At 57.3% G+C, this 115,343-nt stretch carries 103 protein-coding genes and 5 pseudogenes (2 of these 108 only partly in view); 53 read left to right on the top strand and 55 right to left on the bottom strand.

The window, feature by feature from the left end:
* Together EDC30_RS06955 and EDC30_RS06950 are read left to right on the top strand one after the other, a co-directional pair.
* Window positions 1-611 carry the 3' portion of an ABC transporter permease gene (locus EDC30_RS06955; RefSeq protein ID WP_132258088.1) on the top strand. The gene continues 226 nt to the left of window position 1, outside the view, so the window shows 611 of its 837 coding nt (coding positions 227-837); its start codon lies off the left edge, out of view; its stop codon occupies window positions 609-611.
* Window positions 612-836: 225 nt separating this feature from the next.
* Entirely contained in the window at window positions 837-2,075 is a 1,239-nt protein-coding gene (locus EDC30_RS06950) for an MFS transporter (RefSeq protein WP_132258086.1), read from the top strand.
* A gap of 162 nt (window positions 2,076-2,237) precedes the next feature.
* Here EDC30_RS06950 and EDC30_RS06945 read toward each other — a convergent pair whose 3' ends face one another.
* Window positions 2,238-3,284 (bottom strand): NADP(H)-dependent aldo-keto reductase, encoded by a 1,047-nt coding sequence (locus EDC30_RS06945; RefSeq protein WP_132258084.1) that lies wholly within the window; start codon window positions 3,282-3,284, stop codon window positions 2,238-2,240.
* A gap of 382 nt (window positions 3,285-3,666) precedes the next feature.
* Here EDC30_RS06945 and EDC30_RS06940 point away from each other — a divergent pair, with 382 nt between their 5' ends.
* The 5 genes from EDC30_RS06940 (at window position 3,667) to EDC30_RS06920 (ending at window position 8,361) form a co-directional block, all read left to right on the top strand.
* Window positions 3,667-4,500, top strand: a complete 834-nt coding sequence (locus EDC30_RS06940) for an ABC transporter permease subunit (RefSeq protein ID WP_132258082.1) — start codon at window positions 3,667-3,669, stop codon at window positions 4,498-4,500.
* 61 nt (window positions 4,501-4,561) lie between these two features.
* Window positions 4,562-5,431 (top strand): ABC transporter substrate-binding protein, encoded by an 870-nt coding sequence (locus EDC30_RS06935; RefSeq protein ID WP_132258080.1) that lies wholly within the window; start codon window positions 4,562-4,564, stop codon window positions 5,429-5,431.
* Between the two features lie 65 nt (window positions 5,432-5,496).
* A complete protein-coding gene (locus EDC30_RS06930; RefSeq protein WP_132258078.1) occupies window positions 5,497-6,621 on the top strand; it encodes an LLM class flavin-dependent oxidoreductase in 1,125 nt (374 codons plus the stop codon).
* A gap of 35 nt (window positions 6,622-6,656) precedes the next feature.
* Window positions 6,657-7,631 (top strand): ABC transporter substrate-binding protein, encoded by a 975-nt coding sequence (locus EDC30_RS06925; protein ID WP_132258076.1) that lies wholly within the window; start codon window positions 6,657-6,659, stop codon window positions 7,629-7,631.
* Window positions 7,632-7,641: 10 nt separating this feature from the next.
* A complete protein-coding gene (locus EDC30_RS06920; RefSeq protein WP_132258074.1) occupies window positions 7,642-8,361 on the top strand; it encodes an ABC transporter ATP-binding protein in 720 nt (239 codons plus the stop codon).
* A 323-nt stretch (window positions 8,362-8,684) separates the two neighbouring features.
* Here the strand turns inward: EDC30_RS06920 and EDC30_RS06915 are convergent, their stop codons facing one another.
* From EDC30_RS06915 to EDC30_RS19710, 7 genes and pseudogenes are all read right to left on the bottom strand, one after another.
* Window positions 8,685-8,861, bottom strand: coding sequence for a CsbD family protein (locus tag EDC30_RS06915; RefSeq protein WP_132258072.1), 177 nt, complete (start codon window positions 8,859-8,861; stop codon window positions 8,685-8,687).
* A gap of 413 nt (window positions 8,862-9,274) precedes the next feature.
* Window positions 9,275-9,430, bottom strand: a pseudogene (locus EDC30_RS19720) (IS30 family transposase); the annotation flags it as partial.
* Window positions 9,431-9,601: pseudogene (locus tag EDC30_RS06910) on the bottom strand (IS30 family transposase); the annotation flags it as partial. It lies immediately after the preceding pseudogene.
* Window positions 9,602-9,764: 163 nt separating this feature from the next.
* Window positions 9,765-10,391 carry a trimeric intracellular cation channel family protein gene (locus EDC30_RS06905; protein ID WP_243656679.1) on the bottom strand — a complete coding sequence of 209 codons (627 nt, stop codon included), beginning with the start codon at window positions 10,389-10,391 and terminating at the stop codon, window positions 9,765-9,767.
* A gap of 18 nt (window positions 10,392-10,409) precedes the next feature.
* On the bottom strand, window positions 10,410-11,714 hold the full coding sequence (locus EDC30_RS06900; protein ID WP_132258070.1) for a M20 family metallopeptidase: 1,305 nt from the start codon (window positions 11,712-11,714) through the stop codon (window positions 10,410-10,412).
* Window positions 11,715-12,020: 306 nt separating this feature from the next.
* On the bottom strand, window positions 12,021-12,272 hold the full coding sequence (locus tag EDC30_RS19715) for an SDR family oxidoreductase (RefSeq protein WP_243656687.1): 252 nt from the start codon (window positions 12,270-12,272) through the stop codon (window positions 12,021-12,023).
* Window positions 12,232-12,531, bottom strand: coding sequence for an SDR family NAD(P)-dependent oxidoreductase (locus EDC30_RS19710; protein ID WP_243656678.1), 300 nt, complete (start codon window positions 12,529-12,531; stop codon window positions 12,232-12,234). Before EDC30_RS19710 ends, EDC30_RS19715 begins: the two co-directional genes overlap by 41 nt.
* Window positions 12,532-12,776: 245 nt before the next feature.
* On the opposite strand from EDC30_RS19710, the gene EDC30_RS06890 reads away from it, so the two are divergent.
* On the top strand, window positions 12,777-13,280 hold the full coding sequence (locus tag EDC30_RS06890) for a response regulator (protein WP_132258069.1): 504 nt from the start codon (window positions 12,777-12,779) through the stop codon (window positions 13,278-13,280).
* 186 nt (window positions 13,281-13,466) lie between these two features.
* Here EDC30_RS06890 and EDC30_RS06885 read toward each other — a convergent pair whose 3' ends face one another.
* The gene (locus tag EDC30_RS06885) at window positions 13,467-14,432 is read right to left on the bottom strand and encodes a DMT family transporter (RefSeq protein ID WP_243656677.1); all 966 of its coding nucleotides are present in this window, start codon (window positions 14,430-14,432) and stop codon (window positions 13,467-13,469) included.
* Window positions 14,433-14,670: 238 nt separating this feature from the next.
* On the opposite strand from EDC30_RS06885, the gene EDC30_RS06880 reads away from it, so the two are divergent.
* Window positions 14,671-15,138, top strand: a complete 468-nt coding sequence (locus EDC30_RS06880; protein ID WP_132258067.1) for an Lrp/AsnC family transcriptional regulator — start codon at window positions 14,671-14,673, stop codon at window positions 15,136-15,138.
* Window positions 15,139-15,140: 2 nt separating this feature from the next.
* Here the strand turns inward: EDC30_RS06880 and EDC30_RS19955 are convergent, their stop codons facing one another.
* From EDC30_RS19955 to EDC30_RS06865, 3 genes and pseudogenes are all read right to left on the bottom strand, one after another.
* Complete coding sequence (locus EDC30_RS19955; protein ID WP_132258066.1) at window positions 15,141-15,833, bottom strand: MgtC/SapB family protein; 693 nt, start codon at window positions 15,831-15,833, stop codon at window positions 15,141-15,143.
* Between the two features lie 617 nt (window positions 15,834-16,450).
* Window positions 16,451-16,585, bottom strand: a pseudogene (locus EDC30_RS19700) (SAM-dependent methyltransferase); the annotation flags it as partial.
* A gap of 119 nt (window positions 16,586-16,704) precedes the next feature.
* A complete protein-coding gene (locus EDC30_RS06865; RefSeq protein WP_132258065.1) occupies window positions 16,705-17,607 on the bottom strand; it encodes a LysR family transcriptional regulator in 903 nt (300 codons plus the stop codon).
* A gap of 114 nt (window positions 17,608-17,721) precedes the next feature.
* Here EDC30_RS06865 and EDC30_RS06860 point away from each other — a divergent pair, with 114 nt between their 5' ends.
* On the top strand, window positions 17,722-18,900 hold the full coding sequence (locus tag EDC30_RS06860; RefSeq protein WP_132258064.1) for an MFS transporter: 1,179 nt from the start codon (window positions 17,722-17,724) through the stop codon (window positions 18,898-18,900).
* A 15-nt stretch (window positions 18,901-18,915) separates the two neighbouring features.
* The gene (gene dkgB, locus EDC30_RS06855) at window positions 18,916-19,722 is read left to right on the top strand and encodes a 2,5-didehydrogluconate reductase DkgB (RefSeq protein WP_132258063.1); all 807 of its coding nucleotides are present in this window, start codon (window positions 18,916-18,918) and stop codon (window positions 19,720-19,722) included.
* 10 nt (window positions 19,723-19,732) lie between these two features.
* Here the strand turns inward: dkgB and EDC30_RS06850 are convergent, their stop codons facing one another.
* Window positions 19,733-20,608, bottom strand: a complete 876-nt coding sequence (locus EDC30_RS06850) for an alpha/beta hydrolase (protein WP_243656676.1) — start codon at window positions 20,606-20,608, stop codon at window positions 19,733-19,735.
* 226 nt (window positions 20,609-20,834) lie between these two features.
* Between EDC30_RS06850 and EDC30_RS06845 the strand changes: the two genes are divergently transcribed.
* The 3 genes from EDC30_RS06845 to EDC30_RS06830 all read left to right on the top strand — a co-directional run bounded on the left by EDC30_RS06845 (window position 20,835) and on the right by EDC30_RS06830 (window position 25,309).
* On the top strand, window positions 20,835-23,675 hold the full coding sequence (locus EDC30_RS06845; protein ID WP_165973757.1) for an autotransporter outer membrane beta-barrel domain-containing protein: 2,841 nt from the start codon (window positions 20,835-20,837) through the stop codon (window positions 23,673-23,675).
* 177 nt (window positions 23,676-23,852) lie between these two features.
* A complete protein-coding gene (locus tag EDC30_RS06835) occupies window positions 23,853-24,332 on the top strand; it encodes an FAD synthase family protein (protein WP_132258060.1) in 480 nt (159 codons plus the stop codon).
* Window positions 24,329-25,309: a glyceraldehyde 3-phosphate dehydrogenase NAD-binding domain-containing protein gene (locus EDC30_RS06830; protein WP_132258058.1), complete on the top strand. Its 981-nt coding sequence runs from the start codon at window positions 24,329-24,331 to the stop codon at window positions 25,307-25,309. Before EDC30_RS06835 ends, EDC30_RS06830 begins: the two co-directional genes overlap by 4 nt.
* A gap of 7 nt (window positions 25,310-25,316) precedes the next feature.
* Here EDC30_RS06830 and EDC30_RS06825 read toward each other — a convergent pair whose 3' ends face one another.
* From EDC30_RS06825 to dnaA, 4 genes are all read right to left on the bottom strand, one after another.
* Window positions 25,317-26,351, bottom strand: a complete 1,035-nt coding sequence (locus EDC30_RS06825) for a LicD family protein (protein WP_243656675.1) — start codon at window positions 26,349-26,351, stop codon at window positions 25,317-25,319.
* A gap of 35 nt (window positions 26,352-26,386) precedes the next feature.
* Window positions 26,387-28,897: a DNA topoisomerase (ATP-hydrolyzing) subunit B gene (gene gyrB, locus EDC30_RS06820; protein ID WP_132258055.1), complete on the bottom strand. Its 2,511-nt coding sequence runs from the start codon at window positions 28,895-28,897 to the stop codon at window positions 26,387-26,389.
* A gap of 131 nt (window positions 28,898-29,028) precedes the next feature.
* Window positions 29,029-30,135, bottom strand: a complete 1,107-nt coding sequence (gene dnaN / locus EDC30_RS06815; RefSeq protein WP_132258053.1) for a DNA polymerase III subunit beta — start codon at window positions 30,133-30,135, stop codon at window positions 29,029-29,031.
* Between the two features lie 233 nt (window positions 30,136-30,368).
* Window positions 30,369-31,754, bottom strand: a complete 1,386-nt coding sequence (dnaA, locus tag EDC30_RS06810) for a chromosomal replication initiator protein DnaA (protein WP_132258051.1) — start codon at window positions 31,752-31,754, stop codon at window positions 30,369-30,371.
* A gap of 408 nt (window positions 31,755-32,162) precedes the next feature.
* On the opposite strand from dnaA, the gene rpmH reads away from it, so the two are divergent.
* From rpmH to EDC30_RS06775, 7 genes are all read left to right on the top strand, one after another.
* The gene (rpmH, locus tag EDC30_RS06805) at window positions 32,163-32,297 is read left to right on the top strand and encodes a 50S ribosomal protein L34 (protein ID WP_132258050.1); all 135 of its coding nucleotides are present in this window, start codon (window positions 32,163-32,165) and stop codon (window positions 32,295-32,297) included.
* Between the two features lie 21 nt (window positions 32,298-32,318).
* A complete protein-coding gene (gene rnpA, locus EDC30_RS06800) occupies window positions 32,319-32,705 on the top strand; it encodes a ribonuclease P protein component (RefSeq protein ID WP_132258049.1) in 387 nt (128 codons plus the stop codon).
* Window positions 32,702-32,959, top strand: a complete 258-nt coding sequence (gene yidD / locus EDC30_RS06795; RefSeq protein WP_132258047.1) for a membrane protein insertion efficiency factor YidD — start codon at window positions 32,702-32,704, stop codon at window positions 32,957-32,959. Before rnpA ends, yidD begins: the two co-directional genes overlap by 4 nt.
* Window positions 32,960-32,998: 39 nt before the next feature.
* Window positions 32,999-34,642 carry a membrane protein insertase YidC gene (yidC, locus tag EDC30_RS06790; RefSeq protein ID WP_132258045.1) on the top strand — a complete coding sequence of 548 codons (1,644 nt, stop codon included), beginning with the start codon at window positions 32,999-33,001 and terminating at the stop codon, window positions 34,640-34,642.
* 109 nt (window positions 34,643-34,751) lie between these two features.
* Window positions 34,752-36,140: a tRNA uridine-5-carboxymethylaminomethyl(34) synthesis GTPase MnmE gene (gene mnmE, locus EDC30_RS06785; protein ID WP_132258044.1), complete on the top strand. Its 1,389-nt coding sequence runs from the start codon at window positions 34,752-34,754 to the stop codon at window positions 36,138-36,140.
* A 214-nt stretch (window positions 36,141-36,354) separates the two neighbouring features.
* Window positions 36,355-40,695, top strand: coding sequence for an autotransporter domain-containing protein (locus EDC30_RS06780; protein ID WP_132258043.1), 4,341 nt, complete (start codon window positions 36,355-36,357; stop codon window positions 40,693-40,695).
* Between the two features lie 11 nt (window positions 40,696-40,706).
* Window positions 40,707-42,704 carry a PKD domain-containing protein gene (locus EDC30_RS06775; RefSeq protein WP_132258041.1) on the top strand — a complete coding sequence of 666 codons (1,998 nt, stop codon included), beginning with the start codon at window positions 40,707-40,709 and terminating at the stop codon, window positions 42,702-42,704.
* A gap of 62 nt (window positions 42,705-42,766) precedes the next feature.
* Here EDC30_RS06775 and EDC30_RS06770 read toward each other — a convergent pair whose 3' ends face one another.
* Entirely contained in the window at window positions 42,767-43,504 is a 738-nt protein-coding gene (locus EDC30_RS06770) for a FecR domain-containing protein (RefSeq protein ID WP_132258040.1), read from the bottom strand.
* A 179-nt stretch (window positions 43,505-43,683) separates the two neighbouring features.
* Window positions 43,684-45,504: a tetratricopeptide repeat protein gene (locus EDC30_RS06765; protein WP_132258038.1), complete on the bottom strand. Its 1,821-nt coding sequence runs from the start codon at window positions 45,502-45,504 to the stop codon at window positions 43,684-43,686.
* On the opposite strand from EDC30_RS06765, the gene EDC30_RS19450 reads away from it, so the two are divergent.
* From EDC30_RS19450 to EDC30_RS06750, 5 genes are all read left to right on the top strand, one after another.
* Window positions 45,503-45,652 (top strand): hypothetical protein, encoded by a 150-nt coding sequence (locus EDC30_RS19450; protein ID WP_165973756.1) that lies wholly within the window; start codon window positions 45,503-45,505, stop codon window positions 45,650-45,652. The genes EDC30_RS06765 and EDC30_RS19450 overlap by 2 nt on opposite strands.
* A 4-nt stretch (window positions 45,653-45,656) precedes the next feature.
* Window positions 45,657-46,340 carry a response regulator transcription factor gene (locus EDC30_RS06760; RefSeq protein WP_132258037.1) on the top strand — a complete coding sequence of 228 codons (684 nt, stop codon included), beginning with the start codon at window positions 45,657-45,659 and terminating at the stop codon, window positions 46,338-46,340.
* Window positions 46,330-47,598 carry a sensor histidine kinase gene (locus EDC30_RS06755; RefSeq protein WP_132258036.1) on the top strand — a complete coding sequence of 423 codons (1,269 nt, stop codon included), beginning with the start codon at window positions 46,330-46,332 and terminating at the stop codon, window positions 47,596-47,598. Before EDC30_RS06760 ends, EDC30_RS06755 begins: the two co-directional genes overlap by 11 nt.
* Window positions 47,599-47,703: 105 nt before the next feature.
* Window positions 47,704-47,853, top strand: coding sequence for a hypothetical protein (locus EDC30_RS19445; protein ID WP_165973755.1), 150 nt, complete (start codon window positions 47,704-47,706; stop codon window positions 47,851-47,853).
* Entirely contained in the window at window positions 47,853-48,566 is a 714-nt protein-coding gene (locus tag EDC30_RS06750; RefSeq protein ID WP_132258035.1) for a phosphatase PAP2 family protein, read from the top strand. The genes EDC30_RS19445 and EDC30_RS06750 overlap by 1 nt, the downstream gene beginning before the upstream one ends.
* Here EDC30_RS06750 and EDC30_RS06745 read toward each other — a convergent pair.
* Window positions 48,553-49,521 carry a CAP domain-containing protein gene (locus tag EDC30_RS06745; RefSeq protein WP_132258034.1) on the bottom strand — a complete coding sequence of 323 codons (969 nt, stop codon included), beginning with the start codon at window positions 49,519-49,521 and terminating at the stop codon, window positions 48,553-48,555. The two genes, EDC30_RS06750 and EDC30_RS06745, sit on opposite strands and share 14 nt — an antisense overlap.
* Before the next feature lie 289 nt (window positions 49,522-49,810).
* On the opposite strand from EDC30_RS06745, the gene EDC30_RS06740 reads away from it, so the two are divergent.
* Window positions 49,811-51,016, top strand: a complete 1,206-nt coding sequence (locus tag EDC30_RS06740; protein WP_132258033.1) for a GGDEF domain-containing protein — start codon at window positions 49,811-49,813, stop codon at window positions 51,014-51,016.
* Here EDC30_RS06740 and EDC30_RS06735 read toward each other — a convergent pair.
* Window positions 51,005-51,499: an asparaginase domain-containing protein gene (locus EDC30_RS06735; protein WP_132258032.1), complete on the bottom strand. Its 495-nt coding sequence runs from the start codon at window positions 51,497-51,499 to the stop codon at window positions 51,005-51,007. The genes EDC30_RS06740 and EDC30_RS06735 overlap by 12 nt on opposite strands.
* Before the next feature lie 183 nt (window positions 51,500-51,682).
* Here EDC30_RS06735 and EDC30_RS06730 point away from each other — a divergent pair, with 183 nt between their 5' ends.
* The gene (locus tag EDC30_RS06730; RefSeq protein ID WP_132258030.1) at window positions 51,683-52,444 is read left to right on the top strand and encodes an L-asparaginase; all 762 of its coding nucleotides are present in this window, start codon (window positions 51,683-51,685) and stop codon (window positions 52,442-52,444) included.
* Between the two features lie 15 nt (window positions 52,445-52,459).
* On the opposite strand, the gene EDC30_RS06725 is transcribed toward EDC30_RS06730, so the two are convergent.
* Both EDC30_RS06725 and EDC30_RS06720 read right to left on the bottom strand, forming a co-directional pair.
* The gene (locus EDC30_RS06725; RefSeq protein ID WP_165973753.1) at window positions 52,460-55,144 is read right to left on the bottom strand and encodes an EAL domain-containing protein; all 2,685 of its coding nucleotides are present in this window, start codon (window positions 55,142-55,144) and stop codon (window positions 52,460-52,462) included.
* A 119-nt stretch (window positions 55,145-55,263) separates the two neighbouring features.
* A complete protein-coding gene (locus tag EDC30_RS06720) occupies window positions 55,264-55,854 on the bottom strand; it encodes an MOSC domain-containing protein (protein ID WP_132258028.1) in 591 nt (196 codons plus the stop codon).
* A 547-nt stretch (window positions 55,855-56,401) separates the two neighbouring features.
* On the opposite strand from EDC30_RS06720, the gene EDC30_RS06715 reads away from it, so the two are divergent.
* Window positions 56,402-58,258, top strand: coding sequence for a phosphoenolpyruvate carboxykinase (GTP) (locus tag EDC30_RS06715; RefSeq protein WP_132258027.1), 1,857 nt, complete (start codon window positions 56,402-56,404; stop codon window positions 58,256-58,258).
* Window positions 58,259-58,395: 137 nt separating this feature from the next.
* Here EDC30_RS06715 and EDC30_RS06710 read toward each other — a convergent pair whose 3' ends face one another.
* A complete protein-coding gene (locus tag EDC30_RS06710) occupies window positions 58,396-59,514 on the bottom strand; it encodes a GGDEF domain-containing protein (protein WP_132258026.1) in 1,119 nt (372 codons plus the stop codon).
* Window positions 59,515-59,709: 195 nt separating this feature from the next.
* Here EDC30_RS06710 and EDC30_RS06705 point away from each other — a divergent pair, with 195 nt between their 5' ends.
* Window positions 59,710-60,501 (top strand): oxygen-binding di-iron domain-containing protein, encoded by a 792-nt coding sequence (locus EDC30_RS06705; RefSeq protein ID WP_132258025.1) that lies wholly within the window; start codon window positions 59,710-59,712, stop codon window positions 60,499-60,501.
* Window positions 60,502-60,566: 65 nt separating this feature from the next.
* Here the strand turns inward: EDC30_RS06705 and EDC30_RS06700 are convergent, their stop codons facing one another.
* On the bottom strand, window positions 60,567-61,043 hold the full coding sequence (locus EDC30_RS06700; RefSeq protein WP_132258024.1) for an Lrp/AsnC family transcriptional regulator: 477 nt from the start codon (window positions 61,041-61,043) through the stop codon (window positions 60,567-60,569).
* Window positions 61,044-61,193: 150 nt separating this feature from the next.
* Between EDC30_RS06700 and rocD the strand changes: the two genes are divergently transcribed.
* The 4 genes from rocD to EDC30_RS19885 all read left to right on the top strand — a co-directional run bounded on the left by rocD (window position 61,194) and on the right by EDC30_RS19885 (window position 69,653).
* Window positions 61,194-62,429, top strand: a complete 1,236-nt coding sequence (gene rocD / locus EDC30_RS06695) for an ornithine--oxo-acid transaminase (RefSeq protein WP_132258023.1) — start codon at window positions 61,194-61,196, stop codon at window positions 62,427-62,429.
* Window positions 62,430-62,456: 27 nt separating this feature from the next.
* Entirely contained in the window at window positions 62,457-63,296 is an 840-nt protein-coding gene (locus EDC30_RS06690; RefSeq protein ID WP_132258022.1) for a dimethylarginine dimethylaminohydrolase family protein, read from the top strand.
* Window positions 63,297-63,792: 496 nt separating this feature from the next.
* A complete protein-coding gene (gene metH / locus EDC30_RS06685) occupies window positions 63,793-67,551 on the top strand; it encodes a methionine synthase (protein ID WP_132258021.1) in 3,759 nt (1,252 codons plus the stop codon).
* 503 nt (window positions 67,552-68,054) lie between these two features.
* Window positions 68,055-69,653: a methyl-accepting chemotaxis protein gene (locus tag EDC30_RS19885; RefSeq protein ID WP_132258020.1), complete on the top strand. Its 1,599-nt coding sequence runs from the start codon at window positions 68,055-68,057 to the stop codon at window positions 69,651-69,653.
* 23 nt (window positions 69,654-69,676) lie between these two features.
* Here the strand turns inward: EDC30_RS19885 and EDC30_RS06675 are convergent, their stop codons facing one another.
* The 7 genes from EDC30_RS06675 to EDC30_RS06645 all read right to left on the bottom strand — a co-directional run bounded on the left by EDC30_RS06675 (window position 69,677) and on the right by EDC30_RS06645 (window position 74,967).
* The gene (locus EDC30_RS06675) at window positions 69,677-69,949 is read right to left on the bottom strand and encodes a DUF4404 family protein (protein ID WP_132258019.1); all 273 of its coding nucleotides are present in this window, start codon (window positions 69,947-69,949) and stop codon (window positions 69,677-69,679) included.
* A 37-nt stretch (window positions 69,950-69,986) separates the two neighbouring features.
* On the bottom strand, window positions 69,987-70,757 hold the full coding sequence (locus EDC30_RS06670; RefSeq protein WP_132258018.1) for a class II glutamine amidotransferase: 771 nt from the start codon (window positions 70,755-70,757) through the stop codon (window positions 69,987-69,989).
* A gap of 96 nt (window positions 70,758-70,853) precedes the next feature.
* The gene (locus EDC30_RS06665; RefSeq protein ID WP_132258017.1) at window positions 70,854-71,486 is read right to left on the bottom strand and encodes a hypothetical protein; all 633 of its coding nucleotides are present in this window, start codon (window positions 71,484-71,486) and stop codon (window positions 70,854-70,856) included.
* 15 nt (window positions 71,487-71,501) lie between these two features.
* The gene (locus EDC30_RS06660; protein ID WP_132258016.1) at window positions 71,502-72,179 is read right to left on the bottom strand and encodes a C39 family peptidase; all 678 of its coding nucleotides are present in this window, start codon (window positions 72,177-72,179) and stop codon (window positions 71,502-71,504) included.
* A 3-nt stretch (window positions 72,180-72,182) separates the two neighbouring features.
* Entirely contained in the window at window positions 72,183-72,686 is a 504-nt protein-coding gene (locus EDC30_RS06655) for a hypothetical protein (protein ID WP_132258015.1), read from the bottom strand.
* Between the two features lie 126 nt (window positions 72,687-72,812).
* Window positions 72,813-74,387, bottom strand: a complete 1,575-nt coding sequence (locus EDC30_RS06650; RefSeq protein ID WP_132258014.1) for a hypothetical protein — start codon at window positions 74,385-74,387, stop codon at window positions 72,813-72,815.
* A 283-nt stretch (window positions 74,388-74,670) separates the two neighbouring features.
* Window positions 74,671-74,967, bottom strand: a complete 297-nt coding sequence (locus tag EDC30_RS06645; protein ID WP_165973752.1) for a hypothetical protein — start codon at window positions 74,965-74,967, stop codon at window positions 74,671-74,673.
* Between the two features lie 74 nt (window positions 74,968-75,041).
* Between EDC30_RS06645 and EDC30_RS06640 the strand changes: the two genes are divergently transcribed.
* Together EDC30_RS06640 and EDC30_RS06635 are read left to right on the top strand one after the other, a co-directional pair.
* Window positions 75,042-76,400, top strand: a complete 1,359-nt coding sequence (locus EDC30_RS06640) for an autotransporter outer membrane beta-barrel domain-containing protein (protein WP_132258012.1) — start codon at window positions 75,042-75,044, stop codon at window positions 76,398-76,400.
* Between the two features lie 62 nt (window positions 76,401-76,462).
* A protein-coding gene (locus tag EDC30_RS06635) for an IS5 family transposase (protein ID WP_132258011.1) occupies window positions 76,463-77,250 on the top strand; the annotation gives its coding sequence in 2 pieces (ribosomal slippage) (window positions 76,463-76,814 and window positions 76,814-77,250; 789 coding nt in all).
* Between the two features lie 113 nt (window positions 77,251-77,363).
* On the opposite strand, the gene EDC30_RS06630 is transcribed toward EDC30_RS06635, so the two are convergent.
* The 12 genes and pseudogenes from EDC30_RS06630 to EDC30_RS06570 form a co-directional block, all read right to left on the bottom strand.
* Entirely contained in the window at window positions 77,364-78,788 is a 1,425-nt protein-coding gene (locus tag EDC30_RS06630; RefSeq protein ID WP_243656674.1) for a sigma-54 interaction domain-containing protein, read from the bottom strand.
* Window positions 78,789-79,068: 280 nt separating this feature from the next.
* The gene (locus tag EDC30_RS06620) at window positions 79,069-79,326 is read right to left on the bottom strand and encodes a BTH_I0359 family protein (RefSeq protein ID WP_132258008.1); all 258 of its coding nucleotides are present in this window, start codon (window positions 79,324-79,326) and stop codon (window positions 79,069-79,071) included.
* A gap of 178 nt (window positions 79,327-79,504) precedes the next feature.
* A complete protein-coding gene (locus EDC30_RS06615; RefSeq protein ID WP_132258007.1) occupies window positions 79,505-79,867 on the bottom strand; it encodes a GTPase in 363 nt (120 codons plus the stop codon).
* A 50-nt stretch (window positions 79,868-79,917) separates the two neighbouring features.
* Window positions 79,918-80,637: a response regulator gene (locus EDC30_RS06610; RefSeq protein WP_132258006.1), complete on the bottom strand. Its 720-nt coding sequence runs from the start codon at window positions 80,635-80,637 to the stop codon at window positions 79,918-79,920.
* Window positions 80,638-80,720: 83 nt separating this feature from the next.
* Window positions 80,721-83,039 carry a sensor histidine kinase gene (locus EDC30_RS06605; RefSeq protein ID WP_132258005.1) on the bottom strand — a complete coding sequence of 773 codons (2,319 nt, stop codon included), beginning with the start codon at window positions 83,037-83,039 and terminating at the stop codon, window positions 80,721-80,723.
* Window positions 83,040-83,618, bottom strand: coding sequence for a DUF4390 domain-containing protein (locus tag EDC30_RS06600; protein WP_424446904.1), 579 nt, complete (start codon window positions 83,616-83,618; stop codon window positions 83,040-83,042). It abuts the gene before it with no gap.
* A gap of 62 nt (window positions 83,619-83,680) precedes the next feature.
* Entirely contained in the window at window positions 83,681-84,997 is a 1,317-nt protein-coding gene (gene rsmB, locus EDC30_RS06595) for a 16S rRNA (cytosine(967)-C(5))-methyltransferase RsmB (RefSeq protein WP_132258004.1), read from the bottom strand.
* Between the two features lie 5 nt (window positions 84,998-85,002).
* A complete protein-coding gene (locus EDC30_RS06590) occupies window positions 85,003-85,362 on the bottom strand; it encodes a DUF1840 domain-containing protein (protein WP_132258003.1) in 360 nt (119 codons plus the stop codon).
* Between the two features lie 30 nt (window positions 85,363-85,392).
* Window positions 85,393-85,929 (bottom strand): hypothetical protein, encoded by a 537-nt coding sequence (locus EDC30_RS06585; protein WP_132258002.1) that lies wholly within the window; start codon window positions 85,927-85,929, stop codon window positions 85,393-85,395.
* An 83-nt stretch (window positions 85,930-86,012) separates the two neighbouring features.
* Window positions 86,013-86,609: pseudogene (locus tag EDC30_RS06580) on the bottom strand (ATP-binding protein); the annotation flags it as partial.
* Window positions 86,610-87,901: 1,292 nt separating this feature from the next.
* A complete protein-coding gene (locus EDC30_RS06575) occupies window positions 87,902-88,240 on the bottom strand; it encodes a hypothetical protein (protein WP_132258000.1) in 339 nt (112 codons plus the stop codon).
* Window positions 88,241-88,331: 91 nt separating this feature from the next.
* Window positions 88,332-88,643: a hypothetical protein gene (locus tag EDC30_RS06570; protein WP_132257999.1), complete on the bottom strand. Its 312-nt coding sequence runs from the start codon at window positions 88,641-88,643 to the stop codon at window positions 88,332-88,334.
* Between the two features lie 351 nt (window positions 88,644-88,994).
* Between EDC30_RS06570 and EDC30_RS19880 the strand changes: the two genes are divergently transcribed.
* Entirely contained in the window at window positions 88,995-89,123 is a 129-nt protein-coding gene (locus tag EDC30_RS19880) for a hypothetical protein (protein ID WP_279389748.1), read from the top strand.
* 60 nt (window positions 89,124-89,183) lie between these two features.
* Here EDC30_RS19880 and EDC30_RS06565 read toward each other — a convergent pair whose 3' ends face one another.
* Together EDC30_RS06565 and EDC30_RS06560 are read right to left on the bottom strand one after the other, a co-directional pair.
* On the bottom strand, window positions 89,184-89,498 hold the full coding sequence (locus EDC30_RS06565; RefSeq protein WP_165973751.1) for a hypothetical protein: 315 nt from the start codon (window positions 89,496-89,498) through the stop codon (window positions 89,184-89,186).
* 105 nt (window positions 89,499-89,603) lie between these two features.
* Window positions 89,604-89,960, bottom strand: coding sequence for a hypothetical protein (locus EDC30_RS06560; RefSeq protein WP_132257997.1), 357 nt, complete (start codon window positions 89,958-89,960; stop codon window positions 89,604-89,606).
* A gap of 110 nt (window positions 89,961-90,070) precedes the next feature.
* Between EDC30_RS06560 and EDC30_RS06555 the strand changes: the two genes are divergently transcribed.
* Entirely contained in the window at window positions 90,071-90,346 is a 276-nt protein-coding gene (locus EDC30_RS06555) for a helix-turn-helix domain-containing protein (protein WP_165973750.1), read from the top strand.
* Here EDC30_RS06555 and EDC30_RS19990 read toward each other — a convergent pair.
* Window positions 90,329-90,778 (bottom strand): HAD domain-containing protein, encoded by a 450-nt coding sequence (locus EDC30_RS19990; protein ID WP_165973749.1) that lies wholly within the window; start codon window positions 90,776-90,778, stop codon window positions 90,329-90,331. The genes EDC30_RS06555 and EDC30_RS19990 overlap by 18 nt on opposite strands.
* Window positions 90,779-91,014: 236 nt before the next feature.
* Window positions 91,015-91,416, bottom strand: a complete 402-nt coding sequence (locus EDC30_RS06550; RefSeq protein ID WP_132257996.1) for a hypothetical protein — start codon at window positions 91,414-91,416, stop codon at window positions 91,015-91,017.
* A gap of 446 nt (window positions 91,417-91,862) precedes the next feature.
* Between EDC30_RS06550 and EDC30_RS06545 the strand changes: the two genes are divergently transcribed.
* A complete protein-coding gene (locus EDC30_RS06545) occupies window positions 91,863-93,680 on the top strand; it encodes an ATP-dependent nuclease (protein WP_132257995.1) in 1,818 nt (605 codons plus the stop codon).
* Complete coding sequence (locus tag EDC30_RS06540; protein WP_132257994.1) at window positions 93,677-95,407, top strand: UvrD-helicase domain-containing protein; 1,731 nt, start codon at window positions 93,677-93,679, stop codon at window positions 95,405-95,407. The genes EDC30_RS06545 and EDC30_RS06540 overlap by 4 nt, the downstream gene beginning before the upstream one ends.
* 131 nt (window positions 95,408-95,538) lie before the next feature.
* Here EDC30_RS06540 and EDC30_RS06535 read toward each other — a convergent pair whose 3' ends face one another.
* Together EDC30_RS06535 and cadR are read right to left on the bottom strand one after the other, a co-directional pair.
* A complete protein-coding gene (locus EDC30_RS06535; RefSeq protein WP_132257993.1) occupies window positions 95,539-95,991 on the bottom strand; it encodes an NUDIX hydrolase in 453 nt (150 codons plus the stop codon).
* 21 nt (window positions 95,992-96,012) lie between these two features.
* Window positions 96,013-96,441, bottom strand: a complete 429-nt coding sequence (cadR, locus tag EDC30_RS06530; protein WP_132257992.1) for a Cd(II)/Pb(II)-responsive transcriptional regulator — start codon at window positions 96,439-96,441, stop codon at window positions 96,013-96,015.
* Between the two features lie 82 nt (window positions 96,442-96,523).
* Here cadR and EDC30_RS06525 point away from each other — a divergent pair, with 82 nt between their 5' ends.
* From EDC30_RS06525 to EDC30_RS06480, 10 genes and pseudogenes are all read left to right on the top strand, one after another.
* Entirely contained in the window at window positions 96,524-98,773 is a 2,250-nt protein-coding gene (locus EDC30_RS06525) for a heavy metal translocating P-type ATPase (protein ID WP_132257991.1), read from the top strand.
* A 123-nt stretch (window positions 98,774-98,896) separates the two neighbouring features.
* Complete coding sequence (czcI, locus tag EDC30_RS06520; RefSeq protein WP_132258155.1) at window positions 98,897-99,247, top strand: cation efflux protein, CzcI family; 351 nt, start codon at window positions 98,897-98,899, stop codon at window positions 99,245-99,247.
* Between the two features lie 243 nt (window positions 99,248-99,490).
* Entirely contained in the window at window positions 99,491-100,645 is a 1,155-nt protein-coding gene (locus tag EDC30_RS06515; RefSeq protein ID WP_481347983.1) for a TolC family protein, read from the top strand.
* Window positions 100,642-102,222 (top strand): efflux RND transporter periplasmic adaptor subunit, encoded by a 1,581-nt coding sequence (locus EDC30_RS06510; protein WP_132257989.1) that lies wholly within the window; start codon window positions 100,642-100,644, stop codon window positions 102,220-102,222. The genes EDC30_RS06515 and EDC30_RS06510 overlap by 4 nt, the downstream gene beginning before the upstream one ends.
* A gap of 17 nt (window positions 102,223-102,239) precedes the next feature.
* Window positions 102,240-105,434 (top strand): CusA/CzcA family heavy metal efflux RND transporter, encoded by a 3,195-nt coding sequence (locus tag EDC30_RS06505; protein ID WP_132257988.1) that lies wholly within the window; start codon window positions 102,240-102,242, stop codon window positions 105,432-105,434.
* Between the two features lie 30 nt (window positions 105,435-105,464).
* Window positions 105,465-106,406, top strand: coding sequence for a cation diffusion facilitator family transporter (locus tag EDC30_RS06500; protein WP_132257987.1), 942 nt, complete (start codon window positions 105,465-105,467; stop codon window positions 106,404-106,406).
* A gap of 19 nt (window positions 106,407-106,425) precedes the next feature.
* Window positions 106,426-106,842: a hypothetical protein gene (locus EDC30_RS06495; protein ID WP_132257986.1), complete on the top strand. Its 417-nt coding sequence runs from the start codon at window positions 106,426-106,428 to the stop codon at window positions 106,840-106,842.
* Between the two features lie 482 nt (window positions 106,843-107,324).
* Window positions 107,325-108,995 carry a phosphoethanolamine transferase gene (locus EDC30_RS06490; protein ID WP_132257985.1) on the top strand — a complete coding sequence of 557 codons (1,671 nt, stop codon included), beginning with the start codon at window positions 107,325-107,327 and terminating at the stop codon, window positions 108,993-108,995.
* A 163-nt stretch (window positions 108,996-109,158) separates the two neighbouring features.
* Window positions 109,159-109,512 carry a DUF3147 family protein gene (locus EDC30_RS06485; protein ID WP_132257984.1) on the top strand — a complete coding sequence of 118 codons (354 nt, stop codon included), beginning with the start codon at window positions 109,159-109,161 and terminating at the stop codon, window positions 109,510-109,512.
* Window positions 109,513-109,595: 83 nt separating this feature from the next.
* Window positions 109,596-109,769: pseudogene (locus EDC30_RS06480) on the top strand (transposase); the annotation flags it as partial.
* A gap of 83 nt (window positions 109,770-109,852) precedes the next feature.
* Here EDC30_RS06480 and EDC30_RS06475 read toward each other — a convergent pair.
* Together EDC30_RS06475 and EDC30_RS06470 are read right to left on the bottom strand one after the other, a co-directional pair.
* The gene (locus EDC30_RS06475) at window positions 109,853-110,413 is read right to left on the bottom strand and encodes a hypothetical protein (RefSeq protein WP_165973748.1); all 561 of its coding nucleotides are present in this window, start codon (window positions 110,411-110,413) and stop codon (window positions 109,853-109,855) included.
* Between the two features lie 5 nt (window positions 110,414-110,418).
* Window positions 110,419-111,006: a hypothetical protein gene (locus tag EDC30_RS06470; RefSeq protein WP_132257982.1), complete on the bottom strand. Its 588-nt coding sequence runs from the start codon at window positions 111,004-111,006 to the stop codon at window positions 110,419-110,421.
* Between the two features lie 445 nt (window positions 111,007-111,451).
* Between EDC30_RS06470 and EDC30_RS06465 the strand changes: the two genes are divergently transcribed.
* Window positions 111,452-112,291 (top strand): bis-aminopropyl spermidine synthase family protein, encoded by an 840-nt coding sequence (locus tag EDC30_RS06465; RefSeq protein ID WP_132257981.1) that lies wholly within the window; start codon window positions 111,452-111,454, stop codon window positions 112,289-112,291.
* Window positions 112,292-112,867, top strand: a complete 576-nt coding sequence (locus tag EDC30_RS06460; RefSeq protein ID WP_132257980.1) for a hypothetical protein — start codon at window positions 112,292-112,294, stop codon at window positions 112,865-112,867.
* Here the strand turns inward: EDC30_RS06460 and EDC30_RS06455 are convergent.
* From EDC30_RS06455 to EDC30_RS06445, 3 genes are read right to left on the bottom strand one after another with little or no spacing between them, the layout of a single operon-like run.
* Entirely contained in the window at window positions 112,864-113,514 is a 651-nt protein-coding gene (locus EDC30_RS06455; RefSeq protein WP_132257979.1) for a hypothetical protein, read from the bottom strand. The two genes, EDC30_RS06460 and EDC30_RS06455, sit on opposite strands and share 4 nt — an antisense overlap.
* The gene (locus tag EDC30_RS06450) at window positions 113,515-114,513 is read right to left on the bottom strand and encodes a M48 family metalloprotease (protein WP_132257978.1); all 999 of its coding nucleotides are present in this window, start codon (window positions 114,511-114,513) and stop codon (window positions 113,515-113,517) included.
* 47 nt (window positions 114,514-114,560) lie between these two features.
* The gene (locus EDC30_RS06445) at window positions 114,561-114,914 is read right to left on the bottom strand and encodes a hypothetical protein (RefSeq protein WP_132257977.1); all 354 of its coding nucleotides are present in this window, start codon (window positions 114,912-114,914) and stop codon (window positions 114,561-114,563) included.
* Window positions 114,915-114,955: 41 nt separating this feature from the next.
* Here EDC30_RS06445 and EDC30_RS06440 point away from each other — a divergent pair, with 41 nt between their 5' ends.
* On the top strand, window positions 114,956-115,343 hold the beginning of the coding sequence (locus EDC30_RS06440) for a hypothetical protein (RefSeq protein ID WP_132257976.1). It continues 422 nt past the right edge of the window; only the first 388 of its 810 coding nucleotides appear in the window; the start codon lies at window positions 114,956-114,958; its stop codon lies off the right edge, out of view.

The raw sequence follows: 115,343 nt of genomic DNA, 5'->3' as shown, positions 1-115,343 counted from the left end.
ATAAAGACGTGACGCTGCATGCCCACATCGGCGCCAGCCTCGGGCGCACGCTCGCCGGTTTTGTGCTCGGCGCCTTGCTGGGTATTCCGCTGGGATTGTTGACCGGGTATAGCCGCATCGGCAGTGCGATGATCTCGCCGCTGATGGCGTTCATTCGCCCGATTCCGCCGATTGCCTTCATTCCAATGGCCGTGCTGTACTTCGGCCTCGGCGAACTTGGCAAGATCGTGCTGATCTTTTTCACGGCCTTTAACTATGCGCAGGTCAATGCCCATGCCGGCGCTGCCGGTGTGCCGATCGCTTATCACCGCGCGGCGCAGTCGCTGGGCTTGACCCGGTTCCAGGTCTTTTTCGGCGTCGTGCTGCCTGCCGCCGTGCCGCAGATTTTCACCGGCCTGAAGGTGGCGATGGCGCTGAGCTGGGCCGTGGTGGTTGCCGCCGAACTTGTCGGCGCACAGCGTGGCCTGGGATTCATGATCGCGGATGCGGCGCAGATGTTCCAAATCCCTGTCGTCTTTATCGGCATTGCGCTGATCGGCGTCATCGGCCTGCTGCTGAACTTTATCCTGGGTTGGCTGGAGAAAGTGCTGGTTCACTGGAACGGGCGCTAGGCTATGGATGAAGGGAAGACCCCTTCATCCAGCTGGTCGCCGAAGAATTTGACGCTTACGTCCACACCCTTGATGCCGCTGATGCGGGACAGTGCAAGCATCCTTGGCAATTACCCACGCAATGGCGTCAGCATGCACCGCAAAGGCGGGCTGGTATTTTGAGGCGCATGAGCGACAATTGAGCACCTCTTCAACCAGCAAGCTTTTGCATCCCGTGATCAGTTTATGACAACCAAGACAGCAGTATTCAACAGCGCAGCGATCCCTCCTGTAACTTCAGCCGCAGACGACACCAAGGGGACCTTCTTTGTCCGCATCGTCGGGTTGGCCGCGTTCGCTCACCTGTTGAACGACTTGATTCAGGCGATGCTTCCTTCCATCTTCCCGATGCTTAAGTCGCAGTTTTCGCTCAGCTTCAGTGAGATTGGCATGATCGCGCTGACCTATCAGGTCACTGCTTCGCTGTTGCAACCGTGGGTCGGTCTATATACCGACAAACACCCCAAGCCATATTTGCTTCCCGCAGGGATGATGGTGACATTGCTGGGAATCGTGTGCCTGGCGACAGCGGGCAGTTATTCGATGCTGCTGGCCGCCGCGGCACTTGTCGGCATCGGTTCGGCCACCTTCCATCCTGAAGCATCGCGGGTGGCAAGGATGGCGTCCGGCGGGCGATTCGGCACTGCGCAATCCACGTTCCAGGTAGGCGGCAATACCGGTTCGGCGATTGGTCCATTGCTTACCGCAGTCATCGTCATCCCGCAAGGGCAATCCGCGGTGGCCTGGTTCATGGTTGCAGCTTTGGTTGCGGTTGCCGTGCTGTTCCGCCTCACTGGATGGACACTGACGCATGGGCAGGCGCAGTTGAAGATACTGACACGCCATCAGAAGGAGGGGCTCAGCCGCTCCGGTGTCATTCAAGCCGTCGTGGTCATCGGCATCCTGTTGTTCGCCAAGTTCGTGTACATCGCCGCATTCACTAACTATTTCACCTTCTACCTGATGCAGCGATTCGGGCTTGCCATCCAGGACAGCCAACTCTTCCTGTTCATTTTTCTGGCATCTGTGGCCATCGGTACCTTTGCCGGCGGGCCGGTGGGCGACCGTATCGGTCGCAAGGCGGTCATCTGGATTTCATTCCTGGGCGTCGCCCCGTTTGCCTTGGCCCTGCCGTACGCTAACTTGTTCTGGACGGCGGTTCTTGCCAGCGCAGTCGGGCTGGTGATGTCCTCGGCGTTCGCAGCACTCGTGGTCTATGCACAGGAAGCCGTACCCGGCCGGGTAGGTTTGGTGTCTGGCTTGATGTTCGGACTGATGTTTGGCATCGGCGGCATTGGTGCTGCCGGTCTGGGACAATTGGCCGATGAGTATGGAATTGTCTGGGTTTACGGTGTGACGTCATTCCTGCCACTACTTGGATTGGCGACGGCATTCCTCCCTAATACTCGCAAGCAAACGAAATAAGCTGCAGTAGCTGAAACACGAACGTCTGTAACGGGAATGAGGCGATCAGGAATGCCTTCCTGGTCGCCTTTCTGCTCAAAGGCAATGAAGCTGCCTCAATTCATTCTGCCGGACGCAGTGAAAACCACTGGGGGCTTAAGTTGCCCCAGTTCGCAATCCTCGTTACGGCGCAGGGTTCGGGAATTGCTTGTGGATCGCTTCGATTTCATTCAGCAGCTCGTCACTGAGGTTCAGATGAATACTCTGCAAATTCGCTTGCAATTGCTCCAGCGTCGTGGCGCCGATGATGTTGCTGGCAACGAAAGGGCGGCTATTGACGAAGGCCAGCGCCAAATGCGTCGGGTCAATGCCGTGGCGCTGCGCAAGCGCTACGTATTGCGCAGCAGCTTGTTCCGCTTGCGGGTTCGAGTAGCGTGAAAAACGTTCATATAACGCGAGGCGAGAGTTCGCTGGACGGGCGCCATTCAAATATTTTCCTGTCAATACCCCGAAGGCGAGAGGCGAGTAAGCCAGCAGCCCGATGTTCTCGCGGAAGCCAAATTCAGCAAGCCCGATTTCGAACGTCCGGTTGAGCAGGCTGTAGGGATTTTGAATCGAGACGATGCGCGGCAGGCCGAGTTTTTCGGACAAGCGAAGGAATTGCGCCACGCCCCAAGGCGTTTCATTCGATACGCCGATGGATCGCACCTTGCCTGATTTGACGAATTCGGCCAACACGACAAGCGTTTCCTCGATCGCTACAGTCTCTTCTTCGATATGCGTGTAGTTGAGTTTCCCGAATATGTTCACGCTGCGGTCGGGCCAATGCAATTGATACAGATCGATGCGGTCGGTTTGCAGGCGTTCCAGGCTACCGTTGAGCGCTTCAGTCAGGCTTTTTCTATCGAAGTGGTTGATGCCGTCGCGTATATGTTTGGGCTGATGCGGCATGCGGGCAGGGCCGGATGCCTTGGTGGCGACCAGCACGCGATCGCGGTTGCCGGATTTTTTGAGCCACGAGCCCAGGTAGCGCTCGGTCAGGCCTTGCGTTTCTTTCTTCGGCGGCACGGGATACATTTCCGCAGCATCGATCAGATTCACACCATGATCGATTGCAAGGTCGAGTTGAGAATGGGCGTCAGCTTCAGAGTTTTGCTCGCCCCATGTCATCGTGCCGAGCGCAATGTTACTGACCTTTAGATTTGAACCACCAAGTTCACGATACTTCATTTGCGAATTCTTCCCAATGTTGTCCTATCCCGATCGGGCGATCGGAAATGTAGAGACCATATCACTAATGCCAATTCTATGTGAAAGCCGCGCAGCGCTAAACGAACTAATCCGGATATTCATATTACCGTCCCCGGCCAGGCACCGTTCATCACCGATGTTTGCCGCTGCCTGAATTGCGATCGTGATTCCCGCTGGACAGCAGGCAATCGAGGCCTGCTTTATCACGTGCATAGTTCGCGCAGACCTGAACAGTGCGTTCATGTGAACTTGAGCCGTCGCGCCTTAATTCGTTTTAAGGATATCCAAGCGCAAAAAAATTCGTTCTCTCTTTAGCAGCGCAAGCTTAATCTGCGTTCCTTTAGAACTGCACGCGCACATCATGTCCCGCTCCATCGCAACCAATGCCTCGGCCTTTACTTCGCGTCCGCATTTTCGGCTGCGTCTTGCATCCCTTTACCGCAGTCGGCAGTTGCAGAGTTGGCTGTCGACCTTGGTCTTGCTGCTGGCCTGGCATCTGGCTTCGACGTCAGGCTATCTGAATGCGCGTACCTTGCCCGGCCCCTTGCAAGTGCTGGAAACTGCACTCGACCTGACCCTTAGCGGCGCTCTGTTCGAGGCACTTGCCGTCAGCACGGCGCGTGTGCTGGCAGGCAGTATCATGGGCATCCTCGTCGGTCTGTCATTGGGTTTGATCGCCGGCTTCTCGCGCCTTGGCGAAGCCGTGGTCGACAAGCCACTGCAGATGCTGCGCACCATTCCATTCACAGCGTTGGTGCCGCTGCTCATTCTTTGGTTCGGCATCGATGAAACTCCCAAGGTGCTCCTCGTTGCGCTGGGCGTCTTGATCCCACTGTATGTCAATACCTTCAGAGGCATTCGTAACGTCGACATCAAGCTGATTGAAGTGGCACGTGTCGCGCGCATGAGCAGATTGGGAATCGCTACCCGGGTCCTGTTGCCCGCGGCATTGCCAACCATACTGATCGGCTTGCGTTTCGCGCTCGGACTGGGGTGGATCGCCGTGATCGTGGCTGAAACCGTGGGCGCCAATTCCGGCATCGGCTTCCTGCTGAACAATGCCCGCCAGTACGTTCGCACCGATGTGATGCTGGTATGCGTCAGCCTCTACGCGATTCTCGGGCTGGTCACCGATTACGCCGTGAGCCGGTTAGAGAAAGTCTTACTTTCCTGGCGGGTCGTGTACACCGGATGACAAGCGCGCAGACCAGCATCTCACGAAACAAGTTTCTCTCACTATCTCTAAAGGTTGCTCAATGCCTGCATTAATTGTCGGGGCTCATCCCCAGAACATTTCACTCTCGGTGCTTGCGCGTCGCCGTGACTACGTTGAAGACCTCAAGAAAAAAGGTCTCGAGTTCTTTATTTACAGCGCCGGCGCCCATACCATTCCGCTGGTCGAGCTGGGCGTGATTGACATCGCTGGCACAGGCGCCACGCCGCCCATCCTGGCCAAAGCCAAGGGCCTTGATGTCGCGGTGTTCGGCATTTCCGCGCCGCGCTTTGAAAATGGCGGACTATGCGTTCGCGCCGATTCGCCGTTTCACACGATTCAAGACCTCAAAGGCCGGGGCATCGCATTGATGCCGATTTCCTGGCATACCCAATTCACCGCTGTCGAGCTGGCGAATGCCGGCATCGAATGGAAAGAGGTCAACGCGGTCGAGCTGTTGCCGGCGACCGCGCGTGACGCCTATGAGCAAGGCTTGCTGGATGCCGTGGTCTTGACTGACCCGCTGTACTCGCTGGTGGCCGCGAAAGTCCCGACCCGCGTGCTGGCTTCGCCGGGCCAGGCCTTCACCAACCGCTCTGTGTACTGGGCGCCTCATCGTGTCTTGCGCGACCATCCCGACGCTGTGCACACGCTGCTGGTCGCGCTGGCTGAATCAGACCAGCAAACGCAGGAAAACCCTGCCGAAGCCGCCGCCTTGCTGGAGGGCGTGAATGGCCATACGGCAGCGCAATGGCTGGGCGCGATTACCGCCCGTGACTGGGGCGTCAGCCAGCCAGATCCGGGTTTCCTCGCGGAGCAGCAGTCGCACGCCGACATCTTTGCCAGGTTCGGCCTGATCCCGAAGCAGATCGATGTCAGCGACACCGTCGACAGCAGCTTCCTTCCGCTTTGATTCAGGCTGTCGCCATTCCTTTGCAATCGGACACTTTTTTTTAGCACTTTTCAAAGAACGTAATCATGGAAGTACTTTGGTACCTTACCGGCCCTGACGGCCACTATCCCTGGCGGCCCGATGGCGCCCGCCAGCTGACCTATCCCTATTTTCAGCAACTCGCCCGCGCGGTTGACCATCTCGGATTCACCGGCGCCTTGCTGGCGACCGGATCCCATGACGCCTGGGTGCAAGGTTCCTCGCTGATCCCGTTCACCGATAATTTCCAGCATCTGATCGCGGCGCATCCGCAGTTCCTGTCGCCGACCCTGCTGGCAAAGATGATCACCACCTTCGACCAGTTTTCGCGGGGGCGCTTGCGGGTGAACATCGTCAATGGCGACGCCACCCTGATGGCGCAGTATGGCGTGCACCTCAACCACGATGAACGCTATGCCTTCACCGACGAATATCTCACCGTGCTCAACCGCTTGTTGCGCGGCGAAACGGTGACCTTTAAAGGCAAGTACGTCCATGTGGTGGACGCAGGCGTGCCGCTGCCGCCGCAGCAACTGCCGCGCCCGCCCTTGTGGTTCGGGGGATCGTCGCCGGCGGCCCATCAGGTCGCGGCAAAGCATATCGACACCTATCTGTCCTGGGGCGAGACCCCGGCGCAGTTCGCGGCGAAGGTGAAGGAAGTGCGCGCCTTGGCGCGTGAATATGGCCGTGCCGACCAGATCCGGTTCGGCGTGCGCCTGTATGTCATTGTGCGCGAAACCGAGGAAGCCGCCTGGGCCGCCGCCCAGGATCTGTATGACCACATGGATGAGAAATCCATCGAGGGAGCCCAGGCCTATGTGCGCGGCATCGACTCGGTCGGGCAGCAGCGCATGTCGGCGCTGCATGCCGGCGGCAGGAAACCAGCCGATCTGCGCGAACTGGAAATCGAGCCCAATCTCTGGGCCGGCATCGGCCTGGTGAGGCACGGTCCGGGCACCGCACTGGTCGGCAGCACCAAACAGGTGCTGGCAAAGATTCAGGAATATCGCGACGCCGGCGCAGACGTGCTGATCGTATCGGGAATGCCTTTGCTGGAGGAGGCGTATCGCTTCGGCGAACTGGTGCTGCCGCATCTTCCGGTTGAACGCAAACAGGACCAGAGCATCAAGTCGGCGTGGACCAAGGAACGCGACACCGCGTGGAAAAAATAATCACACATTGAAAGCAACTCTGAAAGACCAACCACATGAAACGCAGAACATTCATCATCAGCGCCAGCCTAAGCTTGTTGCTTGGCTTTGGCAACGTCGTCGCGCATGCCCAAAATTCGGCTGACGGCACGGTACGCATCGCCCCGCTGCAAGCGACCAACCTGTTGACACTGGCAAGGCAAAGCGGGCAAGCCGACAAACACTTGAAAACCATTGGCGGCAAGATCGACTGGAAAGCGTCCATGCCTGCCTATGCGCCGACGGCGGAAGTCCTGCGGGGCGGCAGCGCCGACATCGGGTCCGGCAGCGTCACCTCCTTCCTGACAGCCGCCGCGAATAACAAGGACCTGGTCATCTTCGCGGTCGAAAAAGACGACGGCAAGACGCAAGGTATCGTTGCCAATGGCGCCAGCGGGATCAAAAGCATCCCCGACCTGGTGGGCAAAAAAATCGCGGTCAATAAGGGCGGCACGGGCGAATACCTGCTGCGCTTGGCGCTGGCCCGCCATAATATTTCCTATGACAAGGTGACGCCGGTGTATCTCGGCCCGACCGAAGGCGCCACCGCGTTCGCGCAAGGTCACGTCGATGCCTGGGCAGTCTGGGAGCAATTCTTCGCCGCCGGCCAGGCCGTGCCTGGCGCTAAAGTCATCGCCTGGGCCGGCGACATCGGTTCGCTGAACCGCATTGTCCACGTCACGACGCGTGACTTCGCACAACGCAATCCCAAGCTCCTCAAAGCGGTCTATGACGCGCTGGCGGTGGAAGCCCAGGCGATCAAGAATGACCCTTCGCTGATCGCCGCCCTGAACATCAAGGAAGGCATGCCGAAAGATGTCGCCGCGATCCTGCGCAAGGTGCAACCCCAGGCGCTGGCACCGGCCGACGATGCCTTTCTGAAGGAACTGGATGAAGTCGCCACCTTCTATGTGTCGCAAGGCCTGACGCCACAAAAGATCGATGTCAGGGGCTTGACTGTCAATGTCCTGAATCCGCAAGCAAAGCAGTAGCCATCCAGCCATGACGCGCCCCTTGAAAATACAGAAGCTATCCCGCTCATTCGACACGGGCCTCACAGTCCTGCACGACATTGACCTGACGATCCCTCAGGGACAATTCGTCGCCCTGCTTGGCCACAGCGGCTCCGGCAAGTCGACGCTGCTGCGCATCCTTGCCGGTCTGGATGACGGCTATGTCGCCAACCAGATGGCGGTGCCGGAAAATGTCGGGGTGGCCTTCCAGGAATCGCGTCTTTTCCCGTGGCTCAAAGTGTGGCGCAATGTCATCCTTAACCTGAAGGTCGACGATGGACGCAAAACCGCTACTGCAGCGCTGGCGGAAGTCGGGCTGGAATCCAAGGCCGACGCTTGGCCGCTGACCTTGTCCGGCGGGCAGGCGCAACGGGTATCGCTGGCGCGCGCGCTGGCCAGCGAACCGGAATTGTTGCTGCTCGACGAACCCTTCGGCGCGCTGGATGCCCTGACCCGGCGCAGTATGCATTCGCTGGTGCTGAAGCTGTGGGAACACCACAAGCCCAGTGTCTTGCTGGTCACGCATGATGTCGATGAGGCCGCACTCCTGGCGGACCGGGTGTTGGTGCTGGACAACGGCCGGATCGCGGTCGATATCCCCATCGATTTGCCCCGTCCGCGGCGCTCGTCAGACGTGCGGATTGAGCAGATCAAGAGCGAACTGTTGCGTCACCTGGGCGTGGACCAAGAGGCCGGCAGCCCGGCTTGATGAGGCATCCCTGCATGCATTAGCGTGAAGGGTGTTGGATTCAAATGGTTTACCTGTCTGCCAATCCTTGCGTCAGTTTTATCGATCGCTATCGAAGGCCCACGAAGAATCCGAGCCGCCCTATATTCACCGCTGATTCAGCGTATGGGGAAAGACAACCGGCTTAATGCAAGAAGAAATAAAGAAGCACGAGCACGATTGCCGGGACGCCTAGCAACCAGGCCAGAAAATATTTACCCATTTTTACCTCCTCCGGAATGTAAGTAGGAAAAGCTGGCAATTGTCTGCCCGCTTGCCATTAATGGCATTAATGGCGCACCGTATCAATGCGACTTCTTGATCATATCTTTGGCGTCGCCAAAGGCTTTCTGGGTCTTTCCTTCCGCCTGTTTCTCCAAACCTTTTGCTTGCTGTGTTTTGCTGTCGACAAGCTTGCCGGCTTGTTCCTGGACTTTGCCTGCAACGTCTTTTGCCGTTCCTTTGACTTGATCGCGATTCATGTGAGGGCTCCATGAGAAGTTGAGAATTACATAAATAAGGAGCGCAAAATAAATTAAATCGTTCAGTCCATTGCCGCCTGTATTTGATTTTTCGTAATGGCGGATCTGGGACAATGCGGAAGGTGAGTAGTGTCGAAAGATCGCGTTCATCCGTGGGAGCCATTGGCTGTAAAAAGTAGCTGAATCCTTTGGCGCCGCATTTCGGTCATGTCACCCATAATCCCGGATTGCCTGGGCAACCCTTAGTCGACAAGCCGAGAATACGTTCTCTCGGCCTTTAGTCTGGGCTTGCAGGTACATGCTCATATTTCGCCAGTGGCGAACAGCTTCTTTATCGCGCCGTTTGCTCGAAGCGTAGGATCGACCGCGACTGCGGAACGGACTATCCATAACGTCCGCCATCGGTCTTGGATTCAACCGGTCGACGCAACAAGTTGACTGAATCGTTCAGCCGGCGTTTGGTAGTGTAAGGTTTTCCTGGGCCGCTCATTGAGTTTTCTTGCCACCGCATTGAGCTGGGCTTGCGAGTATGCCGATATATCGATCCCCTTTGGGAAATACAGCCTTAACGATATCTCTTCGCGCTCCGCCAGGGTCGATGCCAATGGAGAGCGGCGTCGCTCTGCGGGACGTATGTCGCTTGTCTCCGCCAGAATCCGCTGGACGGATGAGTGCTTCCGGTCGAACAGTTGGACAATCTGTTGGAGGGATTCACCTTTCTTCCAGCGCTCCCACATCATTGCCTTCTGCGTTTCAGAGTAATAAATCCTGGATCTTTGCGTCGTTCGCAACACTCCTCCTGCTTGCGCAGAGTTTAATGTGTTACATCGACCAGTTAAATCCAAGGCCAGAAGGCGACATTTGGCTCATGTGGCTAAGTAGCCCTTTAAGATGCGGCGTTGTTTAGTCGGGAGGTGCCGGTAAATTCCAACTACGGCGGATGGCCAGCATGCGTATTGCGAAGCAGAGAACTGCGCCGATAATCGCCATGATGGCGGATGGCAGCAGCAGCAATTGTCCAATCACCACCACAGTCGCTCCAGCCAAGGCGGCAAGCGCATAAATCTCTGCACGCAGGACGGCGGGAATCTCAGTCAATAGCACATCACGCATCATCCCACCACCGATCCCAGTTAGCATGCCAAGCAATGCTGCCATGGCAGGATTCAAGCCGAAAGCCAGCGCCTTCTGCGTGCCGGCGACGGCGAACAGGGCCAGCCCTGCAGCGTCGAACACGAGCACGGCACTGCGTAGCCGCTCAATCGCCGGATGCCAGAAAAAAGTGAGAACGCCGGCAAGGATCGAGACTGCCAGGTAACGCCAGTCGGTGATTGCGGCTGGCGGAACCGCACCGATCAGCAGGTCGCGGGTAATGCCACCGAAATTTCCGGCAGCGAACGATAACACCATGATTCCGAAAAAATCGAGCCGGTGCTTGGCGCCCGCCAACGCACCGCTGAGCGCAAAGACAAAAGTTCCGACCAAATCGAGAATCAGCACGAGCGTTTTTATCGCCGCGCTGACGTCCAACCCGTGGGTGTTTAACACTTATGCCGCCGATTGTCCGCCTGGCATGGCAGATTCATCTTTGGAAAGCCAGGCCAAAGCGCCGACTACCATCGTTTCCACGCCTGTTTCCAGGGTAGGGTGCAGCACCGGCGCAAAGAATGGACTATGGTTGCTCGGGATCTTGTTGACTTCGCCTGCCGCCTTGGCCTTTTCATAGACGTCGGGATCGATGCCGCCGACGAACCAGAACACCGAGGGCACATGCCACTCAGCACCGAACGAGCCGAAATCCTCGCTGGCCGAGGTCGGCCCGGTTTCCCTCACCCGTTCGGCAGAAAAATGCCGGCGGAACGCATCGGCCACGCGCTGGCTCGCATCTGCATTGTTGACGCCCAAAGGGTAGCTGTCGAGTGTAGTAACCTCCGGGGGCTTGGGCGCGCCAGAGGCGGCAGACTCGGCGTTGACGATCCGCTCGATGGCGGCGAGCACGCGCTTGCGCACGCCCGGATCATAGCTGCGCACGTTCAGCTTGATGACGGCCTCGTCAGGTATCACGTTCTCCTTGGTTCCGGCCTGCAGCGAGCCGATGGTGACCACAGCGGCTTCATTGGGTGAGATCTCGCGCGAGACGATGGTTTGCAGCCGCATTACCGTTGCAGCAGCCATCACCACCGGGTCGATGCTGGCCTGGGGCATCGATCCATGCGCGCCCCGTCCGAACAGGCGGATCTGCAGGCTGTCGGCAGCGGAGGTGATGGTGCCGGTACGGCCGGCAACGTCGCCCGCCGAGCCAACCATGACGTGCTGACCGAGCACGACATCGGGCTTGGGAAAGCGCTGAAAAAGCCCGTCGTCGATCATGGCCCGCGCGCCTTCAGCCGTCTCCTCAGCAGGCTGAAATACCGCCATCAGCGTTCCGCTCCATGCCTGGCGCGCCTGTGCCAGCAAGGTACTGGCGCCGGCAAGCCAAGTCACGTGCATGTCATGGCCGCAAGCGTGCATAACGGGAACCGTCTTGCCTTCCCGATCTGTGGCCTTAACTTTGCTGGCGTAGGGAAGGCCGGTCATTTCTTCTACCGGCAGCGCATCCATGTCGGCGCGGAGCATGACCGTTGGTCCATCGCCGTTTCGCAGCAAGCCCACAACACCGGTCTTGCCGACCCCGGTTGTCACGTCGTACCCAGCCGCGCGTAAGTGCTCCGCCGCTTGGCCAGCAGTGCGGGTTTCCTGCATCGATAACTCAGGATGCGAGTGAATATCAGCGTACAGCGCTTCCAGCTGCGGCAGCAGGTTTTTCAAATTTGTTAGCGCTTGATCGACGGCACGCGCCGGTTGCGTATTCATGCTTGAACTCCTTGGATGGCGACCCGCTGTAGTTCGAGAGTGAAATCTTTCCAATCATGACAAGAAACCTGTTTCGGCCCGCCACCACGAGAGGTGCGACATAGTTTGTTTCCCACCTCACTGGATCGGTACCGCAGAACGCAGATGTGGCGTATCGCCGTCGATCGTCACCAAGCGTGCCTGGGACCACCCCAGCCAGTTCGGGAACAGCGACACGATAGGAAACCAGTTTCCAGGTGCTGCTAAGTTTATCGCGTAACGTCTTTGTCATGATGACTCTCCTGGATTCACACTTGTTCAGGATCGTCAGGAAGAAGTTTGTGCATCGTTGTCGATGGGCAAGACTTGCCCGGAAATCGACTTTCCCGCATCCGACGTCATAAACAAAATCAACGCGGCAATATCCTTCGGATTAACGAAACGCTTGAGGGATTGGACGCTCATTGCGGCCACCCGTTCTTCTTCCAGCGTCTTATGTTCTGCTTCAGCGCGTCCCTGCAACACACGTTCGATGCGATCACCGCCTACCGCACCCGGAGCAACAGCATTGCAACGGATGTTGTACTGGCCCAGTTCGCGCTGCGATTCGGATAGCCGAAGCGCCCGCCGACCGACGACATGATGACGATGCTACCTGCCGCTTCGATATGTCGCAGACGATGGTCTTGAGGCCGGATATGTCTTGCGCTGCGGTTTTTAATGCCTCCGCATTGATGTCGCAGACACAGACATCGGCGCCGTTCGCAGCGAAAGCGCGCGCAATCTCCAGGCCAATTCCGGAGGCGCCTGCAGTAATCAGTACACGTTGAGGCGCCATGTCTGCTTCCTTAGAAGAATTCAATCGACTTGGTGGAAAGGCTTATGCTGTTTTCCTCAAATCTCAAACGAAACCCGGACGATGGGTTAGAGCGCAGAAATCCTGCCAACTTCTACATCACCCCAAGTTGTTTCATATAGGCTGGTTATCCCCAAACAGAAATTCCGCGACCATTACCGCTTCCTTCTAGTGCTCGACGGTGCATATCATGACGGTGCATATCATGATTTTGAAGGACTTCCGGCATGAATGGCTACGAAACTGCACGCAGCTTGCGCGCCCAACCTGGATTCGAGGGACTGGTCTTGGTAGCGTTGACCGGCTGGGGCACGGAAAAATCCCGCGACCAAGCCAAGAAAGCCGGCTTCAACCGCCCAACCGTAGCAGGCGAAAGCGACGCAGAAGTATTCATGACCGACATTTCGCGCCGTCGGCGCCGAGCCGCCAGAGATCAGGAAATCGACACGCAAAGGCGCCACGGCGCAAAAGGCATCATTGCGCATGCGGCGGAAATTGCCGTCGCAAAAAATCTTGCGCTCCACCATGCCGAGTGGAATTTGGGCGCCGATCTTTCGGACAGTAGTTCGCACCGTCTCGATCTGATGGCGGCAGAGCAAATCAGCGCTGGCTATTTTTTAGACCAAGACCTGGTCAGCTATGCGCTCGGCCACAATACGGAATACATCCGCTTGAAACTGCTGCGCATGTTTGATTTGTTTAGTGCTCAGCTGGTGATTAAGGCGGATTGATATAGCGTCTGTAGTGAGATTTCATGCTTTCCTCGCAGCGATATGCGATTTGCGGAAGCGAATGGCAATTATGCAGCTCAGTTCGAACAGTTCAACGACAACGCGGAATAGGCATTGCCATAAGGCAGAAAGCAGCTGCTCAATTCATCTTGACCGGGAGTCGCCATCGGCCAGCAGCAAGCCTTCTCAGGCCTGCGCAACGCGAGTGTAAGTTGCGTGCTTACGTTTTCTGCTTGCCAGCATTACGCCGCCCAGAATGAAACTCAGCCCCACGGCGTGATACAGCTGTGGAATCTCGCCTAATAGCGGCCATGCCACAAGTGTCGCGTGCAAAGGGACCATATACATGGCAATACTGGCACTGGCGGCGCCGCGCAGTGCCACGAGGCGGTCAAAGAAAAAATAGGCGCCCAGGCTAGGTACGATAGCCAGAAAACATAGCGCGATATAGAGGCGGCCATCGCTTAGGTCTGGTCCTGCTCCGCTGACGGTTTCCACCACTGCGAATGGCGCGAGGACGATGGCGCCACCTGCAGCCAGGGCTGCCAATCGCACGGTTCCGGGCAAAGGAGGAAGCAAGCGACGTCGACTGAGGATCGTATATAGCGCCCAGCCGCTTGCGGCCAGTATCACCCATAAATCCCCTTGGCCAAATTGAAGCTCGCTGAGCGTCACAACGTCTCCCTTCGAGAGTACCGCCAACACACCAGCGATGGCCAGCGCCATGCCGCCTATTTGCCGCCTGTCCAGCGACGCTTTCCATATGGTCGCTTCCATGATTGCCACCAGCACCGGGCAGGCGGCGAAGATGAGGGCGACGTTCGCCGCACTGGTATGCCGCGCGCCGATATATTGCGGGGCGACCGCTACTCCCATGCCGAGCGCCGACAGCAACAGGAGTTGCGGCCAGTGAGCCAGCAGCACGTGCCGCCACCGCCATAAGCTTGGCGCGACTGACGGCAGTAGAAACAGGAATGCCAGGGACCAGCGGCCGAAGGCGAGAAACACCGGTGGAATATTGGCGCTTTCCGCCCACCTCGCCGCCACCATATTTGCCGCGAACAGCGCCGGCGTAACCAACATCAGCGACAGTTCGACGACGAAGGGATCTCCTCGATGGCCGGCTGCCGCATGTGCAATTGCTTCTGACACGAGCACTCCTGATTGAATTTTCGGGAGCTGGCATTTCTGCTTTCCCTGGTTGAGGGAAGGCAGGAGAATGCCAGCCTGTTTATGCCTTGTGAGCATGGGAAAATCTTACTGCGGTAGCGTGGGAAAGTGCTTCTTTTATTTGGTGTCTTAAGGCGTTTTCTGAGAAATATTTACTATTAAAGACAAAGTTTGGAGATAAACTATCTTCAAATGGCGAATAAGGGAAAGAAAGTCTGCAATGAAAGAGAATCAGCTGGATGAAACCGACCGTAAAATCCTGCGCACGCTGAGCCGCGACGCCCGCATCAGCAATCAAAAGTTGGCCGAGACGGTGAACCTGTCCCCGACACCTTGCTGGAATCGTGTCAAGGCCCTGGAAGAAGCGGGATTCATCACCGAATACGTGGCGATTCTGGACCAGCGGGCATTGGGACTGCCGGATACGGTGATCATCGAGGTCACGCTCGACCGGCATGATGATGAAGTCTTTGCGCGATTCGGTGATGCGTTGGCCGAGCTGCCGGAAGTGATGGAAGCCTATCTTCTTACCGGCGAGTATGACTACCTGATCAAGGTGGCGGTGTCAGGGACGGAGGGATACGAACGGTTTCTTCGTCAAAAGCTATACAAGCTTCCCGGCATTCGCCATAGCCGGTCGACCTTCGCATTACGCTGCCTAAAGCGCGTGCATTCGGTAACCCCATAAGCTTATCTTACGCCCGATGCCGCAACTTTCAGCGTAATGCTTTGTACGCCCTCGATGGCTTGAAGCTTTGCAGCAAGCGCTGTCATCGTGTCTTTGGGCGCAGCGCGCACGAAAATCAAATCAATCGAATCGATAGATTCGCCACTCCTTAAAATCATTTGTTCTATGGCGAGTCCCATCGCCTCTATCTCGGTTTCGATGCGAGCGAGGGGCATCAAATGCCGGTCGACTTCAATCAGGAAATGGCGACGTTGATTGCGGCCGAAGAGCCGCCGCTCTATCGGCTTGACTAGTGCCAGAATTATCAGAATCAGAACGGTTGTAAACACCGCCGCCAAATACAACCCGCCGCCGACAGCGAGGCCAACAGCGGCAACACTCCAGAGGCTCGCGGCGGTCGTCAGGCCGCGAATGACTTCCTGGCGAAGAAAGAGGATCGTCCCGGCACCGAGAAAACCGATCCCGCTCACGACCTGGGCGGCCACGCGGGAAGGGTCAAGCATGACATGTTCGGAATTGAGGATGTCGGTAAAGCCATAAGCCGAAACAAGCATGACGAGAGCCGACCCCAAAGCGACAAGCATGTGGGTGCGCAGGCCGGCTACCCATTCGAGGCGCTCGCGCTCCAAGCCGACCATCCCGCCGAGAATGGCCGCGACCAGCAAACGAATGGTGATCTCCTGAGCGCTTAGCATGGGCTTGCTCCAATCAAAAATGTTATCTCTGAATCCCTAGCATAGCTTTATTTTGATAGTTTCCAGGTTGCGAGCTTGCAGGGGCACGTTTGCAACATGCTGGATTGGCATGCAATGTTGGCAATGATTTTTGCGGGAAGCAATGAGCAAGTTCACCATATTTTTCTTGCTATTGTCATTGAGTTGGATAAAGGAAATTGCAAAAGAATTTGTGTCAAATATTGAAAGACGTATGCCGACATTTTGGGAGGCAGTGATAGCGGAATATGCGCGATCATGAAAAAGCGCAGCGCGGTGCACGCGATGCCTGCATGAACACAAGGTCCGGATATTCAGATAACCAATTGGCTAGTCGCTGCCGGGTTCAACAGCAAGGATCACGTGTGCGTTGTAGCTTGCTTTGACGAGGACACTCCCCGATCAAAGAAATCAGGCCGTAGATTTAAAAAATGACTGAGTTAGGGTCTAGCGAAAGAAATAAACCATTCGTGCCTGGAAAAGCAGCGGATCATTCCTGCATATGGTTTAGCGTGACGTAAGGCGACTCATTGGTGGATGGTCCATGCTGGGCGAGCAGCGGACATCCGCGCATCCTCCTATCCAGCACGATAGCAAGTTCACGCACCCCAGAACAGGCTGGAAAAGAAGCGTAACGGCCGTACAAAACCTGCCTGTGCCAGAAGATTGAAAACGTTCTCTTCCGAATGCGGAGGATCGGCCCCCTGAAGGATCTTGCCCAATTTCGCCCGGATTTCAATCAGAGGCCATCTGAGGTTCAACCAGGTAACGATGCAGCTTCAGGGCAGGCCGGCGTTGAAACTTACGATATTGATTCCGCTGCCTTGATGGATGCCTTTGCCTTACATGGGCATCAGCCATCGAACGGCCGCTGGCCCAAGGCTTCCACGACGTGATCCACGAAGCAGGTGATGCGCGCCGCCAGCGCGGTATTGCGGTAATAGACCGCGTTGATCGACTGGCGCACTTCCACCGTCTGTTCCGGAAACAGCTGCACCAGCTTGCCGCTGCTGCGGTCTTCTTGCGTCATGAAGTCCGACAGGCAGACGATGCCCAGGCCTGCCAGGGCCAACTGCCGCAGCGTCTCGCCGCTGGAGGAAGCGATCGTCGGCCGGATGCGCATGGTGCTTTCATTCGCGCTGCGCAGCGGCCAGTCGTTCAGCGTCTCGGGCTGGGTGAAGCCCAGCAGCACATGTTGTTCGAGCTCGGCCGGCTCGACCGGCATGCCGTGGCGCTGGAGATAGGCCGGGCTGGCAAGCACGCGCACGCGGCTGGTGCCGACCGGGCGGGCATGCAAGGTGGAATCTTTCAACACGCCGATGCGAAACGCCACGTCGGTGCGTTTTTCGATCAGGTCGGTGATGCCTTCGTTCGAGTTCAGTTCCAGTTCCACTTCGGGGTAGCGGGCGCGAAAGCCTTCGATCAGCGGCACTAGCACATGCAGCATGAAAGGCGTGGCCGCGTCGACCCGCAGCCGCCCGGCCGGACGCTTGCGCCGAGCCGCCATTTGCTCTTCGGCTTCATCGACCGAGGCCAGAATGGCGCGGGCATGCTGCAGGAAAGTCGCGCCTTCCTCGGTCAGCTCCAGCCGCCTCGTCGTGCGACGCAGTAAGGCCGTCTGCAGCTTTTCCTCCAGACGGCCCAGCGTGCGGCTGGTCGCCGAGATCGTCAGCCCGAGCAGTTCCGATGCCGCGGTGATCGAGCCTGTGTCCACCACAGCGACAAAGGCTTGTAATTCATCAAGGGTTGTTTTCATTATTGATTTGAACGCAAAAGAGTTTGCTTCATTCAAGGCTTAATCTGCAAATATAAACCTAGCACAATGCGACTTATCCAGAAACCAAACCATTCCCTATAAAGAAAAGTCGCAATGAAATCCTCTGCTGCTCTATTTGCTCTCGCCATTGGCGCGTTTGCCATCGGCACAACCGAATTCACGCCCATGGGCTTGCTGCCCGTGATCGCCGACGGCGTGCAGGTTAGCATTCCGACCGCCGGCATGCTGGTGTCCGCCTATGCGATCGGCGTCATGGTCGGCGCGCCGGTGATGACCTTGCTGTTCAGCCGCTTCGGCAAGCGCGCGGCCCTGATGGCGCTGATGCTCATCTTCACCATTGGTAATCTACTGTCGGCATTCGCCCCGGGTTACACGACCCTGCTGCTGTCGCGTCTCATCACCAGCCTCAACCACGGTGCCTTCTTTGGCATCGGCGCCGTGGTGGCGGCGAGCGTCGTGCCAAAAGAAAAACAGGCCAGCGCGATCGCGGCCATGTTCATGGGGCTGACCGTGGCCAACGTGGGCGGCGTGCCGGCGGCGACCTGGATCGGCCAGCAGGTGGGCTGGCGCCTGGCTTTCGGCGGCACGGCCATGCTGGGGCTGGTCTCCATCGCCGCGCTCTGGCTGGCGCTGCCCAAGGGCGAGCCCGGCACGCGTCCGGATGCGCGCCGCGAGCTGAAGGTGCTCACGCGTCCTGAAGTGCTGCTGGCCATGGGCACCACCGTGCTGGGGTCCGGCGCCATGTTCGCGCTCTATACCTACGTGGCGCCGGTGCTGGCCGACATTACCCATGCCAGTCCGAGCTTCGTGGCATTTGCCCTGGTGTTGATCGGCATCGGCTTCACGCTGGGGAACAGCCTCGGCGGTCGCCTGGCCGACTGGTCGCTGGATGGCGCTACCAAGCTCATTCTCGCTGTGCTGGCGATCGTGATGACCTTGCTGCCCCTGGTGATGACGACCCATATCGGCGCAGCCATCGCGCTCGTGATCTGGGGCGCTGCCGCGTTTGGCATCGTGCCGCCGGTGCAGATGCGCGTCATGCAGGCAGCAGCCCAGGCTCCCGGTTTGGCTTCATCCGTCAACATCGGCGCATTCAACCTGGGCAATGCAATTGGCGCAGCCCTGGGCGGCGCGGTCATCAGCCAGGGCCTGGGCTATGCCAGCGTGCCTTTGGTCGGCGCGGCGCTCGCAGCCGGCGGCCTGGGGCTGGTCTGGATCGGCAACACCGGTCGCCAGCGGAACTCGGTTTCATCTTCCACGTCTTCCATTTAACCAAGGAGTCTTTTAATGAGTCATATCCCATCTTTTGGCGTCGGAACCTTTCGCCTGAAAGGCCAGACTGCGCTCGATTCGGTTCGTAACGCGCTGGAAGTCGGTTACCGCGCAATCGACACGGCACAGATCTATGGCAACGAGGCCGAAGTCGGCGAAGCCATTGCCCAAAGCGGCGTCAAGCGCGCCGAGCTGTTCGTGACCACCAAGATCTGGACCGACAGCTACGCCAAGGCCAAGCTCGTGCCCAGCCTGCGCCAGAGCCTGGAAAAGCTGCGCATCGATTATGTTGACCTGACGCTGATCCACTGGCCGGCGCCAGGCAACGGCGTCGAGCTGCCTGAATACATGGAAGCGCTGGCCGAAGCCAAGGCCCTCGGCCTGACCCGCCAGATCGGTATTTCCAACTTCAACATCGAACTGACCAGGCAGGCCATCGCCGTGGTCGGCAAGGGCGAGATCGCCACCAACCAGATCGAGCTGAGCCCGTATCTGCAGAATCACAAGCTGACGGCTTTTCTTAATGAGCAGGGCATTACCGTGACGTCCTACATGACGCTGGCCTATGGCAAGGTGCTGCATGACCCGGTGCTGGCCAAGATCGCCGGCAAGCATCAGGCTACGGTGGCGCAAGTGGCGCTGGCATGGGCGCTGCAGCTGGGCTATGCAGTGATTCCTTCCTCGACCAAGCGCGAGAATCTGGCCAGTAACCTGTTGGCCCGCAACATCAAGCTCGATGCCGAAGACATGGCGCTGATCGCCACGCTGGAACGCAATGGCCGCGAAATCACCCCCGCGGGCTTGGCTCCGGTGTGGGATTAATGGACGCTCGTCAGCGACTCGGCGCGGCGCTAATCGCTGAGTTGCGGCCGGCCTCAGATTGAGGAAATGCCTGTAAGGCCAGCACAGGCCATTGTTCCACCCAGCAGCAGGTATGGGAAAAGCCGTCCACGCTACGGATAGCGGGCCGGCGAGCCTGGGGGAAGCGGGCGGCATACGACGCCGCTACTTGCGCAGTGATATTGGCATCCCTTGCGCCGACGAAGTGAAGCTGCGGGACATCCTGCAGTGCATCCCATGCGTCGGCGGGATTGAGCGAACCATCCAGGGGCGGCACGCCATGCAGGCGCGTCCAGGCCTGGTGATCGAGGTTGCCGGCCACGGTTACCAGGCGAACCACATCCTTCCGTCTTGCCGCCACCAGCGCCGCCACCGCGCCGCCGCCGGAATACCCGACCAAGGCAAGTCGTGCGACGCCATAATGCGCCTTGAGCGCGTCGATTGCCTGATTGCTTGCCGCGATCACCTGGGGGGCGAAACGGCGGCTGGTCCAGAAATCGGTGTCACAACCGCGTCTATCCTCACCTTCCACAAACTGACATGGACGTGCCAGATAGGCGACGCTGCCGTGCGGATGGCGCAGCGCCAGTTCGAGCGCCAGCGGTCTACGCGGCGTCGGATCCCCCGAAGCTTGCGACCGGGTCAGCCAGGCCAGTCCATCGCCTTCGATATAGATCGTCAAGATTTGGCCAGCGGTTGCCGGAGTGGCATATGCAGCCAGCGTGAATTCGCCCGTTCGCAGGCGCATCGGCTTCCAGCCATGCGCAGCAGCCAGGGCATCGGCGTCTTGCCGCCGTACGGCGGGATCGAGATTGACGCACGCAGTCAGCGTGCAAAACATCAGCAGGGGAATTTTTTTTGCCAGCACGAAAGCATTGTAAGCGGAGAACTTTACAAAAATTTACCTATGATGCATTGAGGCAACAAATTCTCTGTGGCAACATGGAAATCCTGTCTCGTATTTACTGCGTTAGATAAAATTCGCCCTCTGTTCAATACAGCTGATCTGTAATTCTCCCGTTGGAAGCTCCATGCAACATCACGCACCAGTTATTTTTCGTAGTCATTCCGATAATTTTTCCGGCGTATCAACAATGAGCAAGGCGCAGCATCTGTTGCCGTCATCCCGCAAGAGGCTGACTACCGCCGTGCTCATGGCATTGAGCGCGATGGCGGCCGCGCCCGCGATGGCAGTGCCAAGCGATGACTTTAATTGCATGTGGGGCAATAGCGCACTTGAGACCGTCAACGATACCCGCACGTTGAAGTGCCGCCTCGGTGAATATCCTAGTTCGGCAACCAGCCTGCATGTCACGTCAACCGGACTGATCCAGGTGGCCGGGGACACTGGCGTCGTGCTGAACGCGAGCGGTACCGCGCTTGGCAGCATTCTGAACGAAGGTGAAATTTCCGCTACCGGAACCGCAGGTCAAAGCGCTGCCATGCCAGCGACGTCGGCAACTGCTGGTGGGTCTGCCAATGGCATCAGCATGCTATCCGGCACAATTACAGATATTACCAACAGCGGTACTGCCATCCGCGGCACCGGCGGCAATGGTGGCGGTGGTGGTGGCACCATGATGAGCGGCGCTAATGGCGGTGATGGCAACGGCATCCGTGCGGCAAACGGCACGATCGGCAACCTCACCAACAGCAGCACGATCGCTGGCAGCGGCGGCAACGGCGGCAGTACTGTCATGGCGGGTCCCGGCAGCGGCGGCAACGGTAGCGGCATTTACCTGACGTCCAGCGCCACGCTCACCACGCTTGCCAATACCGGTACCATTTCCGGGATCGGCGGCAATAGCGGCTCTGCAGCGGGCATGAGCGCAAGCGCCGGCACCGGCACCGGCATCAGCCTGACAAGTGGCGCCACACTGACTACCCTCACCAACAGCGGCACGATTTCCGGGATCGGCGGCAGCAACACCGGCATAGGTACCAGCGGGACAGGTAAGGGCATCAGCGCTGTCAACAGCACCATCGGCACACTGACCAATGACGGCACGATTTCTGGCACCGGCGGCACCGTTGGAATCGGCGGCGGTGTTGCTGGCGCCGGCTATGGTCTTGCCATCGATAACAGCACCGTCGACGCGATCATTAACAACGGCGTCATTTCCGGATCGACCGCCGCGATCAGCCTCACTGGCACCACCACCGTCACCAATGGCATTACCAACACCGGCCAGATCAACGGTAACGTGTTCCTGAATGGCGCCACGCTCAACCTCAACGGCACCACCGGCAGCGTGAGCGGCACCGTGCAAGGCATAGCCGGCTCGACCGTCAACGTCAACGGCACCTTCACTTCCGGCAATACTTTCAACGTCGGCACCTTCAATATCGCCAATGGCGGCAGGTTCACCATGGGGCATGGGGTGACGACGAGCGCTGGCGTGAACAACGCCGGCACCCTGGCTGTCGCAGCCGGCAACACCGTTACCATCATCGGCGACTACACGCAGGCAGCAAGCGGCCAGTTCGAAACCGGCCTGAGCGACGCCAATACCTATGGCAAGCTGATTGTCACCGGCACCGCTGACCTCTCGGCCAGCAACAAGATCAACGTCAATGTCGTGGGAGCGCCAGCCTTGGTCGCCGGCACCAGCGCCCAGCCCGGCGTGATTTCGGCAGCTACCCTGAACGCCGGTCCTGCACTTACCGTCACCGACAATAGCGCACTGTTCGACTTCATCGCCACCAAGAATGGCAATGCCATCGACTTGTGCGTCGCCCATGCCGGCAGCACCACCTGCTCGGCGACCCCGGATCCGGCACCCACACCGACGCCCGCTCCGGCCCCGTCCATTACCGTCCTCAGCAGTGTCACCAATACCCGGAACACGCCGGGCCTCGGCGCCGCACAGGTGTTCGACAATCTGATCGCGCAAGGCAATACCGTCGCGGCGCCGATGGTCCCGATCATCACCGCGCTGGGCACGCTGCCGACCGAGCAAGCCGTGTCGGATGCGGTCAGGCAGACCCTGCCGCTCATGACCGCCGGCATGGCGGAAGTCAACTCCGCTGCCTTGCAAGCCACCAACCGCGTGATTCAGTCGCGCCAGGAAGCCAACCGTGGCCTGTCTTCCGGCGATGAATTCATCGGTGATCGCCAGATCTGGTTCAAGCCGGTAGGTTCCTGGGCGCGGCAAGACGACCGCAATAATGTGAGCGGTTACAAGGCCGATACCTACGGCATGGTATTCGGCGTGGACCGCGTCGTCTCCGACCAGGTGCGTCTGGGCGGTGCGTTCTCCTACATGCACAGCAGCGTCGACAGCAATACCGGCATGCAGCACGCCACCGTCGACGGTTACCGCCTGATCGGCTACGGCAGCTACAGCCTCGATCCGCGCACCGACCTGAGCTTCCAGGCTGACGTCGGCACCGGCCGCAACAAGGGCAACCGCGCCATCAACTTCGGCGGCTTGAACGCCGTCGCCACCTCCAGCTACAGCAGCTGGAACGCGCACGTCGGCGCCGGCTTGGGCCGCATCTTCGATATCGATGCCAAGAGCACTTTTACGCCATCGGCACGGATCGATTACACCTATATCCGGGATAACGCCTATACCGAAACGGGGGCGAATGCGCTCAACCTGAACGTGGCAAAGAACAGCACCGACGAACTGATTCTCGCAGTCGACGGCAAGCTGAACTACGCGGTGTCCCGTTCCACTATCCTCTCCGCCAACCTCGGCGGCGGATACGACGTCTTGTCCAGTCAGTCGTCGATCAACGCCGCCTATGTCGGCGGCGGCGGGCAATTCGTCACCAGGGGGCTGGATCCCTCGCCGTGGCTTGTGCGCGGCGGCCTTGGCTTGACTGTCACGAACGGCAATGCGATGGAGGTCACCGCACGCTATGATATCGAGCGCCGGGATGGCTTTGCCAACCATACGGCTTCGGTCAAGCTGAGAATGCCCTTCTAAGCGGCCTGGTACTTTGTCAGTTGATCAAGGGCGCCTGCAGGCGCCCTTTTTCCATGGCAGGTCGGAACTGTTTCCAGCATGATTTGTCTGCCGTGGGCCAAGGATGCATCCCTGTCGAAGCCAAATCCGGCCTGGCATTCATTCAACACACCGATCTGAAAGAAGATGGATTCAAGCATGATGAAAGAGCACGAACCAATACCGCCGGCATTGCCTGCACGTGGGCTGGCGGTCGGCGTGTTCGACCTCTTTCATGTCGGTCATCTGCGCTACCTGCAATTCATTCGCGCGCGTTGTCAGACCCTGGTTGTGGCGGTGACGCGGGATGCTACCGTGCTGGAGAAAAAACAGCGTCCCACCGTGGTGCCTGAAACGCATCGCATCGAAATCGTGCGTGGTCTCGGCTGGGTGGATGAAGTCTTGCCGCAGCCTGCCAGCCTGGATGATGTCGAGGCAAGCGAGCGCTGGATAACTGCACTGCAAATCGACCATGTCTTTATCGGCGAAGACTGGCGCGGCAGCCCGCGCTGGCAAAGGCTGGCGCCGCGCCTGCAAGCCCAGGGTATCGGCTTAAGCTGGACGCCGCGCACCGAGGAAGTGTCGACCTCGGCCTTGCGCGAACGTATTCAATACGGCGGCAAGCCGGGCGACGAATGATCAGCGCCGGACTGAACGGACTGGGCCGCTTCGGCCTGCATCTGTTGCGGCGCTGGCTGGACAAGCCGGAATCGCCGGTGCGCATCGTCGCCATCAATGATGCCTATCGCTCGCTGGATGCGGCCGTAACGCTGCTGCGCACCGATGCCAAGGTGTCATTCGCGGATTGCGACGTGAGCGCAGAAGGTGAGACGATGGTCATCGCCCGGCGCGGACAGCCGGCGGTGCGGCTCGCCTATACGCATGGACCCGCCGCGCAAGCAGGATGGCGCGGACAAACCGAGTGGTGGCTGGAGTGCTCCGGCCAACATACGGCGGCGCATGAATGCCGCGAATTTCTGACCGGCCGCACACGGCGCGTGATCGTCTCGGCCACCTGCGTGGATGCGGACCAGACGCTGGTCTATGGCTATAACCACGACTCACTGGATCCGGCAGCCCAGGTCATTTCCTACGGCTCATGCACGGTCAATGCCTTTGTGCCCTTGGCGCACTGGCTGCATCGGCTTCATGGCGTGGCGGAAGCCGAAGTCGGCGTGATTCATAACGTGCCGCAGCATAAGCTGGCTGCGCACCCGCAACCGGAACGCCGCGCGTGCACGCTGCAATACATGGGCCCGCGCCTGCTTCCCTTTCTTGAGCCAGAGCGATTCCATGTGGATTATGTGTTGATTCCCTACACTGGCGTGTCGCTGATCGATTTTCGCTTTCGACTTGCCTCGCCGGCTAAGGAAGCAAGCTTGCTCGATGCGCTGGAGGCAGCTTGTCGCGCCGGTGAGTTGCAGGGCTTGTATCGTCTTGCCGATGAAGACAGCGACCCGGCATCATGGGCCATGAGTCCCGAATCGGCCATTCTCTTGCGGCCGCGCATCCGGCTGAGTGGCGACAGGCTCTTTCTGCCTGCCTATTTTGATAATGAAAATTCCGCCACGCGCTACCTGGACCTGCTGGAATACCTCGCATTGCGCGGCGCCTGACGAGGTATCAGGGCGTGCCGATCGTCGCCAGGTGCGTTTCCAGCGTCTTCGCGGCGCGCAGCATGAGCGGATCATCCGGCGTGTGGCGTTCAAGCACCAGGCGCGTCAGGCGCACCGCCTTTTCCCAATAGCCGTTCAGCCACGCATTGCAGATACGTGAATAGGCATACCACTGGGTGAGAGAAGAAAATCCGACCAGATTCCAGGCGCCGATGATGGTGTCGAAAGCCGGGTCCGGAATGCGCCATGCCTTGCCGTAGATCGTCTCCAGCCACTGTTCCGGATTCTGCAATTGCCATACATCGCCCGCCGGACCCGGGCGCAATGCCAGCTGCAGCGGACCCGGGAAACGGGTAATGCGCTGCCACTCCAGCGGAACCCCATTGTTGATCCAGAAGCCGCCCACCAGATTCGGGCCAGCCCCTTCGGTTTGCAGGCCGCACAGGTCGAGCACCACGTCGGCCTGTGGGTGATGGCAAACGACCATGTTATCGATGGTGAAAGGCAGTGTCGTCAGTAACCAGCCATGATGCAGTAGAACGTCCCGGGCCCTGGGCAGATCTTCGACCATCACCCCGAGATCGATGTCCTTATCGAAAGGCAGCAACCTGCCGTCGCGCACCAACCCAAGCAGCGTGCCGGCATGGGCGAAGGCGCGCACGCCGCCGGCGGCGAGTTGCGCAAGCGCCTGCCACAGCAATTCTTCGATGCGCGGGTGGACGAACTTTTGCGAGACCGGCTGCGGGTTATAGACGCGTGGCGCATCGCATAGCGCGTCGACGGCCTGGCGCAGGGCCGCCACGCCCAGGTCTATCTTGAGTTGATGCAGATAGGCTGTTCCGAGGAAGAACAGCCAGTAGGGACGCAACACGGAATTGACAGCCGGTGCGGCAAGCAGGTCTTCGCAGACCTGTTGTACAGCGGCTGGGTGCCCCAGGTCCAGTCCCAGCTCGCACCATGCGCGTACATCGTCGGGCGAAAGCACGCCGCCTTGCTGAAGGCGGCGGGTAAGGGCTTGAAATTCCGTGGCCTGGGAGTCCACGTTCTCGCGCACTCTTTAGGAGAGTTGAAACAACATCAAACGTCGATATTCCCCGCCTGCAGCGCATTGGTTTCGATGAAAGCACGGCGCGGTTCCACATCGTCACCCATCAGTGTGGTGAAAATCTGGTCGGCGGCAATCGCATCCTCGATCTGCACCTTCAGCAGGCGGCGCACGTTCGGATCCATCGTGGTTTCCCACAGCTGTTCCGGATTCATTTCGCCCAAGCCCTTGTAGCGCTGTTTGGAAACGCCGCGCTCGGCTTCATCGCGCAGCCAGTCCATTGCCTGGCGGAAGCTGGAGATAGCGATTTCCTTGGCTTTCTCACCGGCGCCGCGGCGCACCAACGCGCCTGGTCCGATCAAGCCCTGGAAGGTGGCTGCCGCATTGGAAAGGATCGCGTAATCCGGGCCAGTGACGAAATCGGCATCCATCACGCTGATCTTCAGGTTGCCATGCTGACGGCGCTGGATGCGCAACTGGTGCTTATCCGACAGTTCATCAGACTTCACCGTTACTTCCACGGTCGGATCGTTGATCGCTTTGACCAGGGTCTTGGCCGATTCCTCCGCGCCTTCCAGCGTGTCGAGGTTGAGCTTCACACCGGTGGCAATCGCGATCAATGCCGCTTCATCCATGGTGCGCGACAGGCGCAGGATGATGCTGTTGGCGGTGTTGTACTGGCGCACGATTTCTTCCAGCGCGCTGCCGGTAATCGGTTCGGCGCCTTCACGCGGAATCACGGCGGCATCGTGCAGGGCGATCTGCATCATGTACGACGCTTCCTCGATGTCATCCTTGAGGTAACGCTCGTCGCGACCGTGCTTGACCTTGTACAGCGGCGGCTGCGCGATGTACACATGGCCGCGCTCGACCAGTTGCGGCATCTGGCGATACAGCAGGGTCAGCAAGAGCGTACGGATGTGCGCGCCGTCGACGTCAGCATCGGTCATGATGATGATGCGGTGGTAGCGCAGCTTCTCGACATTGAATTCGTCCGGGCCGATGGAGGTGCCCAGCGTGGCGATCAGTGTGGTGATCTGTTCGGAAGAGAGCATCTTCTCGAAACGCGCCTTCTCGACGTTCAAGACCTTGCCGCGCAGCGGCAGGATCGCCTGGAACTTGCGGTCGCGGCCTTGCTTGGCCGAGCCGCCTGCGGAGTCACCCTCGACGATGTACAGTTCGCACTTGGCCGGGTCGCGTTCCTGGCAATCGGCCAGTTTCGACGACAGGCCCAGGCCATCCATGACGCCCTTGCGGCGCGTCAGGTCGCGTGCCTTGCGGGCGGCTTCGCGCGCGCGGGCCGCTTCGACGATCTTGCCGCAGATGATCTTCGCGTCATTCGGTTTTTCCATCAGGTAGTCGGTCAGCGTCTTGGCGACGATTTCCTCGACCGGGCCGCGCACTTCGGAAGATACCAGCTTGTCCTTGGTTTGCGAGCTGAACTTCGGCTCGGGCACCTTCACCGACAACACGCAGGTCAAGCCTTCGCGCATGTCATCGCCGGAGATTTCGACTTTGGCTTTCTTTGCCAGCTCGTTTTCTTCGATGTACTTGTTGATCACGCGGGTCATCGCCGCGCGCAAGCCGGTCAGGTGCGTGCCGCCGTCGCGCTGCGGGATGTTGTTGGTGAAGCACAGCACTTGTTCGTTGAAGCTGTCGTTCCACTGCATCGACACGTCCACCGAAATATTGGTGTTCTGGTCCGACATCTTTTCGCCGGTAGCCTGGAACACGGTCGGATGCAGGACGTTCTTGGCCTTGTTGATGTATTCCACGAAGCCGCGCGTGCCGCCTTCGAAGGCGAAATCCTCTTCCTTGCCGGTGCGCTGGTCGGTCAGCTTGATATGCACGCCATTATTCAAGAAGGACAGTTCGCGGATACGTTTGGCCAGGATGTCGTAGTGGAATTCAACATGCGTGAAGATTTCTTCGTCGGCCCAGAAATGCACTTCGGTGCCGCGCTTGTCGGTGTCGCCGATGACCTTGATGGGAGAAATCTGTACGCCATCCTGCACTTCCAGCTCGCGGTTCTGCACCACGCCCCTGGCAAATTCCATGGTGTGCGTCTTGCCGTCGCGGCGAATGGTCAGCTTCAGCATCTTCGACAGCGCGTTCACGCAGGACACGCCCACGCCGTGCAAGCCGCCCGATACCTTGTAGGCGTTCTGGTCGAACTTGCCGCCGGCATGCAGCTCGGTCATCACGATTTCGGCGGCCGAGCGCTTGGGCTCGTGCTTGTCATCCCACTTGATGCCGGTGGGGATGCCGCGGCCATTGTCGGTGATCGAAATGGAATTGTCGGCGTGGATGGTGACGTGGATTTCCGAGCAGTGGCCGGCCAGCGCTTCGTCGATGGAGTTGTCCAGCACTTCGAACACCAGGTGGTGCAGGCCGGTGCCATCGGAAGTGTCGCCGATGTACATGCCAGGGCGCTTGCGGACGGCTTCCAGGCCTTCGAGAATCTGAATCGAAGACGCGCCATATTGCTGGGCTTGTTGCGGCTCGCGCGGGGTTTCCGGAGTTTCTTGCGGTAGTGCGGACATGGCTGCCTTTAAAAAAACTGAGCAAAAACTGACGACAAAAAGAACGATTTACTGCTTTTTTGCTACTTTAAAAATGTGGCAAAGGGGCGCTGACCTGCCGCACCCCCTTTGCTCGATTGCGCATTGCTGTATCAAATGCGCATCGGCATGACGACATATTTGAAGTCGGCATTGTCGGGGATCGTGATCAGCGCCGAGGAATTGGCGTCGCCGAGCGCGATGTTGATATTGTCGCACTTCAGGTTATTCAACACGTCCAGCAGGTACGTGACGTTAAAGCCGATATCGATGCTGTCGCCGCCGTAATCGATTTCGATTTCTTCGACGGCTTCTTCCTGGTCGGCGTTGGTCGAGCTGATCTTCATGCTGCCGGGCGAAACGATGCAGCGCACGCCCTTGAACTTATCCGACGTCATGATCGCGGCGCGCTGCAGCGATTGCAGCAGCGTCACGCGGTCGATGGTGAAGTTGTTCTTGTAACCCTTGGGAATGACGCGGGTGTAATCCGGGAACTTGCCTTCGACCAGTTTCGAAATCAGCTCGATATCAGCGAACGCGAGCTTGACCTGGTTGGTGGCGATTTGCAGTTCGACCGGGGTATCCAGGTCTTCCAGCAAGCGCTGCAATTCCAGGATGGTCTTGCGCGGAATGATGACTTCCTGGCGCGGGAATTCTTCTTCGGTCTCCACCTGGCAGAAAGCGAGACGGTGGCCATCAGTGGCCACGGCGATCACGTTCTTGCCATCGACCACCAGCAGCAAGCCATTCAGGTAATAGCGGATATCCTGCTGCGCCATCGAGAAGTGCACCATGTTGAAGAGGTGCTTCAGGGTTTTTTGCGGCAGCGTGACCTTGGCGTTGAACTGCTCGGCTTCGGCCACGGTCGGGAATTCTTCAGCGGCCAAAGTTTGCAGGGCAAAGCGCGACTTGGCGCTCTGGACCGTCATGCGCTTGTTGGCCAGCGACAGCGACACATCGGTCGAATCGGGCAGGGCACGCAGGATGTCGAGCAGCTTTCTCGCCGCGACGGTAGTGGCGACCGACTCGCCGCCGCTGCCGACATCGGCGTGCGTGGTGATCTGCACTTCGATATCGGTCGACAGGAAAGAAACGCGCTCGCCTTCCTTGCGAATGAGGATATTGGCCAGAATCGGCAAGGTGTGCCGACGCTCGACAATACCACTCACTATCTGCAGGGGCCGAAGCAGCGTATCTCGGGTGGTTTTGACCAATTGCATAGTTATATCCCTGATAGTGATTGAGAAGGTAAAACTCGTTTATATGCTTGCAACTGCAGGCAATTGCATGGAAAAACGTAAATCGGACATGCGTCGATAAACCTCCATGATTGTAAAATTGCCGCCGTTAAAAGCACACATTTATAAGTATCAATTTTGACTAAAAATCCTTAGTCTGACCACCAATTTATTTCTTACTTATCCACAAGCCGGAAGGCAAAACCCCAAAGCCGTTATCCCTTGAGGGTTTGCTCCAGCACATGCAATTCATGATTGATTTCAGGATTCTTGGCGCGATCCTGAGCAATTTTCCGTACGGCATGTAACACAGTGGTATGGTCGCGCCCGCCGAACAATTCGCCGATTTCCGGCAAACTCTTCTGGGTTAATTCCTTGGCAAGATACATGGCGATCTGGCGCGGCCGGGCAATATTGGCCGGGCGCTTCTTGGAATACATGTCGGCGACCTTGATGTTGAAGAAGTCGGCCACGGTTTTCTGGATGTTTTCCACCGAAATCTGCCGGTTCTGCACTGTCAACAAGTCTTTCAGCGCTTCCTTGACCACATCGATCGTGATGTCCTTGCCGTGGAAGCGCGAGTACGCCAGGATCTTGCGCAGCGCGCCTTCCAGTTCGCGCACGTTGGAGCGCAAGTGCTTGGCGACGAAGAAGGCAACATCGTCCGACAGGGGCGTGCCTTCCTGTACTGCTTTCTTTAACAAGATCGCCACCCGCATTTCCAGCTCGGGCGGTTCGATGGCAACCGTCAGTCCGGAGTCGAAACGGGAAATCAGGCGGTCATCCATGCCGGTGATTTCCTTCGGATAAGTATCGCTGGTGATGATAATTTGTTTCTTTGCTGCAATTAGTGCTTCGAACGCATAGAAGAATTCTTCCTGCGTGCGGTTCTTGCCAGCAAAGAATTGAATATCATCGATCAGCAACAGATCGAGCGAATGGTAATAGCGCTTGAAATCGTCGAAACCCTTGCGCTGGTAAGCGGTCACTACGTCGCGAACGTACTGTTCTGCGTGGATGTAGCGGATGCGTGCATTGGGATTGTCGACCAGGAGCTGGTTACCGATGGCGTGGATCAAGTGAGTTTTACCCAGGCCTACGCCGCCATACAGGAAGAGCGGGTTGTACGATGTACCGGGGTTGCTGGCGACCTGGATAGCGGCGGCGCGCGCCAACTGGTTGGCCTTACCGGTGACGAAACTCTCAAAGGTCAGGTCCGGGTTGATGCGGCTTTGTTCGCGACGCGGCGTGACGACCTCGACCGGGATATCCTGGAACGCTGGCGGCACGGAGGCGGGAGCCGCGCCGCTTGCCTGGGGCATGGCGGGCGCACTGGCCACCGGCTTTTTGGCGGCATTGAGCCGCGGGTCGAGGACGAATTGCACTTCGACCGGGCCATCCCAGTGCTGGCTGGCCAATTCATGAATGCGACTGGCGAACTGGGTCTTGACCCAGTCCAGTTTAAAACGGTTGGGCGCAGCGATGCGCAGCAAGCCATCCTCGAAATCCAGCGGCGCCAGCGGCTTGATCCAGGCATTGAATTGTTGCGGAGTCAGTTCCTGCTCCAATTGGGCGGAACAAGCCTGCCAAAAGTTTTCCATGTATTACTTGAGTGTCCAGATTAGGGATGCGCATTGCTGCAGTCGGTCGTCTCATCGTGCACACGTGGTGCACAGGCGATGGGGCTAGGCCAGAGGCGGGATAGTGCTGAGGCGACCGGAATTTCACGCTATTTTACTCTTCTTGGGCAAAGTTATCCACAGGCAGCGTATCAATTCCCATGTTAATCAGTTGCCATTTCGCATGCTTTATGCATGCTAAGTGATTGACAGGCAAGCGGAAAGTGCTGTCTAATTCTGGGTTCGCCGCCCGTTGTGTCGATGATGCACTGCGCTGTTGAGATTTTTGTTCGATTTGCGACAGCCGAGAGCGTTGCTGTGGTATGCGCCACGAACCGAGAACAAGACACTGGCGTTCCCACTTACTTTTAGCAGATTAGCGAGATAACAATGAAACGTACTTTCCAGCCTTCCGTCGTCCGTCGCAAGCGCACCCACGGCTTCCGTCAACGCATGGCTACCCGCAATGGCCGCGCTGTCCTGAACGCGCGTCGCGCCAAGGGCCGCAAGCGCCTGGCTGTCTAAGCCGGGACGAGCTTTCCCTGCGTGAAGCGCGATCGTTCGCAGGACTTCGCCCGCGATCGGCGCATCGTAAAAACGGATGAGTTTTCATCCGTTTTTCGTTTGCGGCCGGTGCAACGCAGTGCGCATTTCGTACTCTATACCCGGACCAACCGCTTGCCGCATGCCCGGCTGGGCGTCGTCGCCGCCAAGCGGCTGGCGCCGCGCGCCGTGACCCGCAATGCGATCAAGCGCGTGACCCGCGAGCTGTTTCGTCAGATGTCGCTGCCGCCGCTGGATTGCATCGTGCGGCTGGCCAAGCCGGTCAACGCCAAGAGCGCGCCGGCCAGTTCGGCAGCCTTGAAGGCAGCCTTGCGCCAGGAGTTGCAGAAGTTGTTCCAGTCGCAAATGCCGCCGGAGATGTCCTCATGAAAAGCTTGCTGATTCTGCTCGTGCGTGCCTATCAAGTATGCCTGAGTCCGTTTCTGGGGCAGAATTGCCGCTTTTATCCGAGCTGCTCGCATTACGCCATGGAAGCCATCGGCCGGCATGGCGCGCTGAAAGGCGGTATGCTTGCGGCGCGCCGTCTGTGCAAGTGCCATCCGTGGCATCCAGGCGGAGCCGACCCGGTGCCGGAGCACTGGCCAGACAAGCCGGCATCAGGCCCTGCCTGCCGCCATCACTGAATTCTTACATTAACAGTCCAACAAGCGACCAATAAAGCCATGGATATCCGACGTACCTTCCTGTGGGTTGTGTTTGCGATGTCAGTCATCCTGTTGTGGGATAACTGGATGCGTTACAACGGCAAGCCATCGATGTTCTTCCCCACTTCGACCCAGCAGCAAGCCAAGCCTGCCGCCGGCGCAGGCAGCGATGCCAAGTCGGATGCGCCGCAAGCCGCCCAGGCAGCTGCCGCCGGCACGCCGGCCAACGCTACGACGCCGGGCGCCGAAGCGCCTGTCAAAACCGAACGCATCACGATTGCCACCGATCTCTTGAAAGCCACGGTCGATACCCTGGGCGGCAACCTGGTGCGCCTGGAACTCTTGCAGCATAAGGAAGGCAACGAGTCGGACAAGAATGTGCTGCTGTTTGACGAAAGCCGCCAGTACTTCGCCCAGACGGGCTTGATCGGCGGACCGTTCCCCAACCATAAGACGCCTTTTTCGGCCTTGCCGGGCGCACGTTCGCTGGATGGCGGCAATCAGGTGCAACTGGTGCTGGAAGCGCAGCAGAATGGCGTCAAGCTGGTGAAGACCTTCACCTTCACGCGCGGCAGCTATGTCATCGACGTCAAGCAGCAGGTCGTCAATAACAGCGGCGCGCCAATCACGCCGACCGCGTATCTGCAGCTGACCCGCGACAACAGCAAGCTGCCGGGCGAATCGAAGTTCTACAGCACCTTCACCGGCCCGGCCGTGTATACCGATGCCGAGAAGTTCCACAAGATCAGCTTCGACGATATCGAAAAGGGCAAAGCGCCCAAGGCTACATCCTCCAACGATGGCTGGGTCTCGATGGTGCAGCATTATTTCGTCTCGGCCTTCCTGCCGCAGGATAAGGCGCCGCGCGAAATCTATACCGATAAAGTCGCGCCGAACCTGTATGCGGTGGGCACCAAGGTGCCGATGGGGACCGTTGCGCCGGGTGCCACAGCTTCTGTCGATGCGCAACTGTACGCCGGCCCGCAGGAATCCGCGCGCCTGGAGAAGTTCGCACCGGGCTTCGACCTGGTCAAGGACTATGGCTGGCTGACCGTGATCGCCAAGCCGATCTTCTGGCTGATGACGCAGATTCACAAGGTGATCGGTAACTGGGGCTGGACCATTATCGCCCTGACGGTGTTGATCAAGCTGGTGTTCTTCCCGCTGACTGCCGCCAGCTATCGCAGCATGGCCAAGATGAAAACCGTCACGCCGAAGATGCAAGCGATTCGCGAGCGCCACAAGGGCGACCCGCAAAAGATGAACCAGGCGATGATGGAGCTGTACAAGACCGAGAAGATCAATCCGCTGGGCGGCTGCCTGCCGATCCTGATCCAGATGCCGGTCTTCATCGCGCTGTACTGGGTACTGCTGGCTTCGATCGAGATGCGCAACGCGCCGTGGATCGGCTGGATCCATGACCTGGCGTCGCCCGATCCGTTCTATATCCTGCCGGTCGTGATGGCAGCGTCGATGTTCTTGCAGACCAAGCTGAATCCGACGCCGCCGGACCCGATGCAGGCCAAGATGATGATGTGGATGCCGATTATCTTCTCGGTGATGTTCTTCTTCTTCCCGGCTGGCCTCGTGCTGTACTGGGTGGTGAACAATATCCTGTCGATCGGCCAGCAATGGTTCATCAATAAGAAACTGAAGGCGTAAGCCGACTGAAAGCAACGTCATGCATTGACGTTGTATTTCAACCATAGCAAGCCCGCGGTCTCGCATCGCGGGCTTTTTTCTTATGCATGCCTTGGCATAGAATCAAATCATGAAATTCGATACTTCTCCTATCGCAGCCATCGCCACCGCTCCCGGACGCGGCGGCATCGGCGTAGTTCGCGTCTCCGGCAAGGATCTGTCGCCAGTCATCGAAGCGGTGTGCGGCCTGGCTTCAGGCAAGCAGCTGCAGCCGCGCCATGCTACCTATTTAAGTTTTTTGAATGATGACGGCAGCATCATCGATCAGGGTCTGGCGATTCATTTCAAGGCGCCGCATTCCTACACCGGTGAAGATGTGCTGGAACTGCAGGGGCATGGCGGGCCGGTGGTGCTGCAAATGTTGTTGGCACGCTGCCTGCAGGCGGGCGCCGGCATTGGCTTGCGCCTGGCTGAGCCGGGAGAATTCACGTATCGCGCTTACCTGAACGACAAGCTCGACCTGGCGCAAGCGGAAGCGGTCGCCGACCTGATCGATGCGTCCACCGAAGCGGCGGCGAAGTCGGCCACCCAGTCGCTGTCGGGTGAATTCTCGAAAACCATCAATGCGCTGGTGCAGAAGGTAATCAACCTGCGCATGCTGGTGGAAGCGACGCTGGATTTCCCGGAAGAGGAAATCGACTTCCTGGAAAAATCCAATGCGCGCGGCCAGCTGGCCGCTATTCGCGCGTCGCTCGAACACGTGTTTTCCCAGGCGTCGCAGGGCGCCTTGCTACGCGAAGGCTTGAACGTGGTGCTGGCGGGGCAGCCTAACGTCGGCAAATCTTCGCTGCTGAACGCACTGGCCGGCTCGGATGTGGCGATCGTCACGCCCATTGCCGGCACCACGCGCGACAAGGTCACCGAGACCATCCAGCTCCACGGCATTCCGCTCAATATCATCGATACCGCGGGCATTCGCGAACTGGATAGCCACGGCGATGAGGTGGAGCGCATCGGCATCCAGCGCACCTGGGCCGAGGTGGAGAGAGCCGATGTGATCATGCATATGCTGGATGCCGCCCGCGGGCCGACTCGCGCCGACGAAGAGATCGCCGCGCGCTTTCCTGCGAATGTGCCGGTGGTGCGGGTCTGGAACAAGATCGACCTGTCGGGCCACAAGCCGGCCGCGGAAGAGCAGGCGGACGCCACCCATGTTTATTTATCGGCATCCGAGCGCACCGGCGTGGATTTGCTGCGCAATGAATTGCTGCGCATCGCCGGTTGGCAGCAGACCGGCGAATCGCTGTACCTGGCGCGCGAGCGCCACCTGATCGCGCTGAAGCAGGCGCGCTTCCATCTGGACGCGGCGGCCGAGCATGCCGCGACTTCCGACCAGGCGTTGGATTTGTTTGCCGAAGAATTGCGGCTGGCACAGGAGAGGCTCAACAGCATCACCGGGGAATTCACGCCGGATGATTTGCTGGGCGTGATTTTCAGCCGGTTTTGTATCGGGAAGTAACAAGCCACTTCTTATAGCGACACCCCAATTTGGTGCATTTCTCCCTGCCTGACCGCGAGTATTAGCTTAGGCGACAGCGATACAACACATTCGGCCTGAGCCTAGTGTTTCGTGTTCATATGGCAAATTCGCAATGCTACACTCGCGGGATATTTCGATATCAAAATAAGCGGCGCCCTTGAGCGCCGCGCCTTATCAGGGCAGGGGAGTGGCAATGCACATTGCTGACAATGGGCCGGCAGGCAGGGGGATCGTTTGCGCCGGACGCATGCATACATGGCTGGCAGGCCGGTATGTGCTCATGTTATTGGCCTTTATGCCCGCGCTGGCCCTCGCGTGGCCCCATGCCGCGCACGCACAGACCACAAGCGGTAGTAGCGCAACCGGGGCAACGCTCTGGGGACCTACCGGAAAGAACTGCGCTTCCTGCCATGGCAGTACTCCTGCGGATGCCCGTTTCAATGCCGCGAACGCCGGCGGAGTCATTACCTGGGCGAATACGGCCAATAGCATGGGCATGACCTTCACGACTGCCGAGCGCAATGATATTGCCGCCTATATTGCCAGCTTCGTTCCCAGCACGGCGCCATCAAATCAAGCCATCCCGCACAATACTGCCACCGATTTTACGATCCCGAATTTTTCACTCGGCGCCTCGCACGCATTTGATACCCTGCAGGTCGTCAGCGGCCCGTCAAAGGGAAGCGTCAGCTTCAGCGGCACGACTGCGACATACACGCCGGCAACCGGACAATCCGGGGCGGATAGCTTTACTTACCAGGCAACCGGGCCAGGCGGCACATCCAACGTGCGCACGGCTACCGTCGTCATCGCTTCTCCTCCTGCCCCCGTCATTTCCAGCGCGGGCACTGCCAGCGGCTCCACCTCGGTTGCTTTTGGCGGCTACCAGATCACGGCTAGCAATAGCCCAACCAGCTACGGCGCCACCGGCTTGCCGCCAGGGCTGTCGCTCAACACCTCGACCGGCTTGATTTCCGGAACGCCGACTACGGCGGGCACCTATAACGCCACTATTTCCGCCACTAATGGCAGCGGCACCGGTAACAAGGCCTTGGTCATAACCATTGCGCTGTCGCCCCCCGTCATTAATAGCGGGCTGACCGCAACCGGCTCTACCGGCACGGCATTTTCACCCTACCAGATTACCGCAAGCGATAGTCCGACCAGCTTCAATGCCACCGGCTTGCCGCCCGGATTGAGCGTCAATACCACGACGGGCGTCATTAGCGGCACCCCAACGCTGAATGGCGCGTATAACGTCACGATCTCTGCGACGAATGCCAGCGGAACGGACAGCAAGACGCTCGTCATTACCATTTCACTCTCGGCCCCGGTGGTCAACAGCGTATTGACGACCAGCGGCACCGCCGGCGTTGCTCACCCGGGTTACCAGATCACGGCCACCAATTACCCGACAAGTTACAACGCCACCGACCTGCCGCCGGGGATGTCCGTCAATACTGCCACCGGATTGATTTCCGGTACGCCGACGGCAAGCGGCACCTTCAACGTCACGATCTCGGCATCCAATTCCACGGCTACCGACAGCAAGACGCTGGTCTTCACCGTGGCCCTGGTCATTACCAGCGCCAATACTGCTAGCGGCACTTACAATCAACCATTCAGCTATCAGATTGGCGCCAGCCCCGGCACCACGAGTTACAACGCCAGCGGCTTGCCAGCGGGGTTGTCGGTCAATACGGCGACCGGTCTGATCGCGGGGACTCCAACCAGCGCCGGAGTGACGCTCGCCACCATCAGTGCAACCAGTGCGGCCGGCACCAACTCCATGGGACTGACCATCAGTATCAGCCCCGGCGGCGGCAATGTCACGGTCACGACGCCGTTCAACACGCCTGTCAGCATTCCCTTGCCAGCCAGCGCACCGGGCAGCCAGGTCAATATCACCACGGCACCCGCACACGGCACAGCTCCCACGCCCGCCGCCAGCGTCACCGCCGTCTTGTACACCCCGACCAACGGCTACAGCGGCGCCGACAGTTTTGCCTATACGGTAACGGGAGCGGGCGGCACTTCCGGGCCGTTCACGGTTTCCATTACGGTCGATACGCTGGCGCCAAGCGCCGCCACGACGACAATGACGGTGCCCCTGAATACGGCGGCCACGCTGGACCTGGCGCCATTCATTACAGGGTCATCAATCAGCGGCGTGTCGATTGCCGCCAGCCCGTCGCATGGCACGGTGACGGTCAACGGCACGCGCGTCACTTTCACGCCTGCCAATAACTACTTTGGCACGGACACCTTTTCCTATGTCGCATACGGTAATGCCGGCACGTCAGCGCCTGCCGTGGTCAACGTGACTGTGGCCGGCCGGCCCGACCCAACCAAGGATGCTGCAGTGACTGCGATGGTGCGCGCCCAGGTGGAGACAAGCCGGCGTTTTTCGCGCGCGCAGATATCCAATTTCCAGACCCGGATGGAATCGTTGCACCAGCGTCCGCTCGCCAGCGTCGGCGAGGCAGGTGGCGGCAATGGCACCGCTTCGGATTTCGCAAGCCGTCAGCGCACCGCACGCGGCCTGTCAAGCGCCGGCGCAGCTTTCCCGGCTCAGCAACAGGCTGGCGCGATGTCGGCGGCTAGCAGCAATACGGGCGCCGCCTACCGTCCTGCTGCCTCGCTATCAGCAGACCCGATGGCAGGACTGAATCCGGCTTCGGTATCGTCGGCAACTCCGGCGACAGCCGTCGCCACGCTGGCGTCGGCCATTTCCGCTGCCGGCGGCAATACCAATGAATCGATAGCCTTGGGCCAGGCGCTGACAATGGCAGCGAATGCGTCGCAGAGCGCCACGCTCAATTTCTCTTCGAATGGCGGCATGGCTGCCGAGGATGGCGGCATCGATGTATGGGTCGGCGGCGGCGTGCGCTTCGGCTCGCGCAATCCGGACAGCAGTACCGGGCATAGCTTTTCGACGGATGGCGTGAGTGTCGGCGCCGATTACCGCGTCAACGACAGGCTGGTCGTAGGCGGCGGCGTCGGCTATGGCCGCGATACCACCGAGATCGGCATCGATGGCACGAATAGTCGCGGCAAGAGCACGACGGTAGCCGCCTATGCCAGCTACCAGCCGAGCGACAATACGTATCTCGATGGCGTGATCGGTTATGGCCAGATCGATTACAAGACCGAACGCTATGTCGCGCCGCTCAATGACTTCGCCCGCAGCAGCCGCTCCGGCGACTTTGTCTTCGGTTCGCTGACGGCAGGTTACGAATTCCAGACCGATGGCATTCGGCTGTCGCCTTACGGTCGCCTGGATGTGGCGCAGCACTGGCTGCATGCTACAACGGAGAGCGGCGCCGGCGCTTACGCATTGAGGTATGGCAGCCAGACGATCCCGAGCGTGCAACTGGCTGCCGGTCTGCGTGCCGAAGCGGCGCATGAATCGCGTTTCGGCCTGGTATTGCCGCGCATGCGCATCGAATATCAGCATGAATTCAAGGGCGAGGATGCCGCCGTCTTTTCGTATGCCGACCTGGCGGGCGGGCCGGTGTATACGCTGCCTGGCAATTCGCAGCGGCGCGGCTCGCTCGTGCTCGGCGTCGGCAGCGATATCATGCTGGGACGCGGCCTGACCTTGAGCCTTGACTATCAACTGCAGCGCTCCACCGGACAGGAAAACATCCAGGCTGTTCTGCTCAAGCTGGTCAAAAATCTCGATGGCAAGAACAATGGCTTGCTGACCTCTTCGGCCTTCACTACGGCGTCTCTAGGCATCAAGGTCGATGTCTGGGGCACCTTTGATGACAATATCAATCGCGCCAGTGCAGCAGCCGATATCCGCCAGGACCGCTCGATCGGCGTCAATCTTTCCAAGAGCATGGTGGTCGCCAGAAGCGAGAATACGCGCGTATTCCTGAATGCTGTCGCCGGCGCCGAGCGCTTCAAGACGTATGCCGCGCTGGACAATATCTACCTCGGCGGCGACGTGGAATGGCAATACCGCGCCAACGGAGACTATGACTCGGCGATCTGGAGCCTGTTTGGCAGCGTCAAGGGCACGAACTTCGAATCGGATCAGCGCGACGGCTACCGCTATTCGGCAGGCGCAAGCGTGCGTCAGACGCTGACCGACCGCATCACCTTGTTCGGCGCGCTGCAGCGCAATTGGCGCCATGCCGACAATCCGGTGTTTGGCGGCAGCGAATATTCCGCGCGCTTCAACCTCGATTATGCCGCCTCAACGTTCGGCACCTTCTACTTTGGCGGCGAATACCGCGACGGCGACATCGTGTCCAGCGGCACGCATACGCTGGCCAATGTCAATATCGCCCGGATGTTTGCCCCGGATAGCGCTTTCCTGCGCGATGGTTTTTATGCCTACCGCTTCACCGGCAAGACCGTGATTTTCACGCTGGGCTACAACTATGCGATCGGCACCAAGGACTCGCTCGATATGTCCTGGCGTCGGGCAAGGTCGACACCGGACGCCTCACCCGGGGTGCCTGGGATCGGCACGCCGCGTTACGTCGTCAACCAGTTTTCCCTCATGTATCTGAGCAGCTTCTAAAGGCATTTATTGTGAATACCCGAATTCTCCATGCCGGCCTGGCTACCCTGACTTGCGCCCTGTTGCTGTCGGCTTGCGGCGGTGGCGGAGGCGAGAGTAGCAGCGCGACAGTCGTGGCGGCGCCTGTGCAGTCTGCGGCGACGACCGGCCCTGACATGTTCCTGTTGTTCCCGAACGCTATCCGGCTGGATGACGGTACGCTGGAAATGAATACGCCAGCCTATGCGCAGGCGTATTACGAGGCGATCGATCCGAACAATGACAAGGATACGCTGGCCAAGTGGAAGGCTGCCAATGGCTTCGGTACAACGGCGGGCACGCTGGGCGAAGTCTCGGCGACCTTCGGCGACGTCCGCGATCTGGGATATGGGCGCCGCATGTCGGCGCGACAAAATCCGGATGGCACGATCGCGATGTTCGTCGAAAATTACCAGGTCAATGCCGGCGAGGGTTACACCTATACCCGCCTGAATCTGGATGCGGCCGTGGCGGCGGTGCAGGGCGGCGGCGCCAATGGCACACGCTCGGACAACCGTTGGCACATCGGCACCAACGCCATTGAATTCAGCCCGGGGCCGAATGGCGGCGCTCCCTTCGTCAAGTTTTACACCTTCAGCCCGACGACCGGCCAGCGCGAGCTGGTCGCGGACCTCGATGGCCGCGGCAACAAGGCCATGCCCGGCATTTGCATCAACTGCCATGGCGGCCGCGGCGATCCGTTGACGCCTGCGGGAGCGGATGGCAAACCCTTGTTCCCGCTGGCGCAGAACTCCGTGTCGCAGCATCGCGGCGACGTGCAGGGGCGCATGCAGATGTTTAATCTCGATGTGCTCGATTTCGCCGCAACACCCGGGTTTACCCGTGCCGAACTGGAGCCGGTGCTGAAATCCATGAACCGCATGGTGTTGTGCAGCTATCCCTTGTCGGCGCCTTCCGCATTACCGGAAGATGCCTGCCGGCCTGCCGCTTCGGTCGCGGCCAGCAACGAGTGGCAAGGCACCGCGGCGCAAATGCTCAAGGCGGCGTATGGCGGCGATGGCTTACCCAATGCGAATTTTTCCGACACTTATGTGCCAACCGGGTGGCTCACTGCCGGCCAGTCGACCCTGTATCGCAATGTCGTGCGCCCGGCCTGTATCACGTGCCACAGCGTGCGCGGCACCGGTAATCAGTCCGAAGTGGATTTCATGTCGTATGCCAAATTCCAGGGCTATTCCGACCGCATCAAGGCGCATGTCATCGAGCGCGGCAACATGCCACTGGCGAAGATCGTCTATGAGGATTTCTGGGCATCGAATGCGCCGAACGAGCTGGCAGTGTGGCTGGAGAGCCTGGGGCTCGGCTATGCAGTGCGCGATAGCCAAGGTTTAGCCCTGCGTCCAGGCCGCCCGATAGCGGACCCGGGGCCGGATAGGACGGTTCGCCGTGGCCCGGTTACGCTCTCGGCAGCCAACAGCTTGTATGCCTCGACCTATAACTGGACGATCTCCAGCAATCCGGGCAACGCCGCCAGCCTCACCAACGCTTCATCCGCAACGCCGACCTTTAACGCGACGGCCGACGGCACGTATCTGGTGCAACTGGTGGCAAGCAATGGCGCGACATCGAGCGCGCCGGTAACGCTGAAACTGGTAGTGAACAACGGCTTGACGCCGGCGCCTTCCGCGATTCGCTTTGCCGACGTCAAGACCGTGCTGCAAAGTGCGGGCTGCACGACGTGCCACACGACGACGGCGGTGGCGCCGCGTCCGCCGCTATTCTTTACCGACATTGACCGCAATGGCGACAGTACCGTCGATGCCACCGACGATGCCTGGTTCTACAAGGAAGTGCGAGGCAGGGTCAACTTCGCCGATGTCGTTGCCAGCCCGCTGTTGCGCAAGCCATCGAATCATCATCACAACGGCGGCTTGCAGCCAGGCTTCGATAACAGCCTGGAGCCGGGTAGCCCGGGACGCGCCAACTATGATTTGATTCTCAACTGGATCTTGAACGGAGCGCCGCGGTAACGATAAAAAAGCCACGCAATGCGTGGCTTTTTTCATTCTGCTGCCGGGATGCCGCTGGCCGGTCAGTAGCTGCGGCGCGGCCCTTCGTAACTGTTGCCCGGGAAGTTGAACGGGGTGGTGCGGCCCACCAGCGTTTCAATCAGCATCAATTCCTGGTCGCTGTGGTTCTTGAAGCCGGCAGGGCGGATATTCTGGCCAGTCGGGCCGCCTGCAGTGATGTACACCGGCTTGTCGTGGTGCGACGCGGCGACGGTTTCCTTGCTGGATGGATCCGCGCTGGAAGCAATGTCGGTGACGCCGTAACAGGTGCAGAAATAAGTAAGTTCCGGTTCGGCTTCCATGTACCAGCCTGTGCCGCGAATGCCGATGACGGCAGTAGGCGTCTTCAGCGTAGTCGGCTGGTTGCGCGATACCGACAATAGCTTGCCGGTCAACAGACGCAAACCGGAAATGATCAGCGAACCATTCTCTTTCTTTTCGCCCGCCAGATCGAGCCGGCTATCGCTGCGCAGGATCATGGCATTGCCGCCGACGACGAACACGATTTCACTGTTCGGGCCGGTTTCGATCGTATCGGTCGGATTGATGAAGGTATCGAGCGTGGCATTCTTGCCATTGACCGTGACCCTGCCTGACAGCCGGTAAATCGACCGCCCTGCGGGAAGCGGCCCGGGCTTGCTGCCCAACAGGCTTTGGGCAAAGGCGCCGCCGGCTGAAAGCGTCGAACAAAAGATGCCCGCTGTGAGTCCCTGGATCAGCCAGCGGCGGCGCGGATCTTCAGCTTCTTCCAACCCTGTCATGACAGACTCCCCTTATTTTTATTAGGTAAAGAATGAATGGATGTGTCGCGTATTTAATATTTCATCCTAGCATATTTGATTATTGGAATTTCATTCGTGGCAAAGAAACAGCATCTGCGAAACCTTTGCGAGGTCTTCCGCATGCCAGCGCACTCGATAACTCGACTACCGGGGCGACGCTATAGGCGCGCAAGCGATAATTGCCCCGGCTTGCCGGCCCAGCTCTTGGCCTGCAGAGCTTTTGCAGCCGCCAATTCCTTTTCATCGCCGCGCTTGCGAAAGACTTCGGCGAGTCCATACAGCGCCCAGCCATTGTTTGGTGCTTTCGCCAGGCTGGCGCGGAAAGCCTGCTCGGCCCCGTCGGTGTCGCCATTTATCAGCCTGAGCGCGCCTAGCGACTGTCGCAGCGGGTAATACCAGTATGGCGGCTCCATATAGGCCAGCTTGTCTTCCAGCGTCACGGCTTGCTCGAAACGGCCGATGGCCGCCGGCAAATTGCCTTTGGCTTGATCGATGCGCGCGTCCACCACCAGCTGGGCAATCTGCAACACGTCTTCCGCCGGCACCTGCGCTTCATGCAGTTTGGCGAAGTCCGCCTGGGTGCGCAGGCGACCGATCGCAGCGGACTCCTGTGCCGCCTTTTCGGTATTTCCCTGCATGGCATACGCGACACCGCGCGCGTAGTGCCAGATGCCTTCGACATAGGGCAGGCCCGTGCCGGGCGGCGGCAATTTCAGGATTGCCTCCGGTCGACTGAATTGCGTATGCGCGAAATAGGGCGCGGCTTTGACCGGCTGGGCCAGCGCGAATTCCCGCGCCGCGTCATCGCTGACGATCGCATTGAGCTTGTCGGCCGCCTTGATTGCGGTATCGCCATCGCCTGCCATCTGCGCCGAAACCATCAGAAAATGCACGTTGTGCGGATAGTAACCCTGCGGATAGATGCCTTCCGGCTTTTGCGACGCGATGTAGGCTTCGTCGACGGCGACCGCTTGCCGGTTGGCCGCCAGCGAATCCTGATAGCGGCCGACGCGATAATAGATATGGGCCGGCATGTGCACCAGATGGCCGGCACCCGGCGCCAGTTTGCCAAGCTTCTCGGCATACGGCTCGGCGCGTTTCGGATCGGACGAGGCTTCGACCGTGTGGATATAGTAATGAATGGCGCCAGGGTGGTTCGGATTGGCTTTCAACACGCTCTCCAGCGTGGCGACCAGTTCCGCGGTTCTTCCCTTGGGCTTGGTGCCGCCGGCTTCCCAGTAATCCCAAGGCGCTATGTCCATGAGCGACTCTGCATAGAGCACGGCGAGGTCCTGATCCTTGGGATAACGTTTGGCGAGCAGTCCCATTGCATCGGCATAGGCGACATCGAGGGCGGCACGTTCGGCGTCGGGCGCATCGGAATAGCGCTTGGCCAGCGCTTCGATCAATCCCTGCTCGCGCGCACTGGCGCGATTCTGCAATGCCTGCGCTCGCTGCAGCGCCGCCAATGCCTTCGGATTGGCTTGCGGATCCATCGGCATGTTGATGTTCGGCCCCAGCGCCAGCGCTTCGCCCCAGAAGCACATCGCACATTGCGGATCGAGGCGTTGCGCGGCGCGGTAGGCACGGATGGCTTCTGCATGGTTGAAAGCGTAAGTCAGCCGCATGCCCTGGTTGAAGTATTGCTGCGCCAATGGCACGGAGGTCGTAATCGGAAACTGCAGCTTGCCCAGGTCTGTATATAACGGCGGATCTTTGACGTCACGCTTGCCGCCGCGTGCCTGGGTTTCGGGCAATTGACCGAGCGGCCGCAACTCGTTCTTTGTCGCTTGCGCCAGTTGCAGGAAAACCTTGCGGTTCGACGCTGCGCCTGGCGGTTGCGTGCAGAGTGCAGCATCCAGTCGGAGCAAGGTGGCTGGATCGATTTCCCGTGCCGCCGGCAGCCCGGCCTGTTGCAGGCTTGCGGCGAGCAGGGCGCCCGCCACCATGGCGCGCGGAAGTGATTTTCTGTGGATCATGGCAATTTCTTCCCAAGCAGGAGCCGGTTCAGGCGGCACGTATTCATTTATCATCGAAGCTTTTGCCGCAAATGCCAGCGGCAGCTCAGCGGGTTTTGTGCCCGCTCAAATCCGCCTGGATGTGTTAGCGTACGAATTTTTCCGATAAGCCAATGCAAATCCTGATCGTCGAAGACGACGCCACCATTGCCGACAATCTGTACGAGTTTCTCTCGGCGCGCGGCTATGGCGTCGATGCGGCGCCGAACGGCCTGACGGCGCTGCACCTGATCGCCACGCAGCATTTCGATGTCGTGGTACTGGATATCGGCTTGCCGGGAATGGATGGCCTGACCCTGGCGCAACGCATTCGCCAGGATGCCAAATCCGCTTTGCCGATTTTGATGCTGACGGCGCGCGATACGCTGGACGACAAGCTTGCCGGGTTTGGCGCCGGAGCGGACGATTATCTCGTCAAGCCTTTCGCGCTCAGGGAAGTCGAGGCGCGCATTGTCGCCCTGGTCAAGCGTGCGCAGGGGCGGGTAGTGGAAGCCGCACAACGGCTCGGCGACCTGGAATACGACCCTTTTTCCGGCGTGGCGACCTGGCGCAAGCAGGCGCTCAGGTTGCCGCCCAAATGCCTGAAGCTGCTGCAGACCATGCTGGCCCAGCCAGGGCGGCTGTTCTCGCGCGACGAACTGGAACAGATCGTATGGGGCCAGCCGCAAGCCAGCAGCGATACCTTGCGCAGCCATCTTTCACAATTGCGGCGCGAACTGACGCTGGAGGATGACCGCAGCATGATCGAGACCGTGCATGGGCGCGGCTATCGACTGGTGAATCCCGATGAGAAATAGCCTGCGCTGGCGCCTGGCATGGAGCCTGGCGTTGCTCTCGACCCTGGCCGTGCTGATCCAGGCCATCGCCCTGTTCGTCACGACCGAAGAGCAGGAAGAAGACATGATCGACGAGGTGGTCAATACCGCACTGGACTACTATGTCAGTCATTCTGATCGTGACGGTGGCCCGGCAATGCTGGCGTCGTATTCGGACCGCCTGCGCCTGTTCCGTACATCCAAAGACGTGGCACCTTCGCCCTTGCCGGCAAACTTTTCCGCCAAGCCGGCCGGCAATTACGAATGGTTTGTCGGGGACACCGAATATCACGTCGGCATACGCGAACAGCGGGGAGAGCGCTATTACCTTTTGTATGACGTCAGCGAACATGAGGAGCGCCTGGCGCGCCTGGGATGGCAATTGCTGGGCGGCGTCCTGCTGCTTGGCGTGACATCGCTGTGGCTGGGTTACTGGCTGGCTGGCCGCTTATTGTTTCAGCTGCAGAAAATCACCGATCGGTTGCAAAGGGATGATTCCGCTCCGCTGCACGACGCCGAGCTGGATCGCGAGGTCGGCTTGCTGGCGCGGGCGCTTGACGATTACCGCCAGCGCAATCGCGAGTTGCTGGCGCGCGAACGGGAATTTACCGCCAACGTCAGCCACGAATTGCGCACGCCGCTGACACGCGTGCGTACCAGCGCCGAGCTGCTGCTGGAGGAGCCGGCTCTGGATGAGCGTGCGCGCCAGCGGCTGGACCGGATTGTCACTTCCGCCGATGACATGGAAGGGCGCTTGCGCGGCTTGCTATTCCTGGCGCGCGAACTGGCGCTGGACGAGCGCGTTTCGCTGAATCTGCGGCAGCAGGCCGATGTCAGCGCCGGGCAGCATGTCGCGGCTTGTGCCGCCGCCGGCGTGCAATTGAATGTCCATGTGCCGACGAATACGATGGTGGATGCCGATCCTGCCCTGTTAGGCCTGCTGCTGGATAACCTGATCGGCAACGCCGTCCGCTATACCCGGCAAGGCAGCATCGACATCGATTTCCGTGACGGTGCGCTGATCGTTTCCGATACCGGGCATGGTATCGCGGCAGAACACCTGGCGCACGTGTTCGATCGACACTATCGGGCCAGTGATATTCCGGGCGGCATGGGGCTGGGCTTATCCATCGTCGAGCGGATTTGCCAGGCGCACGGTTGGCATTGCGGCATCGAAAGTGTCGCCATTCCCGGCGACCCGCACCAGGGGACCCGGGTGCACGTGCGCATGCGCGCCTGAGTGCGTACGCGTTACTCGCGCTCTTCACAACTCCATCACATTTTCGGAAGGAGTTGATCACACCCGCATTTCTATACTCCGACGCAACTCTTGGAGGAAATGCAGATGATCAAATTGTTCATGGCATGGCGCAGCCGCCTGCGGCACTATATGAAGCCGATTCCGGTCGACCGGAAGTGGCTGCAAGAAGCGATCGCGTTCTATCAGGGAACGTCCGAGCTGGTCAGCAATGGTCAGTATAGGAGCCTGCATTGATGCGTTTGCGACATGACGGTTGGATGCTGGCAGTCTCGCTGCTGCTGGCGCCGCTCATCTGGTTTGTGTTCAACCATACGGCGCTTGATCAGGCGATGATCGCGCCGTACTACGATGCGCATAGCCGCAGCTTCCCGTGGCGGAGCGATCCCTTCATGCAAACCGTCATGCATGACGGTTTAAAAATGATCGTCGTCGCGGTCGGCGTGGTCGTGTTCGGCGGTTTTGTGCTGACCTATATCATTCCGCAGTGGCGTCATCACCGGCGTCCCCTGATCTGGATGTTAGTGGCGATCGCGGGCAGCACGGAACTGGTTTCGTTACTCAAGCATGTCAGCGGCATGCATTGCCCCTGGGATCTGGCGGAATATGGCGGCTATGCGCCTTTTGAACGCTTGTTCGAGCATATGCCGGTGACGGGCGGCGGACGTTGTTTTCCCGGCGGGCATGCATCAGGTGGATTTTCTTTGATGGCGTTTTATTTCGGCCTGCGGCATGTGCATGCGCGCCGGGCGCAGATTGGCCTGGTCGTTGCGCTGGCGCTCGGCATGGCAATGGGCTGGGCGCAAATGATCCGCGGCGCTCACTTCCTGTCCCATAACGTCTGGTCGGCCTGGGTAGTCTGGACATTCATGGCCATGCTTTATCACTTGTGTCCTCCGCACGTCGCCAGGCCGAGTACGCCTGAGGACGCTGAGTTCAACGGGTCGTAAATGACCACGAGCGGGATACGGCAACGCCATCGACGAGCCCGGTGAATTGCACATCATAAGTCGTGTTCGGCGACAGCACGACCAGCGGCACGATTGCCGCAGCCGAGGGCGTGGTATGGGTGTCCGTTGTACTGCTCAGCAGCTTGACAGGGAGCGCCGCAGCACCGCGCGGTGCAACCGTGAATGTCTGCACCGTCACGTCGGACGTGATGTCGGCGTGCACGCTGATCGGGTAGCCGACTTCATTGCGGTCTTCGACCGGATCTGGCGATTCATAGTCGCTATAAAAAATCGTCGGCACATTCGTTTGCCCGTCGAACGGATACGCGACGATACGGCGGCTGCCAAGCCCTGCAGCCAAGCCATTGGTACTGGCCAGGTTGAGCGTGAAATAGGTGTACCCATCGGGCACGGTTGCCGTTCCCGCGCCGGCTTCGCGAAAACTGGGCTGAAACATCACGAACCGATGGTAAATCGCGGCAATCAAGTCTTCCGCCGCATTGAAGCCCGAGGTATCGCCGCTGGCGGAAATCACTTCGCCGAACGCATAGTCGCCGCGTAAGCCATATCCGGCTGCAACCAGCCGCTCCTGTACCGTTTCGCCGGTGAATCCGGAAAAGCCGCGTGTTTCTTCATGAGTGATGACATCATTGGCGCGCTGATAATCAGAATGGTTTTGTGCCGCCCGGTCAATGGCGCTATTGTGCGTCAATGCCGTCAAGCCCAGCTGGCTGCGGCGAAAGTTGGTCCAGTTGAAGCCGTCCGTCGACGTGTCGCCGGTGGCGGCCGGCGCTCCACTTTCCTGAACGACAGGCTGGTTCCCATTGGCAGGCGTATCAACAGCGTTATTAGCGATGCCAACGTCGCTATCGCTACTACCGCCGCCACATGCTGCGATGACTAATGAAAAACCAATTGCAACGAAAGCAGGTAGCGGACGGGAAATTTGGCGCATGGTTATTCTGTCTCTGAAAATTAAATAAATTTCAACAAATGAAAGTTGGAAAGCAAAAACATGAATTTGTATTAAGAATTCCAATACGACATCGGTGCAGCGCATTTGTTCGCATTGCGCTTAACAGTGTGTGGTTTATCGCACTGCTCGATGCTGCGGCCAGAAATTCCAAGCTACAATGCGCCTTCCCTGTTGAGGGAACTGGCGCAAGTTGGAGCGATGAGCAGGATCACGATACAGCGCGGTTCGACCGGCCAGTCATAGCAAACGCTTTTGAATTGTATTTTTCATGCTGAACCTGCTGCATGCTCCCACCCTTGGCTTGATTGTCACGATGCTGCTGATGACGATCGCCAGCCTCATGGTATTCGTGCTCAAGACAAGGAAGACCTATCCCGGTTTTGGCCTGTGGGCAACCGGGCTGGTCACGCTGGCTGGGTGCTTTATCCTTGCCATCCTGCGTAGCACGCTGCCGCCGGTCTTCGCCATCCTGACCGGCAATGCAATGGCCATCGCCAGCTTGTGCCTCTTGTATGACGGCGTGGCGAATTTTTATCGGCAAAGCAAAATTCCGGCGAACCGGCTGAACTGGGCAGGCGGCGCGGTGATTCTGGCAGTGCTGGCCTATTGTTTGTTCAGGGCGGATGGCGTCAATATCCGCATCATGTGGGCTAGCGCTTTCCAGTTTTTCATCGCGATGCGTGTTTTCCGGCTCGCGCTTCCTCATGCCAGGGGGCGGCAAAAGTCGGCTACCCTGCTGTTGTGCGCCGTCTTTATCGGTACCGGCGTCATCGCCTCCTGGCGTTTTGTCGACGTCATGCTGGCGCCGACCATGACTGACATGCTGGCGCAGGATGTCGGCTTTCGGTTGCTGATCCTGGTTGAAGCCATGCTGGCGATCGTGGTGGCCTTCACGTTCTTGCTGCTTACTCATACGCGCATCGAGGAAGAATTGCATGAGGCACGCGCCAGGGCAGAGCATAGCGCGCGTATCGATCCGTTAACCGGCTTGTGGAATCGCCGCCACCTGGAATCGGAAGCCAAGCGTGAAATTCAGCGCGCCAACCGGTATGTGCAACCGATTTCCCTGGTGCTGCTGGATATCGATCATTTCAAGCAAGTCAACGATCGTCTCGGCCATCTGGTCGGCGATGACGTGTTGCGGCAAATGGCCGGCATCGTGCAAGCCAGCGTGCGCACCTCCGACCTGGTATGCCGATGGGGCGGCGAAGAGTTTGCGATTCTCATGCCGGTGGCGCTCGGCGAAGCGGTGCAGGCGGCGGAAAAGCTGCGTCATGCCATTACGCAGCAGGAGATCGAGCCCGTCGGACGCTTGAGCATCAGTGTCGGCTGCGCGCAATTGGTGCTTGGAGAAGATTTGACAAGCTGGTGCCGCCGCGCCGACGACGCGCTTTACCGGGCCAAGGAAGGCGGGCGCAATCGCGTCGAAAAGGATGACGGCGCCCCGCGCAACGAGCCGGCCTTAACTACCTGATACGGTCTCGAACACGCCGGCCGCGCGGTTCTTGCGCACGCGGTCCCATGCAAAGACCTGGCCATTCATGGCCACATACACGCCCGCAGGCAGGGTTTGCGCCACGCCCGCAGCAAAGCCGAAGTTGAACAAGGCGTCCGAACCGGCGATTTCATAAGGCACCATCGCGCCGGTCAGCACGATGGTTTTGTTCAGCGCGGCCGCTCCCAGCACCTGTGCCGTCTCACGCATGGTATCGGTGCCATGGATGATCACGATGGCAGGCTCGGCTGCTGCGCGGCAGGAAGCGAGAATGCGCTGGCGGTCGGCATCCTGCATATCCAGCGAATCGAGCAGGGGCAGGGTTTCCAAATTTACCGGCATCGTCATGCGCGTACGACGGATCACTTCCGGCAGATGGCAATCTGCAAACGTCAGTTCACCACGGATTTCATCGTAATGCTTGTCGAAGGTGCCGCCAGTGGCGATAAGGCGCAAGGTCATGGTTGATCAAGGAACGCGCAGAATTGAAAAATTAATCATAACGCGGATAGGACATTTGCTGCATGGCAGAACTTATATCGCTGTTGCACAGTCATAACATGCCTGTGCGGATGCAATGCGGAATTCTTCTTCATCAGCGCCGCATTCCGTTACACTGTTTGCAGAGCTTCCATTGAACGTCTTATGAAACCTGTCGCACCCGGCACCGTCATCTTTCACCGTCATCGCGGCTATGGCGTGATCACTGCCGTCAATTTACTGACCGGATGGATTTCGGCGCGTTTCGGCAGCGAGGTGCGTACGCTCGACCTGAACCTGGCGACCGATGAAGTGCAGCATGCCGATGGCGAGCCGATCCTGTTTCGCCGCCGCCCGCCCGACCGCATGCCACATGCGCGCCTGATGGCGATGGTGCGCGAATTGCACCGCGCCGGTTACCAGCGCCTCTACTTGTATAGCTGGCCGCGACCGTCCGGACTGCACTGGCGCTGGCATCTGTTTGCGGGACAGCGCAACTGGATGGAGCGCCCGTGGCGCGAAGGCTGGTATGGGTCCGGTTCGGATTACAACTTCAACCCGGTGATGGGGTGGGGCGACACGCCGGGCGAGCCGACCGAACAGTTGGTGCGCACGCTGGCCAAATTCGATCCGCAAGGCCTGGCGCAGGCGCTGGGCCGAGACGAGGATCACACCGAATGGTTCGAGCGCGTCTGCGCCGCACTGCTGCCGGATTATGCCTATACGCTGGGCTGGGATAGCCGCGACGGGCCCGTGCCGCCGACCCTTCCTATCATTCCGGTGCGGCGCGGCGTGCCGGAATATAACGGTCCGGCCTTGTCCTGGCCTCCTGGCTGGGCGCGACTGTGGACCGGTTCGCGCTCGCTCGTCACCACCCGCTTCAGCGTGCTGCCGGCCGGCGCGTCGACCGATACCGCAGCGGGTTAATGTAACAATGCGGTGTCAATGCGGGAGCTGGCGCTGGCTGCTGAGCAGCTGGTACAGCTCCTCGAACGGCACGGCCTGGCAAAAATAATTTCCCTGGATTTCATCGCAGTCATGCTGGCGCAGAAACGCCAGCTGACCTTCTTCGCTTACGCCCTCGGCAATCACGGCGAGATTGAGATTATGCCCAAGCGCGATCACCGCTTGCGTGATCGCCGCATCGCTGGGGTCATCCGTCACGCGGCGCACGAATGACTGGTCGATCTTGAGCTGATCCATCGGGAAGCGCTTCAGGTAACTCAGGCTCGAATAGCCGATGCCGAAATCATCGATGGCCAGGCATACGCCCATCTCCTTGAGCTCGCGCAGGATATCTTCCGCTTCTTCCGGACGGTTCATCACCATCCCTTCCGTGACTTCGAGTTTCAGGAATTCCGGGCGCAATCCCGATTGCGCCAGCGCGGAACGCACCGACTCGACCAGCGCATGCGGAGAAAACTGGCGCGGCGATAAATTGACCGATACCGTCAGATCGGCAAATCCGGCGTCATGCAACGCCTTGTTCTGCCGGCACGCCTGTTCCAGCACCCATTGGCCAATCGGCACGATCAAGCCGGTTTCCTCGGCGATGGGAATAAACCGCAATGGCGACATCAAGCCCAGTTCCGGATCGCGCCAGCGTATCAGCGCTTCCGTGCCGGTGACGTTGCCGCTGGCCAGGTCAACCTGCGGCTGGTAATGCAGCAGGAATTCGTCGCGCTCCAGCGCACGGCGCAGCCTGGCTTCCATCGTGAAGCGCTCGCGGATGCGCTCGTTCATGCTGGGAATGAAGAACTGAAACTGATTACGCCCTTCAGCCTTGGCCTGGTACATCGCGGCATCGGCATGCTTGAGCAAGGTATGCACATCCCTGCCGTCGCGCGGATATGCGCTTAGCCCGATCGAACAAGTGACGAACAGCTGGTGGTCAGCCACGAGAATGGGGTGCGAGATCCGTTCGATGAGACGGCGGATCCAGGCGCTGATGGCGTGTTCGTCGTGCTGGTCCCGCAGCACCAGCACGAATTCGTCGCCGCCATGACGGGCCACGGTATCCTCTTCACGGACGCAACTCTGCAAGCGCTCGGCGACAAGAATCAGCAATTCGTCGCCGATATCATGGCCAAGCGTGTCATTGATCAGCTTGAAATTGTCGAGGTCGATGAATGCGACGATTGACATCGAGCCGCTGCGGTCGGCATGGGCCATCGCCAGCCGGATGCGATCATGCAGCAGCGAGCGGTTGGCCAGTTGCGTCAGGTCGTCATGGCTGGCCTGGTGTTTCAGCAATTCCTTGTGGCGCTTGGTTTCGGTGATATCCCTGACCACCAGCAGCCGCGCCTTTTCGCCATTGTCGGTAAAGGGCGCCGCGGTGACTTCGACATCTAGCGCATTGCCGTCGAGCCGCACATATTTTTCTTCCATGCGCACGACCGGGATGCCCTGGTCGAGTTGCCGAATGCGGCAAATGACTTCCTCGTGAAAATCGGGATGCACGATTTCCATGATCGGCCGGCCTGCCAACTGCTCCAGCCTTGTTGCGCCAAGCAATGCCAAGCCTGCCTTGTTGGCAAAACTGCAGGCATCGTTTTTGACGACAAAGATAGCATCCGGCGACAGTTCTACCAGGCGGCGGTAGCGCTCTTCGGCTTCCAGCAGCGATTTCTCAAACAGCTTGCGTTCGGTGATATCGATGCCCATGCCCGACACGCAGTGCTTTGCACCTATTTGCAACCGTACCGCATTGAACAAATAGGGGATCTGATCACCATTCTTGGTGCGCAACGACGCTTCCGTATGAGCTTGTCCTTGCGTGAACGCTTCCTGGATTTTTCGCGCGATTAACTGCTTGTCTTCTTCTTTCTCGAAAAAATCGGTTGGGCGGACCTCCGTCATTTCCTGGGCCGAGTAACCGGTCACGCGAGGAACATTTTCATTCCATCGCAAGAAGCGGCCTTGTTCATCGAAGACATAAAAAATGCCGGGCAGCGTATTCAGCAGCGCATCCGACACATTTCTTTCGGCGATGCGTTCAGCGATTTCGCCGCGCAGGGCAGCATTGCTGGCTTCCAGTGCGGCACTGCGTTCCTTGACGCGGACTTCAAGCTGGGTCTGAATCGCCTTTAATTCCCGTTCTGCGCGGTTACGTTCGGCGATGGCATGTTCGAGCGTGTTGACGTTCTTTCGCAATTCCAGCAGGACCACCACGTGGCGGCTCAGGATGCGCAAGCATTTTTCCTGGAGTGCGGTGAGTTGCCTCGGCTTGGCATCAATCACGGCCAGCGTGCCGATGACGTGTCCTTGCGGCGTCGCCAGCGGTGCGCCGGCATAGAAGCGGATGTGTGGCGGGCCGGTTACCAGCGGGTTGTCACGAAAGCGGCGATCCGTTTGCGCATCCCGTACGACAAAAAAATCGCGGCTGGCAACTGTATGGTGGCAGAACGCTATATCGCGCGGCGTTTCTGATAGGTCAAGGCCGACGGACGACTTGAACCATTGGCGGTTCTCGTCGAGTAGCGTAATGACGGCAATCGGCGTATCGCAAATGCTGCTGGCAAGCGTGGTGAAATCATCGAATTCCGCTTCCGGCGGGGTGTCGAGGATATCGTAGTCAAATAAGTCGTTAAGTCGAAGTTGCTCTTGAGCAGATAAATAACGATTCATGTAAGCCATCTGCCTGTGTAACACATCCACCAACAGAAGCCCTTGGACTGGCCATTACAGAGACGCGTTCCCTGTAAAAATGCCAAGGCAATGTGACAGCAAGATGAATCCAGTATGTGCTAAAACAAATCGCGCTGCCGTCCCTTGTAGCGCTGCTGATTAATTTGAGCCAGTGAAATAGTTCGAGGACCAGGCGTCAGCGCAATGACATCGCCGCTTTCCAACGTGCCGGTTTGCAGCACGCGCAAGTAAAATCCGGTAAAGCCGCTTTGCACCATCATCTTGACTGCGTGAGAGAACCCCATCTTGACTGCAAACTTGAAGCAGGGGCGTCGTGGCTCCGTCACCATCAGAACCGTGCTGCCGATGGTCAGGCAATCGCCCACCCAGAGATCCTGTTCAAGCAAGCCTTGCAGCGTCAGGTTTTCACCCATCATACCGAAAGGCAGTTGCTCTTCTTGTTTGTGCACGGCGGCGCGCTCTTGTTCCCAGAATGGATAATGCTCGGCCGGGTAAGCATAGACAGCCTTGTCAAGGCCGCCATGCACCGTCAGATCGGCTTGCTCGTCGCCGTCCAGGCCAAGCCTGTTGACCGCGACGCGGCCTGCGACCGGTTGCTTGTCGATGGCACTGGCAACATGGCGCAGCTTGCCGCCTTGTTCAACGGCGAGCTGCCCGACTTGTCCGCGATTGACGCTGATGACTTTCATGCCTCTTTACCCTGGCGATTTTGAAAACGGCGTCAAGTGTAGCCAAAGAGCAAGATTAACGTGAAGGAGCGATAAAAGGCGAAAGCAGATGAAGCAAGTCCTTGTAGAAACTTATTGCAACAAAAGATAATTTTCTCGGCAATTTAACAAAAGTTATCGCATTTTCGTAACAAAATAACGCGTACAAGAAAAATAAAAATAGTCGACTACAAAATTCAACTATTTTTCTCAATATTTACTACATTTTTGGCGCAAAGCATTGAGAGGGAGAGTCGCGGGGGTGTACAATCCCCAACCTATTTTCCGTAGCCGCCGTGCTGCGGAATGCAAGTCCACCACGCCCCGCTGGGCGCACGGAAAGCAGATGACCTGACCGATCGCACAGGCATCATCGTCCGGTGCACCTATGATGGAAGGGCAGAGCGGCCGCAACATGGCCGCCATTCGACAAGACCGCCGTTCCCGCCGGCTTACCCGCCGGCCTTCCTTAACGACGATCCTGCCGTGCCGGGACAAGACCGAATTCTTTATTGGCATTGGAGGTAGTATGAATCAACCCCTCATGGGTGGCGTTACCGCAGTCAACGCGCCGGCTTTCGTGAAACAGCAAAAGCTGATCAACTGGGTCGCTGAAGTTGCCGCGCTCACCAAGCCCGACCGCATCTACTGGTGCGACGGTTCGCAGGAAGAATATGATCGCCTGTGCGCTGAAATGGTTGCCTCGGGCACCATGAAAAAGCTGAACCAGGAAAAGCGTCCGAACAGCTACCTGGCCTGCTCCGATCCGTCGGACGTGGCCCGCGTGGAAGACCGTACCTTCATCTGCTCGGAAAAGCAGGAAGATGCCGGCCCCACCAACAACTGGATGGCTCCTGCCGAAATGCGCACTACCCTGAATGCGCTGTTCGACGGCTGCATGCGCGGCCGTACCATGTACGTGGTGCCGTTCTCGATGGGTCCGCTGGGTTCGCCGATCGCCCACATCGGTATCGAACTGTCCGACTCGCCTTATGTTGCTGTTAACATGCGCATCATGACCCGCATGGGCAAGGCCGTCTACGACGTGCTGGGCACCGATGGCGAATTCGTGCCGTGCATTCACACCGTCGGCAAGCCGCTGGCCGCTGGCGAGAAGGATGTGCCTTGGCCGTGCAACCCGACCAAGTACATCGTGCATTATCCGGAAACCCGCGAAATCTGGTCCTACGGTTCCGGCTACGGTGGCAACGCCTTGCTGGGCAAGAAGTGCTTCGCGCTGCGTATCGCTTCCACCATGGGCCGCGACCAGGGCTGGCTGGCTGAGCACATGCTGATCCTCGGCGTCGAATCTCCGGAAGGCAAGAAGCACTATGTCGCTGCCGCGTTCCCGTCGGCCTGCGGCAAGACCAACTTCGCCATGCTGATCCCGCCGAAAGCTTTCAACGGCTGGAAAGTCACCACCATCGGCGACGATATCGCCTGGATCAAGCCGGGCAAGGATGGCCGCCTGTACGCGATCAATCCGGAAGCTGGCTACTTCGGCGTCGCTCCGGGCACCAACACCGCGACCAATTCCAACTGCATGGCTTCGCTGACCGGCAACACCATCTTCACCAACGTCGCGCTGACCGACGATGGCGATGTCTGGTGGGAAGGCATGACCAAGGAAGCCCCGGCCCACGTCATTGACTGGCAGGGCAAGGACTGGACGCCGCAAATCGGCAAGGAAACCGGCCGCAAGGCAGCGCACCCGAACGCCCGCTTCACCGTCGCCGCCACCCAGAACCCGGTGATCGACCCGGCCTGGGATGATCCGGCTGGCGTGCCGATCGATGCCTTCATTTTCGGTGGCCGTCGTTCCACCACCGTGCCGCTGGTGACCGAAGCCCGCAACTGGGTCGAAGGCGTCTACATGGCCGCGACCATGGGTTCGGAAACCACTGCCGCTGCCGCTGGCCAGCAAGGCGTGGTGCGCCGCGACCCGTTCGCCATGCTGCCGTTCATGGGCTACAACATGAGCGACTACTTCCAGCACTGGCTCGACATGGGCAAGAAGATCGAAGCGACCGGCGCCAAGCAGCCGAAGATCTACTGCGTCAACTGGTTCCGCACCGATGAGAACGGCAAGTTCGTCTGGCCGGGCTTCGGCGACAACATGCGCGTGCTGAAGTGGATGCTCGACCGTATCGAAGGCAAGGCTGGCGGTGTCGAGAACATCTTCGGCGTCACCCCGCAATACGGCGACCTGAAGTGGGATGGCATCGAGTTCACCCAGGATCAGTTCAACACGATCACGTCGATCGACAAGGCTGCCTGGGAAGCCGAGCTGAAACTGCACGCCGAATTGTTCGACAAGCTCAAGTATCACCTGCCTACCGAACTGGAAGCCACCAAGGCTGAGCTGGAAAAGCGTCTGGCAGCCTGATCGCCCCGCTTTAGCTAGTAGTAATAGCGCCAAATAAAAACGCGAACCGGGAAAACCGGTTCGCGTTTTTTGCTTTGTTATCTACCGTTTATCCGTCGTGCTTGATAAGCGCCTGTTGCTGCCTTGTTCGCAGCCGGTTACTGCCGAATGCTGCCGGCGGCCTGCTTGACGCGATTGCGTCCCTCTGACTTGGCGGCATACAAGGCCTGGTCAGCACGGCCAATCAACTGGTTAAGCGTTTCACCAGGCTGATACTGGGCTGCCCCGATGGAAGAAGTCACATTCCACTCAACATGGGGAAAGGGTTGCGATTCGACCCGGGCGCGAATACGTTCCAGGATATCGGTTGCCGCATTAATTTCCGTATCTGCCAAAAGCAAGGCAAATTCCTCCCCGCCGTAACGGGCGAAATAATCCACCTGCCGCACTTCCTGCTGAACGCAGTCAGCAAAGCTGCGCAACACGTCATCGCCAGCCAGATGCCCATAGCGGTCATTGATGGACTTGAAATGGTCCAGGTCGAACAATGCCAGGCAAAATGGTCGGTTTTCGCGCTCGGCGCGCGCCAGTTCACGACGCAGGGCATCCAGAAAACTGCGCCGGCTGTAGGTGCCCGTCAGCTCATCGTGCGATACCAGTTGTTCAATTTTCGCCAGCGCCTTTTCCAGGTCCTTGTTCTTTTGCCGCAGGGTGTGGCGAATATTGCTGATATAGGCGCCGATCACGGCAAACCAGGGCAAGACCATCGCCAGCAATACCCATTGCAGCATCTCGATCCGCGGATTGATCGAATCCGGATGAAAGTAAATCAGTAGCGCGATCACAATCGCATAAGCGGCCAGGGCAAAGATAGCCACGCCTATGAATTGCTTCAGCCCGAGGCGAAAAATGCCGAACACGAAAATGATCATGAAGAGCACCAGCATCGCGCCGCGCACGTGATCGATGAAATACAGGATGAACATCATCCACAAAATGCTGACGTACATCTGCGGCAGAGTCAGGCTCGGGTCCGCCAGGCGCAGATTCCGGCCCGAGCAAATCATCGCAAAGAACACCGCATGGACCAGAATCGCCAACAGAATGAACCAGGCAAGCTCGCGCAGGCCCAGCCGAAACAAACCGGCGTAGCTGCAATAGAGAGTAAAGACGATGATGGTCAGCGACGACACCAGCGACATGAGGCTGTGGCGCGCCCGCGTGGCTTGGGCAGGATCATCCTTGGGAAAACGGAAAAGACAGGCGAGAAAATCCATGGGCCGAGCCGGCAAAGGAGGTAAAAGTATTGCGACAGGGTAACACGAGTGATGGCCGAGAGAAACTGAGAGTTACTGAGAGTTACTATTCCGTCACATCCAAAGTTTTATGAATTTATGCCTCCCTATAGTAAAGAATATTTATCGAAATAGTTTCTCTTGGGTAAAATAAACTATTTCAACAGTAGGGTTATTATGGCCATTGAGTTATACAACGACGGCAAGCATATTTGCCTGATGTTTCCGGATCTGGTGGAGGATGAAAACGGCAATTCAGTCCAGTCCAACCAGTTTTTGATCGTCAATAACGGCAATGGCATCCTGCTCGATCCGGGCGGCGTGATGACCTACAACGAATTGTTCGTCGCGATGGGACGGTTCTTCCCGCCGAAGAAACTCGAATATGTCTTTGCCTCGCATGCCGACCCCGATATCATCGCCTCGCTGCCGCGTTGGCTCACCGGCTCGGAAACCAAGCTGCTGATTTCGCGTATCTGGTCGCGGTTCGTGCCGCATTTCTGCCCGCAAGGGAAAACCGAAGGGCGCATCATTGCCATTCCCGACGAAGGCACGCTGCTGCCGCTTGGCGATACCACGTTCCAGATCCTGCCCGCGCATTTTCTGCACGCCGAAGGCAATCTGCAATTTTATGATCCGACCAGCCGCATGCTGTTTTCCGGCGACATGGGCGCGTCGATGATGTCCGCGGCCGACGCCGGCATGCCGGTGACCGACTTCGATGCGCATGTGCCGCACATGAAGGGTTTCCACATGCGCTACATGGTATCCAACAAGGTGTGCCGCTACTGGGCAGCCATGGTGCGCGAACTGGACCCGGAATGGATCATTCCGCAGCATGGCGCGCCGTTCAAAGGGCGGGAGATGGTGGGCCGCTTCCTTGACTGGATCGAAGCCTTGCCTTGCGGCGTCGACCTGATGACGCCAGCCCAGTATTCGGCGCCGAAAATCGTCACCGTCGCGCTATAGAGTGCTGGACGCGGGGTGCGGAGCGAGCTGGCCATCGCCATTACTTCCTTCTCGTCCATAACCGACTACCTGCCCGGCATATCCAGCGGCAGGCTGGCGGCCGGCTTGATCTCTTCCAGGCAGACGGTGGAGCGTACACCGGCCACGCCCGGCACCTGCATCAGGCGATCAGTCAGAAAGCCGGAGAGCGATTTCAAATCGGCCGCCACGACTTTTAACAGATAATCGAAGTCGCCGGAGATGGTGTAGCACTCGATAATCTCCGGGAACTGACGAATCGCCTGTTCCACCTTGCGCACCTGCTTGAACTGGTCGCGATGCAGGTTCAGGTACACGAACGCCACCACGCCCAGGCCCAGCGCGGCCGGGTCGACCTGCGCCGCATAGCCGCGGATGTAGCCCTCGGCTTCCAGCCTGCGCACGCGCCGATAACACTGCGGCGGCGACAGGTTCGCCGCTTCGGATAATTCCACATTCGAGGCGCGCCCATCCCTTTGCAGGACATCGAGCAGGATTTTGTCGTAGCGATCGAGCTTTTCCATGACATTCTCATTAGTTTTGCGGGTCAGATGAACGATTCTTTCATAAATTAATACTTTTATAGCGCAATACGAAAAAATATTTCCTTGCATTGCGCTTACCATGTATCCAGTGACTTGAGCATTTCATCAGTAAAGCGCAAGGAGGGAATCATGGACAGATTCATCAAGCTCGAGCGGCAATACTGCGCGCGCAATTACCACCCGCTGCCGGTCGTCTTGCACAAGGGTGAGGGCGTGTGGCTGTGGGATGTCGAAGGCAAGCGCTACCTGGACATGATGTCGGCGTATTCGGCCGTGAGTTTCGGTCACAGCCATCCCAGGCTGGTGGCGGCACTGACCGAGCAAGCCCGACTGCTGGCGATTCCTTCGCGCGCCTTTTACAGCGATCGGCTCGGGCCCTTCCTGGAAAAGCTCTGTACTACCGTTGGCATGCCCAAGGCGCTGCCGATGAATACCGGCGCCGAAGCCGTGGAAACCGCCATCAAGGCGGCACGCAAATGGGGCTACAAGGTCAAGGGCGTGCCGGCAGGCCAAGCCGAGGTGGTCGTCTGCAAGGGCAATTTCGCCGGGCGCACCACCACCATCGTCGGCTTTTCCTCGGAAGCGCAATACCGCGATGGCTTCGGTCCGTTTGCTTCAGGATTCGTCACGGTGCCGTTCGGCGATGCGGCGGCATTGGAAGCTGCCATTACGCCGCATACAGTGGCCTTCCTGGTCGAGCCGATCCAGGGCGAAGGCGGCATCGTCGTGCCGCCGGCCGGCTACCTGGCTGCATGCCGCGATATCTGCTCGCGCCATGATGTGCTTCTGATCTGCGACGAAGTGCAAACCGGCCTGGGGCGCACCGGCCGCTTGCTGGCTTCGGACCATGATGGCATCAAGCCGGATGGGCTGGTGCTGGGCAAGGCGCTGGGTGGCGGCCTGTTGCCGGTGTCGGCCTTCCTCGCGCGCCAGGATGTGATGAATGTGTTTAACCCGGGTGACCACGGCAGCACCTTCGGCGGCAATCCGCTGGCATCAGCCGTCGGCCAGGCGGCACTGGAACTGCTGGAAGAAGAACGCTTGAGCGAGCGTGCCAGCGAGATGGGTGAGCGCTTGCTTCAAGGCTTGCGTGCGCTGCGCCACCCGGCCATTCGCGACGTGCGCGGACGCGGGCTGCTGATCGGCCTGGAACTCGATCCGGCCATGCTGCCGGCCCGGGTGTTTTGCGAACGTTTGATGGCAGCAGGGGTCCTTTCCAAGGAAACGCACGATACCGTGGTGCGCTTTGCCCCGCCGCTGATCATCGGCCCGCAGGAAGTCGACTTTGCCTTGGCGACCATCGCCGTCACGCTGGATGCGGGAACTGTGCGAGTTCCGGCCGCCGCCGACCATATGATCGTTTAACCCACCCTGTTGAAGAGAGGACGACCCATGACTGACCGTTACCTGATGTGCGCCCCCGACAATTTCGACGTGAGCTATGTGATCAATCCGTGGATGCAGGGGAATGTCGCGGCAAGCTGCAATGATCTCGCCTGGCGCCAATGGGATGCGCTGGCCGATGCCATCGCGGGAGTGGCCTCGGTCGAACGCATTGCCGGCCAGCCCGGCGTGCCTGATATGGTCTTTACCGCCAATGCCGGGCTGGTGTTGCAGAATACCGTGGTGCTGTCGCATTTCCGCCATGCCGAGCGCCAGCCCGAGGAAGCGCACTTTGAAAAGTGGTTCCAGGAGCAGGGCTTTGATGTCGTCAAGCTGGCGCCGGAACTGGCCTTCGAAGGCGCGGGCGACGCGCTGCTCGATCGCGGCCAGCCGCTACTCTGGATGGGCTACGGGCATCGCACCAGTATCGAGTGCGCCGCCGCGCTGGCGGCATTGCTGGATATCGAGGTCGAGCCACTGCGCCTGATCGATGAACGCTTCTATCACCTCGATACCTGCCTGTGCCCGCTGGTGGGCGGCTACCTGATGTATTATCCGCAAGCCTTTGACGACGCGTCACGCGCCCGCATCGCTGCCCGTGTGCCGGCCGCACGTCGCATTGAAGTCGCGGAAGCCGATGCGCTCGCGTTCGCCTGCAACGCTGTCAACAGCGGCCGACATGTGTTCCTGAACCGGGCCTCGCCTGCACTGGCGCGCAATCTGGCGGCACGTGGCTTTCAGGTGCGCCAGACGCCATTGGGCGAATTCATGAAGGCAGGCGGCGCCGCCAAGTGCCTGACGTTGAAATTGAATGAGGCGCGCGGCACGAAGGCGCGGGCTGCGGCATGAGGAAGAAAGTCAGGAGCGGAAAGGACTAGTTTGCGCGGGCGGATGAGACAGATTGCTTTGATATTAATAATGTGAATATCACATATTGGTAAACAAAATTGGCCTAAATCATCATGCGCTCGTAGACTGCAACTGTCTCCTCCATGTCTCCTCCTTTGATATGGATTCTGCCCGCAAATCTTGCGGGCTTTTTTTTGTCCGAATTTCTGCACTCGCCGGTGCAGCTGTATTCAATCCACATTCCTGTTATACCCAAGCTTACGCAAGGCATTGATTCGGCGTATAATTTTCATAGCGCCGATTTGATTGAGCCAGTCAAACCCAGCTTGCGGGCGCCGGGGTAGAGTCCCATTACAAATACTGCTAAAGCGGCCCAGGCTATCAACCCGGACCCGCAATGCAGGCCGGGTTTTTTATTTTGCGAATTTTTTACTGACAGCCGGTCGCCTTCTGTTGCCATTTCGCGACGCGGCATCCTGTCCTGATACGAACAGCTATGAACCGTCACGCCATCTCCGATACCGAAGCGCTGCTGCGCGATCTGCTCTCCCGTCGCATTTTGATCCTCGATGGCGCGATGGGTACCATGATCCAGCAATATAAACTGGGCGAGGCGGACTATCGTGGCGAGCGCTTCAAGGATTTCAGTGCGGCGGGCAAGGAGATTTTCCTTAAAGGGAATAACGAACTCCTGTTGCTGACGCAGCCGCACATCATCCAGGAAATCCACGAGCAATACCTAGCGGCCGGCGCCGACCTGGTGGAAACTAATACCTTCGGCGCCACCAGCATTGCGCAAGACGATTACCACATGGCGCATCTCGTCTACGAGATGAACCTGCAAGCCGCCAAGCTTGCGCGCGCCGCCTGCGACAAATATTCCACGCCCGACAAGCCGCGCTTTGTCGCCGGCGCCATCGGCCCGACGCCCAAGACCGCATCGATTTCGCCGGACGTGAACGATCCGGCAGCGCGCAACGTCACCTTCGATCAACTGGTCGCGGCTTATCTTGAGCAAACTCGTGCGCTGGTCGAAGGCGGCGTCGACGTGCTGCTGGTCGAGACGATCTTCGATACGCTCAACTGCAAGGCCGCGCTGTTCGCCATCGATGCCTTCTTCGAAGAGTCGGGCAAGAAGCTGCCGATCATGATTTCCGGGACCGTTACCGATGCGTCGGGACGTATCCTGTCGGGGCAGACCGTGCCCGCATTCTGGCATTCGGTACGGCATGCCAAACCGTTGACCATCGGCCTCAATTGCGCATTGGGCGCGGCATTGATGCGTCCCTATGCAGAAGAACTGTCGAAGATTGCCGATACCTTCGTCTGTATCTATCCGAATGCCGGGCTGCCCAATCCGATGGCCGATACCGGCTTCGACGAGACGCCGGACGTCACCTCTTCGCTGCTGAAGGACTTCGCCGAAAGCGGTTTTGTGAACATCGCCGGCGGCTGCTGCGGCACGACGCCCGCACATATCAAGGCGATTGCCGACACCGTCAAGGATATCGCGCCGCGCCAAGTGCCCGAGTCCGACCACAGGATGAAGCTGTCGGGTCTTGAGCCCTTCATCATCGATGAGAATTCCTTGTATGTGAATGTCGGCGAGCGTACCAACGTGACGGGCTCGAAAGCCTTCGCGCGCCTGATCCTCAACGAGCAATACGACGAAGCGCTGTCGGTGGCGCGCCAGCAGGTAGAAAACGGCGCGCAGATCATCGATATCAACATGGATGAAGCAATGCTGGATTCGGTCGCCGCCATGACGCGTTTCCTGAACCTGATCGCTTCCGAGCCGGATATCGCCCGCGTGCCGATCATGATCGACTCGTCCAAGTGGAGCGTGATTGAAGCCGGCCTGAAATGCGTGCAGGGCAAGGCGGTCGTGAACTCGATTTCGATGAAGGAAGGGGAGGAAGAATTCCTGCGCCAGGCCAAGCTGTGCCGCCGCTATGGCGCCGCCGTGATCGTCATGGCGTTCGATGAAAAAGGTCAGGCCGACACTTTCGCCCGCAAGACCGAGATTTGCGCGCGCGCCTACAAGCTCTTGACGGAAGAAGTGGGCTTCCCGCCGGAAGACATCATCTTCGACCCGAATATTTTCGCGATCGCCACCGGCATCGAGGAACACAACAACTACGCCGTCGATTTCATCGAGGCGACGCGCTGGATTCACCAGAATCTGCCGCACGCGAAGATTTCCGGCGGCGTCTCGAACGTGAGTTTCTCTTTCCGCGGCAATGATCCGGCACGCGAAGCGATTCACACCGTGTTCCTGTATCACGCCATCAAGGCAGGCATGACCATGGGGATCGTCAACGCCGGCATGATCGGCGTGTATGACGACCTCGCTCCGGAATTGCGCGAGCGTGTCGAAGACGTGGTCTTGAATCGCCGCGAGGATGCCACTGAGCGCATGATCGAATTCGCCGCTACGCTCAAAGCCGGCGACAAGAAGGAAGAAGCGACGCTGGAATGGCGCAACGATCCTGTCGAGAAGCGCCTGTCGCATGCGCTCGTGCATGGCATCACGCAATGGATCGTCGAAGATACCGAGGAAGTGCGCCAGCAGATTGCCGCGCGCGGCGGTCGTCCCATCGAAGTCATCGAAGGGCCGCTGATGGATGGCATGAATATCGTCGGCGACCTGTTCGGCCAGGGCAAGATGTTCCTGCCGCAGGTGGTGAAGTCCGCCCGCGTGATGAAGCAGGCGGTGGCGCACCTGATTCCCTTCATCGAGGAAGAAAAGCGCCAGGAGCAGGAACGTACCGGCATCGTCGCCAAGCCGCGCGGCAAGATCGTCATGGCGACCGTCAAGGGCGACGTGCACGATATCGGCAAGAATATCGTCGCCGTGGTCCTGCAGTGCAATAACTTCGAAGTGGTCAACATGGGCGTGATGGTGCCGGCGGCGGAAATCTTCGCCAAGGCCAAGGAAGAGAACGCCGACATCATTGGTCTCTCCGGCCTGATCACGCCGTCGCTGGAAGAGATGGCGTATGTCGCCAAGGAGATGCAGCGCGATCCGTACTTCCGCGAGCGCAAGATGCCGCTGCTGATCGGTGGCGCCACGACGTCGCGTGCGCATACCGCCGTCAAGATCGCGCCGAACTACGAAGGCCCGGTGGTGTATGTGCCGGATGCCTCGCGCTCGGTGCCGGTGGCGCAGTCCCTGCTGAGCCCGGAGCAGCGCGACGAGTATGTGGCAGAGCTGAGCGCGGATTACGAACGCATCCGCGTGCAGCACGCCAACAAGAAGACCGTGCCGCTGCTGACGCTGGAGCAGGCGCGCGCCAACAAGGCCAAACTGGACTTCACCGGCGTCAATGCCCCGGTCAAGCCGAAGTTCATCGGCCGTCGCGTCTTCAGCAATTACGACCTGGCGACATTGGCGCGCTACATCGACTGGGGGCCGTTCTTCCAGACCTGGGACCTGGCAGGTCCGTATCCGGCTATCCTGAAGGATAAAGTGGTCGGTGAAGCGGCCTCCAAGGTATTCGAGGAAGGCCAGGCGCTGCTGAAGAAAGTGATCGAAGGCCGCTGGCTGACTGCCAATGGCGTCATCGCGCTCCTGCCGGCCAACAGCGTCAACGATGACGATATCGAGATCTATACCGATGACACGCGCAGCGAGGTTGCGTTCACCTATTACGGCACGCGCCAGCAAACCGAAAAGCCGGTGATCGACGGCGTGGCGCGGCCGAACCAGTGCCTGGCCGATTTCATCGCGCCGAAATCTTCAGGCGTGGCTGACTACATCGGCCTGTTTGCGGTGACGGCCGGTATCGGCATCGAAAAGCACGAAAAGCGTTTCGAGGATGCGCACGACGACTATTCCTCGATCATGCTGAAATCCCTGGCCGACCGCCTGGCGGAAGCTTTCGCCGAGCACTTGCACGAGCGCGTGCGCCGAGAATTCTGGGGTTACGCCGCCGGCGAAGAGCTGAGCAATGAAGAACTCATCAAGGAGGCTTATCGCGGCATCCGTCCGGCGCCAGGTTACCCGGCCTGTCCGGAGCATACCGTCAAGGCGGATATGTTCAAGCTTCTGCAGTGCGAGGAAATCGGCATGCGCGTGACCGAGTCGTTTGCCATGTTTCCGGGCGCGTCGGTGTCAGGTTTCTATTTCGCTCATCCGGCTTCGAAGTATTTCACGGTCGGTAAAATTGGCGAAGACCAGCTCAATGACATGGCGGCACGACGCGGCGTAGCCAAGGAAGAGCTGGAGCGCTGGCTGGCGCCGAACTTATCCTGAATGGCATAGCAAGGTGTGAAGGTATCCGTTGGCGTGCAACTAATACCTTCATACTTCCTGGCTGCCGTGTTGTCGGCAACTTAAGAACGACTCAAGGTTCTTTTTGGCTTGCATGCGAAAAGAGCCATGCCGAAATGGAAACGGCCTAATGCCGGCGACCGCATGCGCTCATAACTTGTCCTGCGATCTGAAAAGGCTTGGCTGCGATTACGGAATTTTTGTTGTAACATGCGGTTGCAAATTCCGTGTCACTTCATTGTCTTTTATCGCACCAGAACCCCAGTCGTCTTCTCCCTAAGCCTCCGCTTGCATTTTCTTTCATAGCATATCTGTCGCCGCATTCATTCTTCGCCACGACGCGCTTCTGATCACGCCGAGTTCAGTTCATGCAAGCTAGTCCAATGCTGGTGTGAAGAGAGGTGTCGCTAGTAATGACATGCAGACAGCATGCTGCTTGAAGGCAGGCTGTTGCCAGTGGTGACGCGCTTTATCAAGATCGCATCATGAAACTCGCTTTCCGCACCAAACTCTTTCTACCCTTATTGCTGAGCTGGATTTGCCTGCTTGGTGTGATGACGGTGAACGTCATGCAAAACAGGTCCATCCGGCTGGAAGAACGCCGCATCCAGCTCAGCAACGCCGCCGAGATGGCGCTGTCGGTAGCCAAGGAATATGCCGACAAGATAAGCACGGATGGAATGTCGCAAGCCGATGCGCAGAAGGAGGCACTGGCCCGCATCAAGGCGCTGCGCTTCGGGGAATCCGGCTATATCGTTGTGATCAATTCCGGCGGCGCGCTGATGCATCCGATTAATGCCGCGCTGATCGGCAAGCCGGTCGACACCGTCAAGGACCCGCGCGGGACGCTGATCTATGGCGACGCGCTGAAGGTGGTCAAGGAGAAGGGCGCCGGCTTTACCGAGTATGTCTGGACCAAGCCCGGCGACACCAAGCAAATTACCAAGCTATCGTATAACCTCGGTTATGCGCCCTGGGACTGGACTTTCATGACCGGGCTGTACATCGACGACCTGGACAAGGCATTTTACGATGACTTGTTGCAAGCTGCCGCTATCCTGATGGCGCTCGGCATCGTGCTGACCGGCGTGGTGCTGCTGAATATCCGCAGCATTGAAAAGTCGATCGGCGGCGACCCGGAATATGCCAAGCAGCTCGCCGAGCGAATCGCTCAGGGCGATCTGGCCATGACAGTCAAGCTCAAGACGAATGATGCCGGCAGCATGGTCTTGTCGATGAAAACCATGCAGGATCGCCTGGCTTCGGTCATCGGGACGATCCATGCCTCGGCAAATGAAATCGCAACGGCGTCGCAAGAAGTCTCCAAGGGCAACCTGGACTTGTCGGCAAGGACGGAGCATCAAGCCAGTTCGCTGGAAGAAACCGCGTCATCCATGGAAGAGCTGACGTCGACGGTGCGGCAAAGCGCCGACAACGCCAGGCAGGCAAACGGTCTGGCTCTGTCGGCGTCGGACGTGGCGCGAAAGGGTGGCACGGTGATGTCGCAGGTGGTGGATACCATGGGCGATATTCAGCATTCGGCCGGAAAGATCGCAGAGATTATCAGCGTCATCGATGGCATCGCGTTCCAGACCAATATCCTGGCGTTGAATGCGGCCGTGGAAGCGGCGCGCGCCGGCGAGCAGGGCCGCGGCTTTGCCGTGGTGGCCGCAGAAGTGCGCACGCTGGCGCAGCGCTCGGCCAACGCCGCCAAGGAAATCAAGACGTTAATTGAAAGCTCAGTGGAAAAAGCCGCGACTGGCGCCAAGCTCGTCGGTCAGGCTGGCACGACGATGGATGAAATCGAGGAAAGCGTCAAGCGCGTGACAGATATCATGGGAGAAATCTCGTCGGCGGCGCAGGAGCAAAATTCCGGCATCGAGCAGGTAAATCAGGCGATCATGCAGATGGATCAGGTTACGCAGCAGAATGCCGCGCTGGTGGAACAGCTTGCCGCCGCGTCGGCGGCGATGCAGGAGCAGTCCAAAGAACTCGCGCATGCCGTCAGCGTATTCAAGCTGGGCGACATGCAGCGGACTGCAGCCTTGCCGGCAGCGCCGGCTAACAGGCTGCAGCTACGGTAAACGGCATAGCGCGGAAGGCATCTTCAAATGCCCATGCCTTCCAGCGTAATCCCCAACTGCCGCAGTACCCCTTCAAGTTGCGGATGCTGGGCGGCGAAACGGGCGGACAATTCTTGTGCCCGTTCCGCCAAGCCGTTTTGCTCTTCGCGCGATGGCGACTGGCGCTGCAATAGCTGGTCAATGTCGCTATCCAGCGTTTGCAGCAGATTTTTCGTCTCGTCATCGACGGCTGGACCGGCCGATTCAAGATGGCGCTGCAATTCCTTCAACGTCGCTTTCAATTGATCATTGCTCATTTGATCCTCCTTGAAGTAGGGCGTGACGCCAATATGCTCAGAGTGTTACTGGCTGACCATCGACGAACACTTTGAGTTCACCCGTCTGGAATGCCGTCCAGGTTTCGTTGGCAGTCAAGGGCTCGGTCACGATGATGGCTACGCGGTCATTGGGCGTCGTCACTTGTGAAAAGTCCACGCGCATGTCCTCGTCGGACAGGCGGGCTTCGGAAAATGGATACTGCCGCACGATGTAATACAGCTTGGTGGAGCAATGGGTGAACAAGGCGCGGCCATCCGACAGCATCATGTTGAAGGTGCCATAGGCCGAGATCTCGGCGGTCAGCTCGCGCATGGCTCCGAGCAAGGCTGACAGTGTCGGCGCCGCATCGCCGAAGCGCCGCCGCAGCTGTTGCAGGATATAACAGAAAGCCCACTCGCTATCGGTCGTGCCGACCGGGCGGAACGCGCCGTCGAGCGTGGGCGCAAATTCCTTCAAATCACCATTGTGGGCGAAGACCCAGTAGCGCCCCCACAGTTCGCGCACAAAGGGATGGCAATTTTCCAGCGCTACCTGGCCGACGGTCGCCTTGCGGATATGGGCGATGACATTCTTGGACTTGATCGGATAGCGCTTGATCAGTTCGGCGATGGGCGAGTTGATTGCCGCCTCATGGTCGACGAAATGGCGCACGCCGGCACCCTCGAAAAAAGCGATGCCCCAGCCATCCTTGTGGGCATCGGTGCGGCCGCCGCGCGTGGCAAAGCCGGTAAAGCTGAAAACGATATCGGTCGGGACGTTGCAGTTCATCCCTAAAAGCTGACACATGACTTTCGTGCTCGAATGAAAATGATTTCATACACTAGCACGAAAGCCATGCTTTGGCATGCGTTGCCTGCCAGCCGGCCTGAACTGCATCGAACTTTATCTTGTCGCGGCTGATTGCGTCAGTGCATCGACCAGAGTGGATTGCAGATTTGCACCTTTCAATAATTCGAGGCTATTGGTCGTCGCATTAATGACCGTCATGCTTTGGATGGTTTGGTGGCTTGCACTGTTCTGGATAAACGTGGCGGCGGAGTCCGGGGGCAGCGGGCCGGGCACGGCCACATTGCCTACGCCGTTTTGCACCAGTGCCGTCGCGCCGCCACCAAGATTGACCGGAATGGATTGCGCGGCGGCGCTGGCTGCCGTGCTCGCTGCTGCACTCGCATTTGGTGGCAGCGTCGTGCCAGCGGATATCGGTTGCGACTGAATCAGCTTGCCGGCATCCGGCACTTCGATTCTGGTGGCGGTTTGCAGGACACCGTTCAAATTGACCAGGCGCTCGATGCCAAAAGATACTTTCAAGCCAGGCGCGATATCGAAGCCGCCGCGCATTTCGCCGAGCGTCGAGTCATCGACGGCAACCCACTCGTGGCGCAACGAGGATTCCGATGGCAGGCTGGTACTGACGGGAGCGCTCTCGGGCTCAGCGGCGGCGCCCATGCTGGCAACACCATAAAGCCAGCCCAGCATGAGTCCACTTGCAATCCATTTCCCCTTGAAGCGATGCATGACGTTCTCCCGGCGCTAGAAGTCACTAGCGCCAAATTTCGGCAACAACAGTGTGCCCAATCCATCCCGTGGCATGCTCGACGCCAGCGGCGCCTGCGGTGCTGCCACCCAATCTTTATCGAGATTGAACCGCGCCATTTCCTTGCGGTTATGGATCACAAACAGGATCCGGTTGACCCAAATGGCTTCGAAGGTGGCGCGATCCATGGCACGCGTGCCGGTGGCCGGGTCGCCGATCAGCACCCGGTCATTGCGCATGCCTTTGATGACGACAAAGTGGTGATAGCCGCGTTCATTGATTAAGACAATCGCTGGCAAGCCGGCTTCGGCAAGCTTATCCAGTGACAGCGTAAAGCCATCCGCCGCGAAGCCATGCGAGGCCAGATAACGTTTGATATCGAGAAGAGAAAAACCTTCGCGCCGGATTTTTGCCTGGTCGCCGCGCTCGTACATTGCCTGGAAAACCGCCGCCTCATTGACCGGTATGCCGTATTGATGCGTCAGCAGCGTGGCGACGGCGGCCGACCCGCAACTGAAGTCGTATTGCTGGCGCAGGGTCGAGTAAAAGCGTGTTTCCTTCATGCTGACGACAGGAATCGTGTACCCGCTGCCGATGCCGCCGAAGTGGATACGCCCCGCATTTGCGAGGCTGGCGACCAGCATGCCGCACATGACAAGGACTAGCCGCTTCATGGCTTAACGAAACTGCACGTTCACAATGGTTGAATTCTGGATCAGCACATTGGCGCCCGAATTCTGAATCACGATCGGCAAGCCGATGGCATGCGAAAACGCGCCATCGGCAATGGTGTTATTGCCGGTCGCAACATTGGTCGCCGTGGCATCTTGCAGCAAGCCATTCGACACGGCTTCACTCTTGATGGCGTTGACCGAACTGCCGCCGCGATGCTGCTCCAGTGCTTCCAACGGGATGCTGGCACCCATGCCGGCGATCTCCTCGGTTGCTGGCGGTGGCGCAGCTGCTTCGGCTGCTTCCGCTTTTTCCATTGTTTCCGCTTCCGTGTTTGCCGTTGGTGTCGTGGTTGCCGGGCCGGCGGCATGCAGCATAGCGTGTGGTTGCTCCTGGACGGCCTGATCGCCTGTCGCCGGCAAAGGCTGCACATCAGTTGCCTGGGCCATCATGGGCAATAACATTCCCAGGCTAAAGATGAGCGCGGCTTCGGATTTCGGGAATGGCATGGACTTCTCCTTGCGTGACACTAGCCCGAACAGGCCGGGCTGGCTGAACTGTCCGGCCGGCGAGGGCAAGCCTCGCCGATCGTGGCAAGAGCCGCGACCTTGCGGTGCGCGGCCCGCTGTCTTGCCTTAGCGGCCGCCCACTGCCAGGTTGGCCTGTACGTTGACGCTTTGTTGAATCAGCGATGCGGTGCCCGAGTTTTGGCTGATCACCGTCACCCCGGCAGCCGACTGGCCGACATTCGACATGGTGTTGGACAGGTTGAAGGTGCCGGCGCTGACCTTGATCGTCCCGCCGTTGCCGCCATTGCCGCCGTTGCCGCCCTGGCCGCTGTCGGCGCTGGACGAGCCGCCGTAGCCACCGTCGCCGCCATTTCCACCGGCGCCGCCGGCGCCGCCCTTGGCATCGCTGGCGCTCGCCGTGGAGCTGGCTTCCTGGCCGACGCTGCCCGTGGAGGTATCGCCTGAACTGCCGCCGGTGCCGCTGTCGGCGCTGGCCGATCCGCCATAGCCGCCTACGCCGCTGCCATCGCCCCCATTGGCGCTCGCCGTTCCCTCGTTGTTGCCGCCGGCGGCGTTGGCGTCGCCCGTCGCGGCATATCCGCCGGCTGCGTTCGACGTGCCAGTGCCGGTGCCGCCCGCGGCCTTGGCCGTGCCGGTTGCTGCGCCGCCTGCCGTTTTAGCCTGATTGTAGGCATCGCCAGTCGTGGCATTGGCTTTGGCAGTGTTGTAGCCGCTCTCGCCGCCGGAAGTGGAAGTGCCGGTCGCGGTATTGGTTGCGGTCTGCGTCGAAGTGGCCGGTCCGCCGGTTGAGGTGTCGGTCGCCGCTGCCGTGCCGCCGGTGCCGGTGCCGGTGGAGGTGGCCGCGCCCCCGGTGGCAGCATTGGATGCGGTAGCCGGACCTGCGGTCTGGGTATTCGAAGCGGTTGACGTGCCGCCGGTGCCGGTCGCGCCGCCGCCTGCGCCGCCGTTGGACGGGCCGGCAGTGCTGTTACCCGCAACACTGCCGGTGGCTGCGCCCGAGGTGGCGGTGTTGGTGGTCGGGCCCGCCGTCGCGGTATTGGTAGCGGTGCCGGCTGTGCCGCCTGCACCTCCTCCGCCGCCGGCACCACCGGCACCAGCCGTGGACGGACCGGCCGCGCTGCCGCCGCCGGCACCACCGGCTGCACCGTTTGCGCTACCGGCATTGGTGGCGGTGTTGCCCAGGCCGCTGACCGTCACGCCCGTAACAGTGCCATTCAGGTTACTGGTGGCAGTAGCGTTGCTGGTGTTGAAAGAGTCGCTGAGATGCGCGGTGGCATTGCCATTCCCCGCAGCAGCGGAACCAGCGCCGTTTGCTGTGCCGGTGCCGGTGATGGTTTTGGTTGCAGTCTTGGTGCGGACCGAGTTATCCGTATTGGTCTCGGTATTCGTCGCAGTATTGGTTTCGGTATTGGTTTTGTTACGCACCGAGTTATCGGTGATGGTGGCGGTATTGGTTTCAGCGTTCGTATTCGTTTCAGTGTTGGTGTTTGTATTGGTGTTGGTCTTGGTCGTGGTATCCGTAATGGTCTTGTTCCGGATGGAGTTGTCTTGTGCCGCCACCGAATAATTGTTGGCCAGCGCGCCATCTCCAGTCTGTGTGTCACCGGCGTTCTCAGCCATGGCGGCGCCACTCAGTCCGAATGCAAGTGCAATAGAAGATGCCAGGAGAGTTTTTTTCATGATTGTGCCTCTGCAAAATATCGAAGGTTGATCAATGTCCGACATGGCTTGGCAAAGCGAGCCAATCCAACGGCTGCTCTGCAAATGTGGTGCCAGTGCCTTGAGAACGGCGCTAAGTCATTGAAAAGACGGTGATCGCAGAGAGAATGCCGGTGCAGCCACGGCATTGGCAGGTGAATCCTGCAATTCGCGCGAAGGCATGGTGTCACGTACGTGATACGACATGAGTCAAGGCACGCGGGTCAAGCGCACCGCGAGACAGCAAGCAGGGGTGAAATCTCCATCAATTCAAGAGTATGGAAAAAAGCTTTCGCGCAGATACGTAAGAAATGGCACTGTCAATATTGTGTGACAGCGCAGCTGATGGGATACGCCTTACCACTTTCGCCGCATAGCCCAAAGCCGTTGTCGACAGTTGTGGCGGATTTGCCGCTTTCTTGTGGCGCTTGTGCAGTATCAAGATGACGGCAGCATGCTTAACGAAGAATGTGGCATTCCATTTTTTCGACGCTTGCTTCCCATGACCATCGCTTCGTTTACGGTGCATGAAGCACCAGTGCGCCAGCCCGGCATACGACATACACAGCGCCCCATTTCTGGGGAACCAGGCTTTGCCGTGGGTTGTGACTTGCTCAATGGCCGGCGGGAGGAATGATGAAAAAAGAAGCATTGCAGACAGCCGGCGCGCTATGTTGTTCGCTGCTGGCGCTCACATCCGGCATGGCAAACGCCGAAGGAATGCAACATGCCACGCCAGACCAGCAAGCCCTGCAGCGGCAGATCGCCGAACAGGCGGAACAGATCGAGACACTGAAGCGAGCTGTGGCGGAACAGGAGGCCAATCTCGCCAAGCTGCGTCGTGCCGTGGCGGGCGATACGCTTGACATCCAACGCGGTCGTGGACCGGAGAACGCGGTATCGCAATCGCAGGCGAGGCAGCCAGCGCCAGCGGCACCTCCTGCGCCAGCGCAGCAAACCGCTCAGGCCAATCAGGCCAATACAGCCGCACAGACCAATCAGGCAGGCGGTTTGCCTCAACGCGAACAGCAGGAATCCCGTCCCGCGGAAGTGGCGCAAATTTTCGAGCAGCCCGGAGTGCTGACCCCGACAGGAAAATACGTTCTCGAACCGTCATTGCAATACAGCTATTCGTCGGCTAACCGCGTCGCCCTGATCGGCTACACCGTGATTCCGGCATTGCTGGTCGGCCTGATCGACGTGCGCGAAGTAAAGCGCAATACTGTGACAGCTGCGCTGACGGGCCGCCTTGGCCTGACCAATCGCTTTGAACTGGAAGCTCGCATTCCGTACGTTTACCGTTACGATTCAACTGTCAGCCGTGAGATCGCCACCGGCACCGCCGCCGACCAAACCTTTAACGCCAGCGGACACAATATCGGCGATATTGAAGTCGGCGCGCGCTACCAGCTGAACGATGGCGGTGTCGACAAGCCGTATTACATCGGCACGCTGCGTTTCAAGTCACGCACCGGGCGCGACCCGTTCGAAGTCGTCACCGATTGTTCCCAGCGCTGCGTCGGCAACACGACTGGCACCGGCTTGCCGCTCCAGCTGCCGACCGGCTCCGGATTCTATTCCCTGCAGGGCGGCTTGACCTGGCTGTTTGCCAGCGACCCCGCGGTATTCTTTGGCAGCGTGACGTATCTGCATAATTTCAAGCGGACTAATGTCAGTCGTACCGTATTGAATGGCGAACGTGAATTTCTCGGCTCGATCGAGCCGGGCGGCATTATCGGCTTTAACTTCGGCATGGGCTTGGCACTGAATGACAAGACCTCATTCAGTATCGGCTACGATCACAGCTCTCTGGGCCGCACAAAACAAAACGGTGTCAACGTGCCGGGCTCGGTGCGCACGCAACTGGGTACGCTCCTGCTGGGGTATTCCTATCGCCTCAATGAAAAAAGGACGCTCTCCGTTGCGGTCGGCGCAGGGCTGACGCGCGATACCCCCGATCTGACCTTGAGCGTGAAGATGCCGATTTCGTACTAGCCAACTAGAACTGATTTCATAAATAGCGGTCTGCTCGCATTTCAGGTGGTACGGAGGCTGAAATGGCGAGCGGGAAATTTCTTACGGATGAACAATGGGCTGTGTTGTCGCCACTGATTCCTCCGCCAGCACGACGTGCTGATGGGCGTGGCCGGCCAGTAGAGCATGATGATCGCGCCGTCATGGATGGCATTCTGTGGGTCTTGCGCACGGGTGCCCCGTGGGCCGATTTGCCTGACCGATATCCGTCATATGCTACGTGTTTTCGACGGTTCAGCCGCTGGGTCAAGGAGGGCACGCTGGAGCGGTTGCTGACGGCCTTGGCGCGCGACCTGGAACTGCGCGGCGACATCGACCTATCGGAATGCTTCATCGATGGCACCTTCATTGTGGCGAAAAAAGGGGGCAAAAAGTGGGAAAGACCAAGCGCGGCAAGGGTACGAAGCTCATGGCAATTGCGGACGCTGCAGGTCTTCCACTCGCCGTCTACACGGATGCTGCTAGCCCTCATGAAGTCACCCTTGTCGAAGCTACCGTCGATGAAACTGTCACCGTGGGACTCCCCGAGCGACTTATCGGAGATCGTGCCTACGACAGTGATTCGCTCGATGCAAAGCTCGCCGCCGATGGCATTGAACTGATCGCTCCGCACAGGCGCAACCGGATTAAGCCGGCCACGCAGGATGGCCGCAAGCTGCGCCGCTACCAGCGGCGCTGGAAGATCGAGCGCTTGTTCGCATGGCTGAACAAATTCCGCCGGATTCTGACCCGGTGGGAGTATGACCATCGGCGATTTACTGGCTTCGTCCATCTGGCTTGTTCTATGATTTTGCTACGGCGATATTTATGAAACCACTTCTAGTCATTGTGGCAAGGTCGGCATAGCGGTGCGAGCCATTCACGTCAAACGTTCGAACGGAAAAATATTCTGCGCCAGCCAACCATGCGCTCATCCGGTATGCGCTACTTGACCCTGTCCAGGAATGGCGCGTTCGATGTCGCCATGCTGCGGCCGCGAATATTGTATTTCTCAAGCAGGCGGTACAGCGTCATGCGCGAGACGCCCAGAAGACTGGCGGCCTGCGAGATCTGGTTGCGTGCCTGCGCCAGTGCGCGATTGATCATGATCTGGTCCGTCGTCGCGCGCGCGACTTCCAGCGACAAGGCGCTCTCCTGGCGCGGCACATCCATGAAACCGAGATCCTCCGGTTGAATGAAGCGGCCTTCCGCCATGACCGTGGCGCGTTGCACGCGGTTGATCAATTCACGCACGTTGCCGGGCCAGGTGTGGCTGCGCATTGCCGCGATTGCCGCGCGCGAAAAGCCGCGCACCATGCGGTTATGCGTACCGGCGAACTTGCCGAAATAATGCTGCGCCAGATCGTCGATATCCGAGTCGCGTTCAGCCAGACGCGGCGTATTGATGCAGACTACATTGATGCGGTAATACAGGTCTTCGCGGAAGCGTCCCTGCGCCACCGACTCGGCAAGATCGACATGGGTGGCAGCGATCACGCGCACATCCACGTCGACGGCCTCGGTCCCGCCCACGCGCACAATGCGCTTTTCCTGCAAAAAACGCAGCAGGTTGACTTGCATATCCAGCGGCATGTCACCGATCTCGTCGAGAAAAAGCGTGCCGCCCCGGGCTGCTTCGATGCGCCCGATCTTGCGCTGCTGCGCGCCGGTGAAGGCGCCTTTCTCGTAACCGAATAACTCGGACTGCAGCAGTTGCGGAGCGATTGCGCCGCAGTTGACAGCGACGAAGGGGGCATGCCGGCGCGTCGACTGGCGATGCACCGATAGGGCTGCGAGTTCCTTGCCCGTGCCGGATGGTCCGGTGATCAGTACCGAGGCTTCGGTACGCGCGACCTTGCGGATCTGCGCATACAGGCGTTGCATGACCTCGCTCTTGCCGACCATTGCCAGATCACCATCCACCGTGCTCATGCATTCATGACCCAGGTGATGGCAGGATTCGCGCACATAGGCCATTCCCCAGGCATGACGCAGCATCAGCATGGTATGGTCAGGATGGGCGGGCAGGATCAGGAAGTTGAACAGATACGCGCTGATGCATTCGCGTACCCGTATATCCGAAAGCAGCTCCGGCGCTATCAAGCCGATCCAGGCGATGCTGGAGCGGTTAAGAAGCGGTTCGCAGCTTTCCAGATGCTCGATATCGTCAGGCTGGGAAAGCATGAGCAAGCCCACGCGACAACCGGCTTCGAGAGCCAGGTAGGTGGAATCCATGCCCGGATGCTCGATCAACTCCACGCCCTGCTTTTGCAGCATGGCCGCATACGGGCAATACAATTCCGCGCGCCTGGATGGACGCAAGATCAAAACAGTTTGTTCCTGCCGAACGGTTTTGGTGACGTCAAGCACAGCTCCTCCCATGGCGATTCACATTGCAAGCAATACAGTAAGTGAAAACCAATCGGCTCCCAACGCTGCACACCCAAAGGGTAAGCACGCATGCTTCGTCAAGTTTGTTGCGGCGCAAAAGATTAAAACTTCTTGGTTTTTTAACGTCTCAGTTTTGATTAATGACGTTGCGAAGTTTTTTCAGGCAATGTTGGCAAATGGAAGATATTGAGCGAAAAAAATTGCCGCATGCAGTCAATCAAGACATGCATGCGGCAATTTTGGGGAAAAGGTTAAGTGTTTAGTGCAAGATTACTGGCTGGCTCATGATGGCATCGTACTTTCCAAGGAATGTATCGATATCTTCGACGGTAGGCTCGGTGGCGATCAAGTCTTCCACATCCTTGCGGAAAGCTTCAGCCAGGGCGCCGCCAATAAAGATCTCGCGCTTGCCTGACTTATCCATGATTTCATAGCCGCCAAAACGCATGGATTCACGTTCGCCATCGGCAAAGAATTCCACCACACTATACTGGTCACTATTGTAAATAAGGTTCATGTTGCATTCCTTGGCAAAGCATTGCTGTTGAAAGGCATGTCTACTGTTATACCGGATATGGGACCAAAAGGGGGCATTTCAAGATAAAACCCGGTTAAAAACAGCTACAAGATGTAACAACAAGGCCGCATTGCCGCCATATGACAAGACGATTCGTCGACTGGCTCCTGCCAAGTTCTCAAGCGGTCAATTCACTAGTCAGACTCAGCCATTTATCATATGGTTCCTGTTGCAGGAACTGGCGGATTTGGGGCAAATGCATGCTGTTCACCAAGCCGATGAAGAGCCGTTCCGGATGCTGGCGCAAGATACGGTTGAGCGTCACTTGCATGGTGAGATTGCCGCTGCAGCATATGCAGCCAGGGGCGATGCGAACGATCGTGAGCCAGGACGGAAGCGGGCTTGGGAAAGGGGAGGTGCCGTCCGGCAAACCCTCCAGAATCAAGGCGGTGCGCTGGTGCTCATCCACTACGCCGGCTATGGCGGCTTCACGCGCAGCGGCGCTAGGACCAATCACCAGCGTGGCTGCTATGCGTGTCATGGGCTTATCTGCGCTGGCCACAGAGAGACAATGGCCGGCGCCATTGATGCTTACAGGTTTTTCTTGCCCAGCTTGCTGGGTTCCACGCCCAACTGCTTGAGCTTGCGGTAAAGATGCGTACGTTCCAGGCCGGTTTTTTCCGCGACGCGGGTCATGCTGCCGCCTTCACGCGCCAGATGATGTTCGAAATAGGCCCGCTCGAAAGCATCGCGGGCTTCGCGCAGCGGCAGATCGAAAGACAGATTGAAGCGTTGCGGTTCGGTTTGCGGCGCGGCGGTTGGGGCGATTGCCGGTTGCATGACAGCCGAGCCGGCAACAGGGCTGGCGGCGATGTGAGGAGCGGGAGAGGCATCGTGAGGCGCTGCCGGGCGCGTGAAGTAAGTCGGCTGCGGACGGGCGACTTCTTGTCCTCGGGACAGACCTTGCTGCACAGCTTTGAGCAACTTTTGCAGGGCAATCGGCTTTTCCAGGAAATTCAAGGCGCCAATGCGCGTGGCTTCTACCGCGGTATCGATCGTCGCGTGGCCGGACATCATGATGACCGGCATGGTCAGCAAACCATCGCGCTGCCACTCTTTCAGCAGCGTGACGCCGTCGGTGTCAGGCATCCAGATGTCGAGCAAAACCAGGTCGGGTGTGCCGGCAATGCGCATCTCGCGCGCCTGCTGGGCATTTTCTGCCATCTCGACCACGTGACCTTCATCGCTCAGGATTTCCGAAAGTAATTCTCGGATCCCCATTTCATCATCGACTACTAAGATATTTGCCATTTGCCAATCTTTCTGATCTTCACTGCCCGCTTTCATCCACAGTCACAATAAATGATTGATATTAAGCAATACTTATATTGCGATTAGGAATTAGGAGCTAACTTTAACAGCAATATTAATACTTTGGCACCATTTCCATCAACTCGATTCTGTATATCAACCCGTCCACCATGCTCGTCGATAATTTTTTTGACCATTGCCAGGCCTAGGCCCGTTCCTTTTGCCTTGGAAGTGACGTAGGGTTCAAAAGCGCGTGACAAGATTTTCGCTGAAAACCCGGGGCCATTGTCAGTAATGGACAAGCGTACCGCATGACGCTCGCGGCCATCGGAACCGGGATAGTGAATCTCTTCCGTGCAGACGTCAATGCGGGGAGAAGATTCGGCATGGTCTTTGTGAACCTCAATGACGGCGTCTTGAGCATTTTGCAGCAGGTTGTGAATGATTTGGCGCAGTTGCGTCGCATCACCCATGATTTTGGGCAAATGCGATGCTAAATGCAGATGAATAATGTCCCGCTCATCGCCACCGATGTACAGCTGCAAGACTTCCGTGATCAAGGCATTCAGGTCAAGCGGTGCCAGGACAGCGGGGGGCGTTTTGGCGAAATCGCGGAAATCGTTCACCATTTTTTTCATGGCCGCGACCTGGTTGACGATAGTCGACGTGGCGCGTTTCAGCACACCCGCATCGGTTTCACCGAGTTTGTCCGCCAGCTTCATCTGCAAGCGCTCAGCGGACAGCTGGATCGGCGTAAGCGGGTTCTTGATTTCATGCGCCAGGCGTCGCGCCACTTCACCCCACGCCAGCGAGCGCTGGGCCGAGATCACATCCGAGATATTGTCGAACACGACCACGAAGCCGTTGCCTGCGCTGATAGGCAGGCGCGAGCCGCGTGCCAGCAGGGTGATGTCGTCATCGCCTTCGGTGCCATTGTCATTGCCGGGATTTTCGGTGCGCGGGATCGCAATCTGCTTTTGCCAGTGGCGATTGGTGTCATTGGTGCCGCCGGCGGATTGCGCGCTGTGTTCCGAAAAGGCCTTGTTCACGGCTTCGGCAAACGATTCCAGGCCCGGAATGGCGTTCAATGGCTGGCCGACGGAGTGGCTGAAATCCTGCTGCAGGATGCGGCCGACCGAATCATTGCAGGTAACCAGCTTGAATTCGCGGTCAAGCACCATCACGCCGGCAGACATGTTGGCCAGCACCGATTCCAGATATGCCTTGGCGTTTTCCAGGGCACTGCGGTTTTTTTCGACTGCGGCGCGCGCTTCCGACAACTGGTGCGTCATCATGTTGAAGGATTTGGTCAGCGTGCCGAGTTCGTCCCTTGTGGTGACAATCGGCCGCGGCGAGAGATCGCCTTCGGCCACCGCCTTGGTGCCTTCGGCCAACAACAGCAGCGGCTGGGCCAGATCGCTGGCAATCAGGAAGGCGCTCGCCACCGCGCCGAATATGGTCAGCAGCAATGTCAGGGTCAGCGTCACCAGGTAAATCTTGCGCAGCCCGGTGCGGGAAAGCGACCTTTCCTGATATTCGCTGTAAGCGGCGCGCAGCGATTCGGCGTTGACCGCCAGCGAGGTCGGCACCGGCTGGATCAACTGGAGAAAATGGGTTTCGCTTCTAAGAGAAGCATTGAGCGATGCCGGGATGGCGACGACCACGCGCATGCGCAGGCGCGTCGCCGCGTCCAGGCTCGACATGCCCTTGGCTGCCTTGGCGGCGGCGGTGCCGGTCTCGTCATCTGCGATATCGACGTCGCTTTCGATGGTGGAAAAGCCGCGGGTCAGGCGGGCCTGGCGCAGCATGGTCTGGGTCGGCAGATTCGGCACCAGGTTGCCGGCATCGCTGTCGGTGGCGATGATGCGGCCGCCTCCGCTGACGATGGTGGCTTCCTGCAGATTATTCTGGCCGCGCAGGCGCGACAGGCGCGTAGCCTGGGCTGTGTCGGACAAGTCGGCGATTTCCAGGGCGATGCTGCGCGCCTTGGCTTCTAGGTCGGTGAGTTGCGAGTCGAGCGCCGAGCGGCCGAGGTTGAGGCCCGATTCGAGCGCGGCTTCGACGCGCACGTCGAACCAGGATTCGATAGAGCGCGATACGAATTGCACCGACACCAGGTAAATCATCAGGCCTGGCAATATGCCTACTACGGCAAACAGCAGCACCAGCCGGGCCATGAGCTTGGAACCGAACATGCCCCGCCGGAAGCGTCGGAACAGCCGAGCGAGCAAGAGCATGACCAGGACCAGCAGCGCTATCGCCACCAGGCCGTTCAAGGTCAGCAGCCAGGGGTAATGCTGATCGAATGCAGCCGAATTTTCGGAAGCGGACGCCAGCAGGAACAGCAGGATGCTGACAACGCCGGCGCCGACGATGAGGAAGTACCGAAATAACCTGGTCAATTACTCTGCCTTGTACGTAAAGGTTCTCCAGTCAGAAGACAAGCGCCAGTCACTGTCGTTCATGGCATTCACCTGGAAGGGCTTGGGCAGTTGGGTCACGTCAAGTCGCATGCGAAGCGACACTTGATAAGTGGCGCCCGGCTTCAAGGCATCCCTGTCGGCCACCTGCCAGCGCGGCGGCCGCCGCACCAGGGACAAGGCATCTTCCAGTGACGCAAACGTCTGACGCAGGCTGCCTGCCGCTGCAGCGTAATATTGTCTTGTCAGGACATTATACGAAAGGCGGATGGTGTGCGAGGCGCGTACGGCATTTTCATCGAACCAGTACCAGCGCGGCCTGGTGATTTCTACATCGGTGGTGAAATACAGCGGCACGCCGCGGTTGAGCGCATCTTCCAGCACGCGCTTGAGCTCGAAGCTGAAAACCGAAGCGAGCCGATAGCCATCATCGGTTGCTTCCAGTTGCGACTGCTCGATCGTCACTTCGGCGGCATGCAGCGAGGGAGCAGCCAGCAGCCCGGCCGACAGCATGGCCGTCAGAAAAAAACGTATCGCAATCTGGAGCAGGCGGCTCGTCACGGGTAGTCGTCAGGATGTTGTTGAAAAATTATCGGGAATAGGCTGGGCGGGTGATCGCCGCTTCATGCCGGCGGTTTCTGGAACAAGGCATAAAACAGTCCATCGTGATCCGCTTCGCCATCCGCACCTGGCAACAACTGGCCTGGCGCGGCAAGACGGACGGCATCGTGCCGGCTGGTGAACTGTTGCGCCTGCTTTTCCGATTCCTCGGGCCAGAGCGAACACGTCACAAACAGCAATTTACCATCCGGCTTGAGCATCCGCCAAAGATTGTCCAGAATTTGGGCAGAAAGTGTTGCAAGCCGCGCAGCATCCTCCGGTCTGCGCAGCCAGCGGATATCCGGATGGCGTCGCACGACCCCCGATGCCGTGCAGGGTACGTCTGCCAGGATACGATCGAACGGCTGCCCATCCCACCAGTCATCGCGGCTGGCGTCGGCCTGCTGCAGGCGCGCGGAAAGTTGTAATCTTTGCAGGTTCTGGCCAATCCGTTCCAGCCGTTCGGCATCGCTATCCAGCGCCAGCAAATCAATGTCGGCGCATTCGAGCAAATGGCAGGTCTTGCCGCCCGGCGCGGCACAGGCATCCAGCACGCGCATGCCGTCTCGCGCATCGAGCAGAGGAGCCGCCAGCTGGGCGCCGGCATCCTGCACCGACACGAGTCCCTCGCTAAAGCCGGGAATCAGATGGACTGGCTGAGGTTGCTCCAGCCGTACCGCATCGGCGCCGATCTGTCGTGCGGCGATGCCGTGCTGGTTCAGCGTTTGCAAGTATGTGGCCACGGTAGTGCGGCGGCGGTTGACGCGCAGGGTGAGCGGCGGCGGAGCATCGCCCGCTTTCAAGATGGCTTGCCAAGAGTCGGGATAGGCTTTCTGGAGTTTGCCAAGCCACCAGGCTGGATAATTCCAGCATGCCACCGGGTTTTCCATGACCGCTGCAAGCAGCGCAGTGCGTTCGCGCACGAAGCGCCGCAGGATCGCGTTGACCATGCCCTTGGCATGCGCCAGTTTCGGGTCGGCTGCTGCTGCGGCCACCGCCTGGTCGACCAGCGTGAAATCGGTATAGGGACGCTTGCCGGTGCCGTCATCGTCCTGGCACAGCAGTGCCAGGCTGCAGCCCAACAGGCTGGACAGCAGCGGAGCTTGCGGCGGCCGTGTAGCCAGGAGAGCCAGCAGGGCATTCGCACGTCCCCATTGGCGCATGCTGCGATAGGCGATGTCTTGCTGGGCGCCGCGCGCCGCGTCGGACAATCCCAGCGCTTGCGCGGTCCTGGCGAGCGCGGGCGGCAGGGCGGTGCCCGACTGCACCAGGGCGACTGCCTGCGCCGCGCCGTACAGGCTCAAGGACAGCGAGTCGGTTTTCAGCCTTGGTTTTGCCAACTTGCCTATACTCCCCACATGACGTCGCGTCCTTGCGCATGCGCGGCACGCAGCATCTCCAGCAGGGGATAGGCGCGCGCGCTGAACTTGACGTTCTTGGCAGCGTGGCGCGCCATTTCTTCTTCGACCTCCTTCTCATCCAGGCCTTGTTCCTGGGCCTGACGCCGTGCCTGTTCTTCGGCTTCGTGCTCGCGCCGGTGCTCGGCCTCGATCTCCGCTTCCAGCTTCTGGATTGCCGTGCCGGTTTCAGCGGCGGTAATGATGCCGCGCTTGACATCCTTGCCCAGCAAGTCGAGCAGGCGCTTGGCGTGGATTTCATACATGAGGATGTCGGCAGCTGCTTTGGATTTGAAAGTGATTAACATGTTGGAGGCTCCGTATGCTGGTTTAAGGATTCAATCCGGCTTGAAGGAAGAGAAAAAGTTTTCGGCTTCCGCTCGTTCGATCTTTTGCGGCGGCCCGAGCACCACTACCTGGTAGACGCGCGCATCCTTGGCAAAGAAGCGCGCCAGCAATACGATTTCGTTGCTCTTGTTCGATGCGCTGGTGCCGATGGCTTCCACCTCGAACGGCGCTGCGCCGGGTTTGCCCGCCTGGCCAGCCTCGCCTGCCTCGCGCTTGATGGTGCCGTTGATGTTGCGTACCAGTCCGGTTTTCATGGCAGCCAGCGCCGTAGCGGCATCGGCGGCATTCGGTAAGGTGGCGGCGCCGACGGCAAAAGTCACGCCATCGACTTCCGCTGCCGTCATCGTCATCTCGACCTTGGCGGCGCCGAGATCAACCGGCCGCGTCATGCTGGCCGGTTTTGCCGGCAGCAAGACTTCAAACGGAATGGGGGTGCCGTGAACGACGCGCCAGTCATATTTTGGACTGCAGGCGATCAGCAGAATTGTGCAGGCCAGCAGGGTGATAAAGCGTATGGTTTTTGTCATGAATGCGATGGTAACGTAAATTTGCGGTTCCTCCTGACTGTTTCCTGTGAGGGAAATCGGGTGGATGCTTCCAACCAGGCATATTACGGGCTTACCAATGCACGTCTGTACTGTATTGCTTCAGCTACATGTTCACTGCCGATGGTTTCCGACTGCGCCAGGTCGGCAATGGTCCGGGCCACTTTCAATACCCGATGACAGGCGCGCGCCGACCAGTTCAGACGCGTCATGGCACTGCGCAGCAATTGTTCGGCGGCTGGCGCGGGTCGGCAGTAAGTGTCGATCTCCTTGGGCGTCATGGCGAAGTTAGCCTTGCCCTGCCGAGCTTCCTGGCGGGCGTAGGCCAGCGCGACACGCTGGGCGATGGCTGTGGATGGTTCGCCGTCGGCCTGCCGCAGCAAATCCTCCTGCGGCAGCGCCGCGACCTGGATTTGCAAATCGATGCGGTCGAGCAGGGGACCGGAGATGCGGGCCTGGTAACGCACCACCATATCGGGCGAGCAGCGGCACTTGTTGGCTGGATGGCCCAGGTAGCCGCACGGGCATGGGTTCATTGCCGCGATCAGCTGAAATCGAGCGGGGAAGTCGGCCTGGCGTGCCGCCCGCGAAATGGTAATCACGCCGGACTCGAGCGGCTCGCGCAAGACTTCCAGCACGCGGCGGTCAAATTCAGGCATTTTACTTTTTTGCTCAATTTTCACAAAAAGTTGTCCAAAAGAGACACCGCTGAACTGGTTTCCATCATTCTATGGATTCTTTTTGATCAAATATTGAGTGAACTGCAGGTTTGAGCCATTTCGTTTTGTTGCGTATGGTCTTTGGCCCAATTATCTTTTTGAATAAATAATAATTTTTAATCTCGAAGCGATAATAAGCAATATTCAGCAGCTGGAAGATTAGCTTTGGCTGCAAAAAGATGATGCCACTCGTTTTGCCGGCTGTTTATACCTTAATGAGTAAATAAGTAATTGATTATGTACTCATTTGATGTTTGATCTCTCCCGAAATCGTCCCGCAGCCCGTTCAAGAACTTGAGGTACCACAATAGGAAAACCACATGAGGATTTCCATGGCGGTGTCCGGCAAGATCACTTCGCTTCTGGAAAATTCCAGTTGAATAAATAGGTATACAGAAACGTATTTTGATCGGCGGCCATCAGCTGACAACAGCGATTTTCGATGGATTTTTGCGAGTTAACATAAATAGGTGTGGGTATGAAGAACAGGTCTGACTATCCCTGACTGCACTAGCGGCAGTCGCAACCAACACTTTTTTAAAATAGGTATAACCGATGAACAAACTTGAAATCTTGGAAGGACTGGCACCAGTTGCAACGACCTTACTCACCAACGTCCTAGCAGCACTGTCTTCAAACGTCCTGGGCTGCATTTTGCTAGTCGCCCTACTTTTAGCTGCTGGCTATGCTCTGAAATGGTGGAGAGGAGGTAAGTGCAAGTAACAGCAAAGCCGCTTTATGGCGGCTTTTTTAGCTTTGCGATCGTAATGCTGAATAACGCTGTGGACTTCCCGTTAGCCCACCATAGTCCGTTGTTGTGAATATCCTCATGGATAGAGTTGCGATGAAGCGAACGTATCTTTTTTTTGAGCATAATCAAATTCCCTTAGGGAATCATCTACTTAGTGAAATTTCCCAGCGGTTATCCACAATGTTATGAACGAAATTTGTGCGTAACTTTTGCCCGTTTTTTATGCAGAATGCTGTATAAAAGAAAACTGCACTTCTGACGAGGAGATAGGCATGACACATAGCGATTCTCGGATCGACATCCGTGCAATCTTCCGCGAGTCTGCAAGGCTGTATTTTCAGCCGCTGATCTGGCTGTGGTCTCAGCTAAGGCAGCTCGTGCGCTATATGGCACGCTCAAGGGCTAACTAGGCCGGGAGTGCTTCAGCGCATGCCTATGTCATTCATTGCTAAAAAAACGCTTATTGCTAAAAACTTGCCGATTTTTAGCAATGTCGGGAGTTGTTCAGCACTCCGCTTCCAGATTCACCTGGAGAGCCAGCTGCTCTCTCTGCACGTACTTTCTCAATTGCGCGCTCGATGTTCGTCAGCATTCGCTCGGTATGAGGCCTGGCGTATGCTGCTTCGTCCGGACAAGCCTTTTGCACTTTATCCCAAGAACTGAGTAGTTTTTCGATGCCGAACTCTTTGGCCGCAGCCAGGATGATGTCGAAGTGAGGCTTTAGCAAAGCTATATTGAGCAGTACTTCGTCTTCCACTTCTCTATTGGACCAAGCCAGGCCAAAGCGAAAACACAGCTCGCGGAATGTAGGCTTATCGGTCACTTCATTGGCTCCAGGGTTTGTAGGCAAGCCAAGCTAGGACACCCGCTTGCCGGGAGTTTTTCAGCGCATGAGTAAATGGGTAATCAATCATTTACTCATATTTTTCTTTGCCGACCGGGTTGCAGGCCATTACTTCGCCGCCATGTGTTTTTATATCGAATTGGGCTAGTAATTCATCCATAGAAGCGGCTGTGCTTTTTCCAGCTGCTCTAAAAGGGACTTTCTCGCCCGGATCCTCACTGAGCCCTATAGCGGCACGCTCGAATAACTCCACCATCTTGGCGGGACTAACGTCGCTATCGTTCCCTTTGGCTGCAATGGCATCAAAAATGGCCATCGCGCGGGTTGAAGAAGACGCTGCAAGCCGTTCATAGATTCGTTTCCGCCGAGCTCGGCTTTTCATCTGGATTCCTTGGCAAACAATGAGAAATCGCGCTATCGGCCCCATGGTTCGTAGCCAAGTACTCTAGTACTAGCCCGGCCGGGAGTTCTTCAGCGCATTTTTAATGTCGGTGAATGTCGCTGCTAGTTTAGGAAAAACCACATGAGGACGGCCGTATGGGTGCCCGATACTCTTACAAGTGAATTTCCAATCAGCTTGTGCAACTCCGCATAGGTCGTGGCGCTACTGTTATCCCCTGTGGTGCACATACCGTAGCTTCCTTGGACAAAAATGCCGGAAGGCGTGACAAATGTCCGGAAAGGACTTGATTGGGCCACAGAATTGTAATGGTTAAAACGGAAAGGAGCCGACATGAAAACGTTTATTCAATCCCTCAAGCTGGTGAAGGTGGTCGCCCAGTGCCTAACACCTTGCCTGGCTTGCGAGTTGTATTTATTAAAAATCTATTTGGTCGTCGCGCCGCTGCTATTCATTGCCTGAGGACGTAGGGCAGAAAGCTTATCTATGATGAAATACTTAAATGAGCATTTGAGTAAATGCTTATTTGCGTAATTCATCCTGGAGTGCTTCAGATCTGCATAGCCAGGACTGGGCGAACTCGACCTGCTTTCCCTCCACGTCGGCACGTTCGAAGCCGGCCAAAACAAAGCGGTCCTCATTCATCCAGAGGATATGAGGCTCAAGTAATAGGTGCGTCCGCTTTGTGTCGCCAAATTGATGAACGAGTTTGGCCTGCTTCACGATCCGGTACAGGCCTTCGTCACGAATGTCCGTGATCGTAAGGTCTCCGAAATATTCCGGTTGCTCTCGCAACTGGAAGCGTGGCACCGCCACGCCGGCTTTACGCATTTTCACGACGAAGCATTTCATAGTAGATAATACTGTATGTGCGAACAGTATTATCTGTCATTTATTAATCCGATGGTCGCCAATTAATGAAGGGGCTTAATATTTATCCAATCATTGGGTCCGCTTAAATTGTCGACCGTTGAAGACGAGATTGCCATTTGATTTTACGATGTCGATTCTGCTGGGGCCTAACATTCCTGGTATTTCCAGCATGCCGTCTCTGAATTGCGCGGGGACCGGGCCGTCCGTTACCAGCATCTTCGGGATGGATCCATCTTTTTGAAATCCAGCGCTCCAGTTTGTCGTTGGATAAGTCGTTTTAATTAAGAAATTGCCGCCGTTGTGGGTAATCTCAAGGCTGACTCTCGCGTCATCAATAGCGACCCAATTCCCAACAAACTGTTTTCCCGCGTTGTTGCACCCACCAAAAACTAGCAATAACAAGACTACGTAGATTCTTTTGAACATATGTGCTCCCAGCTCGGTGGCATTGAAGTGCCTAAAGTTTTAGTTTTTCTTCGTTGTGCTAACAAATTTACCAATATATTGTGAAGACTTTAGCGTAACTCAAAGACAACATGTCTCCCAATATATTGGGAGATATTAGTTTGGATCCAGCATTTGTCTTCGGTCAGATTTTGCGACGCCTGAGAAAGGAAGCTAATCTGACTCAGGAATCGTTAGCTTTAAAAGCAGGGGTGGAAAGAAATTTCGTGAGCTTGATTGAGCGCGGCATCAATCAGCCGACCATCAGAATTATGTTTAAACTCGCCCATGCTTTAAACACCACTCCCTCTAAGATGCTGGTCCTCGTGGAGAAAACGCTCCAATCGAAGTCACGGCCGACTAAGTGATCTCCGAAGCGCCTTCTCTGCTTGATCATCTATTCCTGTAGCAGGGTCACATACAATCAAATTTTTCAAAAATGGCCGAAACCAATACGGCCGATCGTCGATTACCACCCATGGTTCCCATATTCGGCCGGATTGTCGCCGCCATCCTTCAATCTCCACGTGCCGAGGAAAATTCCCAACCACATCCTGCAATTGGGGTAGCTCGTACCAATAGGGGGTAACGCTGATGATACGTTTGCCAATGTCATTAGAAAAATGGGCTCGCAGTTGCTCTAACGAGCGCGTTTCTCGCCAGGTACTGCTGACCACAATGTCGACAGCAGGGAAATCACGCAACACGGCCTCTAACCTTGGTCGCTGGGCAAACAATTCCACCTCGCGGTAACACGGATCAGGATGCAGCACCCCATCAAAATCCAAGAACAAAAGCATCCGCAGTCTTAAACGAAAAAAGCAGTAACAAAATCGGCCGTGCTGGATAGCCCCAGTTAAATTTCACTGGTACGTCAGATTTACTCCTTCCCGGCCAGGAAACCTAACGCACGTTCGATAGGAGCATGCACTTGGACTGACATCCACGTAAATGGTTAAAGCACTTCCATCAAACTGTCTCAAAGTAAGCCGACAACTGCATGGAGCAATAACTTCGAGCAATGAGCTCTCTAAACTTATTGCAGTGGAGCGGCAAAAATGCTGTCAATAGAGTATCGATTAATGAAAACGCCGGTAACACGTCCAATCAGCTCTTCATAAATGGCGCGCTCAAACCGTCGCATATAAATAAGTAATTGCTCCGGCGAATAGCCTTCTTCAGCATCCTCGGACACATAGTCGATTTTCAGTAAAGCCATCACGAGCAACAAAGGAGCCTTTAGGCTTTGGTGTGAATGAATGTCTGGGCCAAAATGCACGGCTTTGTGAGTCATGGCTAAATCTCTAGCAATCATTTTCAACCAAAGGTCCGAAAGATTCTTCGGAAGCGCAGCCGAGCGGCCAAGTGAAAGCACTTCCTTTTGTAATTTACTCAAATCACTTTTCGGGATTTGGGAAACGGTTCGTTCGTTTTTCATCAGCGATACTTTTTTCAGGCAACGAGAATTTCAACAGCTACGCTAAACTTATTTCACAATATATTGGTAATTATAATAGCGCAGCTTGGGGCAATTTCAAACATGCTAGATGACTAAAACGACTAATTTCCTCAAGCAAGACGCGTAGTGTCTTGGAATTCACCGCTTTACAAAGCTAAACGCGAGAACTACAAGACCAACGAAAGCAGGCAGGTGAACTTTGGCACTTACATCTTCGATAAGGTGAAGCGATTTCACGTGCCAATACCCGAGTAAGTACGGCGACGTAATTCCACGATACTAAGGGATAAGATGAATGACATGGACCGTCGCCATGTTTAGAACAATTAGTGTTGCGTGACCACACCCTAACGTAAGTTATTATATCGATGTGACTTTAATAACAAACTAGGCACGGCAATGTGCCAAGCACAGCAGGGGGAAATATGAAAGTCTGTAGGCTGAAGATTGAGAACTTCCGAGGTATACAACGCGGCGAACTGCATATTCCCGACCATGCCGTGCTAGTGGGCGACAACAACATTGGCAAGTCTACGGTGCTCGAAGCACTGGACCTCGTCCTCGGACCTGATCGACTGGCGAGGCGCCCGATAATTGATGAACATGATTTCTATGCTGGACAATACATGTCAGCGGATGGAACCGCGATCCCAATCCAGATCGAGGCCATTATCATTGACCTATCCGAGGAACAGATTCGCCATTTCAACAACCATCTCGAATGGTGGAATAGGGAAGCCTGCACCTTATTGGACGGCCCTCCTGCGGAAAATACGGATCTGCAGACAGTTGAGCCGGCGCTGCGCGTCGGCTTCGTTGGCCAATACGATGCTGAGGAAGATGACTTTGTCGGTACGACACATTTTCTGTCACCGGTAAAAGACGACAGCACCTACGACGTATTCCGTACAGCGGATAAAAGGCGCTGCGGCTTCTTGTACCTCCGTACAGTGCGTACAGGCAGCCGGGCGCTAAGCCTGGAGCGCGGATCCCTGCTTGACATCATTCTACGCATGCAGGAAGAAAAGAATTTCCAGATTTGGGAAGATGTCCTTGCCCAATTGCGCGAACTGCCTGTCGCCGAGAAGCCTGGGCTCGGAATCAATGACATCCTGTCTAGCGTCGAAAATGCTGTACGCAGTTATATGCCCGCCGATAGCATCAGCCACCCACACCTGCGCGTGTCAGATCTGACGCGCGAAACGCTACGCCGGACACTGGCGGTCTTCATGGCGAGTGGGGCAAAGCGCGAGGACGGGACGGAATACTCGGCACCCTTCCAACATCAAGGCACCGGGACCATCAACACGCTGGTTCTTGCCATGCTGTCTTTGATTGCAGAATTGAAGCAAAACGTCATCTTTGCGATGGAAGAGCCCGAAATTGCTATTCCCCCCCATACCCAAAAGCGGATTATCAACGGGGTGCGCGGCAAATCTGCCCAGGCGATTTTCACGTCTCATTCCCCGTACGTTCTTGAGGAGTTCAATCCAGAGCAGATTCTAGTACTAACCCGCGTTGACGGAACATTGTCCGGCCAGCCGGCAGGCTATCCTCCATCAGTTAAGCCTAAAACTTATAAGACAGAAGTGCGCACGCGCTTCTGCGAAGCGTTGCTAGCTCGCCGCATATTAATTACTGAGGGCCGAACCGAATATGACGCATACCCGGCGGCGGCACGGCGTTTAAATGAGTTGCATCCAGATGAATGCAAGTCTCTCGAAGCGCTCGGCGTGGCCGTCATTGACGCTCAATCAGACTCGTTCATTGCCAAATTAGGGACCTATTATCGCAAGCTTGGCAAACAAGTATTCGCGGTGTTTGACCAGCAGGAGGAGTTTCAACGCGCAGCCATCAAAGCGGCGGTGGACTATCCTTTTGAAGCGCCAGAGAAGGGTTTTGAGAATGTCATCGTCAATGGCGCAAATTACGCTGCACTACGCCGCCATGCCTTACAGCTGGTCGTAGACGGCGAATGGCCGCCGCATCTGGCAGCAATACAGCCGCAAGCAGCAATGACACCGGAACAATTGTGTAACGCCATGCGTGAATTCTTCAAGAACGTGAAGGGCAATGGCACAGCAGCAGACTTCTTGTCATCATGCACGCGAGAAGAAATGCCTGAACTAGTGGTGAATTACATAGTGGCTATCCAGTTTGCGATTGAATCCACGTTCATGATAAAACCGCATGCGGCGGCTGTACCGCCCCCTCCGGTGAATGCAGAGGATGTCGCTGCATGAATGCAGAATTGGATCTGGACGAAGCAAGGCAGGCCTTATTAGCATCCAAAGATAACCTCTTGATCCTGGGAGGGCCGGGCTCGGGCAAGACCACTATTTCCCTACTCAAGGCAAGTACGGAAATTCGGAATGGTACTCTGCTGCCAGGCCAGAAAATCTTGTTTCTAAGCTTCGCTAGGGCCACGATCGGGCGAGTTGCCCAGCATGCACAGGCACTACTATCTGCCTCGGAGACTGATGCGCTTGAAATCAATACTTATCATGGATTTGCATGGAATCTATTGCGCAGCCATGGTTACCTTATGCGCGCCGGGCGTCCACTTCAGCTGCTGCCGCCGCCTGAGGCGGCCGCGCGCCTATCCGTCGTAGTTGGTAACGCCGCAAGGGAAGAGGAAAAGCACCGGCTATTGCGCGACGAGGGCTTGCTGCATTTTGATTTATTTGCACAAGTCAGCGCTAAGCTTCTGCAAAGAAGTCGCGCCTTGAGTCGCATCCTATGCGACGTTTATCCCATTGTCATTCTTGATGAATTCCAAGATACGAACGAGGACGAATGGGCGCTAGTGCAGTGTATGGGGCTATATAGTCGACTTATTGCATTAGCCGATGCCGAACAGCGCATTTACGAGTTTCGTGGCGCCGACCCGCAGCGTATCGCCCAATTTATTAATTCCTTTCTGCCGCAAACGTTTGATTTCGGAATCGCTAATCATCGCAGCAACGGCACTGATATCGCTCAGTTCGGTAATGACTTGCTCAGTGGCGCCAACAAGGGTAAGCAGTATCACGACGTGGAACTCAAGCGCTATAGCGTCTATCGTGGCTTACACCCTCTCTACCATCTCAAAATGCAGGTTCTGGCTAGTATTCGCCGCAGAAAAGCCGTCGGCACACCTGAATGGGCACTTGCAATCTTGGTACCATCGAAGCAACTTATGCTTCAGGTGTCGGACTACCTGTCCTCAGATACTGACAAATTGCCGAAGATCGGCCACGAGGTCGCATTAGATACTGCAGGGCCGTCGCTAGCCGCGTCTGTCATTGCCGCTTTGCTTGAAGGTGGTGATACGGTTGATGACGTACGCAGGCGCCTGCTGTCCACACTCTGTGTCTATTTAAAAGGCCGAAAAAGCGATGGCGTACCTGCCAAGAACGACCTGGAGCTAGTATCCGCATTCGAAGACTACCTGACCGCTGGCAAACCTGGCAAAAAGAAGAAAAAACACCTCGAAGCAGTAGCTCAAATAGCTAAATTGCGATGCGACCTCGCACTGTCAGGCTCACCAACAGATGATTGGCTTGCAGTACGATCGTTATTGGAATTCTCCGGGGTTGACGAATTTGTGCAGCTAGCAGGCGATGCAAAGTACCTCCGACTATTGCACAAAGGTGCTGTTCTGCGATCGCGGCTTGGCGAAATCTGGCGAGCTAAGGCCAACTATGCCGGTGCTGAAAAAGCAGTACGTGACGCCCTAGTACAGGAACACTTCAACGCATCAATGAAGGAGTGGAAAGGCATCCATGTAATGACGATTCACAAATCCAAGGGTAAGGAATTTACTGAGGTGATCGTCTATGAGGCATTGTATCAAGGGCGTATTGTCCGCAAGGACGCAACCGACCGCGAGGCCGGGCAGGCCTTATTGGCGCTACGCGTGGCGGTTACCCGTGCCATGAAGCGTGTAACAATCATGACGCCCAAGATCGAACAGTGCATCTTTCTGTAAGTGGATCGTAGCGGTATGCAAAGCAATTAATCGATACGTTCGTGAGTGTAATCATTTAACGCCAGAATGCTCTGGATGCCAATGGAAAAAACGTAATATTTGATTGGACGAGTATGGCGCGTTAGACAACTCTACCAGTCTAATGCGAGTAACCGTTTGGCCATGCGAGGCCAGCAAAGCCGGCTGATGTCTTCACGAGCCGCCCAACAAAAGTCATCCACTTCCGGCGTCAGTTTGCCGGTGACGTGATGCGGAAAGTGGCTAGTACATATTAGATGACCGAGGCTATCCAAGTTCTCCGGTGCGTGGACCTTGTATAGATGCAGACGCTTGTCAGGGCGATAGTTGAAGCTGCCGATTTCCTCAAACAAGTCTTCGGTAAACACCAGTCCGGTCTCCTCGCGCAGCTCACGCCTTGCTGCTTCGAGCGTTGATTCGCCTGGATCTTGCAGACCTTTCGGGAGGTCCCAATTCTGGGTGCCTGTTACATGACAAAGCAGCAGTTCCCCACGCTTGTTAATGACCAGCGTGCCGCAACTGGTTGCTTTTTCTTTCGTAGGCGATGTCTTGGTTACTGATGCCATTCAGTCCAGTTGTCCTTGTGCTTAATGCTCGGCGTGGCACGCGCAATCGTGATTTCCCGCGGATTCAGACAAATTTTGTATGATGGCGCACTTCTGAACGGAGTGGGTCTCACCACATTGCTGACGCAACGTCGTTAGCTGAGTTTCTAACGCAAGCAACGCTTCCATCTGGGTGCGGATGCGCTCAATGTGATGGTCCAACAGCGCATTCACTCCCTGGCACTCAGCCGTCGGGTTGCTTTTGAGATCGAGCAGGACGCGAACGTCGGCCAGCGGCATCTGCAGCGACCGACAGTGTCGGATGAACTGGAGGCATTCCTGGTGTTCCTCCATGTATTCGCGATAACCGGCAGTATTTCTGGCCGGTTCTGCCAGTAAGCCGGATTTCTCGTAATACCGAATGGTTTCGATATCTGTACCGGTACGTTTTGCCAATTCACCAATACGCATGGTTCTCTCCACAAAGTGCTTGACCCTGTAGCGACTACGGGGTGTTTAATGCATGTTACATCATTATGCACAGAGGCATCCCATGCCAAAAGATATGGAAGTAAAGTCAAGTTGCTGTTCTGGCGGGCAATGCACAAGCTCATTCCAGACCTCACTTCAGCCGCAACCAGTTTTGGCTGGCACACGATCGACCCAGTACCATATCCAGAACATGGACTGCCCAACGGAAGAACGTCTGATCCGCAACAAGCTCGAAGGTCTGCCTGGAATCGTGCGCCTGGATTTCAACCTGATGAGCCGGGTACTGAACGTTCATCACACCTTGGAAAGCCAGGAGACGATCCTTGGTGCGCTAAAAGCCATCGGCATGCAGGCCGAGCCGCTACGGATAGATACCCCTGGTGCATCGGCCAGTGCTGATACTGCTACCATCAGTTCAACACAAAAAGTCCTATTGGGTATCTCCGGTATTGCGGCTACTGCAGCTGAAGTATTTGCGTGGACCACGCATACAGATACCTCTCCGCTTGTGATTGCCTTGGCATTGATATCCATTGTGACGGGTGGATTGCCGACCCTCAAAAAGGGGTGGATTGCACTGAGGACCTTCACGCTTAACATCAATTTCTTGATGAGTTTGGCGGTGGCGGGGGCGATGGTGATTGGCCAATGGCCGGAAGCTGCGATGGTGATTTTCCTGTTTGCCGTCGCGGAGTTGATCGAGAGCCTCTCATTGAACCGGGCGAGGAACGCTGTACACGGATTATTGAAGTTGGCGCCCGATGTCGCCACGGTGCAATCTTCAGGCGGTAGCTGGGATACGGTGCCAGTTCAGTCCGTGGATGTGGGTGACTTCATGCGGGTAAAACCCGGCGAGCGGATTGCCCTCGATGGCGTCGTGGTGTCCGGCGAGTCTTCCGTTAATCAGGCCCCGATTACCGGTGAAAGCATGCCGGTCGATAAGCTCCCGGGAAGCACCGTCTATGCCGGCACCATTAATGAACGTGGGATCCTGACTGTGCAGGTGTCCACCAATAGCGGCAACAGCACGCTGGCCAAGATTGTTCGGGTCATCGAGGAAACGCAAAGCAATCAGGCACCGACCCAACGCTTCGTGGACAGCTTTGCCAGATATTACACGCCAGCCGTCGTAGCGGCCGCCATCCTGGTCGCAATCGTGCCAACACTGGTATTCGGCGCGCCTTTCACGCCCTGGCTGTACAAGGCGCTGGTCATGCTGGTCATTGCGTGCCCGTGCGCACTCGTTATCTCGACGCCCGTGAGCATTGTGAGCGGCTTGACTGCGGCGGCTCGCCGCGGGATTCTCATCAAGGGCGGGCAATTCCTGGAGGCAGGCTACCAGCTGAAAGCTATTGCGGTCGACAAGACAGGAACGCTCACGCAAGGCCTTCCCGCTGTGACTGAAGTCAAGGCAGTGGGCAGCCTGATGCACGATGACGTCCTATTGCTAGCTGCCAGTCTGGATGCGCACTCTGACCATCCGCTGGCCACCGCCATCGTCAAGGCAGGACCGGATGCATCGCTACACAAAACAATCTCGAAATTTGAAGCGCTGCCAGGTCGAGGTGTGAAGGGCGAAATCGAAGGAACCACCTATTATTTGGGTAACCATCGGCTGATTGAAGAACTGGCCGTCTGCTCTCCCGCCATTGAAGAAGAGTTGCAACGTCTGGAAGAGCAGGCGCAAACCGCCATGCTGTTGGCAACGAAGGAAGGGCCACTAGGCATCATCGCGGTGGCGGATGTGCTGCGGCCCAACGCTGCGCAGGCCATCGCTCGCCTCAATGCGTTGGGCATTACGCCGGTCATGCTGACCGGTGACAATACCCTTACCGCGCAGCGTATTGGCAAAGATGTCGGTATCGCAGTGGTCAGAGCAGAATTGCTGCCAGAGGATAAACTGGAACAGATAAGCCAACTTCAGGCCCAATACGGCAAGGTGGGTATGCTGGGCGATGGCGTGAACGATGCACCGGCCTTAGCAAAGGCGGAAGTGGGCTTTGCCATGGGGGCGGCGGGCAGCGATACCGCCATTGAAACGGCAGATGTCGCGCTCATGGATGACGATTTGGATAAATTACCTGCCTTCATCCAACTGAGCCGCGCCACGCGTCGAATTCTTGTGCAGAATATCGCCGTTGCGCTGGGTATTAAAGCAGTCTTCTTTACCTTGGCTTTAGCTGGTGTCGCGACATTGTGGATGGCTGTATTTGCGGATGTAGGGGCCAGCCTGTTAGTGGTGTTCAACGGCTTGCGTTTGCTTCGGCAAGCTCAAAAGGAAACATTAGTGACGCCAATATTGCCCTCTTGAATCACGTGGCTGGCCAGGTTAAGTAGGCTAGAAATATTGATATGGCAGAAAGAAAATAAATATAACTCTATGCGATCGATGGTCTGTCCTGCGCGTCGCTCCAAAAATGTTATTATTTCACCCGTGAAAAAACTGCTCATGATCTTGCTGCTGACGATTTTGCCGCTCCAGTATTCCTGGGCAGCGGCGGCCGTCTATTGTCAGCATGAGCAGGGTCATGCCTCTCACTTTGGCCACCATAGCCATCAGCATCAAGGGCATTCCGACCAATCGGAAGCTGACGGCAAAAGTAAGGTGAAGCAATTCCATAGCGATTGCGAATATTGCCATTTCTTTGGCCAATCCCCCTTTATCGCTGCGGCACCGACGGTTGCAGTAACTGCACCCGGACACCACCCGGCGCTTTTACTCCAATCTTTCACCTCGCACATCGAAGATGGCCCCAGAAGGCCAGACAGAAGTCTCGTCGCATAACGCGACGAGACGCGCTGCTATTTCCTTAACTCGTAGTAATCGCTGACGTCTCGTCGAATTCCTTCCATTTACTAGGAGAATTCGATGTACCGGTATTTATTGCCATTTAGTCTAGTGGCATTCGGTTTGCCCCTTAGTGCGCAAACCTTACCTCCCACAAGCAGCAGTATTGAAGCGCCTCAGGCGCATCCGAACCGCATTGCCGAAGCGGCAGGCCCCTTGACGCTGCAGGCAGCATTGAACATGGCACTGAGAGCCAATTCCGAACTGTCGGCAGCCCGATATGAGTTACAGGCAGTGGAAGCCTCGGTGTTGCAGGCCGGCGTATTGCCCAATCCCGCTCTAGAAGTTGGCGTGCTAGATACGCGCAAGGAGACGCGCGAAACCACCGTGCAACTGAGCCAGCCTATCGAGCTGGGCGGCAAACGAGCGGCACGGGTAGAAGCGGCAGAACGGGGACGCGACGCCGCCCTGGCCGAACTCAACGCCAAGCACGCCGATATTCGTGCGGCCGTTATTACAGCATTCTTTAACGTCCTTGCAGCGCAGGAACGGTTGAGCCTTGCGGAAAACTCCGCGGAGCTGGCAAAACGTGCAACATCCGTGGCGTCGCGACGTGTTGCTGCCGGCAAGGTTTCACCCGTTGAAGAAACCAAGGCCCGGGTGGCCGAAGCGAGCGTTCGTTTTGAATTAACACAAGCCAAGAGCGAACTGGCCACCGCACGCAATCGACTGGCCGCCTTATGGGGCAGTCCAACTCCCCGCTTTGAGCGCGTGGAAGGCCGGCTCGATGCCTTGCCGGCGTTGCCGGAGCGGATGGCTTTGTCCCAGCGGCTGGCCGCTTCACCAGCACTGGCCAGGGCGCGGCTCGAAGTCGATCGCCGACAGGCACTGGCCCAGGTTGAACGCAGCCGGCGCATTCCCGATATCACGCTCAACATGGGCGTCCAGCGCTCGGAAGAGCTGGGGCGCAATCAGGCCATTGTGGGGGTGTCGATCCCCTTGCCGTTTTTTGACCGCAATCAGGGCAATATCCTGGAGGCGCTGCGGCGTACTGACAAGGCGCGCGACGAGCTTGCCGCCACTGAAACTCGTTTGACCAACGAGCTTGCGCAAGCCTTTGAACAACTCGATGTCGCCCGCCAGGAATCCAGCGCCTTGCAGCAGGAGGTCTTGCCCGGAGCGCAAAGTGCCTATGACGCCGCAACTAAAGGCTTCGAAGCCGGCAAGTTCAATTTTCTCGAAGTACTGGATGCACAGCGCACACTGTTGCAGGCCAAATCCCAATATCTGCGCGCGCTCGCTGAAGCACACCGCGCAGCAGCCGAAGTCGATCGGCTCGTGGGTACACCTTACGCGCCCCCAAGCGGCGCAATGACTACCAGGGAACAACAATGAACAGGAAACAAATCATCACGATCGTTGCCATGATCGTAGCGGGGGTGCTGTTTGGTGCGTACGTTTTATTGCAGGACAATCGCAATAGCCAAGGTGAAGCCGCCGGGTCGGCGGAAAGTGGTGGCCATGGGCATGCCAAAGACCATGGCGATACCGAGCATCATGGCAGCAAACAATCCAACGAGCATGACGATGAAAAAGGCCATGCCGATGCCGAGCATCATAAAGGCAGTGCAGCCAAAGGTCCGCATGGCGGCCAGCTCTTTACCGAAGGGGATTTTGGTCTGGAAGCCGTTCTGGAGGAAAAGGGCGGCGAAGCACGATTCCGGCTCTTTCTGAGCGAGAAGGGCAAGCCGCTGCCGCCTACGGCGGCAAAAGTGTCGGTCACGCTCACTCGACCTGGCGGCGACAAGCAGGAAATTGCCTTCGCGCCTGAAAAGGATGCCTTGGTGAGCACCGCCCCGATTGAGGAGCCGCATGTATTCGAGGCGACGATTACTGTCCAGCGCGGCAATAGCTCCTATCTTTTCACCTTAAGCAAGGAAGAAGGCAAGATTGAATTGACTGATGCGCAGATTAAATCGAGCGGCATCACCTTGCAAACCGCGGGCGCAGCACGGATCAAGAGTGGCTTGCAATTGCCTGGCGAAATACGCTTCAACGAAGACCGCACGGCCCACGTTGTTCCGAGAGTAAACGGCATCGTTGAAGCGGTACCGGCCAATCTAGGCCAGCAAGTCAAAAAAGGCGCCATTCTCGCTGTCATTTCCAGCACGACCTTGTCTGAGCAGCGCAGCGAACTGCTGGCAGCCCAAAAGCGTGTAGAGTTTGCGCGCACCACGTATGCGCGGGAAAAGCAGCTGTGGGAAGACAAAATCTCGGCCCAGCAAGATTACCTGCAAGCGCAGCAGGAGCTGCGCGAAGCGGAAATTACCTTGCAAAATGCTCAGCAAAAGCTCAAGGCGCTGGGCGCGAATCCCTCGAATTCCGGCGGGTTGAATCGTTTTGAAATTCGTGCGCCATTCGATGGGATGGTCGTGGAAAAGCACATCACGCTCGGTGAAGCGGTCAAGGAAGATGCCAGCATCTTTACTTTGTCGGATTTGAGCACGGTCTGGGCAGAAATCGTTGTGCCGGCCAAGGATCTGGACAAGGTGCGTGTCGGTAGTGAGACGGTGGTGCGGTCGACCACCTCGGATGCCAAGGCCGCCGGAAAAGTGGCCTATGTCGGATCGCTGATTGGTGAACAGACGCGTTCGGCGAAAGCCCGCGTCGTGTTACCCAACCCGCAAATGGCTTGGCGGCCGGGCTTGTACGTCAACGTAGAGCTGACGGCGAATGAAGCAGACGTGCCGGTCGCGGTGACCACCAATGCCATTCAGTCGGTCGAGGACAAGCCGGCCGTGTTCCTGCGCGTACCGGGTGGCTTTGTCGCCCAACCGGTCACCACCGGGCGCACCGATGGCAAGTTGGTTGAGATCGTCAAGGGGCTCAAGCCTGGCGCCCAATACGTTGCTGCTGGCAGTTTCGTCATCAAGGCGGAACTCGGCAAAGGCAGCGCAAGTCATGAACATTGATGCGGAGATGATCAATCATGTTTGAACGCATCATTCGTTTCGCCATCGAGCATCGATGGCTGGTCATTTTGGCTGTGCTCGGTATGGCAGGTTATGGCATCTACAGCTATCAAAAGCTGCCGATCGATGCCGTGCCGGATATCACCAATGTACAGGTGCAGATCAATACCTCGGCGCCTGGTTACTCGCCGCTGGAAACCGAGCAGCGCATTACCTTCCCGATCGAGACGGTCATGGCGGGCTTGCCGCATCTGGAACAAACCAGATCGCTGTCGCGCTATGGGTTATCCCAAATCACCGTTATCTTCAAGGATGGCACCGATATTTACTTTGCGCGTCAACTGGTCAATCAACGGATACAGGAAGCGCTCAGTAATCTGCCGCCCGGCATTGTGCCGGCGATGGGCCCGATTTCCACGGGGCTGGGCGAGATTTATCTGTGGACGGTCGAAACCGAAGAAGGTGCCAAGAAACCGGATGGCACACCGTATACCCCTACAGATCTGCGGGAAATCCAGGACTGGATCATCAAGCCGCAATTGCGTAATGTGCCGGGCGTGACGGAAATCAATTCGATCGGCGGCTATGCCAAGGAATATCTAGTCGCGCCCACGCCGGCCAAGCTCGCTTCCTATGGATTGACCTTGGAAAGCATTGTGACAGCGCTGGAAAAAAATAACGGCAACGTGGGGGCCGGTTACATCGAGCGGCGCGGCGAACAATACTTGATCCGGGCTCCTGGACAGGTGCGCACCCTCGAGGATATCCGCAATATCGTTCTGGCCAATATCCAGGGCACGCCCGTGCGGATTCGCGATGTGGCGGAAGTGGAGATCGGGAAGGAACTACGCACTGGTGCCGCCACAGAAAATGGCCGGGAAGTGGTGCTTGGTACCGTTTTCATGCTGATTGGCGAAAACAGCCGCACCGTATCGCAGGCGGTCGACAAGAAAATGGCCGAGATCAATCGGACCCTGCCCGAAGGCGTCAAAGCCGTGACTGTGTATGACCGCACGGTTCTGGTCGACAAGGCGATCAACACGGTGAAGAAAAACCTGCTCGAAGGTGCGGTGCTGGTGATTGCCATTTTGTTTCTGTTTCTTGGTAATCTCCGTGCGGCGCTCATCACGGCCATGGTCATACCGCTGGCCATGCTGTTCACCTTCACGGGCATGGTCTCGAACAAGGTCAGTGCTAACCTGTTGAGTCTTGGCGCGCTCGACTTCGGCATCATCATCGATGGTGCGGTCGTGATCGTAGAGAACTGTGTGCGCCGCCTGGCGCATGCCCAGGCCCATCACGGACGCCCATTGACGCGAACGGAACGCTTCCATGAAGTGTTTGCCGCTTCCCAGGAAGCACGCCGCCCGCTCATATTTGGCCAATTGATCATCATGATCGTGTATTTGCCAATCTTTGCGCTGACGGGCGTGGAGGGCAAGATGTTCCACCCGATGGCATTTACCGTCGTGATTGCCTTGGTGGGGGCAATGATCCTGTCGGTTACCTTCATTCCGGCGGCGGTGGCGCTCTTTATTGGCGAGCGGGTCGCCGAAAAAGAGAATATCTTGATGCGGTTTGCCAAAACGCGCTACACGCCTTTGCTGGACCGTGCGTTGGCGAACAAGCCGGTGGTCTTGACGTTTGCCGGCATCATGATTGTGCTGTCCGTTTTGATCGCCTCGCGGATGGGGAGTGAATTCGTCCCGAGCTTGAACGAGGGTGATTTCGCCATTCAGGCACTGCGCATTCCTGCTACCAGCCTGTCGCAATCGGTGGCCATGCAGCAGCAACTGGAAAAGACGCTCAAGGAAAAGCATCCGGAAATCGAACGTGTCTTCGCGCGTACCGGCACCGCGGAAGTGGCATCCGACCCGATGCCGCCGAATATCTCGGATGGCTACATCATGTTGAAGCCGCAGGATCAATGGCCGAAGCCAAAAAAGACACGTGACGAGCTACTGGCGGCAGTGCAGGAAACCGTCAACGCCTTGCCCGGCAATAGCTATGAGTTCAGCCAGCCTATCCAGTTGCGGTTCAATGAACTGATTTCGGGCGTGCGCAGTGATGTCGCGGTCAAGGTGTTCGGCGACGACATGGAAGTGTTGAACGATACCGCTGCAAAAATCTCGGCTGCACTGCAGCAGGTACCGGGTGCAAGCGAAGTCAAGGTGGAGCAAACGACCGGCTTACCTATGTTGTCAGTCAATATCGACCGGGAAAAGGTGGCGCGCTATGGCTTGAATGTCAACGATGTTCAGCAAATCCTGGCTACCGCCACCGGCGGCCGCGAAGCCGGTACGCTGTTTCAGGGGGACCGGCGGTTCGATATCGTGGTCCGATTGCCGGAAGAGTCGCGCAGCGACCTGGAGGCGTTGCAGCGCCTGCCGATCCCGTTGCCGCAGTCGAACGGCAGCGACGCGTCGACGCATTTCATCCCCTTGGGAGAAGTTGCCAGTCTTGACATTGCGCCGGGGCCGAACCAGATCAGCCGTGAGCAAGGCAAGCGGCGCATTGTGGTCAGCGCCAATGTGCGCGGGCGGGATCTCGGATCGTTTGTGGCAGAAGCGCAGCAGCGCATTGAGCAGCAGATCAAGGTGCCATCCGGTTACTGGACCGTCTGGGGCGGCCAATTCGAAAACCTGCAGTCGGCCACGAAACGCCTGCAAATCGTGATTCCCGTTGCCCTGTTGATGGTTTTCGTATTGCTGTTTGCGATGTTCAATAACGTCAAGGATGGCTTGCTGGTATTTACCGGCATCCCGTTTGCGCTGACCGGCGGCATTGTCGCGTTGTGGCTGCGTGGCATACCGATGTCGATCTCCGCGGCGGTCGGCTTCATCGCCTTGTCGGGCGTGGCAGTACTGAACGGCCTGGTGATGATCGCCTTTATCCGCGGTTTACGGGAAGAGGGGCGTTCACTCAGTGAAGCGATCCGAGAAGGTGCCATCACCCGGCTACGCCCAGTGCTGATGACGGCACTGGTGGCGTCGTTGGGCTTCGTGCCGATGGCCATTGCCACCGGCACCGGCGCGGAAGTGCAGCGTCCGCTGGCGACGGTCGTTATTGGCGGCATCCTGTCGTCGACAGCGCTGACGTTACTGGTCTTGCCGCTGTTGTACCAGATCGCGCATCGCCGTGACGAAAACGAGGACCAAAATTCCAGTTCAGCGAAGCCGTGGATGAAACGGCTCGCATTCTGGGCAAGTTAATTCCACCAAATCAGGATAGGAGGTCGGACCATGGGCGCAGGACATTCTCACGCGGTACCTGGAACGCAGAACGAACGGGCATTGCGTTTTGCGCTCCTGTTAACGACAACCTTCCTGATTGCGGAAGTAGTCGCCGGTGTCCTAACCGGAAGCTTGGCACTCATTTCAGACGCCGCGCACATGTTTACCGATGCAGCGGCACTCGCGATTGCACTGGTGGCAGTACGCATCGGCAAGCGGCCGGCAGATAGTCAGCGTACGTTCGGCTATTACCGCTTCGAGATCCTGGCCGCAGCGTTCAATGCCATCTTGCTGTTTCTGGTGGCAATCTACATTCTTTTCGAGGCGTATCAGCGCCTGAAAAATCCACCCGAGATCCAGTCGACGGGGATGCTGATTGTTGCGGTGCTGGGCCTGGGCATTAATTTGGTCAGCATGCGTCTGCTCAGCGGTGGAAAAGAACACAGCCTGAACGTGAAAGGCGCTTATCTGGAAGTCTGGAGCGACATGCTGGGGTCGCTGGGCGTCATTGCCGGCGCATTGATCATCCGGTTCACCGGCTGGAGCTGGGTGGATTCGCTGGTCGCTGTCGCCATCGGGCTATGGGTGTTGCCCAGGACTTGGCTGCTGCTCAAGGAAAGCCTGAACGTCTTGCTCGAAGGCGTACCGGAAGGCATCGGTCTGGATAAAGTCCAGCAAGCCCTCCTGGCAGTGCCGGGTGTCCAGAGCCTGCATGATCTGCATGTATGGACGATCTCGAGCGGCAAAGTCAGCCTGACCGTGCATGTTGTTTGCGCTGCGACGGAAATGCCCAATGACCGTTTGCTGGCAGCAATTCGGTCGATGCTAGCAACGCAATTCGACATTCATCATTCAACGGTACAACTTGAACAAGCCCCCTGTGAACAGGCGAGCGACCTGCATACGTTCATTCCGACATCGCATGATGACAAAGAGCTCCATTCTCATTAACCCTGAAAAGGAGCCGTGTATGAATCTGAAAAAACGCCGATTACTGGCGACCTTGAGTGCGCTGGCGATGTCCATGCCCGCTGTTGCTGCCGACGGCCATAAGGGCCATGATCATGACCAGAAAAAGGGGGCGGCGCATGTCCATGACGCCAAACCGCTTTATGGTGGCATCGTTACCTTAGTCAAGGATATTCACTACGAGTTAGTCGCCAAGCCGGACAGCATTGCCTTGTATATGGCAGACCATGGCAAACCGGTCATGGCAAAAGACGTGGATGCTTTGGTCCTGCTGCTTTCTGCGACTAATAAAAAAGAGGTAAAGCTTGCTCCCGCTGGTGAAAACAAGCTGGAAGCCAAGGGTAATTTTGACGTCGCTGCCGGCACCAAGGCGCTCGCCAGTATCGTCATGCCTGGCAAGCCAGTCACCAATGTTTGATTTACGTTGAAATGACGGCATGTGGCCAATCGCTGGCCGAATGCATGCCATTGGCTCGCCATGATCAATTGAGAGCCATTACGGCCATGTATGGAATAAAGGCCGGCAGTATATGCCGGCAAACTCAATTGCGTGGGACAGATGATCAATCTAGGCGGCCGTTTGGTGCCAACGGAACTTTTCTATACCTTGATCGCGGTATCAGCGCTCATGGCCTTGGTGATCCTTGGGATACTGTTTTGGATCGGCCGATCAAGCAAGCCGCCCAAGCCGCCGGCTGAAAAAAATCACGCAGCGCCAAGCCTCAACGACGACGCGCACGAAAAAAATAGGCGTGCCTCTTTATTTTAATCCCTATTGATTTTGTCGGTTGCAGATGCACAACCTAACAGTGTCTGATTTGCTGCAGACGTTGCATTTGATCTGCTGATGCATCGCTTCGCAGGCCCGCCCGTTCACAATGAATATTAGTTGAAATCAGAATGTTATTTTCCTTAACTAGCGTGCTACACGCAGTAAAAAGCCTGCCGAGCCGCTATCCGGACATTTCCTTTTCCTCAGTGGCGGCATGCGTACTCGCGCTACTGTGCAACTGGCAATTCTGGCGTTCCGCAACAAATGCCATGCCTGCCACCAGCATGAGCAGCACGGCTTTTTTTCCTGCGCTGTTCTTGCTTATATTTTGGGTGCATGCATCGCTGTTACTCCTTATGCCTGGGCGTGTTGCGATGCGATCAGTGGCGGTGGCACTGATTGCCATCGCTGCTACTTGTGCGTATTTCGTGGATAGCTTCGGTATCGTCATAGATCGCGATATGGTGCGCAATGTCGTGCAAACCGATGCCACTGAGGCGCTGGGCTTGTTCAATGTGCGTCTAGCTGGATATGTCCTGCTACTTGGCGTTTTCCCGGCCTGGTTCTTATGGCGAATGCCATTGACACAGGTTTCACCCCGTTGTCATATTACGCAACGGTTCGTTTTCATAGTGGGCGGCGCAATATTGATTACCGCTGCCATGCTTCCCAACACCGGCAGGTTTGCCGCATTGGTACGAGAACATAAGCCATTGCGGTACCTGATAAATCCGGGGAATCTGATGTACGCCAGCTGGCGTTACCTGCGTCACGAGGCAGTATCTCAATCTGCACAACTTGTCGATGTAGATGGCGCCGTAAGCCGTCTATCCGACATAGCCGGCGGTAAGCCACTGCTAGTGTTGCTGGTGGTTGGTGAGACGGCCAGAGCCGCCGACTTCCAATTGCTGGGGCACTCTCGCGCGACTAACCCTCGCCTCGGCGCGGTGGAGAACCTGTATCGATTCAACCAAGTTACGAGCTGTGGTACGGCCACCGCCATCTCGCTGCCTTGCATGTTTTCCGGCTTGGAGCGCGATGGTTTTGATGTGACGCGTGCGGCTAGCCGAACCAATCTTCTTGACGCGTTGGTAAAAGCTGGCGTGGATGTGGAATGGCGAGACAATAACTCTGGATGCAAGGGAATTTGCGCGCGTGTGCCAACGATCAACATGAACCCGGCTATGGCGCCGAAGCTATGCTCCGAAGATTATTGCTATGACGAGATTTTATTAGAGGGCTTGACAGCGTCCGTCGCGTCAAGAAGCGGCGACCAATTTGTGGTACTGCATCAAATCGGCAGCCATGGGCCTGCATACTGGCGTCGCTATCCTGCAGCCTTCGAGCAATTCAAACCGACATGCCGTACCAGCAATCTAGGCGCGTGCTCGTTGGAGGAGATCCACAATACCTACGACAACACGATTTTGTACACGGATTATGTCCTGAGCCGCGCAATCGGATTCCTGCAAGATTTATCGGGCCAGTATGACACGGCATTGCTTTATGTGTCGGACCACGGGGAGTCGCTTGGGGAAAAGGGGGTGTTTCTTCATGGTGCGCCTTATTTATTGGCGCCGGATAATCAAACACGTGTGCCGATGATACTTTGGATGTCAGATGGTTTTCATCGACGAAATGCCATCGAGCCAAGCTGTATTCGCACGCTTCAGGATCGGCCACTCAGCCATGATAATGTTTATCACACGGTATTGGGAACGATGGGGGTCAAGAATGCTCTCTACAATCCGGCACGGGACATCATTGCGACATGTCGGCAATCGAAAATTGGCAGCTAGATGGACTGCGAAACAGATCGCCGCCAATTTTTCCGGAAGCATTTCGATCAGCTATCATGATGTGCTTTTCGCTCTTCGTGACAGCGCCTTCCATGATCATCATGGCGCTGTTCACGCGATGAATAACTTTGAAAATGAATATTAGACGCATCAGGAGACAATTTTGAGCTGGATAGCTACCAAATACCTGATCACTGCAGCCGTTGTGGTTATCGTCTCAGAGGCCGCAAAGCGGAGCGACAAGCTTGGCGGGTTTATCGGCGCGCTCCCCATGATTACTTTACTGACTCTAATCTGGCTCTATATCGAGAAACAGCCCCAAGCCAAAATAGCTAACCATGCTTGGTACACATTCTGGTATGTGGTGCCGACACTTCCCATGTTCTTGGCATTTCCAGTACTTCTGCCTCGACTCGGATTCTGGCTCACCATGCTTTCCTGCGTAGGTATTACTGTATTGTGTTTTGGTTTCTTTGCTCTACTTGTTCGCCAGTTTGGTATTCAGTTATTGCCATGAGAAGCCTAACTTGTCACTCACCCCGGAGCTGGATCTTCCCACGAAATAGTTGACACCTTAATCTAACGATTGAGGAGTGGGGAATGGGTAAGCCAGGACTACGAAAGACGCACCGTTACAGTAACGAATTCAAAGCCACAGCAGTCAAGCTTAGCGACGTGCCCGGCGTGTTGATACAGGATGTGGCCCAATCACTGGACATTCATCCCTTCATGCTGTCACGATGGCGCAAAGAAGCCAGGGAGGGAATCATTGTGACCAAAGGGATCAAGCTCAATGGTGTTGATGGCTGGATCGGAATAACAAAGCTGTGAAACCGTTTCGAGGGTTACTGCCTTAATCAATATCCTTTGACAATGCGATAGCCTTTAGCGGAAGTTTTTGCCGATTCATCAATTTGCACACATAGGCGTTGACGTCCATTGGAATCCTGGCAACTTGCCAGAGTGGCGTATCCGCCTCGAGCCGTCAATTGCTGAATTTGCGCACGTAAATTGGCTTCTTCGATCCGCAAGGCAGCTATGGCTTGGGCATCAGGAAACGTTGATCGTGCAACTATCACCATCCCCGCAATCCCGAAAAGGGTGGACAGCATCGCGATAGCTGCTATTTTCCAGGGCGCCCATATGGCCGCTTTCTTGTATGCTTCTGTAGCTTTTTCAGCATGTGTGTTTGCATCGTTCCAACTTGCGGCTATTTCTGCCGCTGCCTTCCGTGCCGCCTCAGAAAGGTTGCGCTCAACTTCCCGGTGAACCTGCGCAGGTAACGCCTCGGACCGTGCCTTGAATTGGGTAATCGCAGACGCCAATGCAGTAAGGACCGCCTCTACCTCTCGCTGATGCTCCGCCGTTTTTTCAAAGACAGCGGCGGCAGTCTTTGCGAGGCTGTATTCGTTCATCATTGTTCCTATCGGCCTAGTTCAAATGAGGACTTGTGCCTGTCCTGGTGCTGGTGGCTGTTATCCCGTGTCCGTTCATGTGACCCGTTCAAATAGCGGTCGACATACATGCTATGTTGTAGCGAAAGCTCCCGTATGTCCGGCAAAACCGCATAACGCAGGCAACCTTTCCCATCAATATGAACCAGCATGCCGCCAGTGGAAACGCTTCCGGCGCCATTCCACGTTGAGACAAAATCCAAATAAGCTCTGACAAGATTAGGATCTGCGCGCGGCGCATGAGGATTAAGCGCGTCATTCACTAAGTTCTGTATATAAACAGCTAGATCTTCCTTAGCAGCCGACTGCGTCGTGCCGAAGTCAAGATAGGGTGATAGTAGGATCCGTGGCTCCTCATCCTGCCTCACGGGAAACGATTGCACGTACCAGTGAATAGCACGAGAGACTGGCTCAAGAGCCGGTGCGCCTGATATCGCTGTACGCAAGAGTTTCGCCTTATCGTGTTCTTTTGCCGACTTATTACTGCTACGTTTGAATTCAAATAACCGAACTGTTCCCGGTAACTCAAGTAAAACGTCACCAAGTAACCGATCCATAGGACTTTGCTGTAGCAAATTTATACACATTGGCACTTGCCTACCCTGAAGGCGAGTCCCCACGTGAAGGCCAATCCCAAAAAGGAAATTCCCTATGAAGACATTCTCATAAGGCTCGAACGCAGTAAATTTAGAATGCATATTCAGTTAGTAGTCGTAATATTATTGATGCAATATATATAACTAACCTAGGGAGTGTACATTGTTGTTCGAGCAACTTAGCATGAATTTCAGGTTCAGCAAAAGTAGAGTCAGCTCGAAGGACCGAACATACACATTAGATGCATAGAGCGGGCTGTTCGCACTGCGATTCTATTGGCACCGCCGCCGCGGTTGTCAGGTTTATAAAATTTGCACATCGTCTTATCCCATATTTATGGGATGGGCAGAACATGGAAGATGCAGTGTAATTATTGCTTTCGCAAAACAATAACGAGGATCGTACATGGCGGACGGACGCGATATAGACTTAAGAGCGGCAATTAACGCGATTTCTGATGTTGTCCAAAATCGGCCTCGCCCCCTGCGAGAAATGGACCAGATCTATATGAAAACAGGGGATATGGTGCTGCAAAGTGAATTGGTAGCCAAGTGGGCCGACAATAAGCGGCTTGCGTTCATTGGTGATGGTGATGCCATTAGTGTTTGCGTAGCATATCTCAGGCACCGCGGCATCTTAGGGTATGGGCCATCCGAAATTAAGGTATTCGATTTTGATGAGAGGATTTGCGGCGCCGTCACTCGGTTCGCCGATAAAGAGCAATTATCTACTTTAAGTGCACAGCTCTATAACTGCCTGGATGCCTTTCCTCAGCTTGGCGATTTCGATTGTTTCTATACCAATCCGCCTTGGGGCGCGAGCAACGATGGCGCAAGCGTGAATGTTTTCGTGCAGCGCGGCATGGAGGCGGTAGGTAATAATGGCGAAGGCATGGTGGTGATCGCTGATGATCATGAGTTAGAGTGGCCGCAGCATGTTCTGGCCGCGACGCAGCGTTTCGCTCTACAAAATGGCTTTTACATTCAACGTATGGCGTCACGAGTACATCTTTATCACTTGGACGACAATCCGGACCTTCGATCATGTAACCTCATGCTAAAGTCGCTGCCAGGTATCTCGGCAATCGATCTGTCCGAACCGATTACCGATCCTGAACGCCTCTCCCATTTTTACGGCAAAGATCGCCATATCCATATCAAATATGTCCGAGAGAAGAAGCGCGTGGATTATGGGCAGGCGCATGATGACGAGTACTACTATGACTATTTTGAGGGAGGGAAGTGAATGCCAGACATCATCAAGCCACAGCAAGGCATCCTATTCATGAAAGTAGGTGTTCACGCCAAAGAAGACCTTGAAAGTATTATTAAACGCAAGACTCAGGAAATCGAGGATGCCGGCTTTGCGCTATGGGGTTATGGTGGTGGCACTTGTCACCCTGCGACGATGGTGCAGCCATTCGCGAAGCAGCAAGCTCAAAAAGGGCAAAAGATTTTTTTGTGCATGCAAGAGATGAACTCGAATCATTTTGCTGAACCGGTGCGTGCCGAGGAATACTCAATCGATGGCAAAACATGGAATACCATTCCAAAGCCAATCCATGTTCTGGGTTCCCGCTTTGCTCTGGCTATTAAAGAATTGCGCCGTGAAGAATTAATTTTGCCGCTAAATAAGGCCCAGGTTGCGGTCGGCAATAGTCAAGGAAGGTTAGGGCATCGATACATCGGCGGGCGGGTCGATAAGGCATGCTTGGAGTTGACGGATACTATCGTTGCCCCACCCGAGCCAGATGATCCAGTTGTGAAGATTAGTTTGGTTGCCGAACTGTGCGAGCCGTATGCCGTTTTCCTGAGAAATTAATTATGGGTAGCGAGTACTCCAGGGGCACGCTGCTTCAGATCCTCGATATGGCTATTTAACCCTTCACGCCACGACTCAATCTGAACGGTTGGGGAAAGGCAGCTGAAACAATTCGCTAAGCTCTTATCTACGGTCGGCTCCGCGCAGATTGCCGTTCGCACTTCTGTGCTGTCGGCATGCTGGATTAGCCACATGAAAATTTGCTCAAGGCATACAATCTTTTCAGATAAACCGAGTGTATTGTCTTGTGCGAGCAAGCCACTCACCGCGCGAATGGCGCGCTTGTCTCCGGTAAAAATATAGTCGCTTTTACGATTTAATAAAATGGCGCAAAGAATGCTCTCGCCGCCATCCAACTCCAAGTTAAGTTCCTGAGCGAGAAATTCGAGAGTGGCCGCAAACCGAATCTCCTCGTCGGTGGGTTCCAACACAGATATCGCGGCAATTGCTGCCTCAAATTCTGCCAGCGCTGAGCTGCTGCCCCTTGCTGGCGGACGCTTAGTCAGCCTTTTGGTAATCATGTATTTGGCCGCGCCGAGCATACTGTAATGCTGGACTCGAAATGGCCCCGACGCCATCATTTTGCCAAGTACCCCAAATGCCGCCGTCTTGTAGAGGACGTCATTATCGATGAGCGCTCCAGTCATTCAAATGCCTCCCATAACGGCATGCAGAAAACTCGCTCTTTCATCGCTCAACAATTCCCAACTGATTTCGCGCGCCGCTACTTTATTGGTTTCAGACCATGCCGGTTTCGCATTAGTGTAAATATGTGCCATGGCCGCCTGCACAGTTGCCCATTCTTTCGTAACATGGCCATAACATAATGCAAGCGTCCCTGGCTCGATACCGTGGGCTGGCCCAGTCTGCAAGGCTTCATTTGCTAACTGTCGGGCGTTTCGTCCTTGACCTTGTTTCTCAATGGTGAAATTCGGGTCGCCGGTCAATAGCTCGAGCGCGTAGCGGTCAGCGGCAAGTTCTTCATCGTCGATATTTTCGGTTTGTTCTGCCGGATCTTCCATATCAATTAAGGCTGACCCCTCATCAATATGTCCAAGCGCAATGTGCCCGATTTCATGCGCAAGGTGAAAGGCAATTGAGGCGGGATATTGTGAGTCTTTGGCTAGCAAAATGGCTGCTCGCTCGCCGATCCTAACTGCCATTGCACACATTCGCTTGGCTGACAGCGGGTAGACTTTTAAGTGAATCGTAGGAATGCCCATTCCCCATACCAATCCAAGCAAGTCGACAAAGCTAATAAATGACTTATTCGCCAATATGCTTTGTCGAATGGTAAAGGCGGGAACGCCGACCAGAGAATAATGCTGGGGGACAGCGCGAACAAGCGTACGACTAACAGATGCGCCAAACGACGTAATCGCGGGGCGATCCCGCTCTTGATCGCCGGTAAAGTTTTTGTACTTTGCCGCTTCATTCCAAACAAAGCGTGGTGCTTGGTCATCTAGTAGCGAGCGAGGGTCCAATCCTAGATTTCTTGCGATGGAAAAGCGGAGTTCTGCCTGGGCCGATGGGGAGGCATCTGCGGCATCACTCCACCATTCTGGCCAAGCTGCATTAATCGCAGAATCGGACAGGCCGGTCGCCTGCGCGAGTCGTACTTTGAATTGTTGTGCATTGTTAGGCAAATTGGACTCCTTGTGCACGCGTACTTTATCTTATCAAGGACCAAACCCTAAGGTTTCTGTTGTCGCTCTGCCACTTTAAACGGTTCGGTACTTTTAATTAACCCGGCAAGTAATTCAGCATGGGCTGCCGAGCCATCCCAAACTTGTTTGACCAACCCAGTCAGCATTTCCAGCAAATCGGTTTGCACTTTTGCAGTTTCTGTAATGTCAATCTCAAAAAATTCGCATAACTTTTCGGCGTTCTTTGTATGGTTATGAACCCGATCTGAAAGAAACCGACGCGCCGCAAAATAATTAATACCCGCAAGGCGTGCAAGCTCGTTTGGCCCGCCTTCGAATGAGGCGAGCTTGTGATTCAGTATTGCGCAAACAATGGGCCAGTCTTTTTGCAGTTTTTGCATAATGTAAGTATAATACTAAAAAACTGCAAAAGAGGCGAACCATGCTGCAGAATTCTTATGAGGCGATCAAGCGGGCTAGGGGAAGGCTGGCAGAATGCAATCCGGAAATCCCTCGTGTGTTTTGCTGGACTAAGATGGGGACAGAGGCAGGTCAATCTTTGGATACGATATTGAGGCGCAAAGAGTTGGAGCGCCGCGCCGGCAACGGCGTGTTCGCCTGGGGTATTGGCAATTCTCTGGGGACGTCGGCGGAACTGGCTAGAAATCAGTCGCCGGGTCGGGAGGTAGAGGTGCTTTTTACGCCAATGAAAAGTGCGCCGAAAAGCGTTGATGTGACACCATCAAGTTTGCTGTTGTGGCTTGCGTACCTTGGCGATAATGGCAATTTAGTAGATTTGCCAAGACATATGTTTGTGACGAGCCGCGGTG

This window comes from Paucimonas lemoignei (genome assembly GCF_004342585.1).
GTDB lineage: Bacteria > Pseudomonadota > Gammaproteobacteria > Burkholderiales > Burkholderiaceae_D > Paucimonas > Paucimonas lemoignei.
Note: the sequence above shows the minus strand (reverse complement) of the source record. Positions and strands in the feature narration are given on the sequence as shown.

Bases quoted from the DNA above. Each gene is read 5' to 3' on its own strand.
- EDC30_RS06950 (WP_132258086.1), top strand. From the start codon at position 837: ATGACAACCAAGACAGCAGTATTCAACAGCGCAGCGATCCCTCCTGTA.
- EDC30_RS06945 (WP_132258084.1), bottom strand. From the start codon at position 3,284: ATGAAGTATCGTGAACTTGGTGGTTCAAATCTAAAGGTCAGTAACATT.
- EDC30_RS06940 (WP_132258082.1), top strand. From the start codon at position 3,667: ATGTCCCGCTCCATCGCAACCAATGCCTCGGCCTTTACTTCGCGTCCG.
- EDC30_RS06935 (WP_132258080.1), top strand. From the start codon at position 4,562: ATGCCTGCATTAATTGTCGGGGCTCATCCCCAGAACATTTCACTCTCG.
- EDC30_RS06930 (WP_132258078.1), top strand. From the start codon at position 5,497: ATGGAAGTACTTTGGTACCTTACCGGCCCTGACGGCCACTATCCCTGG.
- EDC30_RS06925 (WP_132258076.1), top strand. From the start codon at position 6,657: ATGAAACGCAGAACATTCATCATCAGCGCCAGCCTAAGCTTGTTGCTT.
- EDC30_RS06920 (WP_132258074.1), top strand. From the start codon at position 7,642: ATGACGCGCCCCTTGAAAATACAGAAGCTATCCCGCTCATTCGACACG.
- EDC30_RS06915 (WP_132258072.1), bottom strand. From the start codon at position 8,861: ATGAATCGCGATCAAGTCAAAGGAACGGCAAAAGACGTTGCAGGCAAA.
- EDC30_RS06900 (WP_132258070.1), bottom strand. From the start codon at position 11,714: ATGAATACGCAACCGGCGCGTGCCGTCGATCAAGCGCTAACAAATTTG.
- EDC30_RS19710 (WP_243656678.1), bottom strand. From the start codon at position 12,531: ATGGCGCCTCAACGTGTACTGATTACTGCAGGCGCCTCCGGAATTGGC.
- EDC30_RS06890 (WP_132258069.1), top strand. From the start codon at position 12,777: ATGAATGGCTACGAAACTGCACGCAGCTTGCGCGCCCAACCTGGATTC.
- EDC30_RS06880 (WP_132258067.1), top strand. From the start codon at position 14,671: ATGAAAGAGAATCAGCTGGATGAAACCGACCGTAAAATCCTGCGCACG.
- EDC30_RS19955 (WP_132258066.1), bottom strand. From the start codon at position 15,833: ATGCTAAGCGCTCAGGAGATCACCATTCGTTTGCTGGTCGCGGCCATT.
- EDC30_RS06865 (WP_132258065.1), bottom strand. From the start codon at position 17,607: ATGAAAACAACCCTTGATGAATTACAAGCCTTTGTCGCTGTGGTGGAC.
- EDC30_RS06860 (WP_132258064.1), top strand. From the start codon at position 17,722: ATGAAATCCTCTGCTGCTCTATTTGCTCTCGCCATTGGCGCGTTTGCC.
- dkgB (WP_132258063.1), top strand. From the start codon at position 18,916: ATGAGTCATATCCCATCTTTTGGCGTCGGAACCTTTCGCCTGAAAGGC.
- EDC30_RS06845 (WP_165973757.1), top strand. From the start codon at position 20,835: ATGAGCAAGGCGCAGCATCTGTTGCCGTCATCCCGCAAGAGGCTGACT.
- EDC30_RS06835 (WP_132258060.1), top strand. From the start codon at position 23,853: ATGATGAAAGAGCACGAACCAATACCGCCGGCATTGCCTGCACGTGGG.
- EDC30_RS06830 (WP_132258058.1), top strand. From the start codon at position 24,329: ATGATCAGCGCCGGACTGAACGGACTGGGCCGCTTCGGCCTGCATCTG.
- gyrB (WP_132258055.1), bottom strand. From the start codon at position 28,897: ATGTCCGCACTACCGCAAGAAACTCCGGAAACCCCGCGCGAGCCGCAA.
- dnaN (WP_132258053.1), bottom strand. From the start codon at position 30,135: ATGCAATTGGTCAAAACCACCCGAGATACGCTGCTTCGGCCCCTGCAG.
- dnaA (WP_132258051.1), bottom strand. From the start codon at position 31,754: ATGGAAAACTTTTGGCAGGCTTGTTCCGCCCAATTGGAGCAGGAACTG.
- rpmH (WP_132258050.1), top strand. From the start codon at position 32,163: ATGAAACGTACTTTCCAGCCTTCCGTCGTCCGTCGCAAGCGCACCCAC.
- yidD (WP_132258047.1), top strand. From the start codon at position 32,702: ATGAAAAGCTTGCTGATTCTGCTCGTGCGTGCCTATCAAGTATGCCTG.
- yidC (WP_132258045.1), top strand. From the start codon at position 32,999: ATGGATATCCGACGTACCTTCCTGTGGGTTGTGTTTGCGATGTCAGTC.
- mnmE (WP_132258044.1), top strand. From the start codon at position 34,752: ATGAAATTCGATACTTCTCCTATCGCAGCCATCGCCACCGCTCCCGGA.
- EDC30_RS06780 (WP_132258043.1), top strand. From the start codon at position 36,355: ATGCACATTGCTGACAATGGGCCGGCAGGCAGGGGGATCGTTTGCGCC.
- EDC30_RS06770 (WP_132258040.1), bottom strand. From the start codon at position 43,504: ATGACAGGGTTGGAAGAAGCTGAAGATCCGCGCCGCCGCTGGCTGATC.
- EDC30_RS19450 (WP_165973756.1), top strand. From the start codon at position 45,503: ATGGCAATTTCTTCCCAAGCAGGAGCCGGTTCAGGCGGCACGTATTCA.
- EDC30_RS06765 (WP_132258038.1), bottom strand. From the start codon at position 45,504: ATGATCCACAGAAAATCACTTCCGCGCGCCATGGTGGCGGGCGCCCTG.
- EDC30_RS06760 (WP_132258037.1), top strand. From the start codon at position 45,657: ATGCAAATCCTGATCGTCGAAGACGACGCCACCATTGCCGACAATCTG.
- EDC30_RS06755 (WP_132258036.1), top strand. From the start codon at position 46,330: ATGAGAAATAGCCTGCGCTGGCGCCTGGCATGGAGCCTGGCGTTGCTC.
- EDC30_RS19445 (WP_165973755.1), top strand. From the start codon at position 47,704: ATGATCAAATTGTTCATGGCATGGCGCAGCCGCCTGCGGCACTATATG.
- EDC30_RS06750 (WP_132258035.1), top strand. From the start codon at position 47,853: ATGCGTTTGCGACATGACGGTTGGATGCTGGCAGTCTCGCTGCTGCTG.
- EDC30_RS06745 (WP_132258034.1), bottom strand. From the start codon at position 49,521: ATGCGCCAAATTTCCCGTCCGCTACCTGCTTTCGTTGCAATTGGTTTT.
- EDC30_RS06740 (WP_132258033.1), top strand. From the start codon at position 49,811: ATGCTGAACCTGCTGCATGCTCCCACCCTTGGCTTGATTGTCACGATG.
- EDC30_RS06735 (WP_132258032.1), bottom strand. From the start codon at position 51,499: ATGACCTTGCGCCTTATCGCCACTGGCGGCACCTTCGACAAGCATTAC.
- EDC30_RS06730 (WP_132258030.1), top strand. From the start codon at position 51,683: ATGAAACCTGTCGCACCCGGCACCGTCATCTTTCACCGTCATCGCGGC.
- EDC30_RS06725 (WP_165973753.1), bottom strand. From the start codon at position 55,144: ATGAATCGTTATTTATCTGCTCAAGAGCAACTTCGACTTAACGACTTA.
- EDC30_RS06720 (WP_132258028.1), bottom strand. From the start codon at position 55,854: ATGAAAGTCATCAGCGTCAATCGCGGACAAGTCGGGCAGCTCGCCGTT.
- EDC30_RS06715 (WP_132258027.1), top strand. From the start codon at position 56,402: ATGAATCAACCCCTCATGGGTGGCGTTACCGCAGTCAACGCGCCGGCT.
- EDC30_RS06710 (WP_132258026.1), bottom strand. From the start codon at position 59,514: ATGGATTTTCTCGCCTGTCTTTTCCGTTTTCCCAAGGATGATCCTGCC.
- EDC30_RS06705 (WP_132258025.1), top strand. From the start codon at position 59,710: ATGGCCATTGAGTTATACAACGACGGCAAGCATATTTGCCTGATGTTT.
- EDC30_RS06700 (WP_132258024.1), bottom strand. From the start codon at position 61,043: ATGGAAAAGCTCGATCGCTACGACAAAATCCTGCTCGATGTCCTGCAA.
- rocD (WP_132258023.1), top strand. From the start codon at position 61,194: ATGGACAGATTCATCAAGCTCGAGCGGCAATACTGCGCGCGCAATTAC.
- EDC30_RS06690 (WP_132258022.1), top strand. From the start codon at position 62,457: ATGACTGACCGTTACCTGATGTGCGCCCCCGACAATTTCGACGTGAGC.
- metH (WP_132258021.1), top strand. From the start codon at position 63,793: ATGAACCGTCACGCCATCTCCGATACCGAAGCGCTGCTGCGCGATCTG.
- EDC30_RS19885 (WP_132258020.1), top strand. From the start codon at position 68,055: ATGAAACTCGCTTTCCGCACCAAACTCTTTCTACCCTTATTGCTGAGC.
- EDC30_RS06675 (WP_132258019.1), bottom strand. From the start codon at position 69,949: ATGAGCAATGATCAATTGAAAGCGACGTTGAAGGAATTGCAGCGCCAT.
- EDC30_RS06670 (WP_132258018.1), bottom strand. From the start codon at position 70,757: ATGTGTCAGCTTTTAGGGATGAACTGCAACGTCCCGACCGATATCGTT.
- EDC30_RS06665 (WP_132258017.1), bottom strand. From the start codon at position 71,486: ATGCATCGCTTCAAGGGGAAATGGATTGCAAGTGGACTCATGCTGGGC.
- EDC30_RS06660 (WP_132258016.1), bottom strand. From the start codon at position 72,179: ATGAAGCGGCTAGTCCTTGTCATGTGCGGCATGCTGGTCGCCAGCCTC.
- EDC30_RS06655 (WP_132258015.1), bottom strand. From the start codon at position 72,686: ATGCCATTCCCGAAATCCGAAGCCGCGCTCATCTTTAGCCTGGGAATG.
- EDC30_RS06650 (WP_132258014.1), bottom strand. From the start codon at position 74,387: ATGAAAAAAACTCTCCTGGCATCTTCTATTGCACTTGCATTCGGACTG.
- EDC30_RS06645 (WP_165973752.1), bottom strand. From the start codon at position 74,967: ATGTCGTATGCCGGGCTGGCGCACTGGTGCTTCATGCACCGTAAACGA.
- EDC30_RS06640 (WP_132258012.1), top strand. From the start codon at position 75,042: ATGAAAAAAGAAGCATTGCAGACAGCCGGCGCGCTATGTTGTTCGCTG.
- EDC30_RS06620 (WP_132258008.1), bottom strand. From the start codon at position 79,326: ATGAACCTTATTTACAATAGTGACCAGTATAGTGTGGTGGAATTCTTT.
- EDC30_RS06615 (WP_132258007.1), bottom strand. From the start codon at position 79,867: ATGACACGCATAGCAGCCACGCTGGTGATTGGTCCTAGCGCCGCTGCG.
- EDC30_RS06610 (WP_132258006.1), bottom strand. From the start codon at position 80,637: ATGGCAAATATCTTAGTAGTCGATGATGAAATGGGGATCCGAGAATTA.
- EDC30_RS06590 (WP_132258003.1), bottom strand. From the start codon at position 85,362: ATGTTAATCACTTTCAAATCCAAAGCAGCTGCCGACATCCTCATGTAT.
- EDC30_RS06585 (WP_132258002.1), bottom strand. From the start codon at position 85,929: ATGACAAAAACCATACGCTTTATCACCCTGCTGGCCTGCACAATTCTG.
- EDC30_RS06570 (WP_132257999.1), bottom strand. From the start codon at position 88,643: ATGAAAAGCCGAGCTCGGCGGAAACGAATCTATGAACGGCTTGCAGCG.
- EDC30_RS19880 (WP_279389748.1), top strand. From the start codon at position 88,995: ATGAAAACGTTTATTCAATCCCTCAAGCTGGTGAAGGTGGTCGCCCAG.
- EDC30_RS06560 (WP_132257997.1), bottom strand. From the start codon at position 89,960: ATGTTCAAAAGAATCTACGTAGTCTTGTTATTGCTAGTTTTTGGTGGG.
- EDC30_RS06555 (WP_165973750.1), top strand. From the start codon at position 90,071: ATGTCTCCCAATATATTGGGAGATATTAGTTTGGATCCAGCATTTGTC.
- EDC30_RS19990 (WP_165973749.1), bottom strand. From the start codon at position 90,778: ATGCTTTTGTTCTTGGATTTTGATGGGGTGCTGCATCCTGATCCGTGT.
- EDC30_RS06550 (WP_132257996.1), bottom strand. From the start codon at position 91,416: ATGAAAAACGAACGAACCGTTTCCCAAATCCCGAAAAGTGATTTGAGT.
- EDC30_RS06545 (WP_132257995.1), top strand. From the start codon at position 91,863: ATGAAAGTCTGTAGGCTGAAGATTGAGAACTTCCGAGGTATACAACGC.
- EDC30_RS06540 (WP_132257994.1), top strand. From the start codon at position 93,677: ATGAATGCAGAATTGGATCTGGACGAAGCAAGGCAGGCCTTATTAGCA.
- EDC30_RS06535 (WP_132257993.1), bottom strand. From the start codon at position 95,991: ATGGCATCAGTAACCAAGACATCGCCTACGAAAGAAAAAGCAACCAGT.
- cadR (WP_132257992.1), bottom strand. From the start codon at position 96,441: ATGCGTATTGGTGAATTGGCAAAACGTACCGGTACAGATATCGAAACC.
- EDC30_RS06525 (WP_132257991.1), top strand. From the start codon at position 96,524: ATGCCAAAAGATATGGAAGTAAAGTCAAGTTGCTGTTCTGGCGGGCAA.
- EDC30_RS06515 (WP_481347983.1), top strand. From the start codon at position 99,491: ATGGCACTGAGAGCCAATTCCGAACTGTCGGCAGCCCGATATGAGTTA.
- EDC30_RS06510 (WP_132257989.1), top strand. From the start codon at position 100,642: ATGAACAGGAAACAAATCATCACGATCGTTGCCATGATCGTAGCGGGG.
- EDC30_RS06505 (WP_132257988.1), top strand. From the start codon at position 102,240: ATGTTTGAACGCATCATTCGTTTCGCCATCGAGCATCGATGGCTGGTC.
- EDC30_RS06500 (WP_132257987.1), top strand. From the start codon at position 105,465: ATGGGCGCAGGACATTCTCACGCGGTACCTGGAACGCAGAACGAACGG.
- EDC30_RS06495 (WP_132257986.1), top strand. From the start codon at position 106,426: ATGAATCTGAAAAAACGCCGATTACTGGCGACCTTGAGTGCGCTGGCG.
- EDC30_RS06490 (WP_132257985.1), top strand. From the start codon at position 107,325: ATGTTATTTTCCTTAACTAGCGTGCTACACGCAGTAAAAAGCCTGCCG.
- EDC30_RS06475 (WP_165973748.1), bottom strand. From the start codon at position 110,413: ATGATGAACGAATACAGCCTCGCAAAGACTGCCGCCGCTGTCTTTGAA.
- EDC30_RS06470 (WP_132257982.1), bottom strand. From the start codon at position 111,006: ATGGATCGGTTACTTGGTGACGTTTTACTTGAGTTACCGGGAACAGTT.
- EDC30_RS06465 (WP_132257981.1), top strand. From the start codon at position 111,452: ATGGCGGACGGACGCGATATAGACTTAAGAGCGGCAATTAACGCGATT.
- EDC30_RS06460 (WP_132257980.1), top strand. From the start codon at position 112,292: ATGCCAGACATCATCAAGCCACAGCAAGGCATCCTATTCATGAAAGTA.
- EDC30_RS06455 (WP_132257979.1), bottom strand. From the start codon at position 113,514: ATGACTGGAGCGCTCATCGATAATGACGTCCTCTACAAGACGGCGGCA.
- EDC30_RS06445 (WP_132257977.1), bottom strand. From the start codon at position 114,914: ATGCAAAAACTGCAAAAAGACTGGCCCATTGTTTGCGCAATACTGAAT.